The 110,664-nt window shown below is 38.8% G+C and carries 140 protein-coding genes (1 of these 140 running past the window's edge); 86 read left to right on the top strand and 54 right to left on the bottom strand.

Annotation, left to right across the window (positions count from 1 at the left end; all coding sequences use genetic code 11):
• The 4 genes from tkt to WKH56_RS22565 form a co-directional block, all read left to right on the top strand.
• Window positions 1-836, top strand: the final stretch of a protein-coding gene (gene tkt / locus WKH56_RS22580; protein ID WP_310883952.1) for a transketolase. Its footprint begins 1,159 nt before the window's first position; the window shows 836 of its 1,995 coding nt (coding positions 1,160-1,995); its start codon lies off the left edge, out of view; the stop codon is at window positions 834-836.
• A gap of 38 nt (window positions 837-874) precedes the next feature.
• Window positions 875-1,768, top strand: coding sequence for a phosphogluconate dehydrogenase (NAD(+)-dependent, decarboxylating) (gene gnd, locus WKH56_RS22575; RefSeq protein WP_047750468.1), 894 nt, complete (start codon window positions 875-877; stop codon window positions 1,766-1,768).
• Window positions 1,769-1,817: 49 nt separating this feature from the next.
• Window positions 1,818-2,486 (top strand): fructose-6-phosphate aldolase, encoded by a 669-nt coding sequence (gene fsa, locus WKH56_RS22570; protein WP_014459236.1) that lies wholly within the window; start codon window positions 1,818-1,820, stop codon window positions 2,484-2,486.
• Between the two features lie 78 nt (window positions 2,487-2,564).
• Entirely contained in the window at window positions 2,565-3,050 is a 486-nt protein-coding gene (locus WKH56_RS22565) for a hypothetical protein (RefSeq protein ID WP_168761023.1), read from the top strand.
• A 130-nt stretch (window positions 3,051-3,180) separates the two neighbouring features.
• Here WKH56_RS22565 and WKH56_RS22560 read toward each other — a convergent pair whose 3' ends face one another.
• The gene (locus WKH56_RS22560) at window positions 3,181-3,726 is read right to left on the bottom strand and encodes a GNAT family N-acetyltransferase (RefSeq protein WP_048019606.1); all 546 of its coding nucleotides are present in this window, start codon (window positions 3,724-3,726) and stop codon (window positions 3,181-3,183) included.
• Between the two features lie 299 nt (window positions 3,727-4,025).
• Here WKH56_RS22560 and WKH56_RS22555 point away from each other — a divergent pair, with 299 nt between their 5' ends.
• The 3 genes from WKH56_RS22555 to WKH56_RS22545 all read left to right on the top strand — a co-directional run bounded on the left by WKH56_RS22555 (window position 4,026) and on the right by WKH56_RS22545 (window position 6,728).
• Window positions 4,026-5,303, top strand: a complete 1,278-nt coding sequence (locus WKH56_RS22555) for a glycosyltransferase (RefSeq protein WP_048019607.1) — start codon at window positions 4,026-4,028, stop codon at window positions 5,301-5,303.
• Window positions 5,304-5,325: 22 nt separating this feature from the next.
• The gene (locus tag WKH56_RS22550) at window positions 5,326-5,982 is read left to right on the top strand and encodes a TetR/AcrR family transcriptional regulator (protein ID WP_048019653.1); all 657 of its coding nucleotides are present in this window, start codon (window positions 5,326-5,328) and stop codon (window positions 5,980-5,982) included.
• A gap of 152 nt (window positions 5,983-6,134) precedes the next feature.
• On the top strand, window positions 6,135-6,728 hold the full coding sequence (locus WKH56_RS22545; protein WP_028414498.1) for a hypothetical protein: 594 nt from the start codon (window positions 6,135-6,137) through the stop codon (window positions 6,726-6,728).
• Between the two features lie 39 nt (window positions 6,729-6,767).
• Here WKH56_RS22545 and WKH56_RS22540 read toward each other — a convergent pair whose 3' ends face one another.
• The 6 genes from WKH56_RS22540 to WKH56_RS22515 form a co-directional block, all read right to left on the bottom strand.
• Window positions 6,768-7,121: a DUF1516 family protein gene (locus tag WKH56_RS22540; protein WP_223272376.1), complete on the bottom strand. Its 354-nt coding sequence runs from the start codon at window positions 7,119-7,121 to the stop codon at window positions 6,768-6,770.
• A gap of 154 nt (window positions 7,122-7,275) precedes the next feature.
• A complete protein-coding gene (locus tag WKH56_RS22535) occupies window positions 7,276-7,647 on the bottom strand; it encodes a NucA/NucB deoxyribonuclease domain-containing protein (RefSeq protein WP_372452795.1) in 372 nt (123 codons plus the stop codon).
• Between the two features lie 191 nt (window positions 7,648-7,838).
• The gene (locus WKH56_RS22530) at window positions 7,839-8,303 is read right to left on the bottom strand and encodes a FixH family protein (protein ID WP_255901648.1); all 465 of its coding nucleotides are present in this window, start codon (window positions 8,301-8,303) and stop codon (window positions 7,839-7,841) included.
• Between the two features lie 29 nt (window positions 8,304-8,332).
• A complete protein-coding gene (locus WKH56_RS22525) occupies window positions 8,333-9,712 on the bottom strand; it encodes a PepSY-associated TM helix domain-containing protein (protein WP_255901645.1) in 1,380 nt (459 codons plus the stop codon).
• Between the two features lie 134 nt (window positions 9,713-9,846).
• The gene (locus WKH56_RS22520) at window positions 9,847-10,488 is read right to left on the bottom strand and encodes a response regulator (protein ID WP_033580507.1); all 642 of its coding nucleotides are present in this window, start codon (window positions 10,486-10,488) and stop codon (window positions 9,847-9,849) included.
• A complete protein-coding gene (locus WKH56_RS22515) occupies window positions 10,489-11,310 on the bottom strand; it encodes a sensor histidine kinase (protein ID WP_028414492.1) in 822 nt (273 codons plus the stop codon). It abuts the gene before it with no gap.
• Between the two features lie 202 nt (window positions 11,311-11,512).
• Between WKH56_RS22515 and WKH56_RS22510 the strand changes: the two genes are divergently transcribed.
• The 3 genes from WKH56_RS22510 (at window position 11,513) to WKH56_RS22500 (ending at window position 13,350) form a co-directional block, all read left to right on the top strand.
• Window positions 11,513-12,346, top strand: coding sequence for an AraC family ligand binding domain-containing protein (locus tag WKH56_RS22510; RefSeq protein WP_048018915.1), 834 nt, complete (start codon window positions 11,513-11,515; stop codon window positions 12,344-12,346).
• Window positions 12,347-12,373: 27 nt separating this feature from the next.
• A complete protein-coding gene (locus tag WKH56_RS22505) occupies window positions 12,374-13,003 on the top strand; it encodes a LysE family translocator (protein ID WP_048018916.1) in 630 nt (209 codons plus the stop codon).
• Between the two features lie 203 nt (window positions 13,004-13,206).
• Entirely contained in the window at window positions 13,207-13,350 is a 144-nt protein-coding gene (locus WKH56_RS22500) for a hypothetical protein (RefSeq protein ID WP_342836882.1), read from the top strand.
• A 32-nt stretch (window positions 13,351-13,382) separates the two neighbouring features.
• Here WKH56_RS22500 and WKH56_RS22495 read toward each other — a convergent pair whose 3' ends face one another.
• On the bottom strand, window positions 13,383-13,745 hold the full coding sequence (locus tag WKH56_RS22495; protein ID WP_033580509.1) for a hypothetical protein: 363 nt from the start codon (window positions 13,743-13,745) through the stop codon (window positions 13,383-13,385).
• 203 nt (window positions 13,746-13,948) lie between these two features.
• Here WKH56_RS22495 and WKH56_RS22490 point away from each other — a divergent pair, with 203 nt between their 5' ends.
• Genes WKH56_RS22490 through cotJC form a run of 3 tightly spaced genes read left to right on the top strand, consistent with a single transcriptional unit; the run spans window position 13,949 to window position 15,045 of the window.
• Complete coding sequence (locus tag WKH56_RS22490; RefSeq protein ID WP_025751041.1) at window positions 13,949-14,197, top strand: spore coat associated protein CotJA; 249 nt, start codon at window positions 13,949-13,951, stop codon at window positions 14,195-14,197.
• Window positions 14,194-14,454 carry a spore coat protein CotJB gene (locus WKH56_RS22485; RefSeq protein WP_025751042.1) on the top strand — a complete coding sequence of 87 codons (261 nt, stop codon included), beginning with the start codon at window positions 14,194-14,196 and terminating at the stop codon, window positions 14,452-14,454. Before WKH56_RS22490 ends, WKH56_RS22485 begins: the two co-directional genes overlap by 4 nt.
• 21 nt (window positions 14,455-14,475) lie before the next feature.
• The gene (cotJC, locus tag WKH56_RS22480; protein WP_025751043.1) at window positions 14,476-15,045 is read left to right on the top strand and encodes a spore coat protein CotJC; all 570 of its coding nucleotides are present in this window, start codon (window positions 14,476-14,478) and stop codon (window positions 15,043-15,045) included.
• Window positions 15,046-15,114: 69 nt separating this feature from the next.
• On the opposite strand, the gene WKH56_RS22475 is transcribed toward cotJC, so the two are convergent.
• A complete protein-coding gene (locus WKH56_RS22475; protein WP_033580511.1) occupies window positions 15,115-15,483 on the bottom strand; it encodes a nuclear transport factor 2 family protein in 369 nt (122 codons plus the stop codon).
• A gap of 303 nt (window positions 15,484-15,786) precedes the next feature.
• Here WKH56_RS22475 and WKH56_RS22470 point away from each other — a divergent pair, with 303 nt between their 5' ends.
• Window positions 15,787-16,365 carry a TetR/AcrR family transcriptional regulator gene (locus tag WKH56_RS22470; RefSeq protein WP_045294244.1) on the top strand — a complete coding sequence of 193 codons (579 nt, stop codon included), beginning with the start codon at window positions 15,787-15,789 and terminating at the stop codon, window positions 16,363-16,365.
• 26 nt (window positions 16,366-16,391) lie between these two features.
• Window positions 16,392-19,541, top strand: a complete 3,150-nt coding sequence (locus WKH56_RS22465) for a bifunctional cytochrome P450/NADPH--P450 reductase (RefSeq protein ID WP_275210989.1) — start codon at window positions 16,392-16,394, stop codon at window positions 19,539-19,541.
• 71 nt (window positions 19,542-19,612) lie between these two features.
• On the opposite strand, the gene WKH56_RS22460 is transcribed toward WKH56_RS22465, so the two are convergent.
• On the bottom strand, window positions 19,613-20,548 hold the full coding sequence (locus WKH56_RS22460) for a helix-turn-helix transcriptional regulator (protein ID WP_063247367.1): 936 nt from the start codon (window positions 20,546-20,548) through the stop codon (window positions 19,613-19,615).
• Window positions 20,549-20,639: 91 nt separating this feature from the next.
• Here WKH56_RS22460 and WKH56_RS22455 point away from each other — a divergent pair, with 91 nt between their 5' ends.
• Window positions 20,640-21,158 carry a dihydrofolate reductase family protein gene (locus WKH56_RS22455; RefSeq protein WP_310883951.1) on the top strand — a complete coding sequence of 173 codons (519 nt, stop codon included), beginning with the start codon at window positions 20,640-20,642 and terminating at the stop codon, window positions 21,156-21,158.
• Between the two features lie 89 nt (window positions 21,159-21,247).
• A complete protein-coding gene (locus tag WKH56_RS22450; protein ID WP_013083968.1) occupies window positions 21,248-21,688 on the top strand; it encodes a cell wall hydrolase in 441 nt (146 codons plus the stop codon).
• A 141-nt stretch (window positions 21,689-21,829) separates the two neighbouring features.
• On the opposite strand, the gene WKH56_RS22445 is transcribed toward WKH56_RS22450, so the two are convergent.
• From WKH56_RS22445 to gvpA, 10 genes are all read right to left on the bottom strand, one after another.
• Window positions 21,830-22,354, bottom strand: coding sequence for a hypothetical protein (locus WKH56_RS22445; protein WP_033580515.1), 525 nt, complete (start codon window positions 22,352-22,354; stop codon window positions 21,830-21,832).
• Between the two features lie 141 nt (window positions 22,355-22,495).
• On the bottom strand, window positions 22,496-22,624 hold the full coding sequence (locus WKH56_RS22440; RefSeq protein WP_255219776.1) for a hypothetical protein: 129 nt from the start codon (window positions 22,622-22,624) through the stop codon (window positions 22,496-22,498).
• A 32-nt stretch (window positions 22,625-22,656) separates the two neighbouring features.
• Complete coding sequence (locus tag WKH56_RS22435; RefSeq protein ID WP_048018920.1) at window positions 22,657-22,974, bottom strand: gas vesicle protein; 318 nt, start codon at window positions 22,972-22,974, stop codon at window positions 22,657-22,659.
• Between the two features lie 14 nt (window positions 22,975-22,988).
• Complete coding sequence (locus tag WKH56_RS22430; RefSeq protein ID WP_047750481.1) at window positions 22,989-23,273, bottom strand: gas vesicle protein K; 285 nt, start codon at window positions 23,271-23,273, stop codon at window positions 22,989-22,991.
• Entirely contained in the window at window positions 23,263-23,514 is a 252-nt protein-coding gene (locus WKH56_RS22425) for a gas vesicle protein (protein WP_048018921.1), read from the bottom strand. Before WKH56_RS22425 ends, WKH56_RS22430 begins: the two co-directional genes overlap by 11 nt.
• A complete protein-coding gene (locus WKH56_RS22420) occupies window positions 23,511-24,335 on the bottom strand; it encodes a GvpL/GvpF family gas vesicle protein (RefSeq protein ID WP_048018922.1) in 825 nt (274 codons plus the stop codon). Before WKH56_RS22420 ends, WKH56_RS22425 begins: the two co-directional genes overlap by 4 nt.
• Window positions 24,336-24,346: 11 nt before the next feature.
• Window positions 24,347-24,604: a gas vesicle protein GvpG gene (locus WKH56_RS22415; protein ID WP_033580519.1), complete on the bottom strand. Its 258-nt coding sequence runs from the start codon at window positions 24,602-24,604 to the stop codon at window positions 24,347-24,349.
• Window positions 24,601-25,371 carry a GvpL/GvpF family gas vesicle protein gene (locus tag WKH56_RS22410; protein WP_048018923.1) on the bottom strand — a complete coding sequence of 257 codons (771 nt, stop codon included), beginning with the start codon at window positions 25,369-25,371 and terminating at the stop codon, window positions 24,601-24,603. The genes WKH56_RS22415 and WKH56_RS22410 overlap by 4 nt, the downstream gene beginning before the upstream one ends.
• 23 nt (window positions 25,372-25,394) lie before the next feature.
• Window positions 25,395-25,658, bottom strand: a complete 264-nt coding sequence (locus WKH56_RS22405) for a gas vesicle protein GvpO (RefSeq protein WP_013057922.1) — start codon at window positions 25,656-25,658, stop codon at window positions 25,395-25,397.
• A gap of 23 nt (window positions 25,659-25,681) precedes the next feature.
• Entirely contained in the window at window positions 25,682-25,960 is a 279-nt protein-coding gene (gvpA, locus tag WKH56_RS22400; protein ID WP_013057921.1) for a gas vesicle structural protein GvpA, read from the bottom strand.
• A gap of 436 nt (window positions 25,961-26,396) precedes the next feature.
• On the opposite strand from gvpA, the gene WKH56_RS22395 reads away from it, so the two are divergent.
• Window positions 26,397-27,221: an SPL family radical SAM protein gene (locus tag WKH56_RS22395; RefSeq protein WP_310883950.1), complete on the top strand. Its 825-nt coding sequence runs from the start codon at window positions 26,397-26,399 to the stop codon at window positions 27,219-27,221.
• Between the two features lie 37 nt (window positions 27,222-27,258).
• Here the strand turns inward: WKH56_RS22395 and WKH56_RS22390 are convergent, their stop codons facing one another.
• On the bottom strand, window positions 27,259-27,642 hold the full coding sequence (locus tag WKH56_RS22390) for a nuclear transport factor 2 family protein (protein ID WP_028414480.1): 384 nt from the start codon (window positions 27,640-27,642) through the stop codon (window positions 27,259-27,261).
• Between the two features lie 18 nt (window positions 27,643-27,660).
• Entirely contained in the window at window positions 27,661-28,140 is a 480-nt protein-coding gene (locus WKH56_RS22385; RefSeq protein WP_221832561.1) for an RrF2 family transcriptional regulator, read from the bottom strand.
• Between the two features lie 70 nt (window positions 28,141-28,210).
• Here WKH56_RS22385 and WKH56_RS22380 point away from each other — a divergent pair, with 70 nt between their 5' ends.
• Entirely contained in the window at window positions 28,211-29,284 is a 1,074-nt protein-coding gene (locus WKH56_RS22380; RefSeq protein ID WP_034267806.1) for a LacI family DNA-binding transcriptional regulator, read from the top strand.
• A 272-nt stretch (window positions 29,285-29,556) separates the two neighbouring features.
• A complete protein-coding gene (locus WKH56_RS22375) occupies window positions 29,557-30,240 on the top strand; it encodes a TerC family protein (protein ID WP_028414478.1) in 684 nt (227 codons plus the stop codon).
• Between the two features lie 38 nt (window positions 30,241-30,278).
• Here WKH56_RS22375 and WKH56_RS22370 read toward each other — a convergent pair whose 3' ends face one another.
• Window positions 30,279-30,830, bottom strand: a complete 552-nt coding sequence (locus WKH56_RS22370; protein ID WP_028414477.1) for a helix-turn-helix domain-containing protein — start codon at window positions 30,828-30,830, stop codon at window positions 30,279-30,281.
• A gap of 95 nt (window positions 30,831-30,925) precedes the next feature.
• On the opposite strand from WKH56_RS22370, the gene WKH56_RS22365 reads away from it, so the two are divergent.
• From WKH56_RS22365 to WKH56_RS22355, 3 genes are all read left to right on the top strand, one after another.
• Window positions 30,926-31,651 (top strand): AzlC family ABC transporter permease, encoded by a 726-nt coding sequence (locus WKH56_RS22365; RefSeq protein WP_033580524.1) that lies wholly within the window; start codon window positions 30,926-30,928, stop codon window positions 31,649-31,651.
• Window positions 31,648-31,977, top strand: a complete 330-nt coding sequence (locus WKH56_RS22360) for an AzlD domain-containing protein (protein WP_048018926.1) — start codon at window positions 31,648-31,650, stop codon at window positions 31,975-31,977. The genes WKH56_RS22365 and WKH56_RS22360 overlap by 4 nt, the downstream gene beginning before the upstream one ends.
• Window positions 31,978-32,429: 452 nt before the next feature.
• On the top strand, window positions 32,430-34,328 hold the full coding sequence (locus WKH56_RS22355) for an endonuclease MutS2 (protein WP_243494868.1): 1,899 nt from the start codon (window positions 32,430-32,432) through the stop codon (window positions 34,326-34,328).
• Window positions 34,329-34,514: 186 nt separating this feature from the next.
• Here WKH56_RS22355 and WKH56_RS22350 read toward each other — a convergent pair whose 3' ends face one another.
• A complete protein-coding gene (locus WKH56_RS22350) occupies window positions 34,515-34,928 on the bottom strand; it encodes a DUF1259 domain-containing protein (protein WP_063247363.1) in 414 nt (137 codons plus the stop codon).
• 114 nt (window positions 34,929-35,042) lie between these two features.
• Window positions 35,043-35,699: a DUF975 family protein gene (locus WKH56_RS22345; RefSeq protein WP_063247362.1), complete on the bottom strand. Its 657-nt coding sequence runs from the start codon at window positions 35,697-35,699 to the stop codon at window positions 35,043-35,045.
• Window positions 35,700-35,980: 281 nt separating this feature from the next.
• Here WKH56_RS22345 and WKH56_RS22340 point away from each other — a divergent pair, with 281 nt between their 5' ends.
• From WKH56_RS22340 to WKH56_RS22280, 13 genes are all read left to right on the top strand, one after another.
• Window positions 35,981-36,526 carry a CBO0543 family protein gene (locus WKH56_RS22340; protein ID WP_310883949.1) on the top strand — a complete coding sequence of 182 codons (546 nt, stop codon included), beginning with the start codon at window positions 35,981-35,983 and terminating at the stop codon, window positions 36,524-36,526.
• A gap of 107 nt (window positions 36,527-36,633) precedes the next feature.
• Entirely contained in the window at window positions 36,634-36,993 is a 360-nt protein-coding gene (locus WKH56_RS22335; protein ID WP_154973758.1) for a nuclear transport factor 2 family protein, read from the top strand.
• 86 nt (window positions 36,994-37,079) lie between these two features.
• Window positions 37,080-37,640, top strand: coding sequence for a signal peptidase I (gene lepB, locus WKH56_RS22330; protein ID WP_243494865.1), 561 nt, complete (start codon window positions 37,080-37,082; stop codon window positions 37,638-37,640).
• 234 nt (window positions 37,641-37,874) lie between these two features.
• Window positions 37,875-38,438, top strand: a complete 564-nt coding sequence (locus WKH56_RS22325; RefSeq protein WP_310883948.1) for an NAD(P)H-dependent oxidoreductase — start codon at window positions 37,875-37,877, stop codon at window positions 38,436-38,438.
• Between the two features lie 239 nt (window positions 38,439-38,677).
• Window positions 38,678-40,720, top strand: a complete 2,043-nt coding sequence (locus tag WKH56_RS22320; RefSeq protein ID WP_342836874.1) for a BglG family transcription antiterminator — start codon at window positions 38,678-38,680, stop codon at window positions 40,718-40,720.
• A 36-nt stretch (window positions 40,721-40,756) separates the two neighbouring features.
• On the top strand, window positions 40,757-41,242 hold the full coding sequence (locus tag WKH56_RS22315) for a PTS sugar transporter subunit IIA (RefSeq protein ID WP_310883947.1): 486 nt from the start codon (window positions 40,757-40,759) through the stop codon (window positions 41,240-41,242).
• A gap of 1 nt (window position 41,243) precedes the next feature.
• Window positions 41,244-41,540, top strand: a complete 297-nt coding sequence (locus WKH56_RS22310) for a PTS sugar transporter subunit IIB (protein WP_243494863.1) — start codon at window positions 41,244-41,246, stop codon at window positions 41,538-41,540.
• A 42-nt stretch (window positions 41,541-41,582) separates the two neighbouring features.
• The gene (locus WKH56_RS22305) at window positions 41,583-41,867 is read left to right on the top strand and encodes a PTS sugar transporter subunit IIB (protein ID WP_013057899.1); all 285 of its coding nucleotides are present in this window, start codon (window positions 41,583-41,585) and stop codon (window positions 41,865-41,867) included.
• 55 nt (window positions 41,868-41,922) lie between these two features.
• The gene (locus tag WKH56_RS22300; protein ID WP_063247355.1) at window positions 41,923-43,194 is read left to right on the top strand and encodes a PTS galactitol transporter subunit IIC; all 1,272 of its coding nucleotides are present in this window, start codon (window positions 41,923-41,925) and stop codon (window positions 43,192-43,194) included.
• Between the two features lie 26 nt (window positions 43,195-43,220).
• Window positions 43,221-44,267, top strand: a complete 1,047-nt coding sequence (locus tag WKH56_RS22295) for a galactitol-1-phosphate 5-dehydrogenase (protein WP_310883946.1) — start codon at window positions 43,221-43,223, stop codon at window positions 44,265-44,267.
• A 5-nt stretch (window positions 44,268-44,272) separates the two neighbouring features.
• On the top strand, window positions 44,273-45,304 hold the full coding sequence (locus WKH56_RS22290) for a zinc-binding dehydrogenase (RefSeq protein ID WP_310883945.1): 1,032 nt from the start codon (window positions 44,273-44,275) through the stop codon (window positions 45,302-45,304).
• Window positions 45,305-45,347: 43 nt separating this feature from the next.
• Window positions 45,348-45,677: a hypothetical protein gene (locus WKH56_RS22285; RefSeq protein WP_057244395.1), complete on the top strand. Its 330-nt coding sequence runs from the start codon at window positions 45,348-45,350 to the stop codon at window positions 45,675-45,677.
• Window positions 45,678-46,010: 333 nt separating this feature from the next.
• Entirely contained in the window at window positions 46,011-46,175 is a 165-nt protein-coding gene (locus WKH56_RS22280; protein ID WP_013057894.1) for a hypothetical protein, read from the top strand.
• Between the two features lie 81 nt (window positions 46,176-46,256).
• Here the strand turns inward: WKH56_RS22280 and WKH56_RS22275 are convergent, their stop codons facing one another.
• Entirely contained in the window at window positions 46,257-46,511 is a 255-nt protein-coding gene (locus WKH56_RS22275) for a hypothetical protein (protein WP_013057893.1), read from the bottom strand.
• A gap of 362 nt (window positions 46,512-46,873) precedes the next feature.
• Here WKH56_RS22275 and WKH56_RS22270 point away from each other — a divergent pair, with 362 nt between their 5' ends.
• The 7 genes from WKH56_RS22270 to WKH56_RS22240 all read left to right on the top strand — a co-directional run bounded on the left by WKH56_RS22270 (window position 46,874) and on the right by WKH56_RS22240 (window position 53,079).
• The gene (locus WKH56_RS22270) at window positions 46,874-47,680 is read left to right on the top strand and encodes a cell wall hydrolase (RefSeq protein WP_310883944.1); all 807 of its coding nucleotides are present in this window, start codon (window positions 46,874-46,876) and stop codon (window positions 47,678-47,680) included.
• A gap of 238 nt (window positions 47,681-47,918) precedes the next feature.
• Window positions 47,919-48,053 carry a hypothetical protein gene (locus WKH56_RS22265; RefSeq protein ID WP_255219778.1) on the top strand — a complete coding sequence of 45 codons (135 nt, stop codon included), beginning with the start codon at window positions 47,919-47,921 and terminating at the stop codon, window positions 48,051-48,053.
• Window positions 48,054-48,283: 230 nt separating this feature from the next.
• Window positions 48,284-49,234, top strand: coding sequence for an ABC transporter permease (locus WKH56_RS22260; RefSeq protein ID WP_028414467.1), 951 nt, complete (start codon window positions 48,284-48,286; stop codon window positions 49,232-49,234).
• On the top strand, window positions 49,227-50,174 hold the full coding sequence (locus tag WKH56_RS22255; RefSeq protein ID WP_034267834.1) for an iron chelate uptake ABC transporter family permease subunit: 948 nt from the start codon (window positions 49,227-49,229) through the stop codon (window positions 50,172-50,174). Before WKH56_RS22260 ends, WKH56_RS22255 begins: the two co-directional genes overlap by 8 nt.
• Window positions 50,168-50,926, top strand: a complete 759-nt coding sequence (locus WKH56_RS22250) for an iron ABC transporter ATP-binding protein (protein ID WP_028414465.1) — start codon at window positions 50,168-50,170, stop codon at window positions 50,924-50,926. Before WKH56_RS22255 ends, WKH56_RS22250 begins: the two co-directional genes overlap by 7 nt.
• 23 nt (window positions 50,927-50,949) lie before the next feature.
• Window positions 50,950-51,906, top strand: coding sequence for a siderophore ABC transporter substrate-binding protein (locus WKH56_RS22245; protein WP_033580631.1), 957 nt, complete (start codon window positions 50,950-50,952; stop codon window positions 51,904-51,906).
• A 318-nt stretch (window positions 51,907-52,224) separates the two neighbouring features.
• Window positions 52,225-53,079 (top strand): manganese catalase family protein, encoded by an 855-nt coding sequence (locus WKH56_RS22240; protein WP_047750489.1) that lies wholly within the window; start codon window positions 52,225-52,227, stop codon window positions 53,077-53,079.
• A 79-nt stretch (window positions 53,080-53,158) separates the two neighbouring features.
• Here the strand turns inward: WKH56_RS22240 and WKH56_RS22235 are convergent, their stop codons facing one another.
• On the bottom strand, window positions 53,159-53,299 hold the full coding sequence (locus WKH56_RS22235) for a hypothetical protein (RefSeq protein WP_335443633.1): 141 nt from the start codon (window positions 53,297-53,299) through the stop codon (window positions 53,159-53,161).
• 33 nt (window positions 53,300-53,332) lie between these two features.
• Here WKH56_RS22235 and WKH56_RS22230 point away from each other — a divergent pair, with 33 nt between their 5' ends.
• Window positions 53,333-53,473 carry a hypothetical protein gene (locus WKH56_RS22230; RefSeq protein ID WP_176343797.1) on the top strand — a complete coding sequence of 47 codons (141 nt, stop codon included), beginning with the start codon at window positions 53,333-53,335 and terminating at the stop codon, window positions 53,471-53,473.
• Between the two features lie 467 nt (window positions 53,474-53,940).
• Here the strand turns inward: WKH56_RS22230 and WKH56_RS22225 are convergent, their stop codons facing one another.
• The 3 genes from WKH56_RS22225 to WKH56_RS22215 all read right to left on the bottom strand — a co-directional run bounded on the left by WKH56_RS22225 (window position 53,941) and on the right by WKH56_RS22215 (window position 56,144).
• Window positions 53,941-55,020, bottom strand: a complete 1,080-nt coding sequence (locus WKH56_RS22225) for a PrsW family intramembrane metalloprotease (RefSeq protein ID WP_047750491.1) — start codon at window positions 55,018-55,020, stop codon at window positions 53,941-53,943.
• 238 nt (window positions 55,021-55,258) lie between these two features.
• Window positions 55,259-55,507: a hypothetical protein gene (locus WKH56_RS22220; protein WP_033580533.1), complete on the bottom strand. Its 249-nt coding sequence runs from the start codon at window positions 55,505-55,507 to the stop codon at window positions 55,259-55,261.
• 22 nt (window positions 55,508-55,529) lie between these two features.
• Window positions 55,530-56,144 (bottom strand): NAD(P)-dependent oxidoreductase, encoded by a 615-nt coding sequence (locus WKH56_RS22215; RefSeq protein ID WP_034267848.1) that lies wholly within the window; start codon window positions 56,142-56,144, stop codon window positions 55,530-55,532.
• Between the two features lie 535 nt (window positions 56,145-56,679).
• Between WKH56_RS22215 and WKH56_RS22210 the strand changes: the two genes are divergently transcribed.
• Window positions 56,680-58,167, top strand: coding sequence for a hypothetical protein (locus WKH56_RS22210; protein ID WP_342836735.1), 1,488 nt, complete (start codon window positions 56,680-56,682; stop codon window positions 58,165-58,167).
• 77 nt (window positions 58,168-58,244) lie between these two features.
• On the opposite strand, the gene WKH56_RS22205 is transcribed toward WKH56_RS22210, so the two are convergent.
• Window positions 58,245-58,967 (bottom strand): DUF421 domain-containing protein, encoded by a 723-nt coding sequence (locus WKH56_RS22205; protein ID WP_231099203.1) that lies wholly within the window; start codon window positions 58,965-58,967, stop codon window positions 58,245-58,247.
• A gap of 327 nt (window positions 58,968-59,294) precedes the next feature.
• On the opposite strand from WKH56_RS22205, the gene cspD reads away from it, so the two are divergent.
• Together cspD and WKH56_RS22195 are read left to right on the top strand one after the other, a co-directional pair.
• Window positions 59,295-59,492 (top strand): cold-shock protein CspD, encoded by a 198-nt coding sequence (cspD, locus tag WKH56_RS22200; protein ID WP_013057877.1) that lies wholly within the window; start codon window positions 59,295-59,297, stop codon window positions 59,490-59,492.
• A gap of 242 nt (window positions 59,493-59,734) precedes the next feature.
• Window positions 59,735-61,312 (top strand): peptide chain release factor 3, encoded by a 1,578-nt coding sequence (locus tag WKH56_RS22195; RefSeq protein WP_310883943.1) that lies wholly within the window; start codon window positions 59,735-59,737, stop codon window positions 61,310-61,312.
• A 97-nt stretch (window positions 61,313-61,409) separates the two neighbouring features.
• Here the strand turns inward: WKH56_RS22195 and WKH56_RS22190 are convergent, their stop codons facing one another.
• Both WKH56_RS22190 and WKH56_RS22185 read right to left on the bottom strand, forming a co-directional pair.
• On the bottom strand, window positions 61,410-61,736 hold the full coding sequence (locus WKH56_RS22190; RefSeq protein ID WP_013057875.1) for a DMT family transporter: 327 nt from the start codon (window positions 61,734-61,736) through the stop codon (window positions 61,410-61,412).
• Window positions 61,733-62,266, bottom strand: coding sequence for a TetR/AcrR family transcriptional regulator (locus tag WKH56_RS22185; protein ID WP_048018933.1), 534 nt, complete (start codon window positions 62,264-62,266; stop codon window positions 61,733-61,735). Before WKH56_RS22185 ends, WKH56_RS22190 begins: the two co-directional genes overlap by 4 nt.
• A gap of 237 nt (window positions 62,267-62,503) precedes the next feature.
• Between WKH56_RS22185 and WKH56_RS22180 the strand changes: the two genes are divergently transcribed.
• Window positions 62,504-63,079 (top strand): poly-gamma-glutamate hydrolase family protein, encoded by a 576-nt coding sequence (locus WKH56_RS22180; RefSeq protein ID WP_310883942.1) that lies wholly within the window; start codon window positions 62,504-62,506, stop codon window positions 63,077-63,079.
• On the opposite strand, the gene WKH56_RS22175 is transcribed toward WKH56_RS22180, so the two are convergent.
• On the bottom strand, window positions 63,030-63,584 hold the full coding sequence (locus WKH56_RS22175; protein ID WP_310883941.1) for an HAD-IIIA family hydrolase: 555 nt from the start codon (window positions 63,582-63,584) through the stop codon (window positions 63,030-63,032). The two genes, WKH56_RS22180 and WKH56_RS22175, sit on opposite strands and share 50 nt — an antisense overlap.
• A 149-nt stretch (window positions 63,585-63,733) precedes the next feature.
• Between WKH56_RS22175 and WKH56_RS22170 the strand changes: the two genes are divergently transcribed.
• Both WKH56_RS22170 and WKH56_RS22165 read left to right on the top strand, forming a co-directional pair.
• Entirely contained in the window at window positions 63,734-65,056 is a 1,323-nt protein-coding gene (locus tag WKH56_RS22170) for an AlbA family DNA-binding domain-containing protein (RefSeq protein WP_028414452.1), read from the top strand.
• Window positions 65,057-65,213: 157 nt separating this feature from the next.
• Window positions 65,214-65,360, top strand: a complete 147-nt coding sequence (locus tag WKH56_RS22165) for a hypothetical protein (protein WP_165351766.1) — start codon at window positions 65,214-65,216, stop codon at window positions 65,358-65,360.
• 38 nt (window positions 65,361-65,398) lie between these two features.
• On the opposite strand, the gene WKH56_RS22160 is transcribed toward WKH56_RS22165, so the two are convergent.
• The gene (locus WKH56_RS22160; protein ID WP_028414451.1) at window positions 65,399-65,842 is read right to left on the bottom strand and encodes a hypothetical protein; all 444 of its coding nucleotides are present in this window, start codon (window positions 65,840-65,842) and stop codon (window positions 65,399-65,401) included.
• Between the two features lie 118 nt (window positions 65,843-65,960).
• Here WKH56_RS22160 and WKH56_RS22155 point away from each other — a divergent pair, with 118 nt between their 5' ends.
• From WKH56_RS22155 to WKH56_RS22115, 9 genes are all read left to right on the top strand, one after another.
• Entirely contained in the window at window positions 65,961-66,179 is a 219-nt protein-coding gene (locus WKH56_RS22155; protein ID WP_013057868.1) for a DUF1659 domain-containing protein, read from the top strand.
• 15 nt (window positions 66,180-66,194) lie between these two features.
• Window positions 66,195-66,407: a DUF2922 domain-containing protein gene (locus WKH56_RS22150; protein ID WP_013057867.1), complete on the top strand. Its 213-nt coding sequence runs from the start codon at window positions 66,195-66,197 to the stop codon at window positions 66,405-66,407.
• 55 nt (window positions 66,408-66,462) lie between these two features.
• Window positions 66,463-66,600 (top strand): YvrJ family protein, encoded by a 138-nt coding sequence (locus tag WKH56_RS22145; RefSeq protein WP_028414450.1) that lies wholly within the window; start codon window positions 66,463-66,465, stop codon window positions 66,598-66,600.
• A gap of 84 nt (window positions 66,601-66,684) precedes the next feature.
• A complete protein-coding gene (locus WKH56_RS22140; protein ID WP_028414449.1) occupies window positions 66,685-67,098 on the top strand; it encodes a BlaI/MecI/CopY family transcriptional regulator in 414 nt (137 codons plus the stop codon).
• Between the two features lie 3 nt (window positions 67,099-67,101).
• Window positions 67,102-67,953, top strand: coding sequence for a M56 family metallopeptidase (locus WKH56_RS22135; RefSeq protein WP_028414448.1), 852 nt, complete (start codon window positions 67,102-67,104; stop codon window positions 67,951-67,953).
• A gap of 36 nt (window positions 67,954-67,989) precedes the next feature.
• Window positions 67,990-68,697, top strand: coding sequence for a DsbA family protein (locus tag WKH56_RS22130; protein ID WP_033580543.1), 708 nt, complete (start codon window positions 67,990-67,992; stop codon window positions 68,695-68,697).
• Window positions 68,697-69,107, top strand: coding sequence for a disulfide oxidoreductase (locus tag WKH56_RS22125; protein WP_028414446.1), 411 nt, complete (start codon window positions 68,697-68,699; stop codon window positions 69,105-69,107). Before WKH56_RS22130 ends, WKH56_RS22125 begins: the two co-directional genes overlap by 1 nt.
• Before the next feature lie 1,201 nt (window positions 69,108-70,308).
• Window positions 70,309-70,791 carry a DUF2243 domain-containing protein gene (locus WKH56_RS22120; protein WP_047750497.1) on the top strand — a complete coding sequence of 161 codons (483 nt, stop codon included), beginning with the start codon at window positions 70,309-70,311 and terminating at the stop codon, window positions 70,789-70,791.
• On the top strand, window positions 70,784-71,542 hold the full coding sequence (locus WKH56_RS22115; protein WP_310883940.1) for a cytochrome c oxidase assembly protein: 759 nt from the start codon (window positions 70,784-70,786) through the stop codon (window positions 71,540-71,542). Before WKH56_RS22120 ends, WKH56_RS22115 begins: the two co-directional genes overlap by 8 nt.
• A 37-nt stretch (window positions 71,543-71,579) precedes the next feature.
• On the opposite strand, the gene WKH56_RS22110 is transcribed toward WKH56_RS22115, so the two are convergent.
• Window positions 71,580-72,464: a YitT family protein gene (locus tag WKH56_RS22110; RefSeq protein WP_033580547.1), complete on the bottom strand. Its 885-nt coding sequence runs from the start codon at window positions 72,462-72,464 to the stop codon at window positions 71,580-71,582.
• Between the two features lie 302 nt (window positions 72,465-72,766).
• Here WKH56_RS22110 and WKH56_RS22105 point away from each other — a divergent pair, with 302 nt between their 5' ends.
• Together WKH56_RS22105 and WKH56_RS22100 are read left to right on the top strand one after the other, a co-directional pair.
• Window positions 72,767-72,892, top strand: coding sequence for a hypothetical protein (locus WKH56_RS22105; protein ID WP_016764808.1), 126 nt, complete (start codon window positions 72,767-72,769; stop codon window positions 72,890-72,892).
• A gap of 98 nt (window positions 72,893-72,990) precedes the next feature.
• The gene (locus WKH56_RS22100) at window positions 72,991-73,464 is read left to right on the top strand and encodes a hypothetical protein (RefSeq protein WP_063247343.1); all 474 of its coding nucleotides are present in this window, start codon (window positions 72,991-72,993) and stop codon (window positions 73,462-73,464) included.
• A gap of 28 nt (window positions 73,465-73,492) precedes the next feature.
• Here WKH56_RS22100 and WKH56_RS22095 read toward each other — a convergent pair whose 3' ends face one another.
• Entirely contained in the window at window positions 73,493-73,951 is a 459-nt protein-coding gene (locus WKH56_RS22095) for a GyrI-like domain-containing protein (RefSeq protein WP_047750500.1), read from the bottom strand.
• A 251-nt stretch (window positions 73,952-74,202) separates the two neighbouring features.
• Here WKH56_RS22095 and WKH56_RS22090 point away from each other — a divergent pair, with 251 nt between their 5' ends.
• Window positions 74,203-74,637 (top strand): hypothetical protein, encoded by a 435-nt coding sequence (locus tag WKH56_RS22090; RefSeq protein ID WP_048018939.1) that lies wholly within the window; start codon window positions 74,203-74,205, stop codon window positions 74,635-74,637.
• 86 nt (window positions 74,638-74,723) lie between these two features.
• Here WKH56_RS22090 and WKH56_RS22085 read toward each other — a convergent pair whose 3' ends face one another.
• The gene (locus tag WKH56_RS22085) at window positions 74,724-74,951 is read right to left on the bottom strand and encodes a hypothetical protein (RefSeq protein WP_048018940.1); all 228 of its coding nucleotides are present in this window, start codon (window positions 74,949-74,951) and stop codon (window positions 74,724-74,726) included.
• Window positions 74,952-75,079: 128 nt separating this feature from the next.
• On the opposite strand from WKH56_RS22085, the gene WKH56_RS22080 reads away from it, so the two are divergent.
• Window positions 75,080-76,078, top strand: a complete 999-nt coding sequence (locus WKH56_RS22080) for an NADP-dependent oxidoreductase (RefSeq protein WP_028409240.1) — start codon at window positions 75,080-75,082, stop codon at window positions 76,076-76,078.
• A 40-nt stretch (window positions 76,079-76,118) separates the two neighbouring features.
• Here WKH56_RS22080 and WKH56_RS22075 read toward each other — a convergent pair whose 3' ends face one another.
• Window positions 76,119-76,751: a YitT family protein gene (locus WKH56_RS22075; protein WP_028414439.1), complete on the bottom strand. Its 633-nt coding sequence runs from the start codon at window positions 76,749-76,751 to the stop codon at window positions 76,119-76,121.
• A 417-nt stretch (window positions 76,752-77,168) separates the two neighbouring features.
• Between WKH56_RS22075 and WKH56_RS22070 the strand changes: the two genes are divergently transcribed.
• Entirely contained in the window at window positions 77,169-77,993 is an 825-nt protein-coding gene (locus WKH56_RS22070; RefSeq protein ID WP_028414438.1) for a 5'-nucleotidase, lipoprotein e(P4) family, read from the top strand.
• Here WKH56_RS22070 and WKH56_RS22065 read toward each other — a convergent pair.
• Together WKH56_RS22065 and WKH56_RS22060 are read right to left on the bottom strand one after the other, a co-directional pair.
• Entirely contained in the window at window positions 77,986-78,201 is a 216-nt protein-coding gene (locus WKH56_RS22065) for a hypothetical protein (protein WP_168760335.1), read from the bottom strand. The two genes, WKH56_RS22070 and WKH56_RS22065, sit on opposite strands and share 8 nt — an antisense overlap.
• A 191-nt stretch (window positions 78,202-78,392) precedes the next feature.
• Window positions 78,393-78,962, bottom strand: a complete 570-nt coding sequence (locus tag WKH56_RS22060; RefSeq protein WP_034270344.1) for a GNAT family N-acetyltransferase — start codon at window positions 78,960-78,962, stop codon at window positions 78,393-78,395.
• A gap of 312 nt (window positions 78,963-79,274) precedes the next feature.
• Between WKH56_RS22060 and WKH56_RS22055 the strand changes: the two genes are divergently transcribed.
• Window positions 79,275-80,066, top strand: a complete 792-nt coding sequence (locus tag WKH56_RS22055) for a sulfite exporter TauE/SafE family protein (protein WP_033580552.1) — start codon at window positions 79,275-79,277, stop codon at window positions 80,064-80,066.
• Between the two features lie 29 nt (window positions 80,067-80,095).
• On the opposite strand, the gene WKH56_RS22050 is transcribed toward WKH56_RS22055, so the two are convergent.
• The 3 genes from WKH56_RS22050 to WKH56_RS22040 form a co-directional block, all read right to left on the bottom strand.
• Window positions 80,096-80,821: a class D sortase gene (locus tag WKH56_RS22050; protein WP_028414436.1), complete on the bottom strand. Its 726-nt coding sequence runs from the start codon at window positions 80,819-80,821 to the stop codon at window positions 80,096-80,098.
• Window position 80,822: 1 nt separating this feature from the next.
• On the bottom strand, window positions 80,823-81,956 hold the full coding sequence (locus tag WKH56_RS22045) for a processed acidic surface protein (RefSeq protein WP_028414435.1): 1,134 nt from the start codon (window positions 81,954-81,956) through the stop codon (window positions 80,823-80,825).
• Between the two features lie 343 nt (window positions 81,957-82,299).
• Window positions 82,300-82,431, bottom strand: coding sequence for a hypothetical protein (locus WKH56_RS22040; RefSeq protein WP_013057845.1), 132 nt, complete (start codon window positions 82,429-82,431; stop codon window positions 82,300-82,302).
• 351 nt (window positions 82,432-82,782) lie between these two features.
• Between WKH56_RS22040 and WKH56_RS22035 the strand changes: the two genes are divergently transcribed.
• The 5 genes from WKH56_RS22035 (at window position 82,783) to WKH56_RS22015 (ending at window position 87,537) form a co-directional block, all read left to right on the top strand.
• On the top strand, window positions 82,783-83,340 hold the full coding sequence (locus tag WKH56_RS22035; protein ID WP_047750502.1) for a thioredoxin family protein: 558 nt from the start codon (window positions 82,783-82,785) through the stop codon (window positions 83,338-83,340).
• A gap of 383 nt (window positions 83,341-83,723) precedes the next feature.
• Complete coding sequence (locus WKH56_RS22030; protein WP_047750503.1) at window positions 83,724-85,367, top strand: APC family permease; 1,644 nt, start codon at window positions 83,724-83,726, stop codon at window positions 85,365-85,367.
• A 136-nt stretch (window positions 85,368-85,503) separates the two neighbouring features.
• Window positions 85,504-85,638 (top strand): hypothetical protein, encoded by a 135-nt coding sequence (locus WKH56_RS22025; protein WP_255286050.1) that lies wholly within the window; start codon window positions 85,504-85,506, stop codon window positions 85,636-85,638.
• Window positions 85,639-85,796: 158 nt separating this feature from the next.
• Entirely contained in the window at window positions 85,797-86,420 is a 624-nt protein-coding gene (locus WKH56_RS22020) for a LysE family translocator (protein ID WP_033580556.1), read from the top strand.
• Between the two features lie 271 nt (window positions 86,421-86,691).
• Complete coding sequence (locus WKH56_RS22015) at window positions 86,692-87,537, top strand: N-acetylmuramoyl-L-alanine amidase (RefSeq protein ID WP_033580557.1); 846 nt, start codon at window positions 86,692-86,694, stop codon at window positions 87,535-87,537.
• Window positions 87,538-87,583: 46 nt separating this feature from the next.
• Here WKH56_RS22015 and WKH56_RS22010 read toward each other — a convergent pair whose 3' ends face one another.
• From WKH56_RS22010 to WKH56_RS21985, 6 genes are all read right to left on the bottom strand, one after another.
• Window positions 87,584-87,901 (bottom strand): DUF3243 domain-containing protein, encoded by a 318-nt coding sequence (locus WKH56_RS22010; RefSeq protein WP_013083905.1) that lies wholly within the window; start codon window positions 87,899-87,901, stop codon window positions 87,584-87,586.
• Between the two features lie 218 nt (window positions 87,902-88,119).
• Window positions 88,120-88,626, bottom strand: coding sequence for a PCYCGC motif-containing (lipo)protein (locus WKH56_RS22005; protein ID WP_221832577.1), 507 nt, complete (start codon window positions 88,624-88,626; stop codon window positions 88,120-88,122).
• 84 nt (window positions 88,627-88,710) lie between these two features.
• On the bottom strand, window positions 88,711-89,331 hold the full coding sequence (locus tag WKH56_RS22000) for a class I SAM-dependent methyltransferase (RefSeq protein ID WP_221832579.1): 621 nt from the start codon (window positions 89,329-89,331) through the stop codon (window positions 88,711-88,713).
• 58 nt (window positions 89,332-89,389) lie between these two features.
• Window positions 89,390-91,948: a heavy metal translocating P-type ATPase gene (locus WKH56_RS21995; RefSeq protein ID WP_310883939.1), complete on the bottom strand. Its 2,559-nt coding sequence runs from the start codon at window positions 91,946-91,948 to the stop codon at window positions 89,390-89,392.
• Between the two features lie 31 nt (window positions 91,949-91,979).
• Window positions 91,980-92,339: an ArsR/SmtB family transcription factor gene (locus WKH56_RS21990; RefSeq protein WP_028414427.1), complete on the bottom strand. Its 360-nt coding sequence runs from the start codon at window positions 92,337-92,339 to the stop codon at window positions 91,980-91,982.
• Window positions 92,340-92,639: 300 nt separating this feature from the next.
• Complete coding sequence (locus tag WKH56_RS21985; protein ID WP_230624700.1) at window positions 92,640-93,068, bottom strand: PAS domain-containing protein; 429 nt, start codon at window positions 93,066-93,068, stop codon at window positions 92,640-92,642.
• A gap of 187 nt (window positions 93,069-93,255) precedes the next feature.
• On the opposite strand from WKH56_RS21985, the gene WKH56_RS21980 reads away from it, so the two are divergent.
• The 8 genes from WKH56_RS21980 to qoxD all read left to right on the top strand — a co-directional run bounded on the left by WKH56_RS21980 (window position 93,256) and on the right by qoxD (window position 99,871).
• Complete coding sequence (locus WKH56_RS21980) at window positions 93,256-93,495, top strand: hypothetical protein (RefSeq protein WP_033580560.1); 240 nt, start codon at window positions 93,256-93,258, stop codon at window positions 93,493-93,495.
• A gap of 80 nt (window positions 93,496-93,575) precedes the next feature.
• The gene (locus WKH56_RS21975) at window positions 93,576-93,728 is read left to right on the top strand and encodes a hypothetical protein (RefSeq protein ID WP_168761006.1); all 153 of its coding nucleotides are present in this window, start codon (window positions 93,576-93,578) and stop codon (window positions 93,726-93,728) included.
• 479 nt (window positions 93,729-94,207) lie between these two features.
• Complete coding sequence (locus WKH56_RS21970) at window positions 94,208-94,555, top strand: rhodanese-like domain-containing protein (RefSeq protein ID WP_028409228.1); 348 nt, start codon at window positions 94,208-94,210, stop codon at window positions 94,553-94,555.
• Window positions 94,556-94,862: 307 nt separating this feature from the next.
• Window positions 94,863-95,441, top strand: coding sequence for a hypothetical protein (locus WKH56_RS21965; protein ID WP_013057828.1), 579 nt, complete (start codon window positions 94,863-94,865; stop codon window positions 95,439-95,441).
• Window positions 95,442-96,007: 566 nt separating this feature from the next.
• Window positions 96,008-96,961: a cytochrome aa3 quinol oxidase subunit II gene (qoxA, locus tag WKH56_RS21960; RefSeq protein ID WP_013057827.1), complete on the top strand. Its 954-nt coding sequence runs from the start codon at window positions 96,008-96,010 to the stop codon at window positions 96,959-96,961.
• 46 nt (window positions 96,962-97,007) lie between these two features.
• On the top strand, window positions 97,008-98,951 hold the full coding sequence (gene qoxB / locus WKH56_RS21955) for a cytochrome aa3 quinol oxidase subunit I (RefSeq protein WP_013083896.1): 1,944 nt from the start codon (window positions 97,008-97,010) through the stop codon (window positions 98,949-98,951).
• Window positions 98,951-99,559 (top strand): cytochrome aa3 quinol oxidase subunit III, encoded by a 609-nt coding sequence (gene qoxC / locus WKH56_RS21950; RefSeq protein ID WP_013057825.1) that lies wholly within the window; start codon window positions 98,951-98,953, stop codon window positions 99,557-99,559. The genes qoxB and qoxC overlap by 1 nt, the downstream gene beginning before the upstream one ends.
• 3 nt (window positions 99,560-99,562) lie before the next feature.
• Window positions 99,563-99,871 carry a cytochrome aa3 quinol oxidase subunit IV gene (gene qoxD / locus WKH56_RS21945; RefSeq protein WP_013057824.1) on the top strand — a complete coding sequence of 103 codons (309 nt, stop codon included), beginning with the start codon at window positions 99,563-99,565 and terminating at the stop codon, window positions 99,869-99,871.
• A 29-nt stretch (window positions 99,872-99,900) separates the two neighbouring features.
• Here the strand turns inward: qoxD and WKH56_RS21940 are convergent, their stop codons facing one another.
• Complete coding sequence (locus WKH56_RS21940; RefSeq protein ID WP_048018948.1) at window positions 99,901-100,239, bottom strand: hypothetical protein; 339 nt, start codon at window positions 100,237-100,239, stop codon at window positions 99,901-99,903.
• A 1-nt stretch (window position 100,240) separates the two neighbouring features.
• On the bottom strand, window positions 100,241-101,020 hold the full coding sequence (locus WKH56_RS21935; RefSeq protein ID WP_025751115.1) for an undecaprenyl-diphosphate phosphatase: 780 nt from the start codon (window positions 101,018-101,020) through the stop codon (window positions 100,241-100,243).
• Between the two features lie 181 nt (window positions 101,021-101,201).
• Here WKH56_RS21935 and WKH56_RS21930 point away from each other — a divergent pair, with 181 nt between their 5' ends.
• The 3 genes from WKH56_RS21930 to WKH56_RS21920 all read left to right on the top strand — a co-directional run bounded on the left by WKH56_RS21930 (window position 101,202) and on the right by WKH56_RS21920 (window position 103,220).
• The gene (locus WKH56_RS21930; RefSeq protein WP_033580565.1) at window positions 101,202-101,615 is read left to right on the top strand and encodes a hypothetical protein; all 414 of its coding nucleotides are present in this window, start codon (window positions 101,202-101,204) and stop codon (window positions 101,613-101,615) included.
• 101 nt (window positions 101,616-101,716) lie between these two features.
• Complete coding sequence (locus WKH56_RS21925; protein WP_034270305.1) at window positions 101,717-102,259, top strand: GNAT family N-acetyltransferase; 543 nt, start codon at window positions 101,717-101,719, stop codon at window positions 102,257-102,259.
• A gap of 133 nt (window positions 102,260-102,392) precedes the next feature.
• Window positions 102,393-103,220, top strand: coding sequence for an LCP family protein (locus WKH56_RS21920; protein ID WP_048018950.1), 828 nt, complete (start codon window positions 102,393-102,395; stop codon window positions 103,218-103,220).
• Window positions 103,221-103,254: 34 nt separating this feature from the next.
• Here WKH56_RS21920 and WKH56_RS21915 read toward each other — a convergent pair whose 3' ends face one another.
• A complete protein-coding gene (locus WKH56_RS21915) occupies window positions 103,255-103,518 on the bottom strand; it encodes a hypothetical protein (protein WP_013057818.1) in 264 nt (87 codons plus the stop codon).
• A gap of 413 nt (window positions 103,519-103,931) precedes the next feature.
• On the opposite strand from WKH56_RS21915, the gene hutI reads away from it, so the two are divergent.
• Together hutI and WKH56_RS21905 are read left to right on the top strand one after the other, a co-directional pair.
• Window positions 103,932-105,209 carry an imidazolonepropionase gene (gene hutI / locus WKH56_RS21910; protein WP_028414420.1) on the top strand — a complete coding sequence of 426 codons (1,278 nt, stop codon included), beginning with the start codon at window positions 103,932-103,934 and terminating at the stop codon, window positions 105,207-105,209.
• Between the two features lie 75 nt (window positions 105,210-105,284).
• Entirely contained in the window at window positions 105,285-105,659 is a 375-nt protein-coding gene (locus WKH56_RS21905) for a DUF7674 family protein (protein ID WP_028414419.1), read from the top strand.
• Between the two features lie 47 nt (window positions 105,660-105,706).
• Here WKH56_RS21905 and WKH56_RS21900 read toward each other — a convergent pair whose 3' ends face one another.
• Window positions 105,707-106,000 carry a DUF3817 domain-containing protein gene (locus WKH56_RS21900; protein ID WP_013083888.1) on the bottom strand — a complete coding sequence of 98 codons (294 nt, stop codon included), beginning with the start codon at window positions 105,998-106,000 and terminating at the stop codon, window positions 105,707-105,709.
• Window positions 106,001-106,260: 260 nt separating this feature from the next.
• On the opposite strand from WKH56_RS21900, the gene WKH56_RS21895 reads away from it, so the two are divergent.
• From WKH56_RS21895 to WKH56_RS21885, 3 genes are all read left to right on the top strand, one after another.
• Window positions 106,261-106,836: a TetR/AcrR family transcriptional regulator gene (locus WKH56_RS21895; protein WP_028414418.1), complete on the top strand. Its 576-nt coding sequence runs from the start codon at window positions 106,261-106,263 to the stop codon at window positions 106,834-106,836.
• A gap of 33 nt (window positions 106,837-106,869) precedes the next feature.
• A complete protein-coding gene (locus tag WKH56_RS21890; RefSeq protein ID WP_342836719.1) occupies window positions 106,870-107,319 on the top strand; it encodes a DUF6188 family protein in 450 nt (149 codons plus the stop codon).
• 122 nt (window positions 107,320-107,441) lie between these two features.
• Window positions 107,442-110,480, top strand: coding sequence for an efflux RND transporter permease subunit (locus tag WKH56_RS21885; protein WP_310883937.1), 3,039 nt, complete (start codon window positions 107,442-107,444; stop codon window positions 110,478-110,480).
• Window positions 110,481-110,664 lie beyond the last annotated feature (184 nt).

Below are 110,664 nucleotides of genomic sequence, written 5' to 3'. Positions count from 1 at the left end.
ACATTAAAGAAGAAGGCCCTTACGCACCCGGATATTTCGGTAATCGAAATATTTATTTCGGCGTACGTGAACATGCAATGGGAGCGGCCGGTAATGGAATGGTCCTTCACGGCGGTGTGAAGCCGTTTGTCAGCACATTCTTTGTTTTTAATGATTACTTGCGTCCAGCGATTCGTTTAGCTGCACTGCAAAAGCTGCCGGTCACATATGTGTTTACTCATGATTCCATAGCAGTAGGAGAAGATGGACCAACTCATGAGCCGGTTGAACATTTAGCTTCTCTTCGTGCAATTCCAGGGCTTACCGTAATCCGTCCGTCTGATGCAAACGAAACAGCAAGCGCTTGGGCTTATGCGCTTCAGCAAGCGGAAGGTCCTATAGCCTTAGTGCTTAGCCGTCAAAACTTGCCTGTATTTGAAGAAACAAAACAAAATATCAACGACCTAGCTAAAGGTGCTTACGTATTAACCGAAACAAACGATAACCCGGAGATGATTTTCATCGCCACAGGTTCTGAAGTAGCACTAGCGGTCAGTGCAAAAGCTCAGCTAGAACGTGAAGGTACATCCGTACGAGTTGTAGCGATGCCTAGCTGGGAGCTGTTTAACAAGCAGTCAAAAGAGTATCAAGATCGCGTCTTGCCTGAATCTGTTTCAAAACGAATCTCTCTAGAAATGGGAATTTCACTTGGCTGGGAACGCTTTGTAGGGCCAAAAGGAAAAGTTTTAGCAGTTGACACATTTGGTGCTTCAGGAACCGGAGCTGATGTGATGAATCTGTTTGGATTTACAGAAGAAAACGTAGTAGCACAGGCAAATGAATTACTAAAGGCTTAAATAAGAAGATAAAAAGATAAATAGAAGGAGCGGTTCACATGAAAGTAGGATTAGTTGGTTTAGGGAAAATGGGGATTAACTTAGGACAAAACTTACTGGATCAGCGTCATGACGTTGTAGCATTTGACGTAAATTCAAACGCAGTTGAACAAATGAAAGGGTACGGTGCTTCAGGAGTATCAAGCTTACAGGAGCTTGTTCAGTCACTCGAAACACCAAGAGTTGTATGGCTGATGGTTCCTCATACGGTTGTTGATTCTGTTATTAGTGAAGTGACGCCTCTTTTAGCTGAAGGAGATATCGTTATTGAAGCCGGAAACTCTCATTACAAAGAGTCTATTCGACGCTATAACGAGTTAAAAGAAAACAAAATCCACTTTATGGACGTTGGAACATCCGGCGGAATGGAAGGCGCTCGTAACGGCGCTTGCTATATGATCGGCGGAGATCGTGAAGCGTGGGAAATTGTTGAACCTATTTTCCGCGATACAGCAGTAGAAAACGGATATCTATACGCTGGAGAAGCAGGCAGCGGGCACTTTTTAAAAATGGTTCATAACGGGATTGAATACGGCATGATGGCTGCAATCGGAGAAGGATTTGAAGTTCTTGAAAAAAGCCAGTTCGACTACGATTACGAAAAAGTGGCGAGAGTGTGGAACAATGGATCTGTTATTCGTTCATGGCTCATGGAATTAACCGAAAATGCATTCTCTAAAGATGCTAAGCTAGATGACATCAAAGGAGTTATGAACTCTTCTGGTGAAGGGAAATGGACGGTAGAAACGGCTCTAGACCTTCAAACAGCTACGCCGGTTATTGCGATGTCTTTACTGATGCGCTATCGCTCGCTTGAAGATGATACCTTTACAGGAAAGGTAGTTTCCGCGCTTCGAAACGAGTTTGGCGGTCATGCTGTGGAAAAGAAATAACAAGTGAAATAGTGGGTATAGTAAAAAAAACTAATGGAGGAATGAAAAAATGAAATTTTTTATTGATACTGCAAACCTTGACGATATTAAAAAAGCATACAAAGTGGGCGTTTTATCTGGCGTCACAACAAACCCTTCTCTTGTTGCAAAAGAAGGCGTAAAGTTTGAAGATCGTATTGAAGAAATTTTAAAAACCGTTCCAGAAGTAGAATCCGTTTCAGCAGAAGTGACGCCGGATGCCGAAACAGCAGAAGACATGATTGCCCAAGCAGAAGAACTAATCAAAATTAACGGCGGGGATCAAAACATTACGATTAAGCTTCCAATGACAATTGCTGGATTAGAAGCGACTCGCTACCTTGCTAAAAAAGGTGTAAAAACAAACGTAACGCTTATTTTCACTGTAAACCAAGCGCTTTTAGCAGCTCGTGCAGGTGCAACATATGTATCTCCGTTCCTTGGTCGCCTTGATGATATTTCAGAAGACGGTGTGCAGCTTGTGGCTAAAATTGCCGAGCTGTTCCGCATTCAAAATATCGACTCTCAAATCATTGCGGCTTCTGTAAGACATCCGGATCACGTTACACGCGTAGCCCTTGCCGGAGCTCATATTGCAACTATTCCATATTCAGTAATCGAGCAGCTTGTCAAACATCCTTTAACCGAACAAGGAATTGAAAAGTTTGCGGCTGATTGGAAAAACGCTGTTCAAAACTAAGTAAAAGATAAAGAACGTGCGCATTCTAGAAAAAGAATGCACGCGTTCTCTCATAATATCCTTAAAGAGGTAAACATCATGAATACAGTAGACGCTAAAATTATTAAAACCCAATACGGTTCAGAAGTTTATGTAGACGATGCAGAGCATATTAACTTTAAAAGCCTTCATGCGCCGAAAGTTAATCAGCCGCTCTATCGCATTGAATTTGAAATTGGCTACTTTTTATTAAAAGAACACAGATATTACGAATACGAAAAAAACTATTTTTGGCTTGCAGTAAGCGAAGATTTTAGTAAGCTAATTATTCAAGAACCTGATATGGAGAGCTTATTTGGAGCTAAAAGCGAAGACGAAAGAACGGCAACAAAAGAGCTTTTAAGTCAGTGGCTCATTCATACCGAGGCTTATAAAAAGAAATTAAACCAGCATATTAATGACTGCAAAAAAAGTAATGAAACAAATGAGGGCATAACGGCTATTTTAGAAAAGTTGCTGCATATTTCAGCAGCAGACATTGAACAAGCCCCAATCGAGAAATTAGCTGCTTCACGAGCAGTTTGACTTAAAAAGTAGGTAAGCATTCATAACTGCAATAGAAAAAGATGCTTCGCTTAAAACGCGAAGCATCTTTTTCATTTTTTATAAAGAGCGGTTTTATCTTTAGGAAAGGTTCTTTCCGCTAAAGTACCTGTTACTTAAATAACTTATACCAATATAAAGTGGTTTCAATAGTAGGATTATATGACTGCTTTAGTGTGTCAACTCCACCTAGTATAAACCCTTGTTTCACATAAAATCTACATGCACCAAGATTATCATCTTGTGCTTCCAAGGACATTCCTATAAGTTTTCTTTGTTTTGCCCACTCTTCTGCTTTATTTAAAAGCAACTTTCCCACTCCACTGCCTCTATAATCTTTTTTAGTAGCAATGTTTTCAATATAACAGAAGCGATTCCAATCCTTACTTATTCTAATCTGTCCTATGCAAGTAGTATTCATATAAGCTAAAAACAAAGATTTATCCTCTTGGTTTATATATTGGTTCCAATCAAGTTTGTCATCTGGAAAACGTGTTTCTCTAGCTTCATCAAAAAGAACTTCTTTATAAGACCACTTGCCTGATTGTAAACTGGGGACAACTCTACCATATAGCTTAAAATAATCATTTGTTATATTGATATCCTCTATTAAGTCATTATTTAATGGAGAAATAGTGAGTTTACTTTCACTACCCAATAGTACACACTTCCTTTTATGATGTTTTGAAAAAATTTTATTTAAGGATAAGTAAATCCTATCTTATTCAACATTACTGTCCGTTAGCTGAATGAACCTCTCTTTATACACTACTATAAAGAGTAAATTTTTCCTGGTTATAATTAAAAGCAACAATCTTTACGAAAAGAGCCTTAGGAAAATAAAGGATAGTAATAAAAAACGACAATATTGTCGTTTTTTATTGACGAATTAATCGGAGAAGGGTACCTTATATTAAAACGACATAGTTGTCGTTTTAATATAAGGAGGCTGAAATGATGCTTATTACGATGTTAACAACAGGAACTCGAGGAGACACCCAGCCTTTTATGGCTTTAGGATTAGAGCTAAAAAAGAAAGGATACCGTGTACGAATTGCCGCTTCAGAAGCTTACCAAAACTTCATAGAATCGTACGGGTTTGAATATGCCATGCTTCGAGGAGATGTTTCTAAAATTATAGAGAGCGGAGCAGCTGACGACGCAATTAATGCAGACAATCCTCTCAAATTTTTTTCAAGCTTAAAAAATGAAAAGATGATGGGTATGATGATTAATATACAAGAAGATTTGCACAAAGCATGCAAAGGAGCCGATGCAATTGTATATCATCCAGGTGCGGCAATTGGTTATTTTGCTGCTAAAGAGATGAATATACCAAGCATTCTAGCGAGCCCTTTTCCAATGACACCAACAAAAGATTATCCAGCGTTGATCTTTTATGATCGACCACGGTTTGGAAAAACATATAACAAGCTGACGCACCGTATTTTTGAATGGGGATTTTGGAAGGTAGTAAGTGGTCCTTTAAAAAAATATTGGGTTCAGCAGCATGGAGAAGGACCTAACGATTTTTTATGTCCGTACCCAAAGCAGCGTACAGCAGCTAACCCAACCATTGTTTCATCAAGTCCCGCCGTATTTTCCGTATCTAAAGATTGGCCTGAACACGTTCATTCCTACGGAAATTGGTTTATGGACAGTGATCATAGCTATCAGCCGGAAGAGAGGCTGGAAAGATTTTTAAAGGCTGGAGAACCGCCGGTTTATATTGGGTTTGGAAGTGTTGGGGATAAAAAAAACGCAGACGAAACGACTGCTTTAGTGATTAAAGCCTTAAAACTTGCAGGGAAACGAGGTATCATCAATACAGGAGGAAGTGGAATGAATCACACGGAGGGGATAGCAGAAGACATTTTCTTTGTAAAAGATATCCCTCATGAGTGGCTGTTTCCTAAAATGTCTGCCGTTGTTCATCATGGAGGAGCGGGAACAACAGCCGAAGGCCTTCGAGCTGGCGTTCCAAGTGTTATTATTCCTTATGGAAATGACCAATTCGCTTGGGGAAGAAAAATTTATGAGCTGGGAGCTGGAGCAAAAGCCATTCCGAGAAAAGAATTGACGGCTGAAAAATTATCCACAGCTATTTCCTATACACAAGTTAATGAAATTCAATCCAAAGCACAAGAAATCGGAAAACAAATCCGAGCTGAAAAAGGAGCCGAAAAAGCAGCTCAGGTGATTATTAATACACTCGAGACATTCGGGAATAAATAAAAAGTAAGCGAGCGTGAAAAAAATGCCAAAAGTAAGGGAAGGATACGCTGAAAAAAAGAAGCAAGAGATTTTAGAAGCAGCCAAAAGAGTATGCAAGAGCAAACCGGTGCATGATGTAGCCATGCGAGATATCGTTTTGGAAGCTGGAATGAGTCAAGGAGGCGTGTACAAATATTTTTCAAACCTTGATGAAGTATTTGTCGGACTTCTTAATCAAGAAAGCGTCAGCTATAAAGTAAAAGATAAAATTGAAGCCCTGCTTCAGACAAAGAAAGACTCCTTTGAAATGCTGCATGATTTCATTATGTATATTGGAGAGCATATCCAAGAATCGATGACAGCAGGAGGAGAAATTTACTTTGAACTAGTAGCATTGTATTCAAAAGACCCTCAGCGTTTTATGAAAATTGAAGATCAGCTAGTTGAAGTATCGAACCTTAAATATATTCAAAAAAAGCTTCACGACTTTATTACGGAACAAATAGAAGTAAAAAATTTTTCTCCGGCTGTACCAACAGATGATCTGCTAGCTTTTATGGCTACAGCGATCAACGGAATTACGCAAAATCCAGCTCTGGTCTACAACGTAGATGGACAGAAACAAGCTGCAGAGGAGACAAACGTAGAGCGTCATATAAACACGCTGTCAATAGCTGTCCGAAAGCTGTTAGGAGAATAAATAAAGTTGCAACCTTGAAAATTCCTCTTAGTATTGCCAGCAGTGTTAGGTATGTTTAGAAAAATGGTGTGTCACTTCTCCGTCTCTTTTGAATAGTTTTGCAATAATTAAGCATAATACGACTGCAAACTATATTTAAGGAGATGGAAAAAATGAAAAAAGGACTTATCATTGCTTCTTCGGTTCTTTTCCTTTCAGGCCTAGCTGCGTGCGGAGGAAATAAAGACAATAACGCAATGGACAATACTCAAAATGATTTACGCAACACTTCTACAAACGACGGAGTTGATAACAATATCCCAATGGATAATACCGATCAGCCGACCAAGTCAGTTGAAGCAGCGCAAAATGTAGAAGATATGAAGGAAGTTGATGATGCATATGTGCTTCGTGATAATAACAACGCCTATGTAACAGTAGACCTAGCTGGAAATGACGCAGCGGACAACAATGATAACGGCAAGGTGAACACCGTAACGTATAACGGCGATACTTATCATGAAGTTTCAACTGATTTTGAACAAAAAATTGCGGACCGCGTGAGAGAAGCAGATAGTAAAATTGACAAAGTATACGTGGCGTTTGTCAACACGGGTTTAGACAATATGAATAACAACAATAACGTACCTGGTGTAGATAAAAATGACAACATCTATAAAGATGATGAAAAAGACAACAACCGTGATCCGGAAGATATTGTAGAAGATCCAAAAGATATGATGGATCGTAACAACAAAGATCAATAACATAAAAAGGCCTCTGAATCACCAGAGGCCTTTGGTTCATTAACTAAGTTCAAGTAAAGAAATAAAAATCGGAAGAACACAGCAAGAAACGGCTGAAATAAAATCAAGCTCGTTCTGTTTTTTTGCAGAAAGCGTGAACTCCATCAAAATAATTGTCAGGATACTCATGAAAAGCGTTGCATAAAAAAGAAAATCCCGCTGACTTTCCACTAAAAACAACACCGCATTTAAAATTAAAATAACGGCATAAAGAAACTTAAGCAGCACGTGAAGCTGCATGCTGAATTTATTCTCTTGTTTGTAGCGCAAGATATAGACAAAAAAGAAAATAAATAAAGTTAATTGCCATGAGGCAGGAAGTAACTGCTGCCATAGATTGTCCAAGAAACTCATTCCTCCTATAAAACGATGATGCATATATGTATAACATACATTTTTATTTTAAAAGTGAAGAGTATCTTTAGGCAAGAACATTTCTTCCTTTTTTATTCTTTTTCTTATACAGGCTCTCAACATAAAAAAAGAATGGTCGCAATGACCATTCTTTTTACTTCACTTCAATTAAAACCTTCGTACCGTCTGGAAACTCATCTACTTGATGTGAAATCCAAGACCCGGCGCCTCGGTTGTCTGAAGGCTTTACATATTCAATATCTGCGCCGCTTCCGCCTTCTTCACAAAAGGCCATCGGAAACTCATCTCGATCATAGCCGCTTTTAGTCGGAATGCCTTTTAAAGACTCACTGCGGTTTTCTTCAGCACCGTCTCGATCGATTGTACAAACAGCCGATTTTCCTTTATCGATTGCATGTTGAATGTGCGCTGCAGTTTCAGGGTAACGATCAGCAGGGAAGGTAATGACTTCATCGTAGGAGGGATTCGTTGAAGAGTTCTGCTCTAACGGATTTCCTTCAATCATAACAATAACGGCTATCACTAAAATTAAAATACCAGAAACAATTTTTTTCAACCTGTAAAACTCCTTTATAAAACGTTTATCACTCCTATTGTAAAGTAATAAGAAAAAAATGTAAAAACATATAATGGAACTAGCTAGAATTCATAACACAAACATAAGCTCACGTTCAGCTGCTGAACGTGAGCTTATGTCTAATGATGAGAGTGGTGATGATGCGTTTCGTTTTCAGCTGGCTGCAGTGAACGTAACTCTTCTTTTGATAATTTGCCTACTGCGACTTGCTGAGTAGGAAGAATGTGCTCACCGCGAGCATTAATATCGGTTTTAATATAGTAAATACCATCCTCATTAAAGGCAGCTTTTGCTTTATACATACTGCCGTCATAATGTGCCTTTGCTGTTTCAACTTTACCGGGAGCATCTTTTTTCCACACGTTAAACTGAACGATTTTGGCATCATCCACCGTTTTATTTTCTTGCATTACGTGCACTTTTAGTACCTGTGTGCTCTGGGGCTCTATATTTTCTGGAAGCATCACATGTGCAGACAGAGGCTTTTGCTGCTTGTAGAGCTGGTCTGCGTTACTGTTTACAGAGCACGCGGAAAGCACAAGCGTACTGAGTATGACTAGTCCGGACATTTTCCATTTATTCATTGTTACTGCACCTCACATCGTTTCATCAATCATGCGTTTAAAAATCGCTTCAATGCTGGAATTCGTTTGATAACAAAGAAATCTAAAAGCCACACGATAACTAAGGACAGTCCGACTAAAGGAAAGAGGATACCAAACACGACGATTATACACGTCACGATTCGCATTGCACTTCCTTCAGGAACTTTAGGAGCCCCCATGTTTTTAGCTGGTTTTCTCTTCCACCACAGTAAGGATCCGCTGATAGCGATACCAGCAATTCCGATACAAATAATAAGGCCCATAAGCTGATTGATAAATCCAAACTGTGTGCCTTTATGAAGCGTAATACCAAGCGCAATCAATTTGCCCATAAATCCATAGTTGTCGTACCGATAATCGGCTAACACAGCTCCGGTATATTGATCAAGGTGAATGGTTGCTTCATCTTGAGCTCTTGGTGAAAAAACGGAGAGCGTATACACACCTTGAGCGTCGTGCGGAATAGAAATGGTGTAGCCGTCGTGCATATGCTGTTCTTTTGCAATACCTACAATGTCATCAAGCGATACTTTTGTATATTGTGAAGCTGTGGAGCTTGGCACTTCTAACGTTTCAGCTCCCCAAGGCACGTCCGCAACATCTTTTGTTTGCACGGTTGAAGTAGGAGCACTGCCTACCCAAACAGACGGAGGGTACCCAACACCTGCGTTTGTGGCGACTTGCTGAAACGCATTGCCCCACAGTCCTGACCACGGAAGTCCTGTTAGTACGAGAAAAAGCATCCCCGCTGAAATCCAAAAGGCCGGTACTGCATGAAGGTCACGTATCAGTACGTTTTTACCTTTTGAAAACCGAGGAATCAGCACGCCTTTTATTTTGTCTTTTTTGCGCGGCCACCATAAAAAAGTGCCGGTTACAATTAAGACAATTGCCCAGCAGGCCGCAAGTTCTACGATACGATCACCTGCTGTTCCCGCCATCAGCTCTCCGTGAAATTCTTCAATTTGATTCATCAAGCGACTGGAATCATCTACTTTTCCTATGATGTGACCATTGTGAGGGTTAACAAACATCGTATATGTATGGTCTTTTAATGAAATTCCTACTTCTGAAGAACGAGTAGAGCGATCACTGGGCTTATACGTCAACACATCAGCGTCTGGATACTTTTCCTTTACAGCCTGTACTTGTGCTGAAGGGGATACGGACTGTGACTGAGCTTGTACATGATAGAAGTCGTGATACAGTTTTTCTTCAATTTGAGGCTTGAATAAATACATCCCGCCCGTAACAGCTAATATAAGAAGAAACGGAGTAAACATTAAACCTGCATAAAAATGCCAGCGCCATATGGCTTTGTATAGACCTTGAGAACGCGCCGTGCTTTTTTTCGTTGTACTTGCTGATTCTTCGCGCTTTTCCTGCATCGTTTTTTCCTCCTTTTTACTAACTAACGTGCTTTTATTATAGAAGGAAAGGGAGAATTAGCCATCACCCCTGAGAGTGATTGTTGGGGTTTATAAGAGGAAGGGGGTAATAAAAAAACAGCTCGTGAAAGCTGTTAGTTCATTAAGCCATTTTGAAACGCATAGCTTGTCAGCTGCACGCGGTTTTCTAAATGAAGCTTACTTAAAATATTTTTCAAATGGCTTTTTACCGTGTGTTCAGAAATAAATAACTGCGCCGAGATATCGCGGTTTGACAGCCCTTTAGCCACTAATTGAAGCACTTCAAGCTCCCGTGCAGAAAGGGGAGTGTCTGGCTTTGTAATCGATGTTTCCTGCGGAAACTCTTTTAAAATTTGAAACGCAATTTCTTTTGACATAGGAACTTCATCTAAAGCGAACGCACGCAAATAGTCGTACCACACTTCAGACTGCAGGTTTTTTAACAAATAGCCCTGGGCGCCTTTTTTCAGCGCATCAAACAAATCCGTAATATCGTCTGAAACCGTGATGACTACAATTTTAACATACGGAAACTGAAGCTTAATTTGTTTTGTGGCTTCTAATCCATTCATCACAGGCATTTTAATATCCATTAGCACAATGTCAGGCATTAATTTTTCGGTTAGTTCGATTGCTTCCTGCCCGTTGGTTCCTTCGCCAACAATCATAAAATCTTCATATTCTTCTAAAATATCGCGAATGCCTTCTCTTGCGTGAGCGTGATCATCTACAATCAAAATACGAAACGGCTGCATTTACGTAACCTCCTTTTTAATACTAACAATGGTCTGGTTCTGTTTTCGTTGAATGGAAAAGTCCCAGTTCATATCTTTGGCACGATCTTTCATAATTTGCAGGCCAAGACCGGCCTTAAGAGATTCAGAGGTGAAACCTATACCGAAATCTGTAATTTCACAAATCCATCCGCCTGCCGTTTCACCGGCTGTAATCCAGATTTTATTTGTTTTTGCATGTTTAATGACGTTCATAGCAGCTTCTTTCACACAGGCAAACAGCTCATTTTTTTCTTTTCTCGAAAGCGTTGTTTCTGACAGTCTCCAATCTAAATTGACATCTAGTAAATGAGTATGTGTTAAATCATCGACGTATTGATGAATGCTTTCAGTCCAGCTTTCTGAAGAGTCTGAAGGAGAGTGCTTTAAATTTGTAATCGCTTGGCGCGTATCGTCATGAACATGCTGCAGAGTTTGCTTCATTCGGATAAAATCAGGATCCTGCTCTAAGTTGTTTTTTCTTCCGAACTTGTTCATTTTAACAGATAGGAGAAACAGCGACTGCGCAATGCCGTCATGCAGTTCACGAGCTAATTTTTCACGCTCAATAAGCGCAGCTTTCTTTTCTTTTTCTTGCCTTAGTTCCTCTTGCATTTTTTCTAAAATAGAAAATAAATAGCGGACAAAGACAAGCGTTACAAAAAAGACAAGCAGCGGAGAAAGAACATTTCCCATGTCCATTGAGATGTAAGGGAGCAAAAAGGCATGGCGAACATACTCCCAAAGTGCGATGGTCAGAGTTGGAAGAAGCAAAATCAGCCATTTAATTTGTCTATATTTCACGGTATCCCTTCTTTCATCCATAAAATGTGTCTATATTTTATCATTTGAGCGAAAAATTACTAGAGGAAAGAAGAGAAATCACTCTTAGGGGTGAGTGGATAAAGTGAATAAAGAAAATCTTATCTGCAATATCATACAAGAAAAATTCTCGAGTCAATGGTATGGTTAAAAAGCTTAGTATGTGACAAGGAGTGATTTATTAATGGCAAAAGAAATTCGGACAGCGCACGTTGACGCTGATTTACATATTGAAGCTTACCGTTTTAAAGGAATTATGCAAAAGTTTCCTGCTCATTTTCACGAGTATTATGTGATTGGATTTATTGAAGAAGGTCAGCGTCATTTAATTTGCCAAGGCAAAGAATACATCATTAATCCAGGCGATTTGCTGCTGTTTAATCCGTATGATGTTCATAGCTGTGAACAAATAGACGGCAAAACACTTGATTATCGCTGTATTAACGTAACGCCAGACGCGATGAAAAAAGCTGTTTTTGACATTAACGGCAGTGAAAGTCTTCCGCGTTTTAACAGCAATGTGGTACAAAGAAGTGAGGCTGTCTCTAGTTTAAAAGAGCTTCATTTGCAAATTTTAAATGGTGAACATGAGTTTAAGAAAGAAGAGTTATTTTTATATTTGCTAGAAGAACTCATGCACGATCATTCAAACCTTTCCTTTTTTTCGTCAGCTGCTGACACGTCTGATGAAATCAAAACAATCTGCAGCTATTTGGAAGACAACTATACAAACAAGATCACGCTGGATGAGTTAAGTCAGCTAATTGGATGGAGCAAATACCGGCTGCTGCGCTCTTTTACAAAGCAAAAAGGAATCTCTCCATACAGCTATTTAGAAACAGTTCGAATCAATCAGGCTAAAAAGCTTCTAGAACAGGGACAAAAACCGATTGACGTCTCCTTTTTAACTGGATTCAGTGATCAAAGTCATTTGACTCGATTTTTTAAAAGTCAGGTGGGGCTAACGCCAAAACAATACATGAAAATCTTTGAAAGTGAAAAGAAAACAGAATGCTAGTAATAGCTTAAAAAGGAGAGAAGAGCTGTGGATCATTTAGCTGCTTATATGCTGATGGCGCTGGTTATGTCAATGATACCTGGTGCTGATACGATTCTTATCATGAAAAATACGCTTCATCACGGAGCAAAAGCAGGACGTTTTACCATACTCGGCATGGCTACAGGCCTCACGTTTTGGACGTTAATTGCTGTGCTTGGCTTGTCTGTTGCTATCGCGCAGTCGGTGTATCTGTTCAACACCATTAAATATATAGGTGCCGCGTATTTATTTTACTTAGGTATCAGGGTATTTCTGACAAAAAATACGCTCTCATTGGAGCACATTTCAGAAGAAGAAAAAGCTGTTAAGCCTTCATCTAATCACGCCTATAAAGAATCATACATACAGGGAGCTCTTAGTAATTTTCTTAACCCTAAAACGGTATTGGTTTATATTACATTCATGCCACAGTTTATCAACTTGGATGCTCACACGAATCAGCAGCTGCTTATGCTTGGTTTTATTCTTACCCTCATAGCGGTAAGTTGGTTTTTAATCTTAGTGTATGTAGTAGATTACGTGAAAAAATGGCTTAAAAAACCGATGTTTCAAAAAGCTTTTCAGAGATGCAGCGGAGTGCTGCTGATCGGTTTTGGAATAAGAACAATCGTGTAATAGTAGCTAGTAAGCAAAAAAGAGGCTGGGATAAAAATATGTTAGTTGAAGGAAGATCCGAATGAGTTTGATTCTTGATGGAGAATCAAACTCGTTCGGATTTTTTATTAGTATGGTGAACATAGCCTTCGTATATTTATTCAGTTATTTCTAGCTGTTGATTGGAGGGCAAGGCGAAGACTCCTGCGGGAAAAGCGGAACAGGTGAGACCCCGTAGAAGCGCAAGCAACGAGGAGGCTCACCGGCCGCCCGCGGAAAGCGAAGCCATGCACGGAAATCAACAGCAGTGTAACAAGCCACCGATACTAGTTCATGTATTCAATTTTATCGTCTTTAAATTGTATTGATTTAGCTATATCTCAATCTCTTTTCTTAACGTTTAAAAACACGTAAACGAAACAATTTGTCGTGTATCGACACCGAAAATGGTCCAAAAACGTCCGTTCCATCTAAATCCTGCAACCGATCGCGGTCCTACAAAAATAGGGAAATACCAGAAGCTAGAGCCGTTTCTAAGCCATATGAACGTATTGCGGAATAGACAAAGAGAAATGGCTCCTGGGTCAACAGCAAATGGAGTTGCCGTTTGCTGAGCTGGAATAAATGCCGGCGGAGGGGAAGTTGGAGCTTGCTGCGGGTCAGGTGTAGGTAAACCGCCTGGTGGTCTAGGTGGACCGGGCGGGAGTTGAGGTCCAGGAAATCGTGCTGGGTAAAAATAAAAATCCATGTAATTAATGTCCATTTTTTAAGCACCTCTATTTTCTTAATCACTATTTTATAAAGTATGAGAAAGCTGCCTAAAGGGATTGGGCAACTATGGCTTTTTTTACATAGGTCTTTTTTATGAAGAAAAGTTTGGTTCTTAAGTCGGGAATGAATTCCTTCATGAACTCGATAAAAACTGAATAGGATAAAACAGAGTGTGTTTTTAGAGGAGGACTTTTCATGGATAACAATCCAAAAAAGATGTTTACACCGGTTAAGACCTATCAACCTTTCCACAGTATCTATGATCCGTGCCGGCCGATAGGAGTTAAATATTATTCTACGCCGCCTCAATTATACATGGGATTTCAGCCCACGAATCTGCAGCAGTTTTCACCGAAAGAAGCGCTAAAAAAAGGAACGCTGTGGCCGGCTTTTTGGGACTACTATGAAAATCCATACAAAGATAAGAAGAGGGATGAAGAATGAAAAAACTACCTCCGGAGTACTATCAGGATTTAGAAGAAATACAGGCAATTGATTTTGCACTTGTAGAATTAACGCTGTACTTAGATACCCATCCAAATGACCAGCAGGCTATGCAGCAGTTTAACGAATACGCGCAGCAGGCTATGCAGTTAAAAAGAAACTTTGAAACAAAGTACGGGCCGCTCCAGCAGTATGGAAACAGCTATACCGACGGGAAGTGGAGCTGGGGAACAAGCCCTTGGCCATGGCAAATATAAGCAGATAAAGGCGGGAACTATATGTGGGTGTATGAAAAGAAATTGCAGTATCCAGTTAAAGTAAGTACGTGTAATCCAACGCTTGCCAAATATTTAATGGAACAGTACGGGGGAGCGGACGGAGAGCTTGCAGCTGCACTTCGTTATTTGAATCAGCGCTATACCATTCCCGATAAAGTTGTTGGACTGCTAAACGATATCGGGACAGAAGAGTTTGCTCATCTTGAAATGATTGCGACGATGATTTATAAGCTAACAAAAGATGCAACGCCGGAGCAGCTGAAGGCAGCTGGATTGACAGAACACTATGTAAACCATGATAGTGCACTTTATTACAATAATGCTGCTGGCGTTCCGTTTACCGCTACGTATATACAGGCAAAAGGAGATCCGATTGCAGATCTTTATGAAGACATAGCGGCAGAAGAAAAAGCAAGAGCTACATATCAATGGTTAATTGATATATCAGATGACCCTGATTTAAACGACAGCTTACGATTTTTACGAGAAAGAGAGATTGTTCATTCACAGCGGTTCCGTGAGGCCGTGGAGATTTTAAAAGATGACAGAGACAGGAAGAAAATCTTTTAACTAGCAAAAAACATCCCTCTTTGCGAATGCAAATGAAAGGAGGGATGTTTTTTATTATGGCAGCGTTGATTATGCGCTAGAACTGCAGTGACAAGAAACAACCTTTAATGTTCCTTCAACATCTTTCCAAATTCGCGTATAGCAGTATTCGCCTCCAATAGATTCACCAGTTGCCAGCGACCCATTTAACGCTACTTTTGTAACGGTAACGGCAAGTTCTTGAAACAGTTTAATTTCTTGTTCCAACACTTCGATGCCCGCTATATCAAGACTTTTTGAACGATGAGCATTTATATCTTGCTCTTTTGACAACCATTGCCCAAAGTGATTCACAAAAATAAGCTCATCTGAAAGTAATTCTTCTAATAACTCTACGTTATTAGAAAGCATGGCTGAGCGAAGCATTTCTTCGTATTCTATCACTCTTGCTTGGTTCATTTTTAATCCTCCTTTACGCCTTGTGTAACTCTTTTCTATTTCCACCTTACTTTTCCTTTAAACTTCTTCCTTTAATAGGTTGTGTTAAATTATGTTAATCAAGGGGATAAGTGGACTAATTTTCTGTAAGCATAAAATATTCTGAAAGACTCCATTATTTTCCTTTAAATGGTATAAAATTAGAGTGAAAGAACCTTTTCTTTCCACTTGTCTAGTTATCTTTTTACTATTAAGAAGCAGTTTTTTATACTTGTAATTGTAGCGGAATGAACGTTCATTCCGTATTTGGAAAGAGGTGATAAAGTGGAATCTACTCCAACAAAACAAAAAGCGATTTTTTCTGCTTCGCTTCTGCTGTTTGCAGAAAGAGGATTTGATGCAACAACGATGCCAATGATTGCAGAAAATGCCAAAGTAGGAGCAGGAACAATTTATCGCTACTTTAAAAATAAAGAAAGCCTTGTAAATGAATTATTTCAACAGCACGTAAACGAGTTTTTACAGTGCATTGAAAGCGGTCTGGCAAACGAGAGAGATGGATACCGAGATGGATTTCATCATATCTTTGAAGGTATGGTGACATTCACTAAAAACCATCCTCGTGCGCTTGGATTTATTAAAACTCACAGCCAAGGAGCTTTTTTAACAGAAGAGAGCCGCTTAGCCTATCAAAAGCTGGTAGAATTTGTTTGCACGTTCTTCAGAGAAGGACAAAAGCAAGGCATTATTAGAAACCTTCCTGAAAATGCGCTCATTGCTATTTTATTTGGAAGCTTTATGGAAGTATATGAAATGATTGAAAATGACTATTTATCTTTAACTGATGAACTTCTTGCCGGCGTAGAAGAGAGTCTGTGGGCAGCACTTAGCAGACAATCATGAAACTTAACAAGTGAAAGAGGGATAACATGACAATTAAAGAAATGCCTCAGCCAAAAACGTTTGGAGAGCTTAAAAACTTACCGTTATTAAACACAGACAAACCACTTCAAACGCTGATGAAAATTGCGGATGAATTAGGGGAAATCTTTAAATTTGAAGCGCCTGGCCGTGTAACGCGCTACTTATCAAGTCAGCGTCTAATTAAAGAAGCATGTGATGAGTCCCGATTCGATAAAAACTTAAGTCAAGCGCTTAAATTTGTGCGTGATTTTGCAGGAGACGGTTTATTTACAAGCTGGACTCATGAGAGAAACTGGAAAAAAGCGCACAACATCTTACTTCCAAGCTTTAGTCAGCAAGCGATGAAAGGCTATCACGCGATGATGGTCGATATCGCCGTACAGCTTATTCAAAAGTGGGAGCGCCTAAATGCAGACGAGCACATTGAAGTGCCCGAAGATATGACACGATTAACGCTTGATACCATTGGTCTTTGCGGTTTTAACTATCGCTTTAACAGCTTTTACCGCGATCAGCCGCACCCGTTTATTACAAGTATGGTCCGTGCATTAGACGAATCGATGAAAAAGCTACAGCGTGCAAATCCGGATGACCCAGCTTATGATGAAAATAAGCGCCAGTTTCAAGAAGATGTTAAGGTGATGAACAACCTAGTAGATAAAATTATTGCAGATCGCAAAGCAAGCGGTGAACAAAGCGATGATCTATTAACGCATATGCTAAACGGAAAAGATCCAGAAACAGGTGAGCCGCTTGATGACGAGAACATTCGCTATCAAATTATTACGTTCTTAATTGCGGGACACGAAACAACAAGCGGTCTTTTATCATTTGCGCTGTATTTCTTAGTGAAAAATCCACATGTATTACAAAAAGCAGCAGCAGAAGCAGCACGAGTTCTAGTAGATCCTGTTCCAAGCTATAAACAAGTGAAACAGCTTAAATACGTCGGCATGGTCTTAAACGAAGCGCTGCGCTTATGGCCGACGGCTCCTGCGTTTTCTCTATATGCAAAAGAGGATACGGTGCTTGGAGGAGAATATCCGTTAGAAAAAGGCGATGAACTGATGGTTCTGATTCCTCAGCTTCACCGTGATAAAACGATTTGGGGAGACGATGTGGAAGAGTTCCGCCCAGAGCGTTTTGAAAATCCAAGCGCGATTCCGCAGCATGCGTTTAAACCGTTTGGAAACGGTCAGCGTGCGTGTATCGGTCAGCAGTTCGCTCTTCATGAAGCAACGCTTGTACTTGGTATGATGCTAAAACATTTTGATTTTGAAGATCATACAAACTACGAGATGGATATTAAAGAAACTTTAACGTTAAAACCTGAAGGCTTTGTTGTAAAAGCAAAATCAAAAAAAATTCCGCTTGGTGGCATTCCTTCACCTAGCACGGAACAGCCTGCTAAAAAAGCACGCAAAAAGGTAGAGAACGCTCATAATACGCCGCTGCTTGTGTTATACGGTTCAAATATGGGAACAGCTGAAGGAACGGCGAGGGATTTAGCAGATATTGCGATGAGCAAAGGATTCGCACCTCAGGTTGCAACGCTTGATTCCCATGCAGGAAATCTTCCGCGTGAAGGAGCTGTTTTAATTGTAACGGCTTCTTATAACGGACATCCGCCTGATAACGCAAAGCAGTTTGTCGACTGGTTAGACCAAGCGTCTGCTGATGAAGTCGAAGGCGTTCGCTACTCCGTATTTGGATGCGGCGATAAAAACTGGGCTACTACGTATCAAAAAGTGCCTGCTTTTATCGATGAAACGCTTGCAGCTAAAGGGGCAGAAAACATAGCTGAACGCGGCGAAGCAGATGCAAGCGACGACTTTGAAGGCACATACGAAGAATGGCGTGAACATATGTGGAGTGACGTAGCAGCTTACTTTAACCTCGACATAGAAAACAGTGAAGATAATAAATCTACGCTTTCACTTCAATTTGTCGACAGCGCTGCGGACATGCCGCTTGCGAAAATGCACGGTGCTTTTTCGGCGAACGTTGTAGCAAGCAAAGAACTACAAAAACCAGGCAGTGAACGAAGCACGCGTCATCTTGAAATTGAGCTTCCAAAAGAAGTTTCTTATCAAGAAGGAGATCATTTAGGTATTATTCCTCGCAACTATGAAGGAATAGTAAATCGTGTAACGACACGGTTCGGTCTAGATGCATCACAGCAAATCCGTTTGGAAGCTGAAGAAGAAAAATTAGCACATTTGCCACTCGGTAAAACCGTATCAGTAGAAGAGCTTCTGCAATATGTGGAGCTTCAAGATCCTGTTACGCGCACACAGCTTCGCGCAATGGCTGCTAAAACGGTCTGCCCGCCGCATAAAGTGGAGCTTGAAGCCTTGCTTGAAAAGCAACCGTACAAAGAAAAGGTGCTGGCAAAACGCTTGACAATGCTTGAACTGCTTGAAAAATATCCGGCGTGTGAAATGGAATTCAGCGAATTTATCGCTCTTCTTCCAAGCATGCGTCCGCGCTATTACTCCATTTCTTCATCACCTCGCGTCGATGAAAAACAAGCAAGCATCACGGTTAGCGTCGTCTCAGGAGAGGCGTGGAGCGGATATGGAGAATATAAAGGAATTGCGTCGAACTATCTTGCTGAGCTGCAAGAAGGAGATACAATTACGTGCTTTGTTTCCACACCGCAGTCAGGCTTTACGCTGCCAAAAGATCCTGAAACACCGATTATCATGGTCGGACCAGGAACAGGCGTCGCGCCGTTTAGAGGCTTTGTGCAGGCTCGCAAGCAGTTAAAAGAACAAGGACAGTCGCTTGGAGAAGCGCATTTATACTTTGGCTGCCGTTCACCTCATGAAGACTATCTGTATCAAGAAGAGCTTGAAAACGCACAAAATGAAGGTGTCATTACGCTTCATACCGCTTTTTCACGCGTACCAAATCAGCCGAAAACATACGTTCAGCATGTTATGAAACAAGACGGCACGAAATTGATTGAACTTCTTGATCAAGGAGCGCACTTCTATATTTGCGGAGACGGAAGCCAAATGGCACCTGACGTTGAAGCAACGCTTATTAAAAGCTATGCTGATGTTCATGAAGTAAGTGAAGCAGACGCTCGCTTATGGCTGCAGCAGCTAGAAGAAAAGGGCCGATACGCAAAAGACGTGTGGGCTGGGTAAATAAAAAATAACCTCCGCTATTTAGCGGAGGTTATTTTTTATAGCCAGATTGAGACATGACTAAACCCACCTCATTTATAGCGCCTTAGCGTTTCTTCTGCGTGACAGCAAATTTTTTCAATTAGCTCCTGAGGTTCTTCAATTAAAGCATGAGCACCTAAGTTATAGAAAAAAGAAGCCATGTAGTTTAATTCATTTCCATCAGTTATCGTATCGATATAGCCGCCCCCGTCTTCCGCTACCTTCACATGATTTTCAAGCCACGGAACGCCTTTACACTGACGAACGCCTTCGTGCGTCAAGGTTACTTTTAACGAAATCGGCTGTGAGTTTACCGGTTCTGTCTCAAGCCATTCTTTTAACGTAAGAGACATCTTTTCGTCTTTTTCTAAAACTTTTAACGAGTGAATACGATCTGCTCGAAACAATAATACTTTTTGCTTATCGCAGGAATAAGCAGGGCAGTACCACAAGCCGTTATGAGCATAAATGCCAAGGGGTTTGACTTCTTTTCTTGTTTGACCCGTCTTTGAATCATAAAGAAATTTAATATATTTTCCTGTAAGGCTTGCTTCTAGCAGCTCTTTTAAATAAGGAGTGTCTAAGTTTCTTTTAGGATTCCAAAACGCAATATGAGCACTTATTTTATCTACTTTTTTCTTCGTTTCTTCAGACAGGTACACATAAAATTTTTGAAGAGCCGCATGAATTTCTGCATCAAACGGAAGGTCATGATAATACTGCAGAGCTTGATAAGCAAAAAAGATCGAAATAGCTTCTTCTTCCGTAAACAAGATAGGAGGGAGAATACGGTTTTTTAACACTCTGTAACCACCGCTCCGTCCTTTTTCACTGTAAAGAGGCAGTCCTAATTCACTTAAGTCCAGCAAATAGCGCTGAACGGTCCGTACAGAAAGGCCAAATTCCTCCGCTAGTTCTTTTGCCGTAAACGTTCTTTTTGTATTAATAAACATAAGCATATCAACAAGCCGTCTAGACTTAGCCATTTATTTTCACCTTTTTTCTTTTAATATGACAAAAAGTGTCGTATTAAGATGATATCATACAGAAACAGTAAAGTTGAAAGGAGAAAAGGGAATGAAGAAAAAAATCGTCGTATATATTGCCGCAAGCTTAGACGGGTATATCGCAAGAGAAAACGGAGAAATTGACTGGCTAGAAAGTGTAGAAGGAGAGGGAGACAACGGCTACGAAACGTTTTATCAAACGTGTGATGCGGTCGTTATGGGAAAGGCTACGTACGATCACGTGCTGAAGCTCACACCCGAGTTTCCGTATCTCGATAAAAAGTGCTACGTGTTTAGCCGCTCAGCTCAAGGAAAAGATCAGTATGTGGAGTTTATAAACGAAAGCGTGGCGTCATTTCTCCACAACCTCAATCAAGGTACGAAAAAAATATGGCTGGTGGGAGGTGCTGATATTCTCGCTGATTTCTTAAAAGCAAACAGGGTGGATGAATTTATTATATCGGTTATTCCCGTTTTGCTTGGAGATGGTATTCCATTGTTTAAGCCAGGAATTCCAGAAATGAACTTCAAGCTCACTAATATGAAGCAGTACGGACAAATTGCTCAGCTGTATTACAAAAGAGGATAAGCCTTTTGCGGAGCATTCAATTACTGTTATTTTAGGGACAATGACATCAAGACCGGCTTTTTTTCATAGTATATTTTTGGGGTGAAAAAATGCCAAGAGTAAATTATCGAGATTCAGACGTTGCTTTAATGGCAAGGATGATGAGAGCAGAAGCTGAAGGCGAAGGAAAACAAGGCATGCTGTACGTTGGAAATGTCATTGTAAATCGCCTTAAAGCAAACTGTTTAGATTTCAAGAATTTAAGATCCGTTCCGCAAGTTATTTATCAGGTGCAGGGAGGCAACTATTCGTTCGAGGCTGTTCAAAAAGGAAATGTATTTTATCAACGAGCAAGAGGTGTTGAAAAAAGGTTAGCCAAAAAGAATTTGGATTATTGGAGAGAACACCCGGGGAAATATGCACTGTGGTACTTCAATCCATCCGCTCCATGCCCTCCAACATGGTACGGTCAACCCGCTTCTGGTCAATACAAAAATCATTGCTACTATGAGCCAAAGCCTGGAACATGCGCTAGCGTTTATAACGGGTAGATAGCTTAGAAGATATGCTGCGCTTTGAGAGTCTGGCCTCAAATCCAAACCGTTAGCTGCAGGTGACAAGGTAATTCTTCTTCATATAATAAGAGAAAGCCCTCTTTTCATAAAGAGGGCTTTTGCTAATTGGTGCATGTCTCATTTTGCTTCAAATTTTATGTTTTTACCAGCTGCAAATTCGGATTGATCCTTCGCTTTTGTATCCTTTACCACCCAGGACGTCTTTACCTTAGCTGCTGCTAAAATATCTTTGATTTGCTTATCGGTTAAGCCTTTCGTATAAAGGACAAATTCCCTTGTATAGATGTTTTTGTTTTCTTGCTCTTCATCTGCACCGCTGCCAAACCAATATCTTGTTTGCTGATCGTCTTTCATGTTATTAAAAGCTTCTTTATAGTTAGGTAGCTTAACTTGAATATCCGACAGGTAGTTCGTACCGCGTAAAGTAAGAGTCATATGTACTTTGTGAAAATCTTTTTTAGAAGGGCCTGTTAACCCTGATGTTCCAACTTCACTAAATTCTTTTTTCGTCAGCGGTTTAACTGTAGTAGAAACAGAAACTTTTGGATCTGAATTATTTGTCACAACGTCTTCGGTACTGCAGGCACTTAAAATGAACAGCGTTAAAAGAGCATAAACTGCTCCCATCACTTTTTTCTTCATGCTCGTTCTCCTTTGTCATTAATAGATAATGGTACTCATTCGCCATGTTCATTATCTTTACCTTTATTTGTCTCAACGTCATGATTAATGAAGAAAAGTATAGAACAAAAAGAGAAATGCCTCGGCATTTCTCTTTTTGTTCTATGAGTCTGGATTAAGCGAAGTATGCGTATACTCCGGCATACGCTCTTCTTTTTCCGTTAGTTGAGTATCGGGGCTTTGCTGCTCTTGTGAAACAGGAGACAGCGTAGATTTTTGTTCATGATTCATGTTTGTCATTCCTCCTTCTATGAAGTGAGCTGTTAATCAAGCGAAAGCAAATCATCTTGAATTCGCTGTGTTAAAGAGGCAACTTGCTGCGTTAAACTGTCATTTTCCGCCTGGAGTTTTTGATAAGACTGATTTGCTTTTGAACATAGGTAAGGATCTGTTTCCCACCAGTCCATGCCAATTTCTCTTGCTTTATCAATAGAAGCGACAAGCAGCCGGATTTTTATGGTTAAGAGTTCAACATCAGCAATTTGCACTTTAATATCTCCAGCAATAACAAGACCTTTATCTAATACTTTTTCCAATACTTCTACAATGGTGCCCAGCTGCCCGTTATATTCCGCCGCCATTTTTTCACTCCTTGTTATAACACTTTTCCCAGCGGACCTAGATCAATATTTAAATCTTCATTTGTAAAGTTAAACACTGATTTTAGTTCCTCCATTTTGTTCTCTAACTTCATCAACGCCACGCCCAGATCTTCGATTTGAGCGTCCGTCAGGTTTCCGCTGTCGACTCGGCGAATCGCATGTTTTTCAATGAGCTGCCGCAGTAATTCAATGACGGTTAAAACAAGCTGTGCTAGGCCCTGTTCAGCATTTTCCGCACTCAGCTCAATGCGACCGTTCCGTTTAGGGTTATTTTCCATTTTGCAACGCCTCCGTTTCCTGTTCAAACTGCTGAGAAGAAATGATTTGACGATCATGAGAGCCTATCAGCGTTTCTACAGAAGAAATCAGTACGCGCAGATCAAGATAGACTAAATCAATTCCGGCAATTGAAATCAATAAATCACCTTTAATGGCAATTCCTTTATCGAGGATCACATCCAATATATCAATGAGGGCAATGTCTTTTTGCTCGAGCGTTTGTTTTCGCAGCGATGTCATCCCGCATCTTTCTCCGAGCGGAGAGTGTCGATATGATAAGCAGGCCATGGTCCTGTTACTTCAATGTTCAGTCCCATGTTTTTGTAAAGCGCTTGCTTGTTGCTAATGGCTTTTAGAAACGATTCCACATTGCTCTTGGACAAAAGGTAGATGCTGTTCCAGCACATGCTGTAGCTGTCGCCGGTTATCTTTTGACTCCAGTTATTTTTGATTGTGTGGTAAGCGGCGTAGGGACTTATCTCACTGTGCAGGTGATCACAAAGCGAAAGCTGCTCTTTTTCTGTTTCTTCTTCAATCAGCCTTTCTATCTTTTTACGTTCAAAAAACTGCCTGCCCGGAGGTAACGTATTTATTTCTTCTTTTTTCTTTTGGATCGTTTCACTGTATGTCAAGAGGTAGCTCTTTAAATGATTCGTATGGGCATACACTTTTATATTCCATTCTTCAGATTTTTTTAAAAGCTGAAGAGAAGAAAGGGTTTTTTCTTTGTTATCGACAATTCTTTTTTGGCAGCTGTCCTTGCTTTTATAGACAGTACAAAATTTCATTGGAAGAAGCGTGTAGTGCTTCTGTAAGAAAAGAAGGGTCTCATGGTGATGCATAGCCTTGTCTTGCAGCCATTTCATATCTTGCTCTATCTTTTCTTTTAGCATTTCTTCTGAATACTCAACGCTTGGCAAGTCGCATACGAATGCGGTAATATCATCAAAGCAAAGAGTATAGATAGGGTTGTTCTTGTCCATGCCTTCAAGGGCGGGGAAGGAAATTTGCTTAGTTTCTTCGGTTGGAACTAGACCATATAAATAAATGAGCTTTTCCATTTCTTTCAACCTCACTTTTGTTTCTTCGTCATTGATTCCCATCTTTTTAATTCATGTTCTTTTGCTGCTTCATACCTAAGCAGCAGTTCTTTTTCTTTTTCCATATATGCATCTTCTGGTATTTCTCCAAGCTCATACATCATTTGAAGATGAACGATTTTTTGCTGAATAAAAGAAACGTCATACAGTTCCTTATCCGCTTCTTCTTTGATTTTTTGCCCAACTTTAACAATGAGCGTGACAGGAGATAACAGCAGTTTATGAATCATACATTCTCTTCTACCTTTAGTTGAATATTAATAAAGTTATAAGCAGCCCACGGTCCGGAATATTTAAAATCGGCTTTGTGCTTCCATTTTTCATACAGGTCATTTACACGTTCATCAAACGCTGCTTCTTTTTCTCGGTCAATTAAAAAAGAAGCGTTTAAAAGCATCGTTTCGACAATAGGAGGATTGAGTCTCGACGCTTCAGCTATCGGTTCTAAATGTTGATACAGCTCTTTTTTACAGTCGTGCTGAAGCTTTAAAAAGAATTTCTGAGCTGTTTCTCCGTGCGCAATTTGTTTATAAAAATCAGCACTGGCAGAACGCGGGTTTCGTACTTGCTGCAAAGAAGAATCTTGATTCACTTTTTGTTTCAGCCAGTCCGGTTTCCCAATTACTTTTAGTCCGACTTCTATTTTTCCTTTTAACTGTGGGAAAAGAGAGGTGAACTGTGGATATAAGTTTTCTAACAGCATTTCAACATCTTGTTGACTATGAAACACGTTGCCAAAGCTGATTGGAATGACCGAATCATGCTCATTCATTACTTTGGAAATCACCTGCTGGTGCGCTGTGACGTTCTCTTTTGTAGGGTGATAAATTTTAAGAGGAAAGGCAGCAGCCACTATAGCTGCATCTCGGTAATGAATGGTAAAAGTAGCTCTTTCTTGCTGATCAATCGTGACGCTGCCAAACGTATGCGCCTCGGTGGCGGGAATACTGCAAAAAATATAAATGCCCGTTTCTTCACTCATTGATTTCTGTTTCATTCCTTTCCATTAAAATAATCAGCTTACTTCTCTGCTGGAGAGCTTCGATAGCGCAGGCTGGTGCGTGAAAAAGACGTAATGTTATGCTGCTTATTGACCAGCACTTCATAGATACCAAGCAGTTCATCTTTTGCATAGCGCCTCATATACTCCTGTTCTTCAAATGCTTCAAGTGTTATTTTCCATCCTCCATTTTGAATCGATTCATACGAAATAATTCGGTGAGGAGGAGCAACGTGTTCTTTAAAAAAATCAGTCACGGATTCCATAATTTCGGCTACTTTCACTTCTCTAACCCACCTTTATGAGTTTATAAATCTAAATCTTGTAAAAGGTTTAGCTGTTCAAGTTTTTTTCCGCCGTTATTCGAAGAAAGAAAATCTTCTCTTTCATTATGAAGCAGCCGAACTGCCTCGGCATACCTCAGCCATGTGTCCACACTGGCAATAACGATTCGAGCTTCGATGGTAATTAATTCAATACCAATAACGGAAATACGAGCGAATACGTCAATTACCACGCCTTTATCTAAGATGCGGTCAACTACTTCAGCTAGACTAGAACAATCGTTTGATTTGTTAATCGTCATAATGAAATTCCTCTCATGTTGCATAGTAAAATATATACGTTTACTAATCTTGCTATTAATGTGTGTGACATTGTAAAAAATATACAAATAAAACGTGCATAAATTAAAAAATAGTATAAAATACCATGATTATTTTTGTTTTAATACGGGTAGAGTTAAGTACATTACTTTTATCCATTGATGAATGAAAACACATACATAAAAAACAAAGGGAGTGGAGAAAGATGAGAAAAGAAGAGCAGCCGGTATTATCTGATTTTATTGAAAAGGACCAATTTGAGTTAAATTCATATTTAACCTCTTTACTTGAAACGACAAGTGAAAAGAAAGAAAATCAAAGTTGATGAATTGAAAACATAAAGGGCTACTTTCCATGTGGAAAGTAGTTTTTTCATTTGCGAACTTGATATACTTATTGGACAACGAGGTGAGAAAGATGAACAAAAGAGACGTGGTTTCGAGAAGTATTTTAACAAAAGCGACCGGCTTTTTAGCATCTGGTTATACTCATAGTTTAAATCCGTATGCCGGATGTTCATTTTCCTGCAAATTTTGCTACGTGCGAGAACTGCCAATTCAGCGTTTTAAAGAAATGGAGTGGGGGACGTGGTTAGAGCTGAAAGTCAACGCAGCTGAAGTCTATCAAAAAGAAATACAAAAACTGCGAAAAAAAGAGCAGCCGATGCGCGTCTTTATGTCTTCAGCGACAGATCCCTATCAGCCGGCTGAGCGTAAAGCAGGCATCACTCGAGCTCTTTTAGAAACAATGATCAATCATCCGCCTGATTTTTTACTGATTCAAACAAGATCGCCGCTTGTGACGAGAGATATTGATTTGCTTTTACAGCTTCAAAAAGTATGTGACCTTCGCGTATCGATGACTATTGAAACAGACCGAGAAGATGTAAAACAAATTTTTTCTCCTTATGCTCCGGGGATGAAACTTCGTATGAATGCGTTAAAAAAAGTAAAAGAAAGCGGAATTTTAACGCAAGTAGCCATTGCTCCAATGCTTCCTTTCACGCCTGAATTTCCTGAGAAAATAGAAGGAATGATGGACCGAATTTGCATTGATACCTTGTACTTAGGAGACGGTTCCTTAGGCAAAACGTCTAAAAGGCTAGGGATGCCAGAACTATTTGATCAGCACGGTTTCCTAGACTGGTATGACAAAGACATTCATATCAAAGCCATTCGTTATTTTGAAAAATTTTATCCTTCTTCGATGATTTATCTTTCTCAAGAAGGGTTTGCACCGTAAAAAAAGAAGGGCCTATATAGCCCTTCTTTTCTCCATATTAATTTTTATACGTATCAAACATGTTTGTGTCATCAGGTACGTTTTCTAAATAACTGATCTTCCCGTTTTTATCTAGCTTAGCAATATCTTTTCCTGTTTGAGTAAATACGCTGCCAGATGCACGTTTTCCGCATACTGCCCAAGGCGTTTCAAACATGTCCGTACCTTCAACTGCTTTCCAGCCTTCGAACATATGCTTAATATCAGCATTTTCTTTAAAAACCATTTTCACAAACAGCTTCCAGTTTTCAATGCCTTGCTTTTCGTGGCCGTTTAAGACAAATACGATATCGTCTGAAAAAAGGCTCACCAATTCTTCAAATGCTTGTTCGCTTGTACGTGATTGATCGAATAAATCAAAATATCTATTTAAGTTTTCCATGATAATCTCCTTTGGGTGCTACAGCACCATTTTTTCTTCTACAGTTGCTTTTAGCTTATCCAGGTTTTCTTTTGGACATTTTTTATGAATTTCATTTGTAAGCGTGGCAATGGTTTGCCATTTTAAAATGGACTGCCACGAAGATTCGGCTTCTTCCATTAAATCGGATAATAAGCAAATATCTTTGTCTTTTAAATTAAGCATATCGTGAAAAATACCGCTTGATGAATAAAGAGACTGCTTGCCTTCAATGGCTACGTATACGTCATAAATACGAATTTCTTCCGGTGTTTTCTTTAAGCGAAATCCACCTTTGCTACCAGGAACGGAAGCAAGTAAATCAGCGCTAACCAGCTTGCGAAGAAGCTTTTGAAAATACGTAGGCGAACCCCCAAGCTGAGTGCTGATAACATCTCCTGGCAGCACAGCTTTTTCAGGTAAAAACGTAAGCAGCAAAATGGCATACACCGATTGCTCAACGCCTGTTTTCATATGCAAAAACATCATCTCCTGCCATATGTGTACAATGTGGATAATAATTATCCATGTTTAGGTTATCATACCGCTTATGAATCAAAAAGTAAAGCAGTTACTTAATATACACGCGATATTCGTGTATACTGTGAAAGAAGCAGCAACAAAATACGGAGATGAGAGAATGACAACTATTGCAGATATCGCTCGGCTTGCAGGAGTAGCAAAAAGCACTGTATCCCGCTACCTTAACGGAGGATCTGTGAGCGATGCGACGAAACGAAAAATTGAAGGAATTATTAAAGAAACAAACTATAGCCCAAATGCTTTTGCTCAAAGCTTAAAAGCAAAAAAAACAAATATCATCGGTGTCATTGTTCCTCGCATGGGTTCTTTTGCGACTTCCCGCACATTAGATGGTATTGACCAAGAACTTAGAGACCACCACTACCAAATGATTGTTTCCAATTCTAATCAAGATTTAGAAAGAGAAATTGAAAATATTTATACGCTGGCTAAGCAGAAGGTAGCCGGTATTATTTTGCTTGCCGTTCAGATTACAAAAGCTCATTTGGAAGCGTTCCGTACGATTTCAATTCCCGTTTTGCTAATTGGACAAGAGCATAAAGAAGTTCACAGTTTAATTCACCAAGATTACGAGGCTGCATGCGACATTGGAAGGTACATAGGGGAAAAAGGGCATAAAAAAATTGCTTTTTTAGGCGTAACTGAAAAAGACATAGCTGTAGGTGTAAAGAGAAAAGAAGGGGTAAAGCAAGGTCTTAAAGACAGCGATTGCGAGATCCGCTGTTATGAAACAAGCTTTAACATGAGCGATGCAATCGGAGCAGCTACGGCAGTGATGAAAGAATTTAACCCGTCCATGATTGTATGTGCGACCGATAACATTGCGCTTGGTACGTTAAAGGCAGCTTATTTAAACGGACTGCGCGTTCCTGAAGATGTATCCATTACGGGCTTTGGAGGCTATGAAATTACAGGTGTGATTCATCCGAGCTTAACAACCGTAAAATATTACTATAAAGAAGCGGGTCAAATGGGAGCACAGCGAATTATCAAGCTAGTTAACGGCGAAGAAGTTGAAAAGCTTACACTTTCAAACTATGAATTGATTGAAAGAGAAAGCGTTGACAATCGTTTTACATAAAAAATGATTGACAGAATGTAGGAGATGCTATAGTATGAATGGTGTAAATACAAACAAATAATTGAACGTATCTCCTAAAGGGGAGTAGCTTTAACAGCAAAGTCGTCATTACAGAGATTATCTCTCGGCTTTGTTGGCGACATTATGTTGTTAGCAAGACCTTTACCGCTTATTTGGTAAGGGTCTTTTTTGTATTCAATTATAAAAAAGGAGGAAAAGGCTCGGACATTTAGAGGAGAAACGTTACATAAAAAGAGAAGGTGGAGGTAACTATGGAGGAACTAATTGGCGTATCAGTGCAAGGTTTGCTGCAAATTATTTTTCTTGATTTAATTTTAAGCGGAGATAACGCGATTGTGATTGCAATGGCGGCTCGTAACGTACCAAAAGACTTACAAAAAAGAGCGATTTTAATTGGAACAGGCGGCGCGATTGGTCTTCGATTATTATTTGCGGCTATTATTGTCCCATTATTAAAAATTCCATTAATCGGAGCTGTCGGCGGCTTGATGCTAGTCTGGATCGCGTATAAATTATTAGCCGATAATCACGAACACGGCGATAACCCTCAAGGTGGAGCAACGGTATGGAGTGCGGTTAAAACGATTATTATCGCAGATGCGGTCATGTCATTAGATAACGTATTAGCTCTAGCTGGTGTAGCTCATGAATTTGTTCCTATTATGATTGGTGTATTAATTTCAATTCCGATTATTATTTGGGGAAGCAGCTTTATTATGAAAGCAATGGAAAAATTTCCGATTATCATTTACGCTGGAGCGGCGATGCTCGCATGGTCTGCTGGAAAAATGATTGTTGAAGATAAAATTATTGGTGGATTTGTTCCAAGTACAGCTTTACATCTTGCTGTTCAAGTTATCTTAACGATTGCAGTTGTAAGTATTGGATACATGAAAAACAAAAAAATGAAAAAAGAACAAGCCCACGCAGCTTAATAAAAAAAGAGCGTACGGATGATCCGTACGCTCTTTTTTCATGATTCGGGATAGTGCATAAGTAAAAAAAAGCTTGCTTCTTCTTCAGATGAATTGATATAGCTGTGAGAGGTATTTCCTGAAAAATGCAGAGCGTCTCCTGAGACTAATTCATGTTCTTCACTTTCAAAACGAACCGTTAATTCTCCTTCTTTAATAAGTAAGTATTCATCTCCTAAGTGAGTTTTTGCTTCATGCACGCATCCGGGCTTTAATGTGACAATGTAAATTTCAAACTTTTTTTCCGGGTGATAAGGAAAAAAAGAATACACTAAGTAATCACCTTTGTTGTCCGTGATGGGATCTAGCTGTTTTATGCTTACTTTCTGCACATCCGGAGTGTCTTCTTTTATAAATACAGAAAAAGAGACTTGAAGGCCGTTCGCAATCTTCCAAAGCGTAGTAACTGTCGGACTGGATTTACCTTTTTCAATTTGTGCAAGCATTGCTTTGCTCACACCTGTTAATTCAGAAACTTGATCAAGCGTCAAATTTCGATTTTTTCGTAGTTTAACAAGATTTTTAGCAATAATATCTTGAATCGCGTCCATTGTTGTACTCCTTTAATGATTATAAAGATAGTATAACATACCGTTGTTTAATATAACGTATAGATGTATAATATAGCAGAAAAGGAGGGAGTACGGTGATCGCAGAAAAAGCAGTACAGCAGAGAGAAAAAGTGGATCTAACGTTCAGACAAGGGGCCAAGGACTGTGTCCCTACGCTACTCGGTTACATAAGCATAGGGCTTGCCGCCGGGATTGTCGGCGTGTCCTCGCATCTTTCCGTTATGGAAGTTACTTTATTATCAGCGCTCGTGTATGCCGGGGCTGCTCAGTTTATTATTTGTGCACTGATGGTTGCAAACAGTTCAATTTCAGCTATTATTCTCACAACATTCATCGTTAACTTACGACATTTTCTTTTGAGTGCTACGGTTGCGCCTAAATTCACAAAATATTCGTTATTAAAAAACGTCGGAATTGGAGCACTTCTGACGGATGAATCATTTGGAGTGTCTTCAAATAAAATTGCAAAAGGGGAGCCAATTAATGACCGCTGGATGAACGGATTAAATATAACGGCTTACGTCAGCTGGATTATCGCCTGTACGATGGGAGCCATTTTTGGGCATTTGCTATCTGACCCGGAAGCCTTTGGATTTGATTTTGCCTTAACGGCTATGTTTTTAGCTCTGCTTGTTTTACAAATCGAAAGCGTGTTACCTTCAAAACTTAATCATTATTTACGTTTAATTCTTTATATGGCGATTATTATGATTGTGCTGTCTTTTTTGGTACCTTCACATGTAGCTGTCTTAATTTCAACGATTATTGTAGCGACGATTGGGGTGGTGACGGATAAATGAGTATCCACTATTCAACACTTATCATTATTTTAGGGTGTGCCCTTGTTACCGTAGTTCCTCGTATTGTTCCGTTTTTAGTTGTGCGTAACATCGCGCTGCCAGAACCCGTATTAAAATGGCTGTCCTATATTCCTATTTGTATTTTAACAGCACTTGTTGTACAGAACTTTATCATTCAAACAAATGACAGTGTGAAAATTAACTGGCCCGTCATCATCGTAGTCATTCCGACCTTACTGATTGCGCTGAAAACAAAAAGTTTATCTCTCACCGTTATTAGCGGAGTTGGAATGATGGCGCTGCTTCGTTTTTTTCTTTTTTCATGAAAGCTCAAGTTATGCTCTTGAGCTTTTTTACTGTCTCCTTTACGCACGCTTTTTCATATAGTATGATAAGAGTGTAAATTAGAAGCCAATGAAAACTAAAATATAGATGAGGTGCTTTTATGAGCGGAGTAGTATCTAAATAGGAACAATTGAATGAAATAAATTAAATAAGCAAGACGGGTATTTTTTTGAGAGTAAAGGTACCCTTTATTTGCTTATGGATTTATTTCACTGCCTATGAAGATACCTACAATGCTTTATAAAGGGTTCGGCATTTGTCGCGAAAAAGGCGTCTGTTTTTACAGAGCTTTCTTTCGTGATATGTGTTTAGACACCTTATGAACGCAAAAAGCTGTGGGATCACCACAGCTTTTTTTGTTTACCTTTTTCATTGCCTTCTAATAAATAGGTATCTTCATATGTGATGACAAATCATAGTGAGGAGAAAAACCATGAATACGATGACATTTGAAAAATTGCAGTATCATCAATTAAAAGAAATCGTAAAAGCTCACTGCGTAAGTGAGCTGGGAAAACAATTAATGGATAAACTTCAGCCGAGCACATCTCTTAAAACAGTAAAAAACCGACTTAAAGAAACAACGGAAGCACGAAGACTTCTAGATGCTGAGAAATCACTTCCCCTGTCAGGTGTCTCAGGTATAGGAAGAGTCATCGAAAAGCTTGAAAAAGGCATGATTTTAGAGCCTGAAGAGCTAATGCGAGTATCCGATTTTTTAAAAGGCTGCAGAAAAGTAAAACAATATATGGTCGATAAAGAATTTTTTGCTTCGCTCTTAAGTTCCTATGCCCATTCGATGAAAGAACTGACAAGTATAGAAGAGGAAATTAATTTTGCGATCAAAGCTGGAAAAGTAGACGCTGCGGCAAGCAAAGAGCTCAAGCGTATCAGAAGACATATAGAAGGAACGGAAGCTAAAATTTCAGAGCAGCTTGCAAAATTTTTACGAAACGGTAAAAACAAAGATTATATTCAAGACTTCTTCATCAGTAAAAAAGGAGACCGCTATACGATTCCGATCAAGGCATCCTATAAAAATCATGTTGGAGGAACGATTGTTGAAACATCTTCTAAAGGGTCAACAGTGTTCATAGAGCCGGCATCTATTACAAAGCTGAATGCGGAACTAGCGATTTTGAAAGCAGAAGAAGAGGTAGAAGAATATCAAATTTTAGCGTCTTTAACAGGTTTAGTGTTAGAGAAGCTAGCTGATATTCATATTAATTTAGAGCTAATTAGCCAATACGACATGGTGTTTGCCAAAGCAAAATACAGTAAACAGGCAGACGGAATCGAACCTAAAATTAATGATTATGGATATATTCATTTAAAAGGCGCATATCACCCGCTGTTAACTGGTAAAATTGTTCCGCTTCACTTCGAAATTGGCGAGAATTATCGAAGCTTAATTATTACGGGACCTAACGCAGGAGGAAAAACCGTTGTCTTAAAAACGATTGGGCTACTGACACTCGCTACAATGTTAGGATTTCATATTACAGCTGAGGAAGGAACAGAAATTGCATTGTTTGAACATATTTTTGTCGATATCGGCGACAACCAAAGTATTGAAAATGCGCTGAGTACCTTTTCCTCACACATGAAAAATATATCGGCTATTTTGCAAAAAGCAACGAACAATACGCTGCTCCTATTTGATGAAATTGGCAGCGGCACCGAACCGAATGAAGGAGCTGCACTTGCGATTGCAATTTTAGAGAAGTTTTATCATATGGGCTGCATAACGGTCGCGACTACGCATTACGGAGAAATTAAGCGTTTCTCAGAAATTCATCCTGACTTTATGAATGCCGCGATGCAGTTCAACAGTAAAACATTAGAACCGCTGTATCAGCTGTTAATTGGCACATCTGGAGAAAGCAATGCGCTTTGGATTTCAAAGAAGATGAAGGTAGAAGAAGAGATTTTACAAAAAGCAAAGTTCTATATGGAAAGCAAATCGTATGATACAGAAGTTGTCAGAGAAAATAAAATAAAAAAACCAACTATTTTGAAGGAAAAGAAAAAAGACCGTGTTGAATATCAAATGGGAGATCGAGTCAAGCTGTTAGATTATGAAAATCATGCGATTGTGTATAAGTCTAAAGACAACACAAACAATATAGTCGTACTCTATCAAAATGAGTTAATTGAAGTAAACGTTAAACGAGTAGCTCTTGAAATCAAAGCTGCTGAATTATATCCCGAAGGCTATGACCTCGATTCATTATTTATTAGCTATAAAGATCGAAAAGAGCAGCATGATCTGCAGCGAGGATCAAAAAAAGCATTGCGGAAAATTGAAAAAGATATACGGAAAAATAGGTAAAACAAAAGCCCAACACTTGTAGGAAAGTGCTGGGCTTTTGTTTTTATGCAGCTTCTCAACAATACATAGCTCCCTTTTGTTAATGACTTAAAAGGTAAGGAGGTTTCCTTTAGCTATATTAGTAATCTATAGGTGTAAAAAACATCTCTCACCTCTCTAATGTACCCAAGAGACGTGTTTAATAAATTATTCCTTTGCCGGAATGGGAAGACTCTTGAGCGTTGTAAAACAAAAAGCCATTTTTTTCGCAAAATGTAAAGGAGGCTCTACAGATTGAATATGAAGATACATAAGGACCGGTTCTGTAAAAAGCCAATGGTTATGCAAAGCGCTTACGATAAGACCTTGCCGCGCAGCAGCTTCTGTAAAACGAGGGATTTCTTCTTGTAAAATAGCAATCTCAGCCAAGTTTAGCGCATTTCCCTGTGCGTCTATCGCCTCAAATGATACGCCAACAGGAACGACAGAGCTGCTTTTCCGCCCTTGAACAGAAGCCTGAAAGCTTCTTTTAAGCGACACTGAGCATCCTGTTGGACTAACTTTGCTTTTAGCGTTTAAAATCTGCCCAAACTGCTGACATATCTCACTTGTAGTATACATATAAGCCCCTGCCTTTCTTCTATACTCTTAGTAAGCTTTATGACATAAGAGCTTCACTTATGCAAACCGTGTTCTTATAAAAAAATCCTCTTCACGATGAAGAGGATTTTTTTATTATTCAGCATGCGATGAACGTTCGTTTAACAAATTTTCATAAAAACGAGCAAGTGAAGCAGAAAGGTATGGAATAGACCATAAAAAGCCGATTCCTACTGTAATAATACTTAATAAAAACCAGCCAAGAAAGCTTAGCAGCAGCAGGAAGTACTGTCCTTTATAACCATTCATCAACCTGCGGCTTTCTGTAATCGCTTGATTCATCGAGTAAGTAGGATTGTCTTTACAAATATAGTACGTTTGTGAATATGCCAGTGCTTTAATAATTCCAGGAATTAGTAAAAGCAGCGACCACAGCATCACATAAAGAGTCATAAGTACATAAATTCCTAATGACTTTACATAAAGGCCAAAGTCTTGGAATGTTTTAAACAAGTGCCCCAATTGAACAGATTCACCTCGTGCTAGACCTAAAAATGCCCAGTAGTTCGCCATTAGAAGAGGCGAGAAGACAATAGCAAAGGCAGTTGAAATCCATGAAGCGGAATCAGATTCATCTTTCATCCAATTGTCATAGCCTCCGCTTGCCACAATTTCAAATGGAATAGGCAGAAGCGTATATACTCCGTACGTCACCACCGTCAGTAGAATCGCAAGTCCCCAGCGATTCTTTAAAGAAGCTTTAGCTTCTCTTTTAATCGTACCGATGTTCATGTTGTTCCTCCTTTAATGTTGCAAAACAGTATCTTTTTGCTCGTATTAACATGTAAACCATGCACAATTGTTAATTTTGTATGAAATGAAAATAATAGTCAATAGGTTCTGAGATGAAAAGAGCGCTCTTACAAAAATTTTTACTAGACAGATAGAAATCTCTAAGTAGGTACAATCTGCTTTTGAAGAAGGAGGAGGTGCAAAAGCACTGTGTGCGATGTTTTATTTTAGTTTGAAGTGAAACCCTCATGGAAAGACTTTCTAAGATAGGAGGGATTTCTATGTTTGAAATGATTAAAATGATGCAACAAGTCTTAAACGAAAAAGAATTTTCTTATTGGGTTCATCAAGATCTTTTTAGTTTTCAGTGGTGGCTCATAGTAGTGATAAATGCACTTTTCCTGCTGCTTTTTTACTTTTTTATTGATAGACAGCATCTCTTTTTTATGCTTCTCGTTTTTTTTATCAGCTTTCATATAGTCGGCTTGGTAGATGAATTCGGTAAATTTTTTAATCTGTGGTGCTATCCTCACCAGATGCTTCCATTTACCGATCGCTTCAATACGGTTGACTTTGCTATTATTCCGGTAAGTATCGCACTCGTCTACCAATTTTTCAGCAAATGGAAATTTTTCTTTATCGCACATATTATTACGTCTGCCGTTATTGCTTTTATAGGCATTCCGATATTCAAAGCGCTGTATTTGTACCAATTGCTGAACTGGTCGATGTTTTATTCATTTCTTACCGTATTCGTCATGGGAATTGTCGTGAAAATGATTAGCGATTGGATTGCGGGTAAGAAGAGAGGCTATAGTGTTAGCTAAACAAACAATACTCCTGTCTATTTGAGATAGGAGTATTATTTGTTTAAGGCAAAACGGCAGTATTCCTTTATAATAAATGTAAGAAAGAATGAGAGGAGACTGTGAACGTGGAAAAAGCGAATATCACCCGAACATTTTATGAGTTAGAATGCAGCCACTTAAAATCAGAGATACGAACCTCTGCTAAAGAGCTTTCAAACATTCTTGCAGATGGTTACGTGGAGTTTGGCAGTTCAGGCAGGGTATGGAAACGAAAAGATTACAATCACAATCATGTACTTTCGCCAGATGTATTTGAGATCTCTCATTTTCATGTAGACGTATTGTCTCCTGACTGCGTATTAACTACCTATCATCTTATGAACCATACGGCAGAAAAAAAGACGCTTCGCAGCTCTATTTGGCGAAAAAGAGAAGAAAAGTGGCGCTTGTTTTTCCATCAAGGCACAGTGACAAACGGTGAGTAATAAATAAGATTATTCGGTTATTATTATACTTTCCCTCTATTTGATGCTATGATGAAAGTATATTTTGACGTAAGGGATGTTTTGAAATGAGCAAAAATAACGTAAAAAAAGAAGTGTTTTCATGGATTAAGTCCATTGTTATTGCATTGGTTATAGTAGTGGGAGTCCGCCATTTTTTATTTGCGCCAACTACGGTTCACGGTGAATCGATGTATCCAACGTTTGAAGATTCAAACCGCGTTATTTTAAATAAAATCAGTGATGTCGATCGCTTTGATATGATTGTATTTCATGCACCGGATGCAGATGAAAACTATATTAAACGTGTAATTGGACTGCCAGGAGATACGGTAGAAATGAAAAACGACGTTCTCTATATTAACGGCAAAGCTTATAAAGAGCCGTATTTAAAAGAATCTAAAAAATCTCTTGCACCTAATGAAAAATTCACGGAAGATTTTACGCTTCAAACGCTGCCTGCAACTGATGGCAAAGTGAAGGTACCGAAAAATTCACTGTTTGTCATGGGGGACAACCGTCGTGTAAGCCATGATGGACGAGCATTTGGCTTTATTTCACAAAAATCAGTGATCGGAAAAGTGCAGTTTCGCTACTATCCGTTAAATGAAGTGGGCGAACCGAAATAAAAAAGATAGAAAGACTGACGAAATTTAATCCGTCAGTCTTTTTTTGTTGGGTGAAAAGAACTGATTTAAAAAAAACGATTTGCTTTATACAAGTTAAACATCTTCTAAGGAATCAGTAAATTAGACCTTATGTTACTTCAAAGTAAGAGGTAGTACTGATAGATAAGCAGTTTTTATGGGTATACAGATATATGAAGATAAAGAAGTAAGGATTTTGGAAAGGAGTAGGTCAACATGAAAAACGTATTAATCATTAACGGACACGAGTATTATAAAAAGTCAAAAGGAGAGTTAAATCAGACGATTTTTAATGAAATGCAGCATTTACTCGCTGATCAATTTGACATTAAAACAACGGTGGTTGATAAAGGCTACGAAGTAGAAGAAGAAATTGAAAAGTGGCTATGGGCTGATGTTGTGATTATGCAGACGCCTGTTTACTGGTTCAGCATTCCCGGAAAGTTTAAGCAATATATTGATCGCGTGTATATGGATAACATTTTCTTTAAAGGCTCCAATCAATACGGGCGAGGCGGCTTATTAACAGGGAAACAATACATGTTTTCTCTTACATGGAATGCGCCGGAAGCGATTTTTAACAATGACGAAGCTTTCTATGAAGGAAAAAGTTTAGACGAAGCCATTATGCATTTGCATAAAATGAATCAGTACGTCGGTATGAGTCCACTTCCAACATACTCTATTCACGATGTAGTTAAACATCCAAACATTGATCACTACAAGCATAAATTACAAAATCACGTAGCAGAAGTATTTGGAATAGGAGAGCGCCAATAAAAATCGATATCTACAAAAAACCTGACTAAACAGTCGGGTTTTTTTATTCCCTTTGACACAAAATTCGTAGTCAAAAACAGTTTTTCTTTTTCTTTCTGAGTACTAGAGAAATGTCTACAATGGTAAGGAAGAGTTAACCATCAAGTTGCACAACAATTCGACCAGAAGTGGTAATGAAAGCGTAAACATTTTGGTGAAGATCAGTGATAGAATAAATTTAAGCAAGGGGGGAGCAATTGATGCATCTAGATGAAAGGAGCAATTTAATTTTAAAACGAGTGGTTAAAAATCCAGGTATTTCCAATTCAGAATTAGAGAGAAAATATCATCTTTCACGGAGGCAGATTAGCTACAGTTTTACAAAAATTAATGACTGGTTAAAGAGTAATAACTACCCAAAAATTCAGCGAACGAACGGGGGGAAATTTATTATTGATCCTCTTCTAATGGAACTGTTTACTGAAAAAGTCGAACACTCTGCTGGAAGTTATATTCCGTCTGAAAAAGAAAGAGCTCAATTGGTTTTGCTAATGCTATTAAGCAGCGAAGAAGAATTATCTTTACTTCATTTCTCCAGCTCGCTATCAGTGAGTAAGAATACGGTATTAAGAGATATGAAATATACACAGAGAATTGTAAATGGTTATCATCTTGAAATTATTTATTCGCGAATGCACGGATACGACATAGTAGGAAGTGAGTGGAATAAAAGGAAGCTGCTTATTGAAGTACTCCGGACCGTATATGACATGTATCAAGGCGAGACGTATATTCAGGCATATACAGGAATTTCAAGAGAAGAAATTAAGAGATTAAAAGAGCAAATGGAAAAAGTAGAAAAGCGTTTAGCACTTCAATTTATCGATCAAAAAATAAAACTTCTTCCATATACAATAGCTATTTTGTTAAAACGAATTAAAAAAGGAAACTTAATTAAAGATTCTTATCATATCGACTATGAAGAACTGTCGGATACAAAAGAGTTTGAGGCTGCCGAAATTTTAATTGAAGATGCTGCTTGTATCCCAAAGGAAGAACGTTTATTTATTACATTACAATTGCTTACTTCTAACGTTCTATCCTCCCAATTTTTAAGAGATGAAGAAACTCTTGAATTAAAATCTTCATTAAAAAAAAGCCTTGCGTTATTTGAGAAAAAAGCATGTATTACTTTTAAAGAAAAAGAGAAGCTGCTTCAAAAATTAGTGCTGCATATGAAACCAGCTTACTACCGCATTAAATATCAGCTAACTACTAACTATTCAATAATTGAAAAAGTTAGTGAAGAGTTTGAAGCCATTCACTACATTGTAAAAGATTCATTAAAGCCTTTTGAAACTTATATTGGCTGCCCTATTCCTGAAAGCGAAGTGATGTTCATTACCGTTTTTATTGGCGGACATTTAATTAACAGTGGCGAAACGATACAGCTGAAAAAGAGAGCGGTGGTTGTTTGTCCTAACGGGGTATCCATTTCACATTTGATGGAGCACACGCTGCGCGATTTATTTCCAGAGTTTTATTTCTACGAAGCTCTTTCGATTCGAGAATTTGATCAATCAAAAGCTGAATTTGATATGGTATTTTCTCCTGTTCCTGTCCAGACTTCTAAACATTTATTTATTGTGGAACAATTTATTTCCGATTTTCAAAAGCTCCAGCTTCGGCAGCGAGTCATTCAAACCATATTCGGTTTAAATACATCCGTGGTGAACATTGAACAGTTAATAAGTGTCATTGAAAAATACGCAAAAGTTGATCAGAAGTCTCAACTTCAAAAAGCACTGCAAGATTATTTTTCTCTCCAAGTATTAAACGAAACAAGTAAAAATCAAGAATACAGTTTAGCAGATTTAATTACACCTGAAACAATTGTGCTGCGCGATCAAGTGGAAAGCTGGAAGGAAGCTATTTCAATAGCCGCTGCCCCGCTTTTACATAAAGGTATTATTACTGAAGCTTATATTGATAAAATGCAGGAACAATATCCGTCTATGTCTCCACATATTGTACTAAGACTTAATGTTGCAATACCTCACGCAAGCCCTGAGGACGGTGTTCAAGCAGTAGGCATGAGCTTACTTAAGTTAAAAGAAGGCTTATTATGCGGAGAGCAAAAAGTTCATTTTATTGTTGTTATCGCAGCTATTGATAAAAAGAAACATTTAAACGCTATGCTGCAGCTGATGAAGTTAGCGGAAATGAACGGGGTAATAAATGAGATGAAACGGCTAAACGAAAAATACAAAATCTATGAAATAATTAAAACGCACTCTATCTAATCATGGTACAGAATGTATAGCAAGGAGGATACAATCGTGACATTACAGCCTTTTTTAAAAGAAGAGTTAATGAAGTTAAATAGTGTATGTAAAGATCAAACCGATATCTTTGAAATGGTGTACAAAGAGGCATTTGGCAAAGGGTATGTCAGTGAAAATTTTCTGACAAAAATTAAAGAAAGAGAAGCATCTTTTCCGACAGGTCTTAAAATAGGCGATTACAGCGTAGCAATCCCTCATACAGATCCAGAGCACGTTTTTGAACAATTTATTAGTTTGGTTACCTTACAAAAACCTGTATCGTTTTATTTAATGGATGACAATACAAAAAAAGTGGATGTGCGCATTGTGCTTCTATTAGGTTTAAACCAGCCTCACACCCAGTTAACAGTACTTCAGGAGCTGATGCAAACAATTCAAGATCAGCAAAAAATAGAGCAATTATTACAGGCTGAAAATCAAAGGGATGTTCAAGCTATTTTTAACGGAGTTGAAAAAATTATTACAAAAGGGGAGAAGTAAAATGAAAAAGTATACGGTATTAGTAGCGTGCGGAGCGGGAATTGCAACATCAACAGTGGTGTGTGAACGAGTAGAAAATTTATTAAAAGACAACAGCATTAACGCAGAAGTTGTGCAGTGTAAAATTGCCGAAGTAGCTTCTCGCCAAGAAGGAGCAGATTTAATTGTATCGACAACGATTTTACCTACAACATATAGCATTCCGGCATTAAGCGCAACCTCCTATATCACAGGGATTGGCATGGAAGCACTGGACCAAAAAATAATAGATGCCTTAAATAAACCAGTTGCAAATTGATTCGTCAGAAAATTAAAAATAATAAATCGGGAGATGAGTAGAATGAAAAAATATACGGTATTAGTAGCTTGCGGAGCAGGAATTGCAACATCAACAGTGGTGTGTGAACGAGTAGAAAATCTATTAAAAGACAACGGGATTAACGCGGAAGTTGTGCAGTGTAAGATCGCTGAGGTAGCCTCTCGTCAAGAAGGAGCAGATTTAATTGTATCGACAACGATTTTACCTACAACGTACAGCATTCCAGCATTAAGCGCAACCTCCTATATTACGGGAATTGGTATGGAAGCACTGGATCAAAAAATTCTGACGCATTTACAAGCATAGGTATCACGTGTTGCCTCCATTTTAGAAAATGACAAAAGAAAAATGAGGGATGGATATGGATAAACTTCTATCAGGTGTGCAGGCAGTATTAAATCTAGGACCTACAGTTATTTTACCAATTGCCATTTTTATCTTAGGCCTGTTATTTAAAACAGGTGCAAAAAAAGCGTTTAAATCCGGAATTACAATAGGAATCGGTTTTGTCGGGATCAACTTAGTTATTGATTTACTTGTAAAAAACTTAGGACCAGCAGCACAAGCAATGGTTGAACGATTTGGTCTAAACCTAACTGTTATTGATACAGGATGGCCTTCTGCCGCTGCAATATCTTGGGCATCTCCCGTTGCAGCTATACTAATTCCTGTTTGCTTGTTTGTAAATATTATTTTGCTTTTATTAAAACTGACTAAGACGCTTGATATTGATATTTGGAACTACTGGCACTTTATCGCTGCTGGTGCAACAGGATACGTCGTCACAGGAAGCTGGTGGTTTGCAATATTGTGTACCGTTCTGTATGAAATTGCTGTTTTATTTGTAGCAGATAAGACGGCGCCAATGGTTCAAAAATTTTACGGGTTAGAAGGAATTTCTCTTCCTACGGGCTCTACAGCTGCGTTTGGACCAATTGGTATTTTGGTAGGTATGGGTGTATCAAGGATTCCAGGGATTAAAAGGTTGAATGCAGATCCCGAATCTATTCAAAAACGTTTTGGTATTTTCGGTGAACCAATGATGATGGGGTTAATCTTAGGATGTGTAATCGGTATATTAGCAGGCTATGACCTCGGTAAAGTTTTTCAGGTAGGTATTTCAATGGGAGCGGTTATGCTTTTGATGCCTAGAATGGTTAAAATCTTAATGGAAGGACTTATTCCAATTTCTGAAGCAGCTCGTTCTTTTCTTCAAAAACGATATGGTGATCGTGAAATATATATTGGATTAGACGCCGCTCTTGCAGTAGGACATCCATCCGTTATGGCTACAGCACTATTACTTGTCCCCATTACATTACTTTTAGCTGTCATTCTGCCTGGGAATAAAGTATTGCCGTTTGGGGATTTGGCTACCATTCCTTTCTATGTAGCTTTTGTTGTGGGCTCATTAAGAGGAAATATTATACACTCTCTTATTTCGGGCACCGTTATGGTAGCGCTATCACTTTACATGGCAACGAATTTCGCAGATGTGCATACGCAAATGTTATCAGGAGCTCAGTTTTCGATGCCGGAAGGTGCAACACGAATTTCAAGTTTAGACATGGGAGGAAACTTATTTAACTGGCTTATTCTTAAGTTCTCTCAGCTGTGGGCTTCTATTTTTTAAAATAGGCATAAACAGGAGGTAAGGCAATGAAAGCGGCCGTGCTGCATGAAAAAAATGAAATTATTTATCAAGATATTGGCATTGATTCCTGCCGAGCGAATGAAGTCAAAATAAAAGTAATGGCAGCAGGAATATGCGGATCGGATACACACAAAATGACAAGCAGATGGAAGTATCCGTTGCCTGCCATTATGGGTCATGAGTTTGCTGGATATATCGTTGAAAAAGGGGCAAAAGTAACAGATTTGAACGTTGGGGACAGAGTAGCTGCTATTCCGTTTAAACCGTGCAACGCATGTGAATATTGCCAAAAAGGGCAGTATTCGTTATGCGAAAACTACGGAATGATTGGTGCTCAAGCATTTGGTGGATTTGCTCAGTATGTCAATATTTCAGCTTCTAATGTTATACAAGTAGGAGAGATGGACTTTGAAGAAGCAGCGATGATAGAACCTTTAGCAGTAGCGCTTCATGGAGTACTTAATATTCATCCGCAAATAGGAGACACCGCAGCGGTCTTTGGAGCAGGAGTCATTGGTATGCTGGCGATTCAATGGCTGAAAATTGCAGGTGTAAAAGAAATCATTGCCATCGATATTTCTAGTGAAAAGCTTGCAGAAGCAAGGGCCATGGGTTGCGAAAAAGTGATTCATGCCCGTTATGAAAATGTCTTTGAAAAAATTAATGAATACACAAAAGGGAGAGGGGTGGATCTTGCACTCGAATGCGCAGGTTCCCCTGTCACTCAAGAGCAGTGCCTGCTCGTTACTCGTAAAAAAGGGAAAGTTGGATATTTAGGTATTGCTTATTCAGATGTGTGTTTATCTGAAGCAGCATTTGAGAGTATTTTTAGAAAAGAGCTTACGTTACAAGGTTTCTGGAACTCTTATTCTGCACCGTTCCCTGGGAAAGAATGGGAAACAAGCGTTGACTTTGTTTTAAATGGAAAGATTAGATTAAAAGAGTTAATTTCTCATCGCTTCAAGTTAGAAGACACGCAAAAAGCATTTAATATGATTATTAATCGAGAAGAAGCTTATGGAAAAGTATTAATAATTCCAAATAAGGAGTGAAAAAAATGAAGGCAGTCATGAAGGTAGAGCCAGGCTACGATAATATGCTGTTAAAAACAATCCCTGAATCAGAAGTTCAGAAAAACCAAGTGAAGATTAAAGTAGCGTATACCGGAATATGCGGTACGGATATCCACACGTTTACAGGTCAATATAAAAATTCCCAGACGCCGGTTGTGCTCGGGCATGAGTTTTCCGGTATAGTCGTTGAGGTAGGAGAAGATGTAACAAAAGTAAAAGTTGGCGATAAAGTAACGAGTGAAACAACATTTGTGACGTGCGGAGAGTGTGAGTACTGCTTAGAAAAAGACTATAATCTGTGCGCTCATCGAAAAGGAATAGGTACACAAATAAACGGCAGCTTTGCTGAATATGTTATTTCACGTGAAGAAAGTGTCCATGTGCTGCCGGATACAGTCGACTTAAAAGCAGCTGCTTTAACTGAGCCTCTAGCTTGCTGCGTCCATGCAGCTTTAGAAAAGACAGTTGTTAAAAAAGAAGATAAAGTATTAATTTTTGGTCCAGGACCCATTGGTTTACTGCAAGCACAAGTTGTAAAAGCACAAGGCGCGTTTGTTATATTAGCAGGTATTACAAAAGATCAGAAGCGATTGGAGCTAGCTAAGTCCTTAGGAGTTGACGTAGCGGTAGATATCCACAAAGAAAGCTTAGAAGAAATGGTGCTGACCTATACAGACGGATACGGTGTTGACAAATTATTTGAGTGTTCAGGTGCTGTTCAGGCGTTAAACCAAGGCTTGCCTCTGGTTAAGAAAAAAGGAACGTTTGTACAAGTAGGGATTTTCTCCGAAAAATTAAACCTTTTAGATCAAGAATCTATCATTCAAAGAGAAATTACATATATCGGCACGCGTTCTCAGAAACCAAGTTCTTGGCATATTGCTTTGAAACTTCTTGAAGAGAAGAAAATTAATACAGAGAAAATGATCACTAAAATTGTGCCTCTAGATTATTGGCGTCAAGGATTCGAAGCCGTTCTATCAGGTAATGAAATAAAAGTACTTGTTCAGTCGTAGAAATGAACTATATAAATAATGTAAATCAGGGGAGGGAGGAAGTGTGAAAGATACGCAAATGGAAGCCGGTTTATATTGTAACAGTTGCAAAGAAGAGCTTCCTCACCACGTTTACTATATTAACGGCAAAATTGTACGCGTAGAGTGTCAAGAATGTAGGCGTACAATGGTATTTAAAGTTGATGTTTTGAAAGAGTTCTATAAAGAGGTCTACAAGCGTGTCTCTACTAAACCTAACCGAGTATCAAAAGAATATAAAAAAGATATAAATAGATTTTTAACTGGAATTCCGATAAGGTTAGTGAGCAAGCCTTATCGTCTAATGAAAGATTTTAATGAATCCATGCATACTATTCACCGCTACAAAAAATGAACTGCTAGAAAATAAAGGGCGGGTTGCCTGTTGTTATAGCTGATGCATCAATGCGTTTTTTCTAGCTACATAAAAAAGCTGCTTTCTATACATGCAATGTATAGAAAGCAGCTTTTTTACGTGACAGTTTCAAACTTCAGGGTGTGAGGTGGGGGTAGTTTTTGTTTACCCGTCTATATCTAAATAAAACAATCTAAATGATAATGAAGTAGAAATTATTTATTCCGTTTGTTTATAAATTGTTTAAATATAAGATGAAGCAGTTTAGCTTTGGAAAATAAGGGAAGAAGCATACTAACTTGCCTGTGTATATTTAGAAAAGGAGGGATAAAGATGTCGTTAGCTCATTTTGATGATATTTCAGAAATTTGCTATGCATGTGAAAAACAGCCTCTTGGGAAAAGACAAAAACGCATTGGCGTATGGACGGAAAAAGAAATGAGAAAGCCTGTTGAAGAGAGAGTAGAAAATCAGAAGGTGGTCGCACTTTCTCGTTAACGTAAAAAAGCCTTTAGCTCATCTAAAGGCTTTTTTACGTATTGGCGTTTGGACATGTGTGAAGGGTCATAGAAGCAATCGTTATAAATCTTCTAGTCTTTGAACTTTTTTGCCTTCTATTTTATGCTGTTCCATCGTTTCTTTTAACTCTTTGTTCGCCGTTGTCATGGTCGTTTCATTTGTTACGCCCATAAATGACCAGCCGTGAGATTCAAGCCAGTACTTGAATTCCCGCAAAAACTCTTCCTGCGTTCCTCCCGTATGATAAAAAGCTCCTTGAATCGTAATAGCCGGTTTTTCCGTATTATACGTTACATACATTTTATTTGCACACATCCAAATGGACCTCCTTTATTAATAAACAAACGTAAATTGACAAAGAAGCGCTGAATCATTCCTCAATAGTTACACTATTTCTCTATTTGACTGCTGTTTTCCTTTTAATCTCTGCGATTAATCATAATTAAATCAAGTTTTTTACAGAAAGAGGAATGTAAGTAAACAGATAAAAAGCGCGTTTCGCAATGAAATCGTCATATTTCTACATATTCTTTAAGGGTCATGTAAAAGTTGTAACATAATGAATGGCACTGTAAGAAACTTAATCCAATTAGAACAAATGTTACTGTTTTTTTTAATGAAAAGGCGAATCTATGTGCTAAGGTAATAACAGGTTCAAATTTTAGGAGGTAGTTTTTGTGAGTAAAAAACGTGTAAAAAAATGGGCAGTTGCTTCTGCAGCGTCTGTAGCATTTCTAGCAAGTCAAGGAACAGCATCAGCAGCAGCTTCGCACAAAGTCGTAAAAGGAGATACCTTGTGGGGGCTTGGCCAACAAAATGGGGTTACGGTAGATGAGCTGAAAGGCGCTAATAACCGCCAAAACGACATGATTTACGTTGGAGAAACATTAACGATTCCTGACCAGGGACAAGCACAACCTGCCGCTAGTCCGGCAACATCTGTACATACAGTAGCACAAGGCGAAACGTTATATCATATTGCAACACAAAACGGCATGACTGTGGATCAGTTAAAAGCTGTTAACGGTTTACAAAGTGATATTATTACCATCGGACAAACATTAAAACTTCAAGGAGAAGCACCGGCGCCGTCACAAACTGCTCCGTCTACATCGGTTTCTGCACAAGATCAAGATTTACTAGCTAGATTAGTAGAGGCAGAAGCAAAAGGCGAGCCGTACCAAGGAAAAGTAGCGGTAGCAATTGTGGTATTAAACCGTGTAGCTTCACCGGAATTCCCAAATAGCATTCACGACGTTATTTATCAGCAGCTAGGAAACGGCGTATATCAATTTTCACCAGTAGCAAACGGAGCAATTAATCAACCTGCATCAGAAGAATCAAAACGAGCGGTAAGCGAAGCATTATCAAACCCGCATGAAAACGATGCGCTGTTTTTCTATAATCCGAAAATCGCTGAAAGCCAATGGGTTGCAACGCAGCAAGTAACGGCAGTTATCGGAAACCATGTATTTGCAAAATAAGTAGATTTCTTTCAAATATAAACATATATTTCATATATATGTAATGTTCATACAAAGAGTCTGCTACAAAAGTATCTTGGTTAAAGTAAAATCCAAACTATTAATATTGATAGTTTGGATTTTTTTGTTATGGTGAAAGTAGGTTTCGTATATGTAGAGGTACTTCTAGCTGTTGATTGGAGGGTAAGGAGAAGACTCCTGGGGAGAAAACGGAACAAATGAGACCCCGCAGGAGCCCATGCAAAGAGGAGGCTTATCGGCCGCCCGCGGAAAGCGAGGCCTTGCACGGAAATCAACAGCGGTGAAACAAGCAGTCCAGATCATTTATTCCTATTATTCGTCTTTAAATGAGGGCGAGTTAGGTATGTTTTAATCTCTTATGTATGAAGAGAGAAATAGCTCTTTTTAAGTTTAATTGAACCTTAAAATGTCTTAACAGATCCATCTGTTAAGACATTTTTTTGCTTTAATTTTAAGAAAACCATTGATTATTTAGAGAATAATGGTATTATAGGGGTAGTCAATTGATAATGATAATCATTTACATATGATATAGAGGAGGCGATAACTAGACTTCTAGATGAAAGAAAGGAGCAAGGAAAGTTGAAGTTTTATCAGTTAATTCTTGTGTTTGCTGTACTAGCGGTTTCGTCTCTTTTTGTAGGAGTACAAGACCTGTCAGCGATGGATCTGTTTCATTTAACAAAAGAAGAAAGCCAAACGCTGTTTTTTAGTCGTTTTCCTAGGCTTTTGAGTATTATTATGGCGGGAATGAGCCTTAGTATTTGCGGGTTAATTATGCAGCAAATTACGCGAAATAAGTTTGTCTCACCAACAACTGCAGGAACGATGGACTGGGCAAGACTTGGTGTGTTGATTTCTCTACTAGTATTTGCTTCAGCAAGTCCTCTATTAAAAATGAGCATTGCTTTCATTTTCTCACTTGCGGGCAATCTATTGTTTATGAGAATACTAGACAGAATTAAATTTAACGATACGATTTATATTCCACTAGTTGGTTTAATGCTCGGCAGTATCGTAAGTTCCCTAGCTACCTTCATCGCTTACAAATACGATTTGATTCAAAACCTTTCTTCATGGCTGCAAGGCGACTTTTCGCTAGTAGTCAAAGGGCGATATGAACTTTTATACCTGAGTATACCGCTCTTAATAATTGCTTATCTTTACGCAGATAAGTTCACGGTTGCTGGTATGGGAGAAAGCTTTTCAATCAATTTAGGCGTGAAATACAAACAAATCGTAAACATTGGATTAGTCATTGTTTCGCTTATTACGTCGATTACGATTTTGACCGTTGGCATGCTGCCTTTTTTAGGATTAATCATCCCAAATATCGTATCGATTTACCGTGGAGATCATTTGCGAAAAAGCCTGCCTCATACAGCGGTGCTTGGAGCTGTATTCGTACTTGCGTGCGATATTTTAGGCAGAGTCATTATTTTCCCTTATGAAGTTTCTATTGGGTTAATGGTCGGTGTAATAGGAAGTGCGATCTTTCTTTTTATGCTGATAAGGAGAGGTCGTTATGCATAACAAATATAAAATTATTATTCTCGCCGCGCTGGCTATTTTGTCGGCTGCGCTGTTTATCAGCTATGATTTAGGCTACTGGCAGTACACGCTGCCGCGAAGAATTGAAAAAGTCGCTGCGATTGTTTTAACCGGAGGAGCGATTGCGTTTTCATCCGTTATCTTTCAAACGATTACCAATAATCGAATTCTAACTCCTAGTATTCTAGGACTGGATTCACTGTATTTATTTCTGCAAACGTTTATTGTGTACATCTTTGGCTCGACGAATATTGTCATCATGAACAAAAATCTTAACTTTCTACTTTGCGTTTCGCTGATGATTATCTTTTCGGTCTTGCTTTACATACTGATGTTCAAAAAAGCCGGTAAGAATATTTTCTTTATTTTACTGGTTGGAATTGTGTTCGGCACGTTATTTAAAAGCATGTCTTCATTTATGGAAATGCTGATTGATCCGAATGAATTTCAAATTGTACAAGATAAATCATTTGCAAGCTTTAACAATGTCAATACTGATTTGCTATACATAGCAGCGGTTATTTTTATCCTGCTTGGCATTTACGTATGGCGTTTTACCTCCATTTTTGATGTTCTGTCGTTAGGAAGAGAACATGCGGTAAATTTAGGTATTGATTATGACAGGCTTGTCAAAAAAATGCTGATTGTGATCGCCATTTTTGTCTCAGTGGCCACAGCTTTAGTTGGGCCGATTACCTTTCTTGGACTGCTTGTTGTGAACCTTGCGAGAGAGCTGTTCAAAACGTACAAGCACACCTATCTTATGATGGGATCACTGCTGCTTAGTGTTATAGCCCTCGTCGGAGGAGAATTTATTGTTGAAAAAGTGTTCACCTTCAGCACCACGCTGAGCGTCATCATTGACTTTGCCGGCGGAATTTACTTTATTTATTTGCTGCTAAAGGAGAATAGATCATGGTAGAAGTAACAAATGTCAGTAAAAAATACGGAGAAAAAACCGTTTTAGAAAAAACATCTGTGGTGATTCCAAAAGGAAAAATCACGTCATTTATCGGCCCAAACGGAGCGGGGAAAAGTACGCTGCTTTCCATTATGAGCCGTCTTATTAAAGCCGACTCAGGATCAATATCAATAGAAGGAAAAAATATAGAGAATATTGACAGCTCGGATTTAGCCAAAAAAATGAGCATTTTAAAACAGTCCAATCAGCTGAATATCAGACTTAGCGTACGTGAACTCGTAAATTTTGGCCGGTTTCCTTATTCAAAAGGCCGGTTAACAAAAAGCGATGAACAAGCGGTTGATCAGGCGCTGAGTTATATGAAGCTTGAAAGTATTCAAGATAAATACTTAGATGAACTGAGCGGGGGACAGTGTCAGCGAGCTTTTATCGCTATGGTCATCGCACAGGACACGGAGTATATCTTCTTAGATGAACCGCTCAATAACTTAGATATGAAGCATTCTGTTGAAATTATGAAGCTGTTGAAACGTCTCGTAGAAGACTTAGGCAAAACCATTGTGATTGTCATTCACGATATTAATTTTGCGTCTGTCTATTCGGATTACATCGTGGCGCTTAAAAACGGTGAAGTGATCCGTGAAGGCCCAACAGAAACCATCATTCAAACATCTGTATTAAAGGATATATACGATATGGATATTCCAATCGAAACGGTTGGCGGACAGCGTATTTGCGTTTATTTTTCATAAAATTTATTCATGAGGTGACAAAAGTGAAAAAAGTGTTAGTAATGTTTGTAGCAGTCTTAACGGCGATTGTTGTGGCCGCTTGCGGTAATCAAGGAGCAAAAGAAACAACAGGTGGAGAAAGTAAGCAAAAAGAAACGGTAACGGTAACCGATCAGTTCAATAAAGACGGAATTAAAATTGAAAAAAATCCTAAAAAAGTTGTAGTATTCAGCATGGGTGCACTTGATACGCTAGATAAACTAGGCGTTGAAGTAGCGGGCTTGCCAAAACAAGCGATTCCTGAGTATTTATCAAAGTATCAAGATGATAAGTATGCGAATGTAGGTGGCTTAAAAGAACCTGATTTCGAAAAGATTGCAGAACTAAAGCCAGACTTAATTATTATTCAAGGCCGCCAAGCAGATTCATTTGATGAATTTTCAAAAATTGCGCCGACGATCTATATCGATACGGACAACCAGCACTATATGAAGTCATTTAAAGAAAACACAAAAGTACTAGGACAAATTTTTGATAAAGAAGATCAAGCGAAAAAAGAGCTAGCAGCAATTGATAAGCAAATTGCAGATTTGAAAAAACAAGCGGACAAACTAGATAAAAAAGCGCTTGTAATGATGGCAAATGACAGCAAAATGACAGCATTTGGTCCAGGGTCTAAATACGGATTAATTCATGATGTATTTGGTATCAAAGCAGCAGACGACAGCCTAGATCCATCGGCTAAGCACGGTCAAAGCATTGCATATGAATATTTAGTTAAGCAAAACCCGGACTACTTATTCGTGGTTGACCGCGGCGCAGCAATTGGTGAAAAATCATCCGCTAAACAAATTGTTGAAAATGAGTATGTAAAAGAAGTCAATGCAGTGAAAAACAATCACGTTGTGTATCTTGATCCAGGTCTTTGGTATTTATCTGGAGGAGGCCTTGAGTCAATGGCAGGCATGATTAAAGAAATCAAAGCAGGAATAGAGAAGTAATAGAAAAAAAGAGCTGGGTTTGACCAGCTCTTTTTTTTGCATTTAAAGTATTCAGGGTTCCGTGACTGTAAAAAGACCGCTACGAGCAGTTTTTTGCTTATAACAAAAGGTGTTATCCACATGTTTCAATGAAGTTGTACTTTAGCTACTGAGAATAAAAAGGTCGCATATGGAAACAGTAGTTATGTGCAGATATGAGAAAGACGGCACGCTAGAATATGTTAGGGAGAAAAGAAACAGTGAAAAATCCTATAGCGGACAAAACTCTACATAAGTTAGTTCAAAAAACAAGCAATGTCAATAAAAGGAGTGTTTCATATGTATTATTACAAAGAAGGATTAATTAATGGCATTAAACCGGATAAGCCCGATCCTGCGGCTGCGAAGGTACTGCAAGAAGCCTTAGGCGGTCAGTTTGGTGAAATGCGAACGATGATGCAATATTTCTTCCAAAGCTCTAACTTCAGAGGAAAAGAAACGCAGTACCGAGATTTAATGAAAGGCGTTTTTTTAGAAGAAATAGCTCACGTAGAACTCGTTCAAAATACCATCAATGCATTGCTAGATGAATCTGGCGGAGCCGGCGTAGGAAGTCAAGGTTCAGATCAGGCTCCTCTTGATGAAGCTGTAAAACACGCTAATCCTCATCACTATATTATGGGGGCTCAAAGCTCACTGCCAGTAGATGCGGGCGGGAATCCATGGAACGGCTCATGGGTTTATAATCACGGAAATCTAGCGGCTGATTTGCTCAATAACGTTGTATTAGAATCAACCGGCGTTTTACAAAAAACAAGAATATATGAAATGAGTTCTAACCAGACGTTAAGAGAAACGCTAGGCTTCTTAATTGTTCGCGATAATGCTCATCAAAATGCATTCGCTAAAGCACTCGAAACATTAGGAGTAGATTGGGGAAAACTCTTCCCTATACCAAATTACGATATTAACAAATATCCTGAATGCAGAAAATTTGTCGAAATGGGCTATCATAACACGCAATTTGATTTTAGATTAGATCCGCATCGAATGGGAGAAATATTCCAAGGGCAGACGCCAAGCAGAAATGGCGGAGACCTAAGCGTAACACCTCCACCGGAAGCTTTTCCAGTCCCTCATTTATCTGAAATGCCAAATGAGCACGCTCCAGGTCTTGGAGACATGAACGCATAAAAATATGCAAATTAGCTTTAATGAATTAGAGCTAAAGCAAATAAAAAACATTGACTGAGAGCTAGTAGTCAATGTTTTTTTATGTTTCTTCAGCTGTCGTTCCTCTGAATGCAAGAACATCCCGCCGTTTACATAAACTCGGGATAAGCGGTTGTTTTACATCTATTTGTGAATTTACTTGTTTTTTATAAGAAGAAAAGGGAATACTTTCTTTAATCACTTGTGATAGAAAGCTAATAAGGGGCATGCTGCTATGAGTAGTCAACAAGATGAATTTTTATTTAAAAGAGAGCTCTATCGCTTAGTACAAGAATACAAACGCTGTAAAGCTGAAGAGATTAGACGGGCAATTAAAAAGGATATTCTCCTTTTGAAGAAGGTTATAAATAACTGAAATAGACAAAAACTAGAAAAAAGCTCATGTTAGTTAATAAATGAGCTTTTTTGCCTGCTTTAAACTTGTTCAAACGAATTAGTATGTCTGTAAATGGTCTTGGGAAGAGTATGGATCATGTTAAACAGAGCTAACGCAGTTGTTTCTGATTCTTCATAACGATAAATGATATCGTTTTCAACATCGCAGATTTGAAAACTGTTTAATTGTTTTGAATAACTTAGTGTAAACCTATTGGCAAGAGTATGAGTAATGTCGCTATCTCTATAATTTACTAAATTTGCTATCATATGCTTAATTTCAGTTAGGTTCATCCACCAAGTCACCCTTTCATGTTATTTAGGTTATCATACCATGTCCAGGTAATTTGAATACTGTTTTTTACAATTTGTAACAACAATTTTCAAAATGAAACATAAAGGTAATAAAAAGTTAAAACGAGCAGCTAAACGCAAGCTGAACATTTCCTATGAGGGTGTAGGCTTTTCTTTGTAATAGGTCAACTCCAGCTTTTTATCCGCGATTTCTTTTAGCCCAATACGAATCATACTGAATACCAAAATCCATAATATAACCGTTAAAATCGTATGTCCAGCTGGGAAAATACCTAGTACAGGTGAGTCCCAAAGAGCGTGCATAAAAACGACAAGCAAAAATACACCGAAAAATTTTGGTTTTATCAACATGCTCCACTGAAATTTCTTATCTCCTTGCACGATGCAGATGGCAGCGCCAGTCAAGGCAGCCCAAGCCACATGTCCTCCAGGAGCAAAAATACTGCGCCAGAGTATTGTAGAATAGAGCATGTGAAAGCTGCCGGAAAGAAGTGCTCGCAAAGCATAGCCAGCGGTTTCAAAAGCAGCAAAACCAGCTCCTATTGCAGCTCCTAAGAGAAGTCCGTTAAGGATATATCTATATTTAAGATTGCGTACAAAATAAATAACAGCGATAACTTTAGCCAGTTCCTCACATATTCCAATCACGATCACGTTTGTGTTATTTCCAAGAATATCATAAAACACAAGTGCTAATAAAAGTGAGAGGATTCCGCCAATAAAAACGACATAAACAATTTTGTAAATAGCAATATTCTGCGGAGCGTTCATTTCCCAAAAGAAAATGAGCGTAGTAAATGGCACTGCAAAAGCACCGACTACAATAAGACCGGGTATAAAGTTGATGTTTTCGAATAAGCTTACGCCTAGATATAGTCCTAAGTATGCGACAAGCGCAATAAGAAAGACCCTTGCAAAAAGCCAAGGCTTTGGCCATGTATTTACAACCTCTTCTATTTTAGGAGTCGTAAGCCCTGTTCCTACAATAAAAAGCCGTTCAGCTTCCATTTCACTGTGCTGTCGGAAGACTCGAGAGAATATATTTCGAAATTTAGGTTCAACCGAACGTTCATTTCTTGGAATTTTATCAACACGATGGGCAAACAAGTAGAATATGCTGTAGTTTTCATCGTGGTCCACGATTTCATGGCCGCAATTTAAGCAGAATTTTACCCCTTCCGGATTAGAATAAGCGCAATGGGGGCATTTCATTTATCTTCCTCCTCTTTCTTTTGACGCTTGTCTTACGATATCTTCTACATATATTATGTGAGTTGATGAAAAAAAGCATAAGAGGGTTTGGCAGGTAATTTGCTTAAATAATGGAATGGTACAGAAGCTATTGCTGAAAGAGACCTCATGAAAGCTAAAAAGGCTGCGTCATAAGGCGAATATTCGACTTACAGCACAGCCCTTTATATGATTAAAAATGTGGATGTTTATAATGCTACTACGCAATAAAAAAGCTTCCTGAAATAAAAATGATGACACCAATGACCATCATTAATGTTTCGCGGTCTTTTTTTCCTGTTTTTTTATTAGCAGGAAGCAGCGATTTTGAAAGAGGTTTGGCAAAAATGATGACAAGCATGCAAACAGCAGCAAAGATGCCAAGCGCCACTTGGAAATTACCTTCAATAAAGACGCATGCCATTAAAAGTACAAGACTTATTTTTAGAAAAATTTTTGATAGGTTCACTATCAACACTCCTTTAGAACACTTAATACGAAAGACTTAGTGATTTTTTTATATGCCTGTTGTTTTCTACGGCTTGAAGGAGAAAATGAGCGACGTCAGAACGGCTGATGTTGCGTCCGTTTTCTGGTATGCTAGCTTCTCCTATACGGTAATACGTGGTTAATGGACCGCTCGTTAGACCCATTGGCCGAGCAACTGTCCAGTCGAGTCCGCTTACCTTCAAGAGCTTCACGGCTTCGTGATGGTCGCGAAGCACATTTTTTAAAATACGCTGAGCAAGCCAGCCCGTCATGCCTGGAATTTCTCCATCGATTCCGGCTGAAGCCGTGTAGGCGATACGCTGAATTCCGTTTTCGTTCATACATTGAATCAGCAGATTTGTCGTTTCTACTAAAAGGGTAGAATGCCCTAGATTTTCGGTTCCCAGACAAGAAATGACTGCATCACACCCTCGCATAGCCTGACACACTTCATAATAATCAAGCACGTCGCCTTGTATGATGTGTACGTTCGCATGCGTTACCTTAAGCTTAGATGGATTTCGCACAAAAGCTTTTACATAATGTCCGTTTTTAATCGCTTGCTTGATTACTTCCTGTCCGGTCCTGCCGCTTGCGCCAATCAAAAAAATGTTCATACGATCAACCCTTTCGTTTCAATGTAGGTAGTAAAAACGAAATTTTCTTTTACCATAACACATTTTTCTCGATTTAGCTTGTCATAACATAAAAGTTGCTTACGCGATTCATCAAAGTAAGAGGTATCCTCTGTTCTTTTTTAAAACTTATGTCATAGACTGTCTAGAAAACAAGGAAATGTACGAACGGTTTATAAAGGTGTTTAATGCTATAGAAGCGAAAGGGTATTATAAGAATAAGGGACGAACAGAAGGGGCGATGCACGATGAAAAAATCGGTAAGCAGAGCACGTGTTATCATAGTACTAATAGGTTTTCCGCTCATCTTTCTCATTATGGCGCTTGTGACGGGTGAGTGGCGATATATGACTTGGATGATCCCGCCTGCACTGATGTCATGTTGGACGGCACTCTTCGTATTAAGAAAGCAAGAAGAAAGATAACAGGAAATTTGAACTATTGCATCGAATTTATAGAAAAAGTATAAAATGATAGAAAGCTATAGTAAGAAAATTTAATGAAGGACGGTGTGAAGATGAACGGACAACAGTTATTGTATGGGTTGCTTACGTCTAAAGGCGATATCCTAAGAGCTGCTTATGTGTTATGTGACCACCGCATTTATACGGAAATGTCAGCACGGTATCAGCAAACGGAGCATACGGATTTTCAAGCATCATTGGTAGAAGAAATGAAATTGCTTGAAAAACAGCCTGAAGTAGACATGCATCTGCATATTTTGCTTGAAATGGCGAAGTTTTTTGAACTTCCCGTTTCTCATGCTACAACAAATGGCGAGCTGTACGAGTTAAGCGATAACATTGGAAATTTGCTTGTATCTAAATACAATGAGCTGTTTTCAATTGCACGCTGTCATACGCTAGAAGACGTGATGCGCCATCAAATCCGACTGTTCTTTCATCTAATTGATTCGCAATACATGATTGCTACAAATCGTCAGCAAGCTGTGTTTCAGCAGCAGCTGATGAATTGGATTGAGCAGCTTCCTCCCATGTATCAAGAAAGAATGATTGATGTATTAGGAGACTATCAGCAGGCAGCGCTTGTGAAACTGCTGCAAAAAAAAGGGACAATTGAGCTATACAAACAGCTTCCTCCGCACGCATACCCTGCTATTTCAGGCCTTATGGCAACCGTAATGAGTATCTTTATTCCCGTTAATTACCCGCCAGCACTGCTATTTAGTATGAATGCGCCGCTTTTTTTAATGGCGAGCTTTGAAAGTCATGAAATTATTGCAAAACGCAAAGAAGCTGGAACGTTTTTACCACTGTTATTAGTAGTTGTTCAGCTGATGTGGACGTACAAGCTTGAGCATCAGGATGAGCTGTTGAATTATCAGTCTCTATTGATCAAGTGGTCATCTGTACACACAACGTATCAAGATTATGTAAAAAAGAAAGAGCAGTCACTGTTTGATCGTGAACGGTTAGACAACTTTATTTATAAAACAGAGCAGTATGTTAAGCAGCTCCGCGCTACGGAGAAAAAGACGGTGAAACAAATTGAAACGCTCAAAACAGCCATTCGCCATCAGCTTGATGAAATGGAGCTCACATCGTTAAACGGAGGGCTTGTGCTTCAAAAAATGATTGAAGAGCATGAAGCATTAAAACAGGATGTAGAAGAACTGCAGCGCAAGCTTTCGATTAAAGGTGACTTCTTCTCTAAAGTAAGGCTGACGTTCCGTTCTGCAGAACGAGCTGTCAAAAGCAAAGTGAAAGAAGTAGAGCGTAAAAAAGTGCTTATGCAAATGACGGACTTTATTTTAGCAAATCGCTTGCCCGTATGCGTGGATATTCAAAATGAAATTTATGATTATCAAGACGAGCTGACGACGACTATTTTTCAAATTAATCAGCAGGTCGAGCTGCTTGAAGAAACAAAACAAAGCCGCCAGCTAGCCGATGCAAAAGTACGCCGCTATGATCAAGAAATAAAGCGATTTGAGCGGAACTATTATGGCTTAAAAGAAGGAACAGTTGAAGAAATGGCGCAGTAAAACTGGGACAAACGTATTTTATCCGAACGAGTTTGATTCTTTATGGAGAATCAAACTCGTTTAGTTATGTCTCAACCCTATTCTCTGTCTGTAGGAGCGGACAGCTGATCTTTATACTCATCTACATAGAGCATGCCGTTTGTTGACACAACTGCATACAGCACTTGGTTCAACTGAAGCTGACGATTTGAAAGCTCAAGGTTGATCCATTGTTCGGTATATTGAGGTGTTAAATTTTTATGAATAATTTCTCCGTCCATGATGAGTTCTACCGGTAAATTCATTTCTTTAAACGGCTTAGACAAAACGTCCTGTTTGGCAATGTTTTGATAAGCAGTTTTCTTTAATACCGACAGTTTTCCGCTTACTTCTAAAACAGCAAATTCTACTTCAGCAATGTTGAACGTTCCTAGTTCTCGTAAATGCTGATTCAAGTCGTCAATGGAATATTTGACTTTTTTCATATTTGCTTCAAGAAGCTTTCCTTTTTCCATAATAACCGTCGGGCGTCCTGTAATCCATTTTCGCAAGCGCCTGCTTTTTAGAGCTGTTGATGCTAAAAGAAAATGAATAGCCACAAGAAAAGCAAAAGAAGCGAACATCGGCAGAAATTTTAATTTTAAATCAAATCCCATATTTGCGATGAACGACCCAATAATGATGGACATCGCAAACGTAAAATGATTGTTATGGGTGTTAATTTGTTTTCCAATCAGGAAAGTTGTAATGCTTAAGATAATAAAAGAAACAAAGGTCCTAAGAAGGGACATGAGAATGTCTTCCATAGGTTGTGATGTCACCTGCTTTCTCATAAATAGAAAGAGTATCTATCTCTATAGCGTTATCCATTTAAAGGATCGTTATACAAGGGAAAACATCAAGAAGAAGTGCGGATAATTCGTTCATATTCGGCTGCTTAAAAAGGGGTAGAAAGGCTGTAGGTAAGGGATAGAAGCGAACAAAAAGAATGTGCAAATTCCTTTGAAATTTTTTGGAGGATTTGTTACAATAAAGGTGCTTATTTTTGTTCGGTAAGGATAGTTCGAAGTGTTCGTCTTGACTTATTGTAAGAGCAGGAATAGAGTAATACACAATGTGTGGATTGTCACACAAGGAGGAAAAGAGATATGTTACAAGGTAAAGTAAAATGGTTCAACGCTGAAAAAGGTTTCGGTTTCATCGAAGTAGAAGGACAAGACGATGTATTCGTTCATTTCTCTGCTATCCAAGGCGAAGGTTTCAAAACTTTAGAAGAAGGTCAAGAAGTTACATTTGAAATCGTTGAAGGCAACCGTGGACCACAAGCTGCTAACGTTCAAAAGTAATTTTTTTTATAAAGTTTAAGCCGATCAGCAGAACGTTTCTCTGGTCGGTCGTTAAACTAAACTGGGAGAAGGCCCCTTTTATAAAAGGGGTCTTTTCTTGTTCGCTTTTTACACCTTGTTGACGATTTCTTTGATTTTGCAGAAGTATTCAAATATGAAAAAAACTAGTCACGCAGTATAAAAAAAGCGTATAATGAAATGATGAAAATAGGAATTGTAGAGCAGAAAGGATTTTAAAACGTATGAACAACCAACTTCAAGAAACGATGGTCGATTCACGTCGTACATTCGCCATTATTTCTCACCCGGATGCCGGGAAAACAACGTTAACAGAAAAAATGCTGTTACTGGGCGGAATGATTCGTTCAGCCGGAACGGTTAAAGGAAAAAAATCAGGCAAGTTTGCTACATCTGACTGGATGGAAATTGAAAAACAGCGTGGAATTTCAGTTACATCAAGTGTTATGCAGTTTGAGTATAAAGATCACTTTATTAACATCTTGGATACACCAGGACACGAAGACTTCAGTGAGGATACGTATCGTACCTTAACAGCTGTAGATAGTGCGGTCATGGTTATTGACGGAACAAAAGGAATTGAAGCACAAACGCTTAAGCTTTTTAAAGTTTGTCGTATGCGCGGTATTCCCATCCTAACGTTTATCAATAAATTAGACCGTGAAGGAAAAGAGCCGCTTGAGCTGCTTGAAGAAATTGAAGATGTACTTGGTATCGAATCATACCCTGTAACGTGGCCAATTGGCATGGGGAAACGATTCCAAGGAACGTATGACCGTTTTTCAAAGCAAATTGAAGTGTATCAAGGAAACAAAGAGTCTTATTTTGCAGACTTTGACGGTGAAAATATCGACGATGAAATTAAAAAACACGTCGATGAAATGTATTTACCAGGCTTAGTGGATGATTTATCTCTATTAGACGAAGCAGGTAATGATTTTTCAATTGAAAAAGTAAAGCAAGGCTTATTAACGCCTGTTTTCTTCGGAAGTGCGATTGCGAACTTCGGCGTACAGTCTTTCTTTAATTCATTTTTACAATTAACATCACCGCCGCAGCCTCGTGAATCAACGAATGGTACCGTTCAGCCTACCGATGAAAACTTCTCAGGTTTCATCTTTAAAATTCAAGCGAACATGAACCCAGCTCACCGCGACCGCATTGCGTTCGTACGCGTATGTTCAGGAAAATTCGAGCGTGGAATGAACGTAACATTAGCAAGAACGAACCGCAAAATGAAGCTAGCGCAGTCTCATCAGTTCTTGGCATCAAGCCGTGAAACAGTAGACACAGCGTATCCAGGGGATATCATTGGCTTGTATGACTCAGGTACGTATCAAATTGGCGATACCATTGTAGGAGAGGGAAAAGTATTCGAATTCGACGCTCTTCCAAAGTTCCCGCCTGAACTGTTTGTAAAAGTTCGTGCGAAAAACGCAATGAAATCCAAGCACTTTGAAAAAGGAATTAATCAGCTTGTACAAGAAGGGGCGGTACAGCTTTACCGTACGCCGTTCTTTGGAGATTATATTTTAGGAGCAGTCGGTGAACTTCAGTTCCAAGTATTTGAACATCGTATGAAAGGTGAGTACAATGTCGATCTTGAATTCACACGCATGTCTCACAACATTGCAAAATGGGTAGACAAAGCAACAATTGAAGATCGCATGCTAGATTCTCGCGTGATGCTAGTAGAAGATCGTGATAAGCATGCTGTTCTTATGTTTGAAAACGATTTTGTATGGCGTTTGTTCCAGGACAAATATCCATCTGTTAAATTCCTAGATCCGTTTAATCTATAAAAGAGTATAAAAAAAGGAAAACGATACATACTACTTTCATAAGTAGACAGTCGATTTTCCTCCTTTGCTTAAGAGTCAGTATTTACTGGCTCTTTTTTTAATGAGCCACTGATTTTAAATTTAAAAGAATGACTCCTGCAATGATTAATACGATGCCAAATACCATCGTAAGACTGCCGCTTTCTTTCCAAATGACTACACCAATCACAGCTGTCACAGCAGTTCCTACACCAGACCAAATGGCGTATGCAACGCTGAGCGGAATGTGCTGAAGCGATGTGGAAAGCGCATAGAAAGCAAGACCAAATCCTAATAAAACACCAAGACTAGGCCAAAATTTTGTAAATCCGTTTGATGCTTTTAACATAGATGTACCAAATAACTCTGAACTAATTGCAATTGCTAAAAATAAATAGGCTTTCATCGAAAACCCTCCTCTGTTAATTTCCGAAGTTGTTGTTGAATCTGTTTTTGCATGTCTGGATCTACGGGTGCGAGCCCAAACATTTGGCTGAACCATAATCCATCGGCTGCTAAGCGCACAATGGTAGCAAGGACAGGGTCAATGCCATCTTGTTCAATATGGTGCTGCCACTTTTCGTAGTGTTTTTGAAGGTGCTGCAGAAGTTCAGGATTCGTTGCAATACCTGCAAGCAACCCTGCGCTCATCGCTTGTTCACGCTGAAGGTCATGAAGGGTCTCAGCGAGATAAGCCCGGCTCCATTTGCCAGGAGAATTGTCATGTTCAACTTGTACGTTTAGTCCGTCATCATATTTCTTGGTGACTGAATACAGCATTTGCTGAATCAATTCATCTTTTGATGAGAAGTGGTACAACAAGCCGCCTTTACTAACACCGGCTTCTTTTGCTACTTTTTCAAGCGTCAAATTTCCAACGCCGTCACGCTGCACAACCTGAGTGGCCGCAAGCAATATATCATCATATGTAGACACATGAATTTCCTCCTTTTTGATTTTCCCTAGAATACTTTACCGTCTGGACGGTTTGTTTGGCAATACTTTTATTTCGAATTTCAAAAAAAAATTTTGTGCACACTAAAATATAAAGTATAAAAACAAAAATGAACGCGTAAACAAAGGGTAAATCCGTTTACTACTTTTACTATATGAAGAAAAAGGAAAATTAAAGCCTGGGTATATGAAAGATAAAAGAAAGGTGTGAAGAAACAGATGAGGGATGTGTATCAAAGTTTTCAAGAATTATCTCAGTGTGAACGAGCCGGAATCGATTACGAAATAGAGTGTGTCATTCGCCGGAGAGAAATTGTCGTGCTTGCGATTCACGGAGGAACGATGGAAATTGGGACAGAAGAAGTAGCGGAAAAAATAGCAGAAAAGCTGAACGCAACGGTGTACGTATTTAAAACGCTGAAAACAGAAAATCCGTTTGAATTACATGTTACGTCTGCAAACTACGATGAAGAAATGGCGCGTCATCTTGTGAAAAAATCAGAGATCACAATTTCTCTTCACGGTGCCTATAGCGATGTCTGCACAACTTATATTGGAGGAAGAGACGAAAAGTTAGAAAAAGCGGTGCGTCAAGCACTTTCGAATTTTCCGATCAGTAAAACGCCCGTACATTTAAAAGGCGTTTCACCTCGAAATATCGCCAACGACAATCAGCGGCATAAAGGACTGCAGCTTGAAATCACCACTCCGCAGTATGAACAATTATTACAGGATGAGCAGCTGTTCAACGAGTATGTGAATGCGATAGTATCGGCTGTGAACTCAGTGATGTAAAGATAAATTCAACAGCTTTCTGTATATCGGCTGCAATAAGAGTTGGTTGTACATCAGCCCACTTTTCTTGTTCATGTAACGTGTCATGCCCGGCACCTGTTAACACTAAAATGCAGTGAGCGCCTGCTGCACTGGCCGCTACTAGGTCTTTCCACCGGTCGCCAATCACGATGCAGTTAGCCAAATTTAAGCTGTGCTCCTCCGCTGCTTTTAACAGCATGCCGGGGTTTGGTTTGCGGCACGAACAGGCGTCTGAATCTTCATGAGGACAAAGGTAAACATCATCAAATCCAAAAGCTAAAAGTTCAGAGATAAACTGTGATTTATTTACCTTTCCTTTTGCAACATCGGGCTGATTCGTAAAGGAAAACAGCGGAATGTTTTGTTTTTTTATGTCTTTAATCGCTTGCTTTGCTTGGGGGAACAGCTGAAAATCACCTGGATATTGAATGTCATTACTGCCTCCAATCGTTCCGTCTCGGTCTAAAAATATTGCTTCAATCATGTTATTCACCTCTTTTTCTATCATAATATAAAACAGGATGAATTTGGTAAAAATTTTGTTTTTTGAAAAAAATCAAAGAAAGATGACTGTCTTTTTACTTCTCATCATATGGATAAGTTAAATAGAAGTGGTGAGGAGGGGGAAGACAAGTGAACGAAGAATCGTTTTATTCACCATTTATAAGCGAAGAAGGAAAGAAAAAAACAATTGGAGAAATTGAGTTTTCAGATGTGCAGCGCATGATGGAAAAACATTTAGAAGAAGGCTATCAGCTTGAGTTCAAGCGCGAAGTAAGCTCAACGGTCAAACGGAAAATCCCAAATATCATCGCTTCGTTTGCCAATGAAAAAGGAGGGTGGCTTATTTTTGGCGTAGATGAAGACGACCATTCCATTAACCTGCTCGAGCGCAAGGAATATGAGCTGTTTATTAATAATATGCTGAAAGATGTCACCAATCCCATTCCTCGTATCGTTACGCGCTTTTTATCACCTGAAGATCACCCCGGGCAAGGTGTTTTTGTTATTTGGATTCCCGAAGGTCCGAACCCTCCGTACATGTCTTACGGGAAAATTTACAGAAGAATTGGAAGCGGCACATCTCCGGTTACGGAAATCGATGATCGCTATCATTTAGATCGTCTTTATCAAAAATCGGAGGATCAAACGCAGCGAATAGAGGAATTTTGCACAAAAGAACTGTCTATCTATAACAGAAAGTGGCCGATGCACGGGAAAAGCTATATTCATTACGGGATGTGTAATATGTACGTGCTGCCACTATATGATTTGCATTTAATCGAACAAATGGAAGAAGAACGGTTAAAGCAATATATTTTAAGCAAGTCTAGCGAACCAAAACACTATCGTTTGGACGATGAGAGTACGGTGATGCTGCATACACCGTTTGTCAAAGCTTCTTATTCAGCGGAATCCATCATTTTTCGAAGCACAGATGTAATTGATGCATATGATAAAACAATTGCGTGGGAGCAGTTTTATAACGGATCAGCTAAGTTTCACATTCCTATTCCGTATATGGAAGAACCAAAACAAATTCATGACGTGCTGAAATCCAGCATTTCAAGCTACATTGATGAGACGATTTTTGAGCAGTTTCAATATATAAACGGACCCTTTTTTCTTACATCTTTAATCAGCTGCATCGGCGGATACATCGATTGTATGATGGAATTAAAAACTGAGCTCGAAGACATGATTATTGTAATTGATTTAGAGAACGTTCGAAATGATGTGCTTTACTTTCCGCATCAGCAGTTTCAAACATTTCTAGAAGAAGAAGGGCTCGTCTTTTCAGATAAAAAGCAGTATCGGTTTAATCAATCATTTAAAACAACAAAACTAGGGGGAAACGTCGAGCTTCTTGCCTACGTTGATTATATCGTAACGGCGTTTGGTCTTTCAAAAAACCAGTCCATGGACTTTCTTAAACATTCGTTAAACCGAGTATAAAATATACAATTTTTTGACAATAGCTAAAAAAATGACAAAAATGAAAAAAAGTATGATAATATCTTTCGTAAGTAATGAGCAAGTAAAGAAGAGAAAGGGGACTCTTTTTTACAGCTGCCGTTGCTAGGTAGGGTTAAACATAAGGGGAGAAAAAGTAATGAAAAAAGCGACATCCATACTTCTAATTGTCCTAGCACTTGCTGGTCTAGGAGGAGTATGCGCTGCTTATTACCATTTGGAGCAGCAAAAGCAAACGGAAGAAATGACGTATGAACAGAACTACATAACCGTAAGAAATGCATGAAAAAACCAGCCGATCGGCTGGTTTTTTTGGGTTTCAAGTCATAGTAAGTAAAATAAAGATTTTGCTTGTTCAGTTTTTTTAAATAACTCCAATGATGTATAGACGCAAAATAGAAAGCCAACGCTTGAAAAAATAAAAAACAAGCGGAGAAAAGGGCGTTTTTTTTGAATGCGAAAGTACGTAAAAACAACGAGTGAACATACAAGCAGTACGCTCATAGCAGCAAATCGAATCGCGAGCTCTGCTAAATCATCAACCGTGCTTTGAAACAGTTTTAGCGTTTCATCGTTCAAATCAGTCTCAGGAATGTTCGTTTTGTCTTGCTGATTTAACACCCCTACATCCCATTTTTCTCGACTATAATCATGAGAAACCGTGTAGTAAAACGGACCAAGCTTTTTTTCATCTGCACCGTCATCAGCAAGTGCTGAAGCTGGATGCATGAATGCTAGAACAAAAAATAAAAAGCTCCACTTTCTCATTACCAAAGCCTCTTTCTAACTCAGACTATCTCCCATTATAAACCAAAAATTTTTGTGTTTCCATCATCCCTCTTTCCTATTTCCATTTCTATATATAAAGTGAAAGGGGGAATAAAAGATGGCAGAAAAAATTCAGCATTCAAGCCAGCTTCGCTTAGTATTAGAACAAGGAATAAAAGAGGATGGAAAACCCGATTTAAAGACAAAATCCTATATGAACATTCAGCCGGGAAGTTCTGCAGATGCACTCATTACAGCAAGCGAAACCATTGCCAGCCTGCAGTCGCTGCCGCTTGTTGAAATCAACGAAGTTGTCACGTTTTCACTTTTAAAATAAGAAAAGAGGTAGAGTATGAAAACTTTAACGATGCAGTTTTTGAATGAGTCACAAAAAGCAGTAAGCCTATCGATTGAATCACCAAAAGATACGTTAGACGCAGCAGCCATCACAGCAGCAATGAACGCGCTGATCGCAAGCGATGTCTTTACTTCAAGCGGCGGAGCGCTCGTTGCCAGAAAAGGCGCCCAAATTGTCGAGCGAAATGTAACCGAATTTACGATTTAAAAATGAAAGTCCTTCCACTTAGGTGCGAAGGGCTTTTTTAAAAGGAGAGAGGAAGATGGCAGAGTGGTTTACGCTTGTTTCAGACGTTGGGTTTCCTATTGTGGTGACGCTTTATTTACTTCACCGAATCGAAGCCAAGCTCGATACAGTTGTGCTGTCCATTCAGCATTTAACCGATGAAGTAAAAAAGTGATTATGACAATTGTAAGGCGGTTGTCATGGAAAAGTTGACGGATTTGGCACCTCACACTACAATTAGTAGTGTGAGGTGTCGAATATGAAAATTGAAAAATTCAAATTTAACGAAACCGGCCTTAATCGCTTTTTTGGCCCGCTTGAAGCAAAAATTATGACGGCTTTATGGAACGGAAGTGAAATGTCCATTAAAGACGTGCAGCACGTGCTTGAGAAAGAAAAAACAGTTAACTTCAATACCGTTATGACCGTTATGAATCGATTGGTGGAAAAAGGCGTGTTGCAAAAGCGTTTAAAAGGACGTACGTCGATGTATCAGCCGATTCTTTCTAAAGAGGAATTTATCGACGCTCAGTCGAAAGAGTTAACGCACGAATTGATCGATGAATTTGGCTCGCTTGCTGTTACTCATATGCTTGATGCGCTAGAAGAAGTCGATGATTCACTGTTAAGTATGCTCGAATCAAAAGTCAAACAGTTAAAAAAGGATGAATAATCAATGAATCAAGGAATACTAAAGCGTTCTAAGCTTATTTTTAACCTGTGCTTTTTTATTGCCGTGACGTTGCTTATGCAAATGGGGATGTATGTGCTGCATTTGCTGTTTGGATGGAATTTATCGTTTAACTTAATTTTACTTTGTAACAAAGTAGCCCACTTTTTCGGCTTGTTTTTTATTGAATACATGCTGAATGCCGTTATTTTTCACACGATGTTTGTACTGTTCATTAAAGCTGTAAAGCAAGTGATTCAAATGCGGAAAGTCCGTAAAATGATTACGAAGCTGCGAGATGAAACAACAACGGCTGACCTGCAAAAAGCGTACGGAAAGGATTTAACGGTCTTAACAACAGATCAGCCCATTGCCTTAACGATGGGGCTGTTTACACCGCATATCGTCCTGTCTACAGGGTTGCTGTCGGTGCTTGATGAAAATGAACTCGAAGCCGTTATTTATCACGAGCAGTCGCACGTTGCAAACAAAGACCCGCTCAAAACGTTTTTGCTAAGTACGCTTGCCTCTGCATTATGGTATATTCCATTTATTAAATGGAGCCATAAACGCTTCAAAGTTATGCGTGAAGTGCTGGCTGATCAAGATGCCATTGTGAAAAATGGCACGCCTGCTCACATCGGCAGCGCGCTTTTAAAAATGGTGAAAACGGGACAGACAAGTCTCTCGTGTGCGCACGTATCGTTTGCTGATACGTCTGTTAATTATCGCATTCAATATATTTTAAATCCGGAAACGAAAATGCCGATGCAGCCTCCTGTTATTTTAACGCTGACGTCGCTATACGTGTTTTTTATTTTGTGTGCGCTGATTTTTACAGCTCTAACAGCTTTGTAAGTTTGTAAGAGAGAAAGAAAAGAAGGAGATGAGATTGTGTCAAAAGCAAAGAAAAAGAAAAAAGTAACGCCCAATCAGCAAACATCCTCAAGCAAGTGGATTTTTTGGGTGATTGGAATTATTGCGGTCTGTATTTTAGGGTTGATCGTCCTTTCGAATATGTCAAAGGGCGGAGGAGATGAAAAGGCCGCTCTTACATATGATAATCAGCCGTATCTTGGAAAAGAGTCAGCTCCGGTAGAAGTGGTAGAGTTTGGAGATTACAAATGCCCGGCTTGCAAAAACTTCACGGAATCCTTTTTCCCGCTGATTCAAAAAGATTATGTGGATACAGGTAAAGTGAAATTCTACTTTATGAACTATGCATTTATCAACAACGACTCCTCTCGTGCAGCAGAATTCGCCGAAACGGTATACAAAGAGCTTGGAAACGATACATTTTGGAAATTCCATGAACTTCTTTATAAAAAGCAAAACGCAGCGGACGAAAAGAAAGATGTCTTAACGGAATCCTACTTAGAAGATACGCTGAAAGAAGTGTCAAGCGATGCCGATGCGAAAAAAGTAGCGAGTGCATTTAAAGACGGAAAAGGAAAAGATGCGTTTAATCAAGATATGAAGACAGCCAATGACTTAGGCATCACAGGTACACCAACCATTTATGTAGGCGGCAAAAAATTCGAAGGAAAAACAATCGATGACTTTGATCAAATGGTCAAAGATGCGGCTAAGGAGAACAAATAATGAACAAGTCTTTGGTTTTCGGGTGGATTACAGCGCTTATCGCGATGCTTGGAAGCTTGACGTTTAGTGAAGTTCTTCACTTCATCCCGTGCGAACTTTGCTGGTATCAGCGAATTTTAATGTATCCGCTCGCGATTGTGCTAGGCGTAGCCGTGTACCGGAATGATACGTTCATCTACAAATACGTCCTGCCGTTTTCGGTGATTGGTATGGCGCTTTCAGGCTATCATTATTGCCTGCAGAAGATACCGGCTCTTAAAGCATTTGAAACGTGTACAAGCGGTGTTCCTTGCTCAGGTCAATATATTAACTGGCTTGGATTTATCACCATTCCTTTTTTAGCGTTTATTGCGTTTACCATTATTACGATTATGATGCTTGTTCTTCGCAAGCAGATGAAAAAAGCTTAACCTCCGGGTTAAGCTTTTTTTATCTGAAAACAAAAAAAGTCCCGCTTACAAGAAGCGGGTGCAAATAGGGTACATCTATGAAAAATGATGAAATTGTTTTGACAAGAACAGTATATAAAAGAAAAGTGAAAAAACGGTGAAAAGAGAAAAGCTTTTTTAAAAAATATGCTTTTCTTATAAAAAAAGCCCCGCTCACAAAAAGCGGGGAATAAATAGGGGTCATTTATGAAAAATGATGAAATTGCTTTGACAAACTTAGTATACAAAAGAAAAGTGAAAAAACGGTGAAAAGATGGAAGCTTTTAGAAAAAATAAAAAAAGACCTGCTCTGGGGAAGCAGGTCTTCACAAAGGAGTAAAACTATGAAAAAAATATGCTAATTGGCTTCGCAAGTACTATCCTATACCTTTATGGTGAAAAAACGATGAAAAGAGAAGCGGGATATAAAAAAGACCTGTTTTGGGGAAACAGGTCATTAGAAAGGGAGTAAAACTATGAAAAAATATGTTAATTGGCTTCGCAAGTACTATCTTATACCTTTATGGTGAAAAAATGATGAAAAAAGAAACTGGATAAAAAAAAAGACCTGCTCTGGGGAAGCAGGTCTTCAAAAGGAGTAAAACTATGAAAAAAATATGCTAATTGGCTTCGCAAGTACTATCCTATACCTTTATGGTGAAAAAACGATGAAAAGAGAAGCGGGATATAAAAAAGACCTGTTTTGGGGAAACAGGTCATTAGAAAGGGAGTAAAACTATGAAAAAATATGTTAATTGGCTTCGCAAGTACTATCTTATACCTTTATGGTGAAAAAATGATGAAAAAAGAAACTGGATAAAAAAAAAGACCTGCTCTGGGGAAGCAGGTCTTCAAAAGGAGTAAAACTATGAAAAAAATATGCTAATTGGCTTCGCAAGTACTATCCTATACCTTTATGGTGAAAAAATGGTGAAAAGAGAAGCGGGATATAAAAAAGACCTGCTTTGGGGAAACAGGTCATTAGAAAGGGAGTAAAACTATGAAAAAATATGTTAATTGGCTTCGCAAATACTATCCTATACCTTTATGGTGAAAAGATAATGAAAACGAGGTTAGGATATAGCTCCTATTTTTCCATATTATAGATTCATTTCTCTTTAATAGGGTATACGTTCATTAGAATCGATATAAACTTAAAGAACTGGCAGGGAGGGATATATATATGGAAAAGAAGCACGAAGCAACTGCAAATCAGCGCGTGGTTCACCGCGCTCGAAATAGCTGGTCAGGCTTTTTGTTTGGCGTAGGGTTAGTTGCTTTTATTGATGAAGCAGTGTTTCATCAGCTGCTTCATTGGCATCATTTTTATGATAAGTCCACAACGGCCGCTGGTTTAGTGTCGGATGGTTTGTTTCATGCATTCAGCTGGTTCGCTACAATCGCATCACTTTTTATGGTGGCAGATCTAAGGCGCCGGGGCGGCTGGTGGGTGAAAAGGTGGATAGGAGGAGTATTGCTTGGAGCGGGAGCGTTTCAGCTTTATGACGGGACCGTGCAGCATAAGCTTATGGGCCTTCACCAAATTCGGTACGGAGTGAAGATTGCACCTTACGACATTACGTGGAATGTACTTGCATGTTTGATGCTGCTTATTGGCATCATGTTAACATGGTTTACACGTAAACAAGGTGCACATCATGATTAAATATGAAGTACTATCTCAGCTTTTATTAGCCCTGCCTTTTGTCGTTGCCTTTTTTTTATACGTGTGGGCTGTAACGTCTTCAAATGCAACGTATAGAAAATGGTCATTATATAGGACGTCCAGCTGGACACTTGGTATTTTATGCGCCATATCTTCTGTAGCAGGACCGCTCGCAGCTCGTGCTCATATGGACTTTACCGCGCATATGACAGGGCATTTGCTTTTAGGTATGCTAGCTCCGCTTTTAATGGCGTTAGGAGCACCTCTTACACTGCTGCTTCGCACGCTTCCGGTTCATGCAGCCAGAAAGGTGTCAAAACTTTTAAAAAGGCGGTTTGTTCGGTTCATCAGCAGTCCGGTGACAGCTTCTGTTCTTAACGTAGGAGGACTTTGGATTCTTTATACAACGAGTCTGTATGGCATGATGCATCACTCTTTTTTCGTGCATGTCGCTGTACATATTCATGTATTTTTAGCCGGCTATTTATTCACCGTATCGATGATTTCAATTGATCCTTCGCCGCATCAAAAAGCTTTTACGCACCGAGCGTCCGTATTGGTTCTTGCTCTTGCCGCTCACGGTATTTTATCAAAATATGTGTACGCTCACCCGCCTATGCACGTCTCGGTAGAAGAGGCGCAGCAAGGGGCTATGCTGATGTATTACGGAGGCGATTTAATCGACTTATGTTTAATTGTACTTCTTTGTTATGAATGGTTTAAGCGGGTTCAAAAAGTCTCTTTTACATAAAAACGCGCAGAAAGCATCATGCTTTCTGCGCGTTTTTTTAGTGAATGTTTCGTTTTTTAAAGCGTCCGCCGCGGACTTCGGTAATATCTGCAACGGCTAAAAAGGCAGTAGGATCAAAATCTTCAACAATGGTTTTTAGCTTTGATTCTTCAAGGCGCGTAATGATGCAGAAAATCACTTTTTTATCATCGCCCGTATAAGCACCTTCACCGTGCAAATAGGTAACGCCTCGACCTAGACGCGCATTAATCGCATCGCCGATGTCATCAGAATGATCACTAATAATCCAAGCTGATTTTGATTCTTCCAATCCTTCTACAACTGTATCAATGGCTTTAGCCGCAATGATGTACGCAAGGATAGAATACATGGCGCGGTCCCACGTGAACACAAATCCCGCTGCTCCTAAAATGAAGAAGTTGAAAAACATTACAATTTCTCCTACAGAAAACGGAATTTTTTTACTGATTAAAATGGCAAGTATCTCCGTACCGTCAAGCGCTCCGCCGTAGCGAATTACGAGTCCAATTCCAATTCCGAGAATAATCCCTCCAAAAACGGTAGCAAGGAGAACGTCTGCGGTAAACGCGGGGACATGGTGAAACCTAGAAGTTAAGATGGATAAAACCAGTATGCCAAAAATAGTGGAAAGGGCAAATGTTTTTCCCATTTGCTTGTACCCGATAAATACAAACGGAAGATTTAGTACAAAAAGAAAGATTCCTAGATTTACGCCGGTAATATGCGAAAGCATGATGGAAATACCGGTAATTCCTCCGTCAACAACGTGGTTTGGAACAAGGAAGATTTCAAGTCCTGTGGCCATGAGCAGGGCACCGATCGCAATGGCGATAGCCCTACCAAATACCTGCCCCTTGGACAGCTTTCGGTGCTGAATTTTCGCTTTTTCGAGTTCTGTCATTTGCATGTCTCCTTTGATGTCTCCTATGTATTTCTCACTTTAGAAAAGTGAAACTATCTTTAATTATACCTTACTATGCACAATTAGTGGGGATAGACGGCTTAATTACTTGTTTCAACCTATAAAAAAAGCCTACTTTAGAGTCATAAGCAGGCTTTTTAAGGAGTAAAACGATGAAAAAAGATAGTTGGCTTCACGGCTTTAACTATATAGAGGCTTGATGAAAAAATGATGAAAATGCCGGCATGTGCGGCAAGAAAATCGGGGATACTAGTTAAAAAAGGCCAAAAGGAGATGACGAAATGAGCGTGTGGATGATGTATAATCACTTGATGCATTCGCAAATCTTTTTAAGCAGCGTATTAATTAGCGGTATTCTTCTTGTTAGCGGAGGATTTGTGTACGGCAGAATAATGAGTAAGAAGTGAACCTAATATTGCCGCGAATAGGTTGTTAATGGAAGATGCTCAATAGTAGCTTGGTTAATGTTATACTTGCTCCATAAGCTTAGCGTGGAGGTGTCAGCATGAGCAAGCATCATGATCTAACAGCATCATACGGAGAATCGCTAGTGACGTGTGAACATCAGTTTGAAGCTAGCTATTACTATCATCAAGTGCGCGAACAGTGCATGAATCACATTCATGAAATAAGCAAAGCGGTAGCTGAATTCACCGTTGATTTTACAGATGAAAGTTTGAAAATATTAGAGCTTCTTTACTATGATCTAGAAGACGGCGATCGCTTTGACTGTTTTTCAATGACAAAAGAAGAATTCGAAGAGTGTATGGGCGTATACTTTGGTGAGGTGGTTACGTCTACGATTGATGAAGCGCGCTGGGTCGTGAAAGAATATCCGCTTATGGAAAACAAGTATGTGACCGGAATTGAAAAAGGGAATCTTTCACTCATGTTTCCCCATGGCTTTTTTAACCATAAAGAGCGTCATCCAGAGTGCGTTTTTACTCTTTATCATTTATATAAACAGCTGCAAAAATAGGAAAAAGGTGAACGTAAGTTCACCTTTTTTAATGTCCAAGCTTTATGGGAATATAAATATCCATTTCATATGTATCACTATATAAATTGCCGTGTATAGCTGTATTTACAATTTCAAGAGCAGGACCTTCAATCATGCTGTAAGGAGAGTTCGGCAGCCATTCATTCCAGATGCTGTTATACGTCGACCCAAGCGATGTAATGGGACCTCTGTGTTTAAACTGCAGGTATGTAAACGAAGGAAACGTATGAACGCTCATACCGCTTGGAATACAAGCCGTATCAGCCACTTCTGTACCTGCAATATAAAAATAATTTTCTCTTTTCGGAGCCATGCAAATGCCTGTAATCATATGAGGTTCTTTTGAAGAAGTAATCATTTCTTTTTCTTTAAGTATTTGCTTCAAAAGATTCTCTTTTTGATACTCTCCGTTTTTTGCTATGCCTATCACTGAAAATCCTTCTTTATATACAACTTTACCTTGCATAATCCACCTCGAATTTTTCAAGCTCTAGCTTTTATTCTATCAATCATAAATTACTTTACCGTGATTGTAACATAATCTTAAGTAGATATCGATGCAGAAAATGGAACATTACAGTAGCCAGCTTTTGTGAATTAATAAATAGTTTTAACAAGCTGGTTTAAGGAGGTCTTTGAACTCTTAGTCATGTAAACCAAAAGGTAAGTATATACTTTATTACCGTATATTCCATATAAATAAAGGGAGGGAAAGTAATGGGAGACTTGATTCAAAGCCAGCTGAATATATTTTCATCGCAGTCTCAAAGCGTGCAGTCGTTGACTTACGGTTCTGAAACGAGCATTTTAACAGTAAATGCTGAGACCAAAAAAAACAATCAGAAGATGAAGATAGATGGATTTGCTACAGTTGAAGCAAACATTCCTCTTGGATTAACTAGTTATCAATACGGGGTAACACTTAGAGTATATAGAAATTCTCAGCTTTTGTTTTCACAGAATTTACAGCAAGGAGCTGCAGCCGTTTTAACACTATCATTCACTCAGCAAAATGTTCTTTCTTTTACATGGGTAGATACAGTAGCATCAATTGGTACATACACGTACTCAGTCAGAATGGAATTTTTTGTCCGTTCTTCAACTGGGGTGACCGTTCAAACGACCACCCGTACAATTGCGATTACTACATAAAAACAGCGCCAGAATTCTGGCGCTGTTTTTACTAATACAACACTTTATTTATATAACGTTTATGAAGAGTAAATCCGGGAAACTCCTTAATATAAGTCAAAATGGTAGCTAAACCAGTAGTCGTCCTGCACGTTCTTTGTGTTTGAAGCGACAATATGCTCATGACCTTGTTCATCCGTGGCAATCCAGTTATAGTTGATATCCATTTTAATCGGATACATATTGCCTTTTTTAAACAAAATAACGGGGGGAGTTACTTCAACAAACTCGTTTAGTTTTTTAACAACATTTTCTTTACAGCGCATTAGCTCCATGTCTTTTTCTCCTTCGGTGTTATTGCACAATCATATTTTTTGCGTTGTGCACAATATATAATTTAAAATAACAAAGGTAAGTTTAGCACATTTTACAAAAAACAGAGAAATAAAAAGGAGCGATATCGATGAATGAACAAATTTTATTAGCAGAACGCCCAAAGGGAATGCCAACAAAAGATACGTTTAAATACGAAAAAATTGAAATGCCTACAGCGAAAGAAGGCGAGGTACTTGTTCAAACACTTTACCTTTCTGTTGATCCGTATATGAGAGGACGCATGAACGATACAAAATCATATGTTCCTCCATTTGAGCTAAACGCACCGCTTGCAGGCGGCATTGTAGCACGCGTAACGGAATCAAAATCAGATCGCTTTAAAGAAGGCGATATCGTGACGGGTATGCTTCCTTGGAAACGCTATTCAGCCGCAGAAGCAAAAAACTTACAGAAAGTTGATCCAGAGCTAGCGCCAATTACAACGGCTATCGGCGTTCTTGGTATGCCTGGTCTCACAGCTTACTTTGGACTGCTTGAAATCGGTCAGCCAAAAGAAGGCGAAACAGTAGTCGTTTCCGGTGCAGCAGGTGCTGTTGGATCTGTTGTTGGTCAAATCGCTAAAATTAAAGGCGCACGTGTTGTCGGCATCGCAGGTTCTGAAGATAAAATTGCTTATTTAAAAGATGAGCTCGGATTTGATGAAGTGATTAATTACAAAAAAGGAAATGTGAAAGAAGCATTGAAAGAAGCGTGTCCTAATGGAGTTGATGTTTACTTTGAAAACGTCGGCGGAGAGATTTCAGATGCAGTTGTTAGCTTATTAAATAAATTTGCGCGCATTCCACTTTGCGGCCAAATTTCACTGTATAACTTAGAAAAACAAGATGTTGGACCACGTGTTCAAACACCTTTATTAATTAACAGTGCGCTAATGAAAGGGTTTATCGTAGCCGACTATGCTGACAAATTCCCTGAAGGCATTAAGCAGTTAGGCGAATGGGTGCAGCAAGGGAAAATCAAGTACAGCGAAAACGTTGTAGAAGGTTTTGAAAATGTACCTGAAGCGTTCCTTGGGTTATTCGAAGGAGCAAACTTAGGAAAACAGCTTGTAAAAGTAGCAGAATAAGCGTAAAAAAACCGTGCGGGATCATTTCCGCACGGTTTTTTTACATAGTTGAAGCCGTTTGTTGCTTGGCTTCTTCTTCGATATGTTCACCAGTTCGTTCGATTGGCGAGCGTTTGTGATAGCGTCCAAGCAGTCCTGTCATGATGAAGATACCGATTAATGAATAAAGAACTTGAACTACGCCGAATACCACTGTTGCAGAGCCTACAATCAGCACATCTGTCAAAAGCATTGTTTTACCTGGATTAATGCCAAACCTCTTATCAAGAAACACGCATAGCATGTTGATTCCGCCAAGAGAAGAGCCGTGACGAAACAAAAAGATTAGTCCAATGCCGACGATAATGCCGCCCATAACCGCGGCTACAAGCGGATGCGGAAGTGCAAATGAAAAGTTGGCAGCTAATAAATCGGACATCACTGACATCAAGCTAACGCTGATGAAGCTTTTTATCGTAAACTGTAGTCCAATTTGTGTAAGAGCCATAAAATAAAACGGTAGATTGATGATAAAGAACAATACCCCAAATGAAATACCGGTTAAATGCTGCAGCACAATGCCAAGTCCTGCCGTTCCGCCAATAACGAGGTTAGAAGCGGTTAAAAATTGAATTCCGATGGCAACGCATAAGCAGCCAAAGGTAATCCATCCCCATTGTTTTACGTGATTCATATCTCCATCCCCTTTTGTATATTTATACAATACTTTCGATAGAAAACACCGTCTTTTAATTCACAAAATCTATTTTACTATATATCTTTTCAAAAAAAAGCACTTTTGTGAGAGAATCTAACACAAGATAAAAAGTTAGATAATTCAGATTTATTGAGTTCTTCTGGAGCAAATGAGTGATAAGCCGATATGTTTCTAAAAAAAGATTAAAAAGAAAGAATGAGAAAAACGGATTTTGGAAAATGTATAAACAAATATTTGGATAATGGTCAAAAAAAGGGAAGGAATATCAGTTAAAACGAACTATTTTAATTATTAATTAAAATATTATTCGTATTTTTGTTGATTTTTTGTTTGATTGAGGTAATATATAACATTATTAGCGTGAAAATATGTAGAGATGGAAGTGGATGCAAAATGAATAAGAAATTATCAGCGTTGACAGGGGTGGCTGTACTTGCTTTTTCGCTTACAGCATGTGCCCCTCAGCAGGAAAAAGAGGTTTCTGCTGAGAAAAAAGAACCCGTTCAAAATCTAGCTGATCAGCAAATTATGGCGGACGCTTGGTACCAAACATCCGGCGAAATGAAAGCTTTGTATTACCAAGGCTATAATACAGGGAAGCTTCGTTTAGATGAGGCGCTTGCAAAAAGTACCGATAAAAAGCCTGCCATTATTTTGGATTTAGATGAAACCGTGCTTGATAATAGCCCATTTCAAGCTTCAGCCATCAAAACGGGTAAAGGATTCCCTTATAAGTGGGATGAATGGGTGCAAGCAGCAAAAGCGAAAGCAGTGCCAGGTGCTGTCGATTTCTTGACGTATGCAGATCAAAAAGGTGTAGATATTTACTACATTTCAGGCCGTACAACTTCTCAGCTTGAGGCAACAATTAAAAACCTAAAGAATTTACATATTCCTCAAGCAACCAAAGACCATGTGCTGTTGACGGGTCCAAAAGACGAAGGAAAAGAAACGCGCCGTCAAAAAGTAGCGACGAATCATAATGTAGTCCTTCTGTTTGGTGATAACTTATCTGATTTTAGCGGCTTTGATAAAAAGTCGATGAACGATCGAAATAAGCTTGTAGAAGAACAAAAAGAAGCATTTGGTCAAAAGCTAATTGTGTTTCCAAATCCAATGTATGGAGATTGGGAAGGAGCTATTTATAACTACGACTACTCAATTTCGGACAAACAAAAAGATAAGCTTCGCCGCGAACAGCTTCAATATTTTAATTAAAAAATAGGTTGAAACATAACGAAATCGCTCCAATCAAAAGGCGAACAAATTGGATACATGAGCTGAACCGCTTGTTACACCGCTGTTGATTTCCGTACAAGACTTCGCTTTCCGCGGGCGGCCGATGAGCCTCCTCGTCGCTTCTCCCCTGCGGGGTCTCATCTATTCCGCTTTTCCCGCAGGAGTCTTCGTCTTGCCCTCCAATCAACAGCTGGTATCACCTGCATTGAATGAAACCTGTGTTCAGCATCACAATAAAAAATCCGAACGAGGTTGATTCTTCATTAAGAATCAACCTCGTTCGGATTTCTCTTCAACTCACATATTGTTGTCCCAGCTTCTTTTAATCTTTTTACTATACCCTATTTAAACGATAGCTTGTACAAATGATCCTGCTTTTTAAGAAAGAAGCCACGGAGCATAAGGAGCTTGCTTCCACTCGTGTTTTAACATGCCATAAATTACAAGATCGTGGTAGTGGTCATATAGATATTCACCTTCTCTGCAAATGCCTTCTTCCGTAAAACCTAGACGCGTAGGGATGGCTTTGCTTTTTTCATTATTAATGCCGCAGCGTATTTCGACTCGATGAAGGTTTAACGTATTAAATGCATAATTCAGGCATCCGTGTACTGCTCTTGTCATAATGCCTTTTCCTTGGAAATCATGTCCAATCCAATAGCCGAGACTTGTACTTTTATTTCCCCAATTAATTCCGTGGAAACCAATCATTCCGGCGATTTCTCCGTAGTACCGAATGATCGCCTGGAACCCTTGGTTATTATAGTATTGAGCTCTCCATTCAGGGATGAGTTCATCATAGTCAGCAATACTTTGCATGCTATCTACCCATGGGAGCCATTCTTTTAGGTAAGGTCTTGACTCGTTAATAAGAGAAAGCAAGGGGAAAGCGTCAGTTGATTCAATTAAATGCAAACTAACTTCGTCATCAATTTTGTATTCAAACATACGAAAGCCTCCTGTGATGATGGGCCTGCTGAGATAAGCGTAGCGTGTAGGCAGTTCTAACATCTAGTTTTTCTTTATTCTACCACAAGTAGCAGAGCCGAGAACGAGGAAGTTTGAGCTAAACGTAAATAACGCATAAAGTCGATAGGATTTTAATGATTAAAAAAATTAATAATTGAAAGCACTTTTATCAATATTTTTACAGAAAAGAAGCATATACAGTGATACAATGGAAGAAGAGATAAGGCGTTGTATGTATACATACTTTCTAACAAACATGATATTGGATTGATAAAAGCAGGTGGTAAAAACATGGATGTACAACTATTAATAACGGTATTTGCACTCGGGTTTTTCGGGTCATTTTTAGCAGGTATGCTTGGAATTGGAGGGTCAGTTGTTTTGTACCCGCTGTTGCTATTTGTTCCGCCTCTTGTAGGAGTGGGAATATTCAGCGCGCACGAAGTAGCTGGTATAGGAGCTGTGCAGTCGCTGTTTGCCTCCGTTTCAGGAGCTCTTGCTTATAAAAAGGGCGGCTATTTGAATAAACCGTTAATTTTATATATGGGCGTCAGTGTCTTAGTTGGTAGTCTCATTGGTTCAACGCTATCAAACTCGTTTTCAGAAGGAATGATCAATTTCATTTACGGCGTGATGGCAACAATTGCTGCAGGATTAATGTTTATGCCCAAAAAAAATAATCCAGCGGCCGATTCATTCGAAGTGACGTTTTCAAAACCTTTGGCAGCAGCCCTGGCGTTTTTAGTTGGAATTTGCGGGGGGATTGTCGGAGCAGGAGGCGCATTTTTACTTGTTCCTATTATGATTACCGTGTTAAAAATTCCTGTGCGCGTAACGATTGCAAGCTCATTAGCCGTGACGTTTATTTCGTCTATGGGAACAACATTCGGTAAAGTAATGACACATCAAGTCCTTTTGCTTCCGGCGCTTATGATTATTGGAGCAAGCTTACTAGCAGCTCCGATTGGCGCTTTTGTCGGGCAAAAGACGAAGGTAGCGTCGCTGCAAGTGATCTTAGCAGTCGTTATTACGGCGACTTCGTTGAAAATATGGTTTGATTTACTAATGAAATCTATTCATTAAAAAAAGCTGCCTCTTTAAGGGCAGCTTTTTTATTTTGTAGTTGATGCAACAAGGTGAGCGACTAAAATATAGCGTTCAGGTGCTGAACCAACGTAGTTAAATGGATAACAGGTGCTGACGGTTAAAGTGGCTCTAGGTTTTGGCACAATAACGGTCCGGTCATCCGCATCCACAATTCGTACTTTGTTTACTTTGTATGTGAAGGTGCCTGCTGCTGTACTTACCACAAGCGAATCGCCTTCACCCACGTCGCCAAGCTTACGAAAAACCGTATCGCGATGTCCTGATAGAACAGAATTGTCGTTTTGACCAGGCAGCACGCTTCCCGCAAAATGACCGACGCCTTTTTCTAATTCATCTTCGTTCGTACCGTGATAAATTGGCAGCTTCGCATTTAATTTAGGAATATATAGTTCTCCCATTAAATCACCGATTTTTGGCTGTTTCGGATAAGACACATTTGACACTTTCGGCTTTTTTTCTGAGCTAGCAGTACGAGAGTGTACCGCTTTTTTGGGTTCAACAGAAGAAGCTTCAGCAGAAGAGTCTGCTGTTGATGAGTCCTTGCTTTTAGAGACTGAAGCTGCGGCTGGTTCTTCTGTATCCATTGTTTTAAATGCCAAATAGCCTCTTGCAAATTTATAGGCGTTTGTTGTTGTAAACCAAAGACCAAAGCAGATGACAGCGGCTAAAAGGGAAAGAACAATCAACCGCTTTTTACGATTGATTGTTCTTCTTGTTTTTCTTGGTTCCATTTTATGCGCGTCTCACTTTGCGGAAAAGAACAAAGCCAGCGGCTACAAGCACTAATCCAATTAATGTATTTGTTACATAATTAGAAGCCGTTTCCGGAAGTTTTCCGCCTTTAACGGTTTTTTGTACAGCGCTATTCGTTTGTTGCTTCTCCGGTTCTTGTTTCTTTTCTACTGCTGGTTTTTGCGCTTGAGCTGGTTTTGCTACAGCTTCAGCAGATTTTTCTACTTCTTTTCCTGTGTCTGTGATGATATCAGAATTAAACATATCGCCTGTGATCACCATGTCTGCTAAAAATTTACCGTCTGTTGTATAAAGAGAAATTTTTAGACTTGCATTTTTTAATTCTTCTAAGTTAATTAAATCAGTAAGAGAAAGCGGTCTTTCATTTCCGCCTTGTACAAGTGAAAATTTAGCGTCTAAATGGAAGATTGATAGCATTTCTTTATAAATAGACATTAATTCAGCGATTTGATCAGCAGATAATTCTGTTGCTGTATCAAAATCTTCGAATGCCGCTAAGCGCTCGCCTAATTGATCTAAGCGGTTAAGCGTTGCTTCATTTGAAAGCTCATCTTCTAACGATGTAAAATGTGCTTCAATTCGATTTAACTCTTCTGAAGTTAAGCCTAATTCAGACTGCATAAATGATAGTAAGCCGCTTAAATCTTCTTCACTTAATTCATCATCGTAAGAAGTGTCTTCTTCGTCATATGACTCATCATCTTCATACCAGTCATCGCCTTCTAGATAGAAGCCGACATCATCGTATAAATCATCTAGGTACACATAGTCGTCTAAGCTTTGGCCGTTCTCTTTTAATAACGCATTTAAGCTTGTTTTGTCTAAGTCAAAATCTGCATACAAATCTTGCACATTATGTAAGTCAGCTGCAATCGGTTCACCTAAAAAATCTTCTAAATCTGCGATTGTATCGTAGTTTTCAAGACTATCGTCATACAGTGAAAGTGAATATTCAACGTCGTCTTTGGTTACTTCAAAACCTCGCGTTTGGCTTACCGATTTTAAATATTTGTTGAAGTCTGCGTCAAATGTTGACGCGGCTGCGAATGAAGACGTTGGAAATACGCCAACAAACAGCAGAAATGATAATAAAATTGTCCCCAGTTTTTTCATCAATTTTCTCCTTTTTTTTACGTTTTCTACAAGATTATATAGTAAGAGTTATAAATTTACAATATATACTTATATTATATATACCTTGAATATAGTGGTAATTTAAGGTATTTATAGAACTATATATTTTGAGAATACCATATGGAAGGGAGCGGAAAGCCCTAGGTAGAAAAAAGAGAAAAATAAAGAAAAAGGTTTATACTTTTTTTGACAGAGCAGAAATATAAAGAAACATCAAAAAAGAACAGCACTTAGAAGCTGTTCTTTTTGAAATGATATGTAAGCATTAGCATAGATAGTTGAAATTCGATACCGTTCCGCTTTAGAAAAAGGTGGCTACGAGTTATGATTTTAGTAAGGATAGTGAAGAAAAGTGAGAGCGCGGTTTTGTCAGCTCTATTTTGATTCCTTTTAGTCTTAAACGTTCTACAAACTGTTTGCGTTTTTTTCGCTTTTCATGCGGGGATTGATTCATATTCGCCTCATCCTCCATATTTAGTCAAGTAGCTAACATATCATTATCATAATCAAAAGATGACGGTTACACAATAAACATTCTCAAATATTCACAAAGATTTAAAATTTGTTACATTGATAGTGTACATGTACCCCATTCTCTTTTTTTATAACATCTCAATGTGCTGTTTTTAAATTGAAGTTTTATGAATTCCGTCGCAGAATAAAAAAACATGATCAAAATGAGCACGCAGACTTTTATATTTTGATTCATGGTGCTTAAAAGCTATACTAGTAGTGCGTATAGAAAAGACGAAAACGAGATTGGATATCTCATCTATTCGTATACAAAAAAGAAAGAGGGATCTTGATGAAAACAGAACAACAGTATTTTGAAGAAGGAAAATCAATTCAAACATATATGAACGACATGAGTACATTAAAAGAGGAAAGTTTAGCTGTTTATGAACAATTTCAGCTTCCTAAAGATGGACTGGCTGACAAATTAAAAGCTCACAAGCTTCACTTCTTAGCAATTACTGAAGATTGGTGCGGAGATGCGATGATGATTAACCCAATCATTCGTAAAGTAGCTGAAGCTGCCGGTATCGATGTGCGTGTTGCACTGCGCGATGCGGACACCGAATTAATTGATCGTCACTTAACAAACGGCGGCCGTGCTATTCCGATTATTTTAATTTTTAATAATGAAGGAAATTTACTAGGTAAATGGGGTCCTCGTGCTCCTCAAGTTCAGCAAATCGTGGATGAGCTTCGCGCCGAACTTCCTTCAAAAGAAGATCCTTCGTTTGAAGAAAAGCAAAAAGAAGTCTTTTCTGTGTTACGAACAAGATATAAAGAAGAACCGGCTCTTTGGTCGTATGTTTATAACAGCTTCAAAGAAACAGTGTTAGCTGTTGTAAAATAATTTAAAAAAGCAGGGTAAAATGAGCGCTTCATTTTATCCTGCTTTTTTTCTGGTTATTGCAGCAAAATCGTTTGTATATCACTTTAATGAAAAGGCTGTTTTTATAAATGTTAGTGTTCAAAACGCGCACTTTTAATTGGTAAAACGCACAAAATTCTAAAAATAAAAATATTTTTTATTCAAAACGCGTACTTTTTTAACTTGATGATGATATAATAGCAAATAATAAATGAAGAAGGGGGACGGGTGAATGAATGTAAAAGCTTTTGGTTAGTACTTTTAAGCAGCATTTTTAGAGATCAAAATGAATTTTATTTTTTAAATTTAATGAAAGCGCTTAATAACTCACTTCTCAGAATATATAGAAGAAAGGTGTTAGATACATGAATAACTTACATAGAAAAATGGGAACGTTTTCTCTCATGATGGTCGGCCTTGGATCTATTATTGGATCAGGATGGCTGTTTGGGGCATGGAGAGCTGCTCAAATTGCAGGCCCTGCAGCAATTGCTTCTTGGATTATTGGAATGGTTGTTATTTTATTTATAGCTCTTTCTTACAGTGAACTAGGATCGATGTTTCCAGAAGCAGGAGGTATGGTTAAGTATACGCAGTACTCGCACGGCTCATTTCTTGGCTTTATTGCGGCTTGGGCAAACTGGATTGCCATTGTATCCGTTATTCCTGTTGAAGCGGTTGCCTCTGTTCAGTACATGAGTTCATGGCCGTGGGAGTGGGCGAAATGGACAGGGAGTTTAGTAGAAAACGGGATTCTTACTGGAAAAGGCTTGGCTATTGCTACAGGGCTATTAATCATTTATTTTCTTTTAAATTATTGGACGGTAGGCTTATTTTCGAAAGCTAATTCACTTATTACCGTTTTTAAAATTGTGATTCCAGGGCTTACAATTGGTGCTCTTTTATTTGCAGGATTTCACGGCGGAAACTTTTCCTCTGCAGGAGGCGTTGCTCCAAATGGATGGGCAAGCGTGTTGACAGCTGTTGCTACGTCTGGGATTGTGTTTGCTTTTAACGGTTTTCAAAGCCCTATTAACATGGCGGGAGAAGCGAAAAATCCGGGACGCTCTATTCCAATTGCCGTGGTAGGATCCATTTTGATTGCAACCGTGATCTATGTATTGCTTCAAATTGCGTTTATTGGAGCGGTAAATCCTTCAGAAATTGTAAAAGGATGGAGTCATCTGAACTTTAATTCGCCGTTTGCCGATTTAGCGATTGCACTAAATATTAACTGGCTTGTTATTGTTTTATATGCAGATGCGTTTGTATCACCATCAGGAACAGGTATTACGTATACAGCTACCACGTCACGCATGATTTATGGTATGGAAAAAAATAAATACTTGCCGAATATACTAGGACGAGTTCATCCGCTTTACGGCGTTCCTCGTCAAGCCATGTTTTTTAATCTATTTGTCTCATTCATCTTTTTATTTTTATTTAGAGGCTGGGGAATTTTAGCCGAAATTATTTCTGTAGCTACGTTAATTTCATATCTTACTGGTCCTATCACAGCTATGACGTTAAGAAAAACGGGGACCGATCTTTATAGACCTTTACGTATAAAAGGGTTAAATGTAATAGCGCCTCTTGGCTTTATTTTTGCTTCACTTACTCTTTACTGGGCGAGATGGCCGTTAACTGGACAGGTATTATTTATTATTTTAATTGGTTTGCCAATTTATTTTTATTACCAAGCAAAATCAAAATGGAAAGGCTTTGGTCAAAACTTCCGAGCTGGCGTTTGGATGATTGTCTACTTATTATGTATGATGACAATCTCCTGGATAGGAAGTGAAAAATTCGGGGGACTCAATATTATTAAATACGGCTGGGATATGGGACTTATTGCAATTGTTGCACTTTTCTTTTATGCTTGGGCACTTAAAAGCGGGTACAAAACAGAGTATTTAAAAGAAGCAATTCATGTTAATAATGAAATGAAAGAAGCGGAAGCACAGACTGCCTCGGCTAAAGAGCAAGTTATAGAAAAACAAATTAAATAAGTAGTAAAAATGAGGCTGGGACAAAAGTATTTCAGTTAAAGTCAAATGCGAACTATTAATTATTTTTTAATTGGTAGTTCGTGTTTTTTGTTGTTATGTTGAAGATAGATTTCATGTTTTCAATTGCTTCTAGCAGTTGATTGGAGGACAAGGCGAAGACTCCTGCGGGAAAAGCGGAACAGGTGAGACCCCACAGGAGCGTAAGCGACGAGGAGGCTCAGCGGCCGCCCGCGGAAAGCGAAGCCTTGCACGGAAATCAACAGCGGTGTAACAAGCAGCTCAGCTCATGTATACAATTTATTCGTCTTTAGATTAGATTGATTTAGTTATGTCCCATCCTTTTTTTATGGATAAATTTTCTTTTTTTGAATACTAGATAGTAAAAAATGCTATAATGGTTGGCAAAATCATGCAGGGGGAGAACGGCTTATGGATATCGTATCAATCACTTCTTTTTTAGGTGTAGCCGCTTTGCTTACGGTTATGCCTGGTCCTGATAACTTATTTGTTTTAGCACAAAGCATATCAAACGGTAAATATGCAGGGATTTCGACTTCATTAGGTCTTTGCACGGGCTTGCTTGGTCATATAGCAGCGGCAACGTTGGGTCTGTCGGCTATTATTTATCAATCAGCTTTAGCATTTGCTATTGTCAAATACGCTGGGGCAGCTTATTTATTATATCTGGCTTATAAGACGTTTACAGCCAAAGATTCCGCTCTCGCTGTTGAAAATAAAGAAGCCATTGAGTACAAGGTGCTATATAAAAAAGGAGTGATTATGAACCTGCTAAATCCAAAAGTTTCGCTTTTTTTTCTTGCTCTTTTACCTCAGTTTGTTAATCATTCAACCGGACACGCCACACAGCAAATGCTTGTTTATGGAGCTGTGTTTTTAGTTCAAGCGCTGATTATCTTTACGTTAATTAGTCTATTTGCAGGGAAAGTAGGGGAGTTTTTGCGAAAATCTCCGGCGCTGTCTAAGCGGCTTAATCTCGTGCAAGGCTCTATCTTTACGCTTATTGGCTTAAAAATTGCTTTTAGTGAGAAATAGCAAAAGATAAGATGGCGAACCTGCTTTTTATCTCTATTAAAAGGCGTGGACATAGGTTAGTTAAAGGGAGATCCGAACGATAAATCCAATTCGTTCGGATTTTTTATGTTTATGGTAAAATCCAGTTTTTTAAGTTATTGTTCTCTAACCTTTAAGAGGACGAACCCTTCTTGTCCACTTACATATATATATAGAATGAGAGATAAAACATCGGACAAAGCCGGTGTTAACCCCAAGTTCTTTCATATTATGGCTGAAAGGAAAGGTTCACATGAAAAAAGTATGGCTAGATGCAGGGCACGGCGGTACAGATTCAGGCGCTTTAGGAAATAATTTGCGTGAAAAAGATATTACGCTGCAGCTTGTATTACACGCGCGGGCGTATTTAGAGCATAACTATTTAGTAGATGTTCAAGTAACTCGTTCAACCGATGTGTTCGTTTCATTATCAGATCGAGCGAACCGAGCTAATGCATGGGGAGCAGATATATTTGTTTCGATGCACATTAATGCCGGCGGAGGTACTGGATTTGAAACGTATCGCTATCCATCACAAGAGGGAAGTCAATCTTCTCTTTTACAAAAAGAGCTTCATGCAGAGATTTTACCAACCATGCGCAAATTTGGAACGATTGCAGATCGCGGTTTAAAAACAGCTAATTATGCTGTACTGCGTGAAACAAATATGCCTGCTGTTTTAACTGAAAACTTATTTATCGATACAACAGCCGACGCTGAAAAATTAAAAAACGCGACGTTTCTTCGTGAAGTGGGAGAAGCACACGCGCGTGGAATTGCTGCGTATTTAAACTTACCTTCTACTAGCGTTACATTCTATACCATTCAATCTGGAGATACGTTTTATAGCATCGCAAAGAAGTATAATATCACCGTTCAGCAGCTGCAGGATGCAAATCCCGGCGTAGATCCTACCAAACTGCAAATTGGGCAGCAGATTGTTCTTCCTGTCACTACGTATACTGTACAAGCAGGAGATACGTTCTATAGCATTGCAAAGAAGTATAATATGACTGTTCAGCAGCTGCAGGATGCAAATCCCAGCGTAGATCCTACCAAACTGCAAATTGGGCAGCAAATCATCATTCCCGCTGTTTAATATCTGTAAATAAAAAAGATGACACGGCAGCGTGTCATCTTTTTTATTATTGAACTAATCTTACAAGCATATGGGCAAGGTGATGCTGCTGTTCTTTGTCTCCAACTTTCCACAGTTCGTGAAGCAGGTTTTCCTCTCGATTGCGAGGCTCTTCATGCTTAGCGAGATAATCAGCTACTTTCTGAGCTGTTTTAGCCAGCTGTTCCTCATTCATCCCTAACTTTTCACCTTTTGAGACCTTGTCCCCTAGATAACTTTTAAATCCTTCGAAGCTAGAGAGAATATCCTCTTTTTTCTCCTCGCTCATAGAATTAATTGCTCCTTCAACTTTTGCTGAATGATTTGTTTCTACAGAATTACTCATAGATTTTTTCTCCTCTCATGGTTATATTTGGGTGTTAGAAAGCATATTCCCTGAGGATTCAGTAAATAAACGTCCAAATGTGTTATTTTTACATGATGGCGTTTTACAAGGACTTAAAAAGGTGAGGTCAAACGAGATTTTATCAACCAATAATAAAATGACAAAAAAGACTTTGAATAAAGAAATCAAAGTCTTTTACTGATTTTTATACTGAAGCATCATACTTCGGGCGTAGGAGTAGGCGGGGCATAGCCTTCCTTATATTTATCATCGATTTCTTGGCGAATGTCTTCGATGCTTTTACCTTTGCTGTAGTCTACTACAGCCTGAGCCGCTATTTCTAAACAGACGCCGCATTTTGTTCCGTGATCATCCCACGTCACTGCGCCGTTTCCTTTGTTTTCAAAAATAAAACAGTCGTAGTTGTTTTGATGATTAGCTTCTTCTCCACATCCGCAGTAGCAAGGGATGTTTTCTAGTAAGGTTTGATGCTTAGCAGCGGCTGCATAAATAAGCTGCATGTCTTCGGACTTGTCACTTAGAAAAGAGGGAAGAGTTTCACTATTTTTTGTTTCTTCTCGTTTATCACCTAATGTGTGCTGCTGATGTTCTTCATGTTGTGTTGTTTCTGTATGTTTGTTAGCTGAACTTTCTTTACTTTCGTCTCCACAGCCGGACACCATGCCTGCTGCAAGGACAACTGTTATGACCTTTGATTTTATCATCAAAATGTTCATCCTTTCTTCAATTAAAGCTAGACAATAATATGTACATCCATCATGTGAAAAAGGCATCATTCGTCTTTGAAGTCATTCATCAACTTTCTGCAAAATAATTTTCCGATACATACCTTTCAACATGACGCTTGAATTCTCCTTCAAGATAAGCTGATCCCGGCTTGCTTCAAACACATGTTCAAAAGAGAGTCCAATATCCGTTCCTAGTAATTTTACGAAAGGGCGGAATATTTTTTTAGGAAAAGCCGCTGATTTCTTTTTAGTTTCAAATTTATCAAAAATCAGGATAGTTCCCTTAGGCTTTACTACTCTTGTCATTTCTTTTAAAGCTTGCTTTGCGTCAGGTACTACGCTAAGAATCAAGCTTGCTACAACAACATCAAACGAAAAAGAGTCGAATGTTAGCTGCTGAGCGTCCATTTGGTGGAAAGTTATAGACGGGTTTTTGTATTTATCTTTTGCTTTTTGAAGCATTTCACTGGAATAGTCGATGGCTGTTAAATTTACTTGATGAGGAATAAAAGCTAAATCGGCACCCGTTCCAACACCTACAAATAAAATGCGCTGCTCAGACGAAAAGGGGACATCTTGAAAGACTTTTTTTCTGGCTCGATAAAACATCCCGTTATTAAAAAAGACATCATAAAAAGGGGCCCAGCACTTATAAATAAATTGGTTCCAGCGGTTATTCACGTAAACCCTCCTAAAAAATAAGCTTTCCAACGCATGCTGGAAAGCTTATAGATTCCATTTATTTTTTCATTTTCAGTAAGCGAAGGCTGTTTAAAATAACAAGTAGCGCTGCTCCTGTATCGCTTAAGACGGCAATCCACAGAGTAAGCCACCCTGGGAAGATAAAGGCTAAGGCAATGACTTTAACAATAATAGAAAACCAAATGTTTTGTTTGATAACAGCTAACGCTTTGCGACTTAGCTTCATTGTATGAGGAAGCTTTTCTAAATTGTCTGCCATCAGGACAATATCAGCTGTTTCCATGGCTGTATCAGTACCAGCACCGCCCATTGCAATGCCAAGATCAGCAGTAGCAAGGGCAGGGGCATCGTTAATTCCATCTCCAACCATAGCCGTTTGATACCCTTCATGTTGAAGCTGCTGTATGGCCTTTACTTTGTCTTCAGGCAGCAAATCAGCGAAATAGCGGTCTACCCGAGACTGAGATGCAATCATTTTAGCTGTCCCTTCGTTATCACCGGTTAACATCACAATTTGCTGCATTCCGTTTTGCTTAAGGCTTTCTAAAGCAGATATGGTTGTATGTCTGATGGTATCAGCTACGCTAATAATGCCTAGAACACTTTTAGCTGTTCCGACAATAATAATCGTTTTACCTTCGTTTTGAAGCTTTTCAATCTGAGACCAGCAGTGTGTTAGAGGTGTTCCTAAATCTGAGAATAATTTTGCATTACCTGCGTAATAAACCGTGTCTTGAATTGTTGCTTGCACGCCTTTTCCCGTAAGGATTTTAAAATTTGATCCTTGTAAAGAAACGACTTTTTTCTCCGCAGTATAATCCACGATAGCGCGGGCAATAGGGTGATTCGAATAATCTTCAAGCGTTTTGGTTATCGCTAAAAGCTGATTTTCTTCAGCAGCAAGGGAAACAACTTCTGAAACGGCTGGTTTGCCTTCTGTTAGCGTTCCTGTTTTATCAAAAGCAATCGCATTGATTGCACCGGCTTTTTCTAAAAACGTCCCGCCTTTAATGAGCACACCATTTTTCGCCGCGTTTCCAATCGCAGATACAATGGCGACGGGAGTCGAAATGACTAGCGCGCATGGACAAGCGACAACTAATAATTCAAGCCCTTTGTAAAACCACTCGCTCCATGCACCATCAAACAGGGGAGGGATGACCATAATGAATAAAGCTAAAATAAAGACAATAGGTGTGTAAATGGTTGCAAATTTATCAACAAATGCTTGAGTCGGCGCTTTTTTCTCCTGTGCTTCTTCCACTAAATGAATGGTTTTAGCAATGGTCGTATCTTCGACTAGCTTTGTTACTTTAATTTCTAACGATCCGCTTTCGTTAATCGTGCCGGCATAGACAGCATCGCCCATTACTTTATCAACGGGAATAGATTCACCTGTAATAGGAGCTTGGTTGATACTGGATTCCCCGTTTATAATTTCACCATCGAGCGGAATTCGGTCTCCTGGCTTTACGACAATCGTGCTGCCAATTGAAATATCTTCCGCAGCTTTTTTAATCAGCTGCCCGTTTTCCTTTACCCATGCTTCAGAAGGAGCTAAATCCATCAAACCTCGTATCGAGTTTCTTGTTTGTTCAATTGATCTTGTTTGTAGAGCTACACCTAAAGCAAATAGCCAGACGACCGTAGCACCTTCAAGCCATTCACCAATAACAGCTGCTCCAAGTGCTGCAACGGTCATTAAAACATTCATGTCTAAAGAACGGCTTTTGATTCCGTAATAAGCACTTTTAGCCGGCTTATATCCGCTAACAATCATGGCAATAGCGTACAGTACAGTTGTCATATAAGAAGCAATTCCTGTATGAGAACCGATAAAACCTAGTGCGATGAGAATACCTGAAAAAATAATCGGACCATTTTTGCCTTTATGGTGCCGAGATTCAGCGGGCTGCCTGCTGCTGGTCACTAAAGTAGCGGTATACCCAGCTTTAGATACTTCTTTAATAATGTCATCAGCTTCATTATCATGTTCAATTTGTGCTTTTCCCGTTGAAAAGTTAACGCGTACGTCTTTGACAGCAGGAACTGTTTTTAAATGATTCACAATCGTGTTTGCACAAGCTGCACAGTCCATTCCTTCAATCAAATACGTTTTCATTTTCTTATTTGATTGAATAGGCTCAATACTAAAGCCCAGTCTTTCCACTGAGTTTGGAATGAGTGACAGAGCTGATTCACTTGCCGCCGCCACTTGAAGCTTTCCTGTATTGTAGTTGATTGCTACGTGTTGAATATCGTTTAACGTTTTTAAACTTTTTTCAATCGTAGCAGCACAAGAAGGACAATCCATTCCATACACGCGGTATTCAGCCGTTTCTTCTATATCACTGCCTGTTGCTATATCGTGATCGCTGCAGCACGAAAGCTGGCTTTTATCGGTCGTTAACGCACTTGTATCTGAACAGCAGCTGTGACTGTGTGCGTGACTCTTTGTACTACAGGAAGAAGGTTCTTCAGTAGGTGCGGCTTCTGAAGAAGAGGAGCAGCAGGGGCTGTTCTCAATTTCTGATGAAGAAGGGCCGCTGCAGCAGCTTCCGGTATGGTGATGATGTTTTTTATCTTCGTGTTTCATTGTGTCCCACTCCCTATACGGTAAGAAAAACTTAAATGGTTACATCTTCTTTTTTAGCAAACATAATATCAATTACTTGTTTAATATGTGCATCCCTTAAAGAATAAAAAGCTAACTTTCCTTCTTTGCGATAATTGGCAATTCCTATATTTCGCAGCAGTCTTAAGTGATGAGAAGCAGTAGCAACCGTAGAGCCTACAATGTTGGCTACGTCACATACACATAATTCCTCACCTTTATAAAGGGCTAATACGATTTTCAGCCGCGTTTCATCTCCCAACGCTTTGAACATCGTAGAAATATCCTGAACAGCTTCAACATCGATAGAAGGCTTAATACGATTCACCTTTTCTTCGTTAAAACAATAAATATCACAGCGATCTTTTGGCATAGTTTCCTCCTTCATTCAAACATTCAAATGATTGTTTGTTTATAATATATGCCAATTTAAAAAAATGTTCAAACATTTATTGATTATTCGGACTTTTTTTCTGAGCAAAACATAAATATAGAAAGAATAAATATGAAAAGTATGCCTATTAGTGTATGTACTCTGGACTAAATGGTGCGGGCAAAAAGAGAATGATTTTACGTGTAGAACAAAACAAAAAGCCACCCCTATAGGTAGCCTTTCAATGACTTTTAAAAATGAGAGAAATAACCGAATACAGCGCAAATTATGTTCATTTGGTTATCGTTTTAATCGATTAAATAATAAATCTGCTGCATTATTTAACACCTTGTCCGATTCTTTTAATCGCTTGTCTGAGTTTTCTAAATAGGATTGAGCAGATAATACAACATCTAATGGATCCTTGACATTTTTCTTTTCGGTGCATACTAAATGACCAACATTATTTTTCCAATGAATCGTGCATTTAAAATTCACAAATGTATCATCGCTCGTTCTCAAACGCAAATGCCTGATGATGGGGTTAGATGAAGAGTGCTGTGACAGCATCCACATTGCTTGTTTCCGGTCGTCTTTATGAATAATGCTCCACAGACTGGAGACTGAAGAAAAATAAGAATGTGCTTGACTAGAAAAATGCAGGATTTCACCTTCTTGATTTAATTGAAAGTAAGGAACGGGGATCCATTTAAGTATGTTACTTTCCATCATGCACCTCTCCCAACTTAAGTAATCTCTTTTACCATATCACAATTACCTAATATTTGTATGATTTTTATCATTTTTCCCACTCTTTTCTCCGTTTTAAGCTGTAAAAGCTACCGAATTATTCAGTTTAAAACACTTGAAAAAGGAACGTGTGTTCGGTAAACTAAAAATTAAAGGAGCGAATTCTATGGAACGGCTACTTCAAGAAAGCTACTCTTCGAAACGACCTGTTGAAATTATTTATATGGATGATAAAGGATGTTTGACACAGCGATTTATCATTGTGTATAAAATTGATCCTCAGAGCGTAAAAGCTTGGTGCTTACTAAGGAACGAGAAACGAACGTTTAAAATAGAGAATATCCTTTCATGCGGATTCAGCAATAAAAGGAAAAGCAGTTTTAGGCAGAAAGCTCACTCAATTTAAGAGGGGCTTTTTCATATCATTTCCTCTTATGGCGTGTGAGTTATTTTCATACACTATATCCACCAGAAAGGGGAATGAACATGACATTAAACCAAGGAAAGAAAACTAAACATATTGCTAAAGGGAGCACGGAAGAAGAAAATATGACAATGCAGGGTGAGAAAAAACAGCATGAAGCACAAAGTACCTCTTTGTCTCATAATAATTGTCGTGCAAACCTTGACGGAGATTAATCTATAAAAGGAAAGCTTTCGTCTCCGAGGCTTTCCTTTTTTGTGTATATTGCATTTTTAAGCTAACTCGTATTTTTCTGAGCCAATCACAATATAGTCTTTCGCTTCACGTGTTCATACTATCCTATCTCGCATCCTTCGTTTTTAGAATCATTTTTCTGACGTTCTTGCAACATTGGGTCTACTATATTACTCATAAGCGAACCTCAGCCTTAACGGGACAGAAAAGGGGAAATGAAGATAAAAATTCTGCGTTTCTTCATTATAATAAGAAAAAACGATCTGTTTACTAGTATTTAAATCTTTCGAAAAATCAAAATAAATAATGATTGATTTCGTCACTTTATTGTGGTTTCATAATAAAGTGTAAAAAGACCATTTTTCTTTCAGAGAGAAATGAGATAGAGTACTTCTGTGTTGATTCTTTCTTTTGAATATAGTATACATACAGGGGTATAGAAATTAATTGGGAGGAAAACATGGCGATATTATATATGAGCATAGGTATTTTACTTTTATTAATTTGTTACAGTTTTTATAAACGCTATGTGCCGGTGCAGGGAATAAAGAAAGTGACGACCGCCGACTGTGCTTCTACAACGATTTCGTATGTAGATGTTCGTCATTTTCATGAAATGAAACAAAACCCCTGTCAAAAAGCAATCCATATTCCGCTTCCTTATTTAGAGAGACAGCATGAGGAAATTCCATATAAAGAAGTGGTCGTAATTGTTCCTGACAGCATTTCCCGAAATTTAAGCATTCGGCAGCTCAAAAAACATGGATATCAGGTCAAAGGATACATGTGTGCGGAAAGATGTGTATAATAAAAAAACGGCAAATAAGCCTTAAACGACTTTGATATAGAAGGATATAATAGATAAGCTAAGCGATACTCATTTCAAAATGGGTATCTTTTTTTGCTTTAAGGATTAAGAAGGGGAGTGGAGATCGGTTTCTTTTGGTTCAACAGCTACTGAGTCTTTTAGCGTATTTTTATGACAAAAGGTTTGAAAAATCCCTTTTGTGGTAAAAAAAAACGTAGTTCTCCTAGTGCATAGACAGAGGTTTAATAGGAAGTTATAATTTAGGCAATTACATAAAAGGGGAGTAAGCTAAGGAAGGTGAATAGATGTGCGAAAGATAAAGCGGTTGCTATTTCTGTTCATTTGTATAGCGGTTGTAATTGTTGCGTATGAGATGATTCGATATCCGATTGAAAACAATGCTGCAAGTGTGCAGCAGCATTTGCGAAATTGGGAGCATAAAGAAAGTATTGATGGTTCTGCAAGGATTACGCTGCAAGATTTTAAACGGGTTGATCACTCTAATACATACATAGCCTTATTCTCCATACCTGGTGATAAAGAAGGAATGGCCGTATTGAAGCAAGGATGGAACAAACGCCTGCGTATTGAAGTCAGTACCAAAATGAGCAATTTAGTGGATTATGATGATATCCATACAAATAAAGGTACATATGCGCTGTTTACAGGAACAAATAGAAGTAAACAAATTGAGCGCGTAAAGGCGGCTTTGGTGCACGATACATATACAATTGATGCCGCGGTTCCAAAAAGTGATTATTTTGTGCTGTATGAAAAAATACCGAGTCATATTAAACATCCGTTTCCAGCAACGACAACGCTGCTAGATAAAGCAGGGGATGATATCACGGTTAAAGAATTTATGGATCAAGAGCTGCGTGAATAACACGCAGCTTTTTTCTATAATAAAAAGCTTTTTAAAAAAATTCACGTTTTGTTCATATTTTTGAAAGAAAGAATTTTAAGCAAAAAAATCAAATATTTGCTACAAAACAAAGGGGAATTAACGGGCAAAATAAGTTTCATACAGGGCGTCACATTTTCTTTGAAAATTTGTCACAAAATATTCAATTATGTCGATGTGTATTGATATATCAATGTTGAAGCAAACATGCAAAGCTAATTTTGCAGTTATTCCTAAAGAAATAGTTAAGAAATGGGAGCTGAATCCTTTTATTTACATTTATTCATACCAAATTATGTGATAGAATATCGCAAGGTTGAAGCACTCTAACCCCATTGGTACAGTCACTATATTAGAATATTTTTAATATAAAAAAATAAAGCAAAAGGGACGAAAAAAATGTCATTTTGTATTACAATAGTAGTGGCCTACAAATAAGGGGGAAGAGAGTCTGTATAAAAATGTCGTTATCTAGCGAAAGATAGCGCATTTTGAATGTTCATCAATATAGGCTTCGCATCATGTGTTGTTAGAAAGGAGAGTTTTAAGTGAAACCAAAAAAAGGATTTTGGAAGCTAGTAGGTTTACTATCTGCGCTTTCACTAGTATTTTTGAGCGGTTGTTCAAAACTTGCTGTATTGAACCCGCAAGGTCCTGTTGCAAAAACGCAATCTGATTTAATCATTTGGTCTATGTGGATGATGTTGATCGTGGTTGTTGTCGTATTTGCTATTTTTATATTTGTTCTTGTCAAATATCGTGAAAAACCTGAAAACATGGACTATGAGCCACCTGAGCAAGAAGGTAACTTAAAGATGGAGGTTATTTGGACAGCATTCCCAATCATCATCTTAATTCTATTAGCAGTGCCAACTGTTAAAGCGATCTACTCTGCAGAAGAAGTACCGGCAGAATCAAAGGATAAAGATCCAATCGTGATTCACGTTACATCTGCAAACTGGAAATGGATTTTCAGTTATCCGGAACAAAATATCGAGACGGTTAACTACGTAAACATTCCAGCAGATACGCCAGTGAAATTTGAGTTAACGGCTCAAGGACCTATGAACTCATTCTGGGTACCAGAACTTGGCGGACAAAAATATTCGATGAACAATATGTCAATGCCATTATACTTAGAAGCTGATAAGCCTGGTTCTTATATGGGACGTAGTGCTAACTTCTCGGGTGAACATTTCACTCAAATGCAGTTCGAAGTTCAAGCTCAAACGGACAAAGACTTCAAAGAGTGGGTTAGTGACGTAAAAGGTACAGCTGGTAAATTGACTGAAAAGAAATATGATCAAATCCTAAGCCCAGGCGTTGTTGGTCGTCAAACTTACAACGGTACACATTTAAAATGGATTGACCATGCAAAAGATGTATACATTCCTGGCAAAGAGCTAGAACGTGGTACAGGACATGATCACAGCAAGATGAAAGAAGACGAAAAAACGAGTAATGAAGAAATGGAAAACATGGATCACTCAAATCATGAATAACATTCATTTATTACACTAAATAACGTAATGATTGGGGGAAGACATAATGAAGCTAGATGAATTTTTCGTCACTGGCGAACCTATGATTTACGCTGCTGACGCAGCAATCGCTATGACGGTCATCGGTATCGTTTTTGTCTTAACATATTTCAAGAAATGGAAATGGTTATGGACAGAATGGTTAACAACAGTTGACCATAAAAGACTCGGTGTCATGTACATCCTTTCAGCTGTATTAATGCTTTTCCGCGGCGGAATTGATGGAATCATGATGCGTATGCAGCTTGCATTCCCGGGTATGAACATTTTAGATGAACATCACTACAACGGAGTCTTCACGGCTCACGGTGTTATCATGATCTTATTCATGGCAATGCCATTTATTATCGGACTAATGAACGTAATCGTTCCATTACAAATTGGTGCGCGTGACGTAGCATATCCGTTCTTAAACGCAATCAGTTTCTGGACATTCTTTATGGGAGCAATGCTATTTAACCTTTCTTTCGTAATCGGAGGAGCTCCTGATGCAGGTTGGACAAGTTACTTCCCGCTTGCAGGTAAAGAATTCAGTGAGGGTATCGGAAATAACTTCTATGCCGTTTCACTACAGATTGCTGGTGCTGGTACATTAATGACTGGTATCAACTTCTTTGTAACAATTTTAAAAATGCGTGCCCCTGGCATGACAATGATGAAAATGCCAATGTTTACTTGGTCAATCTTCATCACATCAATTATTATCATTTTCGCGTTCCCTGTATTAACAGTAGCGCTTGCACTTATGACACTTGACCGTGTATTCGGAACAGCCTTCTTTACAATGGCTAACGGCGGTCTTCCAATGATGTGGGCTAACTTATTCTGGATTTGGGGTCACCCTGAAGTATATATCGTTATTTTACCGGTATTCGGTGTCTTCTCAGAAGTTATCAGTACACATTCTCGTAAGAATTTATTCGGTTATAAAGCAATGGTAGTATCAATGGTCGGTATCGCATTCTTAAGTTACCTTGTATGGGTGCATCACTTCTTTACAATGGGTAACTCACCGTCAGTTAACTCGTTCTTCTCAATTACAACGATGTTAATTGCCGTACCAACCGGAGTTAAAATCTTTAACTGGCTCTTTACAATGTATAAAGGCCGTATCAAATTTACGACTGCGATGCTTTGGTCATTAGCGTTTATTCCAAACTTCGTAATCGGTGGGGTAACAGGGGTTATGCTTGCGATGGCATCAGCCGATTATCAATATCATAACAGTTACTTCCTAATCGCTCACTTCCACTATGTATTAATCTCTGGTACAGTGTTTGGCTGTTTCGCAGGTTTATACTTCTGGTATCCGAAAATTTTCGGTCACACGTTGAACGAAAAATTAGGAAAAATTTCATTCTGGATTTTTGTTGTTGGATTTAACGTATGTTTCTTCCCACAATTCTTCCTAGGTTTAGACGGTATGACTCGTCGTATGCAAACTTATGCAGACAACCTTGGCTGGAACGGATTAAACTTAGTTTCAACAATCGGTGCATTCTTAATGGGTCTTGGCTTCTTCGTATTAGTAGTTAACTTATTATACAGTGCATGGAAAAACAAACGCGACACTGCAAACGATCCTTGGGATGGTCGTACACTTGAGTGGTGGACTAAATCACCAGTTCAAGCTTACAACTTTGCAGTAATTCCTCATGTGAAAGAAATGGATGCATTCTGGCACATGAAAAAACGTAATGAAACAGAAATTAAAGCAGAAGACTTAAAACCAATTCACTTACCAAGCAACTCTGGTGTGCCGTTTATCTCAGGTATTTTCTGGTTTATCGGTGGATTTGGCTTAGTATTTGAATGGATTCCAATGGCAATCGTTGGATTAGCAGGTATTTTTGCTTGTATGCTTGCTCGTTCATTTGATTATGATCCGGGCTTCTATGTAAAAGTAGATGAAATCAAGAAGGTTGAAGGAATTACAGGGGGTGACAAATAATGGCAGGACATTTAGATAAATCATTGCCGTTAGAATACCAAGAAGAACAAAGTCGCCTGAATATCCTTGGATTCTGGATTTTCTTAGGTGCCGAGATCGCGTTGTTCTCTACGCTGTTCGTAACGTACTTAACGTACCATACGCGTACAGCGGGTGGCCCTACTGCAGAAGAACTGTTCGTTGTTAAAGATTTTATGATCGAAACGCTGTTACTACTATTCAGTAGTTTCACGATGGGAATTGCCATCTTTAAAATGCGTAATAATGATTTAAAAGGACTTTTAGTTTGGTTTGTTATTACACTTGTTCTTGGTGGAGGATTCCTTTTCTACGAAATTCGTGAGTTTTACATGTACGCAGTTCACGAAGGTGCAACAATGCAAACAAGTGCCTTCTTATCAGGGTTCTTTACACTACTTGGAACGCACGGTCTTCACGTAACAGTCGGTGTATTCTGGGCAATCAGTATTATTATTCAATTAGTAAGACGAGGATTAACACCAGTTACTGCTCGTAAAGTATTTATTATCGGTTTATACTGGCATTTCCTTGATGTTGTATGGATCTTCATCTTCACGCTTGTATACTTGAACGGATTGGTGGGATAAGACATGGAAAATAAACAAGGCCAAAAAGCAGGTTTTCCGCTTAGTCATGTATTTGGGCTTATCCTTTCACTAGCCTTAACATTCGCAGCGCTTGGTTTAGTAGTGCTAGCTGATCTATCAAGAAGCATTACGATGACTCTTATCATGATCCTAGCGTTATTACAAGCAGCAATGCAGCTAGTAATGTTCATGCACATGACTGAAAGTGAAAATGGTAAAGTACAGGTTGCAAATATTCTTTACAGTTTCTTTATTGCACTTTGTATCGTTGTTGGTACACTGTGGATTCTTGCAGCTCACTTTAACCATTAAAAATAAAACCACTTACTTCGGTAAGTGGTTTATTTTTTTTCATTCAGTTTATATTTCAACGTTTGATATTCTCCCGTAGCCACTTTTTTTACTACTTTTCCTTTATCATCTCTATAAACATTTACTTGTTCGTATACTTCAATTCGGTATCCGCCTCTTTTTTCTGTTTTAACATGAACTTCTTTGACCGACATATTTAATTGTTCCGCAGCGTCTTCATCAGCAGAAGTTTCAACAGCTCCTCCATCAAGTGAAAGGTGAGATATGCTGTCAAACGACTGCTGGGAATTGTTATCAACATAGCTTGTCACGACTAAAATGCCGGCAAAAAACAATACTAAAAAAAGCGTCCGGACTTTTATCTTCATCTTAAAACACCCCCGTAAACTGACAAACAAGCACGACTGCACCTAATATCCAAACGTAAATCGCAAACGTTTTTAACGAATGATGCTTTAAATAATTGATCATCCATTTTACCGCTACATAACCGAATAAAGCAGATGAAAGGGTAGCGACGAATAAAAAGAAAACGGAGAGCTGCTCGACTTCACCTGTGACTACATCTTTTAACTGAAGTAACACTGCTCCGCAAATGGCCGGAGTCGACAATAAAAAGGAAAAATAAGCGGCTGTTTCACGGTCTAATTTTCGCATTAACGCAGCTACCATCGTTAAGCCAGACCTGGATACAGCAGGGAATATCGCAGCTGCTTGAAACGAGCCGATAAAAAAAGCATCTCCGTATGAAATATGATCCATTTTTTTATAGCCATTTTTTACGGAATCACCAAACCATAACAGCAGTCCCGTCGCAAGAAATTCCCAGCCGATCGTTAGGCCAGATTTAGAAATGCTGTCAAAATAGTCTTTAAACAAAAGACCAATCGCAACTGCAGGGATCGTTCCTATCACTAAAAGCCCTGTAAGCTTGCTAAAGGGATGCCGAATAATATGCCATAGCTCACGCTTATAAAAGACAAACACAGCAAGCAGAGTGCCCATGTGCAGCATCGTATCTAAATACAATCCCGCATCGTCTAAGCCAAATAAGTGGCGCCCTAAATACAAATGCCCCGTGCTGCTTATTGGTAAAAACTCTGTAAGCCCCTGAATGATTCCCAAAATAAATGCTTCAAACCACGACATCTTATCACCTCATACAGCGTGTCCTTATTAGTAGTGTATAGAGGAAGTTCTGAGAACATGACAAAAACATGGAAGTATAGGCATTCATTTAGTGAAATAAATACGTAAAAATAGGTCATAGTATAAGAAGAGACGACCATTCTTATCTCCATCTCATCCACTATGGAAAGAGGTGCTTAAAATGATACGAAAATGGGTTGCTGTATGCGTCGTATTCGCTGCTTTTATTTTTCCGCAAGCAGTAAGTGCTGAACAGCCAAAAGTAGAGGTGTTTCAAATTGAAACGGGCAGAGTCGTTCGTTCAACGCCCAAACCTCCAAATGTTCAAAAAGAAGCCGAAAAAAGTATTGCGTCCATTACTGGTTTATATAAAAAGGCAAGTCCGCTTCCTAAAAAAGGCTATCTTGTTAAAGTACCTCTTGATCCAGCCGTGAAAATTGAAAATAGTGCGGTCAACACGCTGGCAAGTGAAGTTATTTTTGTTCTTGAACCGAACCAAAAACCAATCATGATGGTATTTGACAATGAAAATAGAACCTATTTTTTTGAATTTACTCATGATTTAACTCTTCTCAGAAAAGCATTACAGCTATAAGTCATCGAAATGATGGCTTTTTTTTACATAGACAGTTGACAGTTTATTATGATAAATGTAATATATTTAGAAAAGTCAGAAATAATAAGGGGGAGAATTATGTGATAGCTCTACGACCGTTCTCCAAAAAAGACTTTAAACAGCTAATGGATTGGATTCCCTCCGAGTCATTTATGGTGCAATGGAGCGGCTCTAGCTTTTCTTTTCCGCTTACTCCTAGACAGTTAAAACACTATATTCGATATGCAAATGAAGATGGTGCCTCTACCTATGCTTTTTCTGTCATAGATGACAATGAACAGCTTATTGGGCATATTTCCCTGGCTCATATTGATTATTATCATAAAACAGGAAGAATTGGCCGAGTGCTGCTTGGTGAAAAGTATAGAGGAAAAGGGTTTTGCTCGCACATGTTTGAAAAAGTGTTAGCTTTCGGTTTTGAAGAACTGGGCCTTCACCGAATTTCGCTCGGCGTCTTTGATTTTAACGAGCGGGCGATTCAGTCTTATGAACGAATTGGCTTTACACGCGAAGGCCTTCTTCGAGATGTCCGGCTTGTAGATGGACAGTACTGGAGCTTAATTGAAATGAGTATGCTAGAAAGTGAATGGGCACAGCGTGATGTGCATCAAAAATCAAGCTAACATCTACTAGTGAAAAGCCAGCTTCCTAACAAGCGGGCTTTTTTGACGCGTGCTTAAATTTCCTCAAGAAGGTATAAATTTTCATTCATTAAGGCATATAGAGAGTAAGTGATGTGTAAAGGAGGCCGTATGAATGAAAAAATACAAAGTAGGCGTCTTAGCGGCATGTATGTTGCTTTTAGGAACCGCTGGGTTTGGAATTGTCTATCAGCATCAAACATCTGCTAAAGAGCAGCCTCATTCGTTTAATGTACTCGTTATGGGCGTAGATGAAAGGCCAGGCGATACGGGCCGCTCAGATGTATTAATGGTGGTCAATTTAGATAAAAGCCATAATAAAGCAAAGGTTATGCCGATCCCTAGAGATACGCGCGTGCACATTGATGGAAAAGGGACGGATGAGAAAATTAACCATGCTTATCGATACGGAGGCATTCCTTTAACCGTGCGCACGGTTGAGAATTTTTTAAATATTGACGTTGACTACTATGTGAAAGTAAATATGGAGGGGTTCAAAGATGTAGTCGATGAACTTGGCGGCGTGAACGTGAATAACCCGTTTCCTTTTGTCTTTGATTCATTTATCTTTCCTGAAGGAGAAAATGCGTTGAACGGTGAAAAAGCTCTTGCCTATGTACGGATGAGACATGAAGACCCAAAAGGTGATTTAGGAAGAAACAATCGCCAGCGTCAAGTGGTGGAAGCTCTACTAGATAAAGGAATGAACATGTCAACGGTGAAAAATATCCCAAGTCTTCTCACGCTCGGAAAAAAGCATATCCAAACGAATATTGATGTCAGCGATGCATTTACGATGTATAACGTCATTAAGAATGGACGGCCTGATTTCGAAACGGTAACGGTAAAAGGAGAAGGACAAATGGTAGATGGTACATGGTATTATGTTGTAAAACCATCTGAAAAAAAGCAGCTGAGCGCTATGTTTCAACAAACCCATTAATAAAAAAGAGGGCTGAATTTTTTCAGCCCTCTTTTTATTCACCAATTTCTTCTTGACGCTGCAAGCAGGAAATTTGTTTTTTCTCTGGATGGACACCAAATGTATAGCCCCACGTTTGCAATTTATCTAGAATGATTTCGTCTTTTTTAAAGCCAAAGATCATCACTACATCTTGGTTTTCATCTAAAAGCAAATACTTTTCATCTTTGCGCCACATCGTTAAGTTTGACGCATAGAAAAGATTCCAGCCGTTATTCATGCGATGGCCGGTTGCTTGGTTTTTATAGTTGACAATCATATTTCTTCCTCCATTAGTGAATCTTTCTAAAAGTAAAACTTCAAAGAATATTATAAACGTTCTCTTCCTAGAAATCTATTATTTATCCTATTGAGGGGACCTCGCCGTGATGTTTATAAAATACATGTGATAAAAGATTTAGTATATAAGGATATATCTGTATAAAACAAGAGTCAATAAGTAAGAAAACGGAGAAAAAAAGGGTCTAAAAGCGTATATAATTGAAAAAAATATAAGTTATCTAGCTTTAAAGACTTAAAAACACGCTTTTCAGACCATGGACATGCTTTTTCGAATTTCTACCTACAAGAAAGAAGGCAGAGGTGCGAAATGTGTAGGTGAATCTAAATGAGTTTACGGTAAACATGGAGCCCCAAAACGTGGTACACGCTAGAAAAGGGGGAAATTCAACGATGTCCAAAAAAGCGCTATGGATTAAAAATGCTTCGCAAGTTGTAACGGCCAAAGAAAATAAAGGTCCTTTAGCTGGCAAAGAAATGAGAAACTTGACGGTGATTGAAAATGGCTCAGTCTGGATAGAAGGAGATCAAATTGTGACCGTAGGTACAACAAAAGAGCTAGAACAAAAATATGAAAGGGAAAGAAATGATGCAACGATTATTGATGCTTCTCACAAAATTGTAACTCCGGGTCTGATTGATCCTCATACACACGCTGTGTACGCTGGCTCTCGTGAAGAAGAATTTTATAGGCGGTTTGAAAGACCAACTTCTTACTTGGATTTATTAGAAGAAGGTGGAGGTATTCACTCCACTGTCGTTCAGACACAGGAAGAGTATGCGTACCGAATTTATCAGCAGAGCTATGAGCGTCTTACGTCTTTTCTAGCTCACGGGGTCACAACTGTAGAAGTGAAAAGCGGATATGGCTTAGAACTAGAAACAGAACTGAAGCAGCTGCAAATCGCTAAAATGCTGAATGATACACACCCAGTTGATGTCATAAGCACCTTCTTAGGAGCACACGTCGTACCTTTAGCATATAAAAGAGATACGCAGAAATACGTCAATTTACTTATTCACGAAATGATTCCTCAAATTTCTTCTTATAAGCTCGCAGCATTTAATGATGCTGTATGTCTTCCAAATGCTTTTTCATTCCAACAATGTCAAGAAATACTCGAAGCCGGGAAAAGCCATGGCATGCTTCCTAAAATACATGCCGACCCCTTTGAATACTGCAGAGGAGCAGAGCTCGCAGCAGAGGTAGGAGCGATATCAGCAGATTATCTTTTGTATGCTTCTGATGAAGGGTTAAAGAAACTGGCTGAAAAACGGATCGTAGCCACACTTTTACCGGGGAATTCCTTATTTGTTGGAATGAAATGGCCAGATGCTAGAAAAATGATCGATTTAGGCGTTCCGGTTACTCTTTCTACAGACTGCAATCCAGGTTCATCTCCAACGACTTCACAGCAATTTGTGATGAATCTGGCATGTATGAATATGAACATGAGTCCTGAAGAAGTGCTTGTAGCCACAACTATTAACGCAGCTCATGCTATTAATCAAGGAGATAAGATTGGGAGTATTGAAGCCGGAAAACAAGCTGACTTAGCGATTTTTAATGTCTCTAGTTATCGAACCCTTCAATATCAGTATGGCTTGAATCATATTGATAGCGTAGTGAAAAAAGGAGAAGTAGTTGTAGAAAACGGTAAAGTTTTGTAAAACAAGTTTATAGAAAAAGAGAAAAGGGTAAAGAATAGAGAATTTGTCACACATGCAAAGGCAGGGAATTTAGATATGATTACAAAACAAAATGTTATTCCATTACTAAAAGAAGCTTGCCCATCTTTTGAGCCAAGCGAAGAAATCAACTTCAACGATAAAGAAGAGCTGCAGCATGAATTAAGCCGAGTAGCGGGTCATTTGATCTCTCTTGAATATAACGGCCAGCTCGAACGTGAACCGGATGTGTTTGAAGCGATTGAACAGCTGTATATAGAAGGTGAATCTGATGTGAAAGAAGCTGTTACAACGGGACTCTTTCAAGCAATGCATGAAATGATTATAGATCAGCAAATTAGTCCAGAAGAAATTGGAATGCTATTAAAACCTCACTCACTGAAGTGGTGGAAAACGATTGACCACTTTAGCGAAAATAGTGCGGAACAGTAAGGAAAAAGAACGTCATGGAAACATGATGTCCGTGACGTTCTTTTCTTTTACTGTTCTTTTTTCAGCTGGCGCTCTAAAATAAAAGGACCAAACGGAATAACCGACATAAGAAATGCAAATAAAGAGCGGCCGATTGACCATTTATGCGCGAATTTTACATGAACGACTGCAAGAGCATACAGCACAAAAAGTGCACCGTGTGCTGCGCCTACAACTGATACAGCTTCGGGTATGCCTGCTGCATATTTTAGCGGCATAGCAATGCCCAGCAGCAGTAAAAATGAAATTCCTTCTAAAATTCCTACTAAGCGCAGGCGACCGATTGGTGATGTAAGAACCATGTTTTCTCCTCCCGTAACGACGGAATAAATTTCTGTATCGATGACAAAAATGTACCATAGCAAGCTCTTCATATACAAGCATCATTTGTATCTGTCACAAAAAAGTCGAAAACGCTTTAATTTGTGCTATAGAAGTATTTTGTTTGAAAAACTGACATACTCTTGTGATGCAATGTATAAAAGAGCACACTACGTGTTGACAAGTTATTTTAATTATTTTATATGTATAGTATCGAAAACGTATGAGAGGATTTTTTACCATGACAAACCGAAAACAGCAGCGGGAGAAAATTTTAGATGCTGCTTTTGAAGTGTTCGGATCCAAAGGTTACTATGAAGCAAAAATGATTGATATTGCTAAACTAGCGGGTGTATCTAAAGGAACGCTTTACTTGTACTTTTCGTCTAAAGAGTCGCTTTATATCGCTGTTAATAATCGTTCGTTTGATGAGTTTTTGTATCATGCAAAGCGAAGAACAGATAAATGCCAAACGTTTCACGAAAAGCTCTATTCAGTTGCGAAACATCACCTGCTCTTTTTTTACGAAACTAAAAAATATCCGGACTCTTTTTGGCAAGCCCCTCACCAAATGCCAGAAATGATGGGGCGTCTTCATCAATTTTTTGAGGATTATCACGGGCTTGTTGCTAAATTGATTGAAGAGCAAAAAATAAAAAACGCTTTTTTACACTCAAAAGCGTTTTGCAGCATGTTAAATGGGTATAGGATGGATATCGTTTCCGATGATGATATAACAGAAGAAGATATCATGAACTATGCGGAGTTTATTGTGAACTTATACATTGAAGGCTGCTATTTTGAGACCCAAAAATGACTCGTCGGTACTGGTTGATAATGGAGGGATATGATGAGTAACAGCAGCACAGTAATTAATTTTTCATATTTTCAAGAACAAACCGTTACCAAGGTAAACACAGACAACACCCTGCCGTTTTCTCTTGGATTTAGTAAAGGCGGACTTGTGGCAAAATGTCCATGGAGACTAAAAAACAAACGCAGCATCTTGCTTGGTCAAGCAGACTGGAAATCGCTACATTCCGCCGAGCAGCGTCAGCAAGTCGAAGCGCTGCTGCTTGGCCAGCGCATTCTCTCTATACAGTGGTATGAAGATATCGGTATACTTCGAATTGCGTTTTCTAATGGGTATGCGCTAGATATGTTTCATGACAGCTCGTTTTTTGAAGGCTGGGATTTATATGGTCAAGACGGCTTTTCCTTTATCTCGCTTCCAGGGGGAGCGTGCGACCATCAAATTTCAGTTTGTATAGACAGTTCATCAGCATATGAAAGGAGGTGAGTTTTTTTTTGCGAAAAACTGACCCATGGGTACTCTAAAATTGTTAAAAAAATAAAACGGGTCTGCAGCTATTAAAGGATGAAGGCTTCTCAAATAACTTAGTTACGTAACGGAGGAAAAAGATGAATTTTTTGACGAGATTTAGTTTAAAAAATGCGGTAGCTGTGTTTATCGTTTCATTTTTACTTATTTTAGCGGGGCTATATTCATTTTCAAAACTAAAAATTGATTTACTGCCGAATATCGAATTTCCGCAGCTGTCCATTGAAGCAACGTATCCTGGGGCTTCTCCTGATGACGTAAATGAAAGTGTCACGTCGAAAATCGAAGACCAAGTGAAAGGAATTGAAGGCGTTAAAAGCGTACAAAGCGTATCGTATGAAAACGTCGGTATTATTAATTTAGAATTCCCGTTTAATACGGATTTAGATAAAGTTGAACAGCAAATTAACTCGTCGATAAAAGAATTAGATTTACCAGAGTCATCAAATGTAGACGTAAACCGTTTTTCATTTGGTTCCTTCCCGATTTTCAACATTTCACTGTTTGCAAAAGATGATGCACATCTTGAAAAAGTATTAAACGATGAAGTGATTCCTGAATTGAATAAAATTCAAGGTGTTAACTCCGTCTCAGTTGGCGGTGTGAAAGAGGACCTTTTACAAATTACGGTCGATAAAGAAAAAGCAGCTCAAGCTGGCTTAACGCTTGATGGGATGAAAGAACAAATTAATCAAAAAGCCGTTTCCTTCCCAGCAGGAACATTAAACGGAAAAGAGCTTCAAATTCCAGTGCGAGTAGAAGAAAAAGTTGCCACGATCGATGCATTAAAGAAAATCCAGCTGAAATCCACGATGAACCCTGAAGCACAGCCTGTGAAACTTGGCGATATTGCCAAAGTCGAAGCCGTAACAGAACAAGGCGAATATACACGCTATGACGGCAAAGATGCGCTGTCGATGGCCATCACAAAAAAGCAAGACGCTAATACGGTTGAAGTGGCCAACGAAACGATGAAGATTTTGAAAAAATATGACGATCAGTTAGACTACGCAATTGGCTTTGACTCAGCTGACGGCATTGAAAAGTCTGTTGAAACATTAGTACGCGAAGGATTGCTCGGGGCATTATTTGCGTCACTCGCCGTGCTGATTTTCTTGCGTAACTTCCGTGCGACAATCATTGCGATTATATCGATTCCATTATCGCTGTTAGTATCAGCTATTTTCTTAAACCAGCTTGATATTTCGCTTAATATTATGACACTAGGTGGAATGGCTGTAGCCGTTGGGCGCGTAGTGGATGACAGTATTGTTGTGATTGAGAACATTTTCAGACGCGTTCGCCGTTCAGAAGAAGGCATGAGCAATGAGCTTGTCGAGTCGTCAACAAAAGAGATTTTAAAAGCAATTACCTCGTCTACGATTACAACGGTTGTTGTATTCTTGCCAATCGGCTTTGTAGGAGGAATTACAGGAGAGTTCTTCTTGCCGTTTGCTTTAACAGTTGTTTTTTCACTGTTAGCATCTCTTCTTGTAGCAATCACAATCGTGCCGATTCTCGCAAAGTTTGCATTTAAAAAAGTACCGCCTGAAGAAAAAGAAGGAAAGCTGCAGCGCGGGTATGCAAAAGCGATTGCATGGTCGCTTAATCATAAAATCAAAATTTTGATTTTATCCTTTATTTTACTGTTTGGATCATTTGCGCTTGTTCCTTCACTTGGCTTTACGTTTATTCCAAATGAAGAACAAAAAATGCTTCAAGCCAACGTTCAATTACCGGCATCTACGTCCCTTGAAAAAACAAACGATGTATCCTTAAAAATTGAAAAGATGTTTGCGGACCAAAACGAAATTTCAGACGTGACAACGGAAGTTGGATCACGTGACTTTTCAACGGGTGTAAAACGTCCGAACCAAGTTGGCTATTTCTTGAATGTAAAAGAAGGCGTGAATGTCGATACGTTTATTGATAAAGTTCAAAAGAAAATGGAAAGCATCACGAAAGAAGAATCACCGAAAGCAACAGTTAATGTGCAAGAAGCATCAACAGGAGGGCCTCCTACAAATAATAACGTGACGGTTGATTTATATTCTTCTAATTTAGATGACTTGCAAAAGGCAGCTAAGCAAGTGGAAAACCACTTAAACAAAGACAAACGTCTTAAATATGTAACAAATAACTTCTCAGATAAGCAAAAGCAGCTTGTAGTAGAAGTAGATCCTGATAAAGCCGCAGAGTATGGAGTATCTGGATTTCAGCTGCTTGGTACAATCTCTGATCAAACCAAACCGGTATCGGTTGGAGACTTAAAATTGGATAATAAAAAACGAGCGGTTCAGCTTTCGTACGATAAAGGCCTTGCCTCAGTAAAAGAAATTAAAGACCTGCAAGTGTTTACAGAGAGAGGGCCTGTGTTAGTAAAAGATATCGCTGACGTTCGTACAATTGATACGTTCACTTCTATTCAAAAACTCGACGGTAAAGTATTTGCACGAGTAGAAGCAGACATCAAAGGCGATGATGTTCAAGCTGTGACCAAAGATGTTGTAGATGGAGTGAAAAAGCTAGACTTGCCGAAAGATGTGAGCTTGGACGGAGGAGGCGGAAGCGACGAGACAGTAGAAGTCTTCCAATCTCTAGGTCTAGCCATTTTAACAGCAATCGGCCTTGTGTATTTAACAATGCTCGTTACGTTTGGAAAAGCGCGTATTCCATTTATCATTTTATCTTCACTCATTTTTGTGCCAATCGGTTCGTTAGTTGGTCTTGTCATTGCAAAAGAACCGCTGTCTGTCAGCGTCATGATTGGATTCTTAATGCTGATTGGAATCGTTACAACAAACGCGATTGTGCTTGTAGATCGAATTACCCAAAATCGTGAACAAAAAGGCATGACAATCCGCGAAGCCCTTATTGAAGCTGGGAAAACGCGATTGCGTCCAATTTTAATGACGGCGTTTGCTACCATTGCTGCATTAATCCCGCTGGCGCTTACTACGTCAAGCGGAACGCTGATTTCAAAAGGCTTAGCCATCACGGTAATTGGAGGACTTACGTCATCTACTCTTCTTACTTTAATTATTATTCCAGTTGTATACGAACTCTTCTTCGCAAGACAAGTAAAAAGAGAAAAACAGCTGGAAAAAGAAACGACATAAGAACTATTTTCTAATAGAGGAAAATATGACCATAGACTATATGTTATAATAAAAGTACGTTTTAACCCCTTATATTATAGAAAAAGAAGCGGCGCTTTCGAGCGCCGCTTCTTTTTTATGTAAAATCATTATTTACAAAAAATGATTAAATGTCTTGTATGGAGGGAAAGAGTGTTAACAGGAA

This window comes from Priestia sp. SB1 (assembly GCF_038898415.1).
This window is presented reverse-complemented; position numbering and strand designations above follow the sequence as displayed.

Coding starts and splice junctions, on each gene's coding strand:
- gnd (WP_047750468.1), top strand. CDS start 875: ATGAAAGTAGGATTAGTTGGTTTAGGGAAAATGGGGATTAACTTAGGA.
- fsa (WP_014459236.1), top strand. CDS start 1,818: ATGAAATTTTTTATTGATACTGCAAACCTTGACGATATTAAAAAAGCA.
- WKH56_RS22565 (WP_168761023.1), top strand. CDS start 2,565: ATGAATACAGTAGACGCTAAAATTATTAAAACCCAATACGGTTCAGAA.
- WKH56_RS22555 (WP_048019607.1), top strand. CDS start 4,026: ATGCTTATTACGATGTTAACAACAGGAACTCGAGGAGACACCCAGCCT.
- WKH56_RS22550 (WP_048019653.1), top strand. CDS start 5,326: ATGCCAAAAGTAAGGGAAGGATACGCTGAAAAAAAGAAGCAAGAGATT.
- WKH56_RS22545 (WP_028414498.1), top strand. CDS start 6,135: ATGAAAAAAGGACTTATCATTGCTTCTTCGGTTCTTTTCCTTTCAGGC.
- WKH56_RS22540 (WP_223272376.1), bottom strand. CDS start 7,121: ATGAGTTTCTTGGACAATCTATGGCAGCAGTTACTTCCTGCCTCATGG.
- WKH56_RS22535 (WP_372452795.1), bottom strand. CDS start 7,647: ATGATTGAAGGAAATCCGTTAGAGCAGAACTCTTCAACGAATCCCTCC.
- WKH56_RS22530 (WP_255901648.1), bottom strand. CDS start 8,303: ATGAATAAATGGAAAATGTCCGGACTAGTCATACTCAGTACGCTTGTG.
- WKH56_RS22525 (WP_255901645.1), bottom strand. CDS start 9,712: ATGCAGGAAAAGCGCGAAGAATCAGCAAGTACAACGAAAAAAAGCACG.
- WKH56_RS22520 (WP_033580507.1), bottom strand. CDS start 10,488: ATGCAGCCGTTTCGTATTTTGATTGTAGATGATCACGCTCACGCAAGA.
- WKH56_RS22510 (WP_048018915.1), top strand. CDS start 11,513: ATGGCAAAAGAAATTCGGACAGCGCACGTTGACGCTGATTTACATATT.
- WKH56_RS22495 (WP_033580509.1), bottom strand. CDS start 13,745: ATGGACATTAATTACATGGATTTTTATTTTTACCCAGCACGATTTCCT.
- WKH56_RS22490 (WP_025751041.1), top strand. CDS start 13,949: ATGGATAACAATCCAAAAAAGATGTTTACACCGGTTAAGACCTATCAA.
- WKH56_RS22485 (WP_025751042.1), top strand. CDS start 14,194: ATGAAAAAACTACCTCCGGAGTACTATCAGGATTTAGAAGAAATACAG.
- cotJC (WP_025751043.1), top strand. CDS start 14,476: ATGTGGGTGTATGAAAAGAAATTGCAGTATCCAGTTAAAGTAAGTACG.
- WKH56_RS22475 (WP_033580511.1), bottom strand. CDS start 15,483: ATGAACCAAGCAAGAGTGATAGAATACGAAGAAATGCTTCGCTCAGCC.
- WKH56_RS22465 (WP_275210989.1), top strand. CDS start 16,392: ATGACAATTAAAGAAATGCCTCAGCCAAAAACGTTTGGAGAGCTTAAA.
- WKH56_RS22460 (WP_063247367.1), bottom strand. CDS start 20,548: ATGGCTAAGTCTAGACGGCTTGTTGATATGCTTATGTTTATTAATACA.
- WKH56_RS22455 (WP_310883951.1), top strand. CDS start 20,640: ATGAAGAAAAAAATCGTCGTATATATTGCCGCAAGCTTAGACGGGTAT.
- WKH56_RS22450 (WP_013083968.1), top strand. CDS start 21,248: ATGCCAAGAGTAAATTATCGAGATTCAGACGTTGCTTTAATGGCAAGG.
- WKH56_RS22445 (WP_033580515.1), bottom strand. CDS start 22,354: ATGAAGAAAAAAGTGATGGGAGCAGTTTATGCTCTTTTAACGCTGTTC.
- WKH56_RS22440 (WP_255219776.1), bottom strand. CDS start 22,624: ATGAATCATGAACAAAAATCTACGCTGTCTCCTGTTTCACAAGAGCAG.
- WKH56_RS22435 (WP_048018920.1), bottom strand. CDS start 22,974: ATGGCGGCGGAATATAACGGGCAGCTGGGCACCATTGTAGAAGTATTG.
- WKH56_RS22430 (WP_047750481.1), bottom strand. CDS start 23,273: ATGGAAAATAACCCTAAACGGAACGGTCGCATTGAGCTGAGTGCGGAA.
- WKH56_RS22425 (WP_048018921.1), bottom strand. CDS start 23,514: ATGACATCGCTGCGAAAACAAACGCTCGAGCAAAAAGACATTGCCCTC.
- WKH56_RS22420 (WP_048018922.1), bottom strand. CDS start 24,335: ATGGAAAAGCTCATTTATTTATATGGTCTAGTTCCAACCGAAGAAACT.
- WKH56_RS22415 (WP_033580519.1), bottom strand. CDS start 24,604: ATGATTCATAAACTGCTGTTATCTCCTGTCACGCTCATTGTTAAAGTT.
- WKH56_RS22410 (WP_048018923.1), bottom strand. CDS start 25,371: ATGAAACAGAAATCAATGAGTGAAGAAACGGGCATTTATATTTTTTGC.
- gvpA (WP_013057921.1), bottom strand. CDS start 25,960: ATGACGATTAACAAATCAAACGATTGTTCTAGTCTAGCTGAAGTAGTT.
- WKH56_RS22395 (WP_310883950.1), top strand. CDS start 26,397: ATGAACAAAAGAGACGTGGTTTCGAGAAGTATTTTAACAAAAGCGACC.
- WKH56_RS22390 (WP_028414480.1), bottom strand. CDS start 27,642: ATGGAAAACTTAAATAGATATTTTGATTTATTCGATCAATCACGTACA.
- WKH56_RS22380 (WP_034267806.1), top strand. CDS start 28,211: ATGAATCAAAAAGTAAAGCAGTTACTTAATATACACGCGATATTCGTG.
- WKH56_RS22375 (WP_028414478.1), top strand. CDS start 29,557: ATGGAGGAACTAATTGGCGTATCAGTGCAAGGTTTGCTGCAAATTATT.
- WKH56_RS22370 (WP_028414477.1), bottom strand. CDS start 30,830: ATGGACGCGATTCAAGATATTATTGCTAAAAATCTTGTTAAACTACGA.
- WKH56_RS22360 (WP_048018926.1), top strand. CDS start 31,648: ATGAGTATCCACTATTCAACACTTATCATTATTTTAGGGTGTGCCCTT.
- WKH56_RS22355 (WP_243494868.1), top strand. CDS start 32,430: ATGAATACGATGACATTTGAAAAATTGCAGTATCATCAATTAAAAGAA.
- WKH56_RS22350 (WP_063247363.1), bottom strand. CDS start 34,928: ATGTATACTACAAGTGAGATATGTCAGCAGTTTGGGCAGATTTTAAAC.
- WKH56_RS22345 (WP_063247362.1), bottom strand. CDS start 35,699: ATGAACATCGGTACGATTAAAAGAGAAGCTAAAGCTTCTTTAAAGAAT.
- WKH56_RS22340 (WP_310883949.1), top strand. CDS start 35,981: ATGTTTGAAATGATTAAAATGATGCAACAAGTCTTAAACGAAAAAGAA.
- lepB (WP_243494865.1), top strand. CDS start 37,080: ATGAGCAAAAATAACGTAAAAAAAGAAGTGTTTTCATGGATTAAGTCC.
- WKH56_RS22325 (WP_310883948.1), top strand. CDS start 37,875: ATGAAAAACGTATTAATCATTAACGGACACGAGTATTATAAAAAGTCA.
- WKH56_RS22320 (WP_342836874.1), top strand. CDS start 38,678: ATGCATCTAGATGAAAGGAGCAATTTAATTTTAAAACGAGTGGTTAAA.
- WKH56_RS22310 (WP_243494863.1), top strand. CDS start 41,244: ATGAAAAAGTATACGGTATTAGTAGCGTGCGGAGCGGGAATTGCAACA.
- WKH56_RS22305 (WP_013057899.1), top strand. CDS start 41,583: ATGAAAAAATATACGGTATTAGTAGCTTGCGGAGCAGGAATTGCAACA.
- WKH56_RS22300 (WP_063247355.1), top strand. CDS start 41,923: ATGGATAAACTTCTATCAGGTGTGCAGGCAGTATTAAATCTAGGACCT.
- WKH56_RS22295 (WP_310883946.1), top strand. CDS start 43,221: ATGAAAGCGGCCGTGCTGCATGAAAAAAATGAAATTATTTATCAAGAT.
- WKH56_RS22290 (WP_310883945.1), top strand. CDS start 44,273: ATGAAGGCAGTCATGAAGGTAGAGCCAGGCTACGATAATATGCTGTTA.
- WKH56_RS22280 (WP_013057894.1), top strand. CDS start 46,011: ATGTCGTTAGCTCATTTTGATGATATTTCAGAAATTTGCTATGCATGT.
- WKH56_RS22275 (WP_013057893.1), bottom strand. CDS start 46,511: ATGTGTGCAAATAAAATGTATGTAACGTATAATACGGAAAAACCGGCT.
- WKH56_RS22265 (WP_255219778.1), top strand. CDS start 47,919: ATGCAAAGAGGAGGCTTATCGGCCGCCCGCGGAAAGCGAGGCCTTGCA.
- WKH56_RS22255 (WP_034267834.1), top strand. CDS start 49,227: ATGCATAACAAATATAAAATTATTATTCTCGCCGCGCTGGCTATTTTG.
- WKH56_RS22250 (WP_028414465.1), top strand. CDS start 50,168: ATGGTAGAAGTAACAAATGTCAGTAAAAAATACGGAGAAAAAACCGTT.
- WKH56_RS22240 (WP_047750489.1), top strand. CDS start 52,225: ATGTATTATTACAAAGAAGGATTAATTAATGGCATTAAACCGGATAAG.
- WKH56_RS22230 (WP_176343797.1), top strand. CDS start 53,333: ATGAGTAGTCAACAAGATGAATTTTTATTTAAAAGAGAGCTCTATCGC.
- WKH56_RS22225 (WP_047750491.1), bottom strand. CDS start 55,020: ATGAAATGCCCCCATTGCGCTTATTCTAATCCGGAAGGGGTAAAATTC.
- WKH56_RS22215 (WP_034267848.1), bottom strand. CDS start 56,144: ATGAACATTTTTTTGATTGGCGCAAGCGGCAGGACCGGACAGGAAGTA.
- WKH56_RS22210 (WP_342836735.1), top strand. CDS start 56,680: ATGAACGGACAACAGTTATTGTATGGGTTGCTTACGTCTAAAGGCGAT.
- cspD (WP_013057877.1), top strand. CDS start 59,295: ATGTTACAAGGTAAAGTAAAATGGTTCAACGCTGAAAAAGGTTTCGGT.
- WKH56_RS22195 (WP_310883943.1), top strand. CDS start 59,735: ATGAACAACCAACTTCAAGAAACGATGGTCGATTCACGTCGTACATTC.
- WKH56_RS22190 (WP_013057875.1), bottom strand. CDS start 61,736: ATGAAAGCCTATTTATTTTTAGCAATTGCAATTAGTTCAGAGTTATTT.
- WKH56_RS22180 (WP_310883942.1), top strand. CDS start 62,504: ATGAGGGATGTGTATCAAAGTTTTCAAGAATTATCTCAGTGTGAACGA.
- WKH56_RS22175 (WP_310883941.1), bottom strand. CDS start 63,584: ATGATTGAAGCAATATTTTTAGACCGAGACGGAACGATTGGAGGCAGT.
- WKH56_RS22165 (WP_165351766.1), top strand. CDS start 65,214: ATGAAAAAAGCGACATCCATACTTCTAATTGTCCTAGCACTTGCTGGT.
- WKH56_RS22160 (WP_028414451.1), bottom strand. CDS start 65,842: ATGAGAAAGTGGAGCTTTTTATTTTTTGTTCTAGCATTCATGCATCCA.
- WKH56_RS22155 (WP_013057868.1), top strand. CDS start 65,961: ATGGCAGAAAAAATTCAGCATTCAAGCCAGCTTCGCTTAGTATTAGAA.
- WKH56_RS22150 (WP_013057867.1), top strand. CDS start 66,195: ATGAAAACTTTAACGATGCAGTTTTTGAATGAGTCACAAAAAGCAGTA.
- WKH56_RS22145 (WP_028414450.1), top strand. CDS start 66,463: ATGGCAGAGTGGTTTACGCTTGTTTCAGACGTTGGGTTTCCTATTGTG.
- WKH56_RS22140 (WP_028414449.1), top strand. CDS start 66,685: ATGAAAATTGAAAAATTCAAATTTAACGAAACCGGCCTTAATCGCTTT.
- WKH56_RS22135 (WP_028414448.1), top strand. CDS start 67,102: ATGAATCAAGGAATACTAAAGCGTTCTAAGCTTATTTTTAACCTGTGC.
- WKH56_RS22125 (WP_028414446.1), top strand. CDS start 68,697: ATGAACAAGTCTTTGGTTTTCGGGTGGATTACAGCGCTTATCGCGATG.
- WKH56_RS22120 (WP_047750497.1), top strand. CDS start 70,309: ATGGAAAAGAAGCACGAAGCAACTGCAAATCAGCGCGTGGTTCACCGC.
- WKH56_RS22115 (WP_310883940.1), top strand. CDS start 70,784: ATGATTAAATATGAAGTACTATCTCAGCTTTTATTAGCCCTGCCTTTT.
- WKH56_RS22110 (WP_033580547.1), bottom strand. CDS start 72,464: ATGACAGAACTCGAAAAAGCGAAAATTCAGCACCGAAAGCTGTCCAAG.
- WKH56_RS22105 (WP_016764808.1), top strand. CDS start 72,767: ATGAGCGTGTGGATGATGTATAATCACTTGATGCATTCGCAAATCTTT.
- WKH56_RS22100 (WP_063247343.1), top strand. CDS start 72,991: ATGAGCAAGCATCATGATCTAACAGCATCATACGGAGAATCGCTAGTG.
- WKH56_RS22095 (WP_047750500.1), bottom strand. CDS start 73,951: ATGCAAGGTAAAGTTGTATATAAAGAAGGATTTTCAGTGATAGGCATA.
- WKH56_RS22090 (WP_048018939.1), top strand. CDS start 74,203: ATGGGAGACTTGATTCAAAGCCAGCTGAATATATTTTCATCGCAGTCT.
- WKH56_RS22085 (WP_048018940.1), bottom strand. CDS start 74,951: ATGGAGCTAATGCGCTGTAAAGAAAATGTTGTTAAAAAACTAAACGAG.
- WKH56_RS22080 (WP_028409240.1), top strand. CDS start 75,080: ATGAATGAACAAATTTTATTAGCAGAACGCCCAAAGGGAATGCCAACA.
- WKH56_RS22075 (WP_028414439.1), bottom strand. CDS start 76,751: ATGAATCACGTAAAACAATGGGGATGGATTACCTTTGGCTGCTTATGC.
- WKH56_RS22070 (WP_028414438.1), top strand. CDS start 77,169: ATGAATAAGAAATTATCAGCGTTGACAGGGGTGGCTGTACTTGCTTTT.
- WKH56_RS22060 (WP_034270344.1), bottom strand. CDS start 78,962: ATGTTTGAATACAAAATTGATGACGAAGTTAGTTTGCATTTAATTGAA.
- WKH56_RS22055 (WP_033580552.1), top strand. CDS start 79,275: ATGGATGTACAACTATTAATAACGGTATTTGCACTCGGGTTTTTCGGG.
- WKH56_RS22050 (WP_028414436.1), bottom strand. CDS start 80,821: ATGGAACCAAGAAAAACAAGAAGAACAATCAATCGTAAAAAGCGGTTG.
- WKH56_RS22045 (WP_028414435.1), bottom strand. CDS start 81,956: ATGAAAAAACTGGGGACAATTTTATTATCATTTCTGCTGTTTGTTGGC.
- WKH56_RS22040 (WP_013057845.1), bottom strand. CDS start 82,431: ATGAATCAATCCCCGCATGAAAAGCGAAAAAAACGCAAACAGTTTGTA.
- WKH56_RS22035 (WP_047750502.1), top strand. CDS start 82,783: ATGAAAACAGAACAACAGTATTTTGAAGAAGGAAAATCAATTCAAACA.
- WKH56_RS22030 (WP_047750503.1), top strand. CDS start 83,724: ATGAATAACTTACATAGAAAAATGGGAACGTTTTCTCTCATGATGGTC.
- WKH56_RS22020 (WP_033580556.1), top strand. CDS start 85,797: ATGGATATCGTATCAATCACTTCTTTTTTAGGTGTAGCCGCTTTGCTT.
- WKH56_RS22015 (WP_033580557.1), top strand. CDS start 86,692: ATGAAAAAAGTATGGCTAGATGCAGGGCACGGCGGTACAGATTCAGGC.
- WKH56_RS22010 (WP_013083905.1), bottom strand. CDS start 87,901: ATGAGTAATTCTGTAGAAACAAATCATTCAGCAAAAGTTGAAGGAGCA.
- WKH56_RS22005 (WP_221832577.1), bottom strand. CDS start 88,626: ATGATAAAATCAAAGGTCATAACAGTTGTCCTTGCAGCAGGCATGGTG.
- WKH56_RS21995 (WP_310883939.1), bottom strand. CDS start 91,948: ATGAAACACGAAGATAAAAAACATCATCACCATACCGGAAGCTGCTGC.
- WKH56_RS21990 (WP_028414427.1), bottom strand. CDS start 92,339: ATGCCAAAAGATCGCTGTGATATTTATTGTTTTAACGAAGAAAAGGTG.
- WKH56_RS21985 (WP_230624700.1), bottom strand. CDS start 93,068: ATGGAAAGTAACATACTTAAATGGATCCCCGTTCCTTACTTTCAATTA.
- WKH56_RS21980 (WP_033580560.1), top strand. CDS start 93,256: ATGGAACGGCTACTTCAAGAAAGCTACTCTTCGAAACGACCTGTTGAA.
- WKH56_RS21975 (WP_168761006.1), top strand. CDS start 93,576: ATGACATTAAACCAAGGAAAGAAAACTAAACATATTGCTAAAGGGAGC.
- WKH56_RS21970 (WP_028409228.1), top strand. CDS start 94,208: ATGGCGATATTATATATGAGCATAGGTATTTTACTTTTATTAATTTGT.
- qoxB (WP_013083896.1), top strand. CDS start 97,008: ATGAAGCTAGATGAATTTTTCGTCACTGGCGAACCTATGATTTACGCT.
- qoxC (WP_013057825.1), top strand. CDS start 98,951: ATGGCAGGACATTTAGATAAATCATTGCCGTTAGAATACCAAGAAGAA.
- qoxD (WP_013057824.1), top strand. CDS start 99,563: ATGGAAAATAAACAAGGCCAAAAAGCAGGTTTTCCGCTTAGTCATGTA.
- WKH56_RS21940 (WP_048018948.1), bottom strand. CDS start 100,239: ATGAAGATAAAAGTCCGGACGCTTTTTTTAGTATTGTTTTTTGCCGGC.
- WKH56_RS21935 (WP_025751115.1), bottom strand. CDS start 101,020: ATGTCGTGGTTTGAAGCATTTATTTTGGGAATCATTCAGGGGCTTACA.
- WKH56_RS21930 (WP_033580565.1), top strand. CDS start 101,202: ATGATACGAAAATGGGTTGCTGTATGCGTCGTATTCGCTGCTTTTATT.
- WKH56_RS21920 (WP_048018950.1), top strand. CDS start 102,393: ATGAAAAAATACAAAGTAGGCGTCTTAGCGGCATGTATGTTGCTTTTA.
- WKH56_RS21915 (WP_013057818.1), bottom strand. CDS start 103,518: ATGATTGTCAACTATAAAAACCAAGCAACCGGCCATCGCATGAATAAC.
- hutI (WP_028414420.1), top strand. CDS start 103,932: ATGTCCAAAAAAGCGCTATGGATTAAAAATGCTTCGCAAGTTGTAACG.
- WKH56_RS21905 (WP_028414419.1), top strand. CDS start 105,285: ATGATTACAAAACAAAATGTTATTCCATTACTAAAAGAAGCTTGCCCA.
- WKH56_RS21900 (WP_013083888.1), bottom strand. CDS start 106,000: ATGGTTCTTACATCACCAATCGGTCGCCTGCGCTTAGTAGGAATTTTA.
- WKH56_RS21895 (WP_028414418.1), top strand. CDS start 106,261: ATGACAAACCGAAAACAGCAGCGGGAGAAAATTTTAGATGCTGCTTTT.
- WKH56_RS21890 (WP_342836719.1), top strand. CDS start 106,870: ATGAGTAACAGCAGCACAGTAATTAATTTTTCATATTTTCAAGAACAA.
- WKH56_RS21885 (WP_310883937.1), top strand. CDS start 107,442: ATGAATTTTTTGACGAGATTTAGTTTAAAAAATGCGGTAGCTGTGTTT.